96 protein-coding genes and 2 tRNA genes (1 of these 98 running past the window's edge) are annotated in these 115343 nt (G+C 51.3%); 77 read left to right on the top strand and 21 right to left on the bottom strand.

All coding sequences use genetic code 11. The annotated features are described in order from the left end of the window. The 12 genes from WFJ73_RS09955 to WFJ73_RS09900 all read left to right on the top strand — a co-directional run. On the top strand, window positions 1-1757 hold the 3' portion of the coding sequence (locus tag WFJ73_RS09955; RefSeq protein WP_336772869.1) for a glycoside hydrolase family 2 protein. It extends 547 nt beyond the left edge of the window; 1757 of the gene's 2304 nt are visible here — the last part of the coding sequence; its start codon lies off the left edge, out of view; the stop codon is at window positions 1755-1757. 32 nt (window positions 1758-1789) lie between these two features. Continuing rightward, window positions 1790-3199, top strand: a complete 1410-nt coding sequence (locus WFJ73_RS09950; protein WP_336772868.1) for an MFS transporter — start codon at window positions 1790-1792, stop codon at window positions 3197-3199. Between the two features lie 65 nt (window positions 3200-3264). Further along, entirely contained in the window at window positions 3265-5001 is a 1737-nt protein-coding gene (locus WFJ73_RS09945) for a sensor histidine kinase (RefSeq protein WP_336772867.1), read from the top strand. 9 nt (window positions 5002-5010) lie between these two features. Further along, window positions 5011-6576 (top strand): response regulator transcription factor, encoded by a 1566-nt coding sequence (locus tag WFJ73_RS09940; RefSeq protein WP_336772866.1) that lies wholly within the window; start codon window positions 5011-5013, stop codon window positions 6574-6576. Window positions 6577-6681: 105 nt separating this feature from the next. After that, window positions 6682-8220, top strand: a complete 1539-nt coding sequence (locus WFJ73_RS09935) for an ABC transporter substrate-binding protein (protein ID WP_336772865.1) — start codon at window positions 6682-6684, stop codon at window positions 8218-8220. A gap of 47 nt (window positions 8221-8267) precedes the next feature. Then, window positions 8268-9197, top strand: a complete 930-nt coding sequence (locus tag WFJ73_RS09930; RefSeq protein WP_336772864.1) for an ABC transporter permease — start codon at window positions 8268-8270, stop codon at window positions 9195-9197. A 16-nt stretch (window positions 9198-9213) separates the two neighbouring features. Next, on the top strand, window positions 9214-10092 hold the full coding sequence (locus WFJ73_RS09925; protein ID WP_336772863.1) for a carbohydrate ABC transporter permease: 879 nt from the start codon (window positions 9214-9216) through the stop codon (window positions 10090-10092). Window positions 10093-10138: 46 nt separating this feature from the next. Next, on the top strand, window positions 10139-11299 hold the full coding sequence (locus WFJ73_RS09920; protein ID WP_336772862.1) for a Gfo/Idh/MocA family protein: 1161 nt from the start codon (window positions 10139-10141) through the stop codon (window positions 11297-11299). A 29-nt stretch (window positions 11300-11328) separates the two neighbouring features. Then, complete coding sequence (locus tag WFJ73_RS09915; RefSeq protein WP_336772861.1) at window positions 11329-12189, top strand: sugar phosphate isomerase/epimerase family protein; 861 nt, start codon at window positions 11329-11331, stop codon at window positions 12187-12189. Window positions 12190-12809: 620 nt separating this feature from the next. Continuing rightward, window positions 12810-14420 (top strand): cellulase family glycosylhydrolase, encoded by a 1611-nt coding sequence (locus tag WFJ73_RS09910; RefSeq protein WP_336772860.1) that lies wholly within the window; start codon window positions 12810-12812, stop codon window positions 14418-14420. A 142-nt stretch (window positions 14421-14562) separates the two neighbouring features. Continuing rightward, complete coding sequence (locus WFJ73_RS09905; protein WP_336772859.1) at window positions 14563-15531, top strand: glycoside hydrolase family 25 protein; 969 nt, start codon at window positions 14563-14565, stop codon at window positions 15529-15531. Window positions 15532-15623: 92 nt separating this feature from the next. After that, entirely contained in the window at window positions 15624-16730 is a 1107-nt protein-coding gene (locus tag WFJ73_RS09900) for a GntR family transcriptional regulator (protein ID WP_336772858.1), read from the top strand. A 49-nt stretch (window positions 16731-16779) separates the two neighbouring features. On the opposite strand, the gene WFJ73_RS09895 is transcribed toward WFJ73_RS09900, so the two are convergent. Together WFJ73_RS09895 and WFJ73_RS09890 are read right to left on the bottom strand one after the other, a co-directional pair. Further along, window positions 16780-19272: a family 43 glycosylhydrolase gene (locus WFJ73_RS09895; protein ID WP_336772857.1), complete on the bottom strand. Its 2493-nt coding sequence runs from the start codon at window positions 19270-19272 to the stop codon at window positions 16780-16782. A 161-nt stretch (window positions 19273-19433) separates the two neighbouring features. Further along, window positions 19434-20342: an ArsR/SmtB family transcription factor gene (locus tag WFJ73_RS09890; protein WP_336773093.1), complete on the bottom strand. Its 909-nt coding sequence runs from the start codon at window positions 20340-20342 to the stop codon at window positions 19434-19436. Window positions 20343-20538: 196 nt separating this feature from the next. Here WFJ73_RS09890 and WFJ73_RS09885 point away from each other — a divergent pair, with 196 nt between their 5' ends. From WFJ73_RS09885 to WFJ73_RS09845, 9 genes are all read left to right on the top strand, one after another. Further along, the gene (locus WFJ73_RS09885; protein ID WP_336772856.1) at window positions 20539-22299 is read left to right on the top strand and encodes a glycoside hydrolase family 2 protein; all 1761 of its coding nucleotides are present in this window, start codon (window positions 20539-20541) and stop codon (window positions 22297-22299) included. A gap of 504 nt (window positions 22300-22803) precedes the next feature. Further along, window positions 22804-24123, top strand: a complete 1320-nt coding sequence (locus WFJ73_RS09880; protein ID WP_336772855.1) for an ABC transporter substrate-binding protein — start codon at window positions 22804-22806, stop codon at window positions 24121-24123. 79 nt (window positions 24124-24202) lie between these two features. After that, window positions 24203-25096 (top strand): carbohydrate ABC transporter permease, encoded by an 894-nt coding sequence (locus tag WFJ73_RS09875; RefSeq protein WP_336772854.1) that lies wholly within the window; start codon window positions 24203-24205, stop codon window positions 25094-25096. Between the two features lie 4 nt (window positions 25097-25100). After that, window positions 25101-25925 (top strand): carbohydrate ABC transporter permease, encoded by an 825-nt coding sequence (locus WFJ73_RS09870; protein WP_127497188.1) that lies wholly within the window; start codon window positions 25101-25103, stop codon window positions 25923-25925. A 107-nt stretch (window positions 25926-26032) separates the two neighbouring features. Beyond that, window positions 26033-27775: a family 43 glycosylhydrolase gene (locus tag WFJ73_RS09865; RefSeq protein ID WP_336772853.1), complete on the top strand. Its 1743-nt coding sequence runs from the start codon at window positions 26033-26035 to the stop codon at window positions 27773-27775. 210 nt (window positions 27776-27985) lie between these two features. Continuing rightward, window positions 27986-29293, top strand: coding sequence for an ABC transporter substrate-binding protein (locus WFJ73_RS09860; RefSeq protein ID WP_336772852.1), 1308 nt, complete (start codon window positions 27986-27988; stop codon window positions 29291-29293). A 12-nt stretch (window positions 29294-29305) separates the two neighbouring features. Further along, window positions 29306-31096, top strand: a complete 1791-nt coding sequence (locus WFJ73_RS09855; RefSeq protein ID WP_336772851.1) for a cache domain-containing sensor histidine kinase — start codon at window positions 29306-29308, stop codon at window positions 31094-31096. A gap of 16 nt (window positions 31097-31112) precedes the next feature. Next, window positions 31113-32741 (top strand): response regulator, encoded by a 1629-nt coding sequence (locus WFJ73_RS09850; RefSeq protein WP_336772850.1) that lies wholly within the window; start codon window positions 31113-31115, stop codon window positions 32739-32741. 222 nt (window positions 32742-32963) lie between these two features. After that, window positions 32964-33422: a hypothetical protein gene (locus WFJ73_RS09845; RefSeq protein ID WP_336772849.1), complete on the top strand. Its 459-nt coding sequence runs from the start codon at window positions 32964-32966 to the stop codon at window positions 33420-33422. 70 nt (window positions 33423-33492) lie between these two features. On the opposite strand, the gene WFJ73_RS09840 is transcribed toward WFJ73_RS09845, so the two are convergent. Genes WFJ73_RS09840 through WFJ73_RS09830 form a run of 3 tightly spaced genes read right to left on the bottom strand, consistent with a single transcriptional unit; the run spans window position 33493 to window position 36693 of the window. Then, complete coding sequence (locus WFJ73_RS09840; RefSeq protein WP_442955933.1) at window positions 33493-34539, bottom strand: ABC transporter permease; 1047 nt, start codon at window positions 34537-34539, stop codon at window positions 33493-33495. Further along, the gene (locus WFJ73_RS09835) at window positions 34514-35524 is read right to left on the bottom strand and encodes an ABC transporter ATP-binding protein (protein ID WP_336772848.1); all 1011 of its coding nucleotides are present in this window, start codon (window positions 35522-35524) and stop codon (window positions 34514-34516) included. Before WFJ73_RS09835 ends, WFJ73_RS09840 begins: the two co-directional genes overlap by 26 nt. 2 nt (window positions 35525-35526) lie before the next feature. After that, a complete protein-coding gene (locus WFJ73_RS09830; protein WP_336772847.1) occupies window positions 35527-36693 on the bottom strand; it encodes a COG1470 family protein in 1167 nt (388 codons plus the stop codon). Window positions 36694-36874: 181 nt separating this feature from the next. On the opposite strand from WFJ73_RS09830, the gene WFJ73_RS09825 reads away from it, so the two are divergent. Together WFJ73_RS09825 and WFJ73_RS09820 are read left to right on the top strand one after the other, a co-directional pair. Further along, window positions 36875-37462 carry an RNA polymerase sigma factor gene (locus tag WFJ73_RS09825; RefSeq protein ID WP_336772846.1) on the top strand — a complete coding sequence of 196 codons (588 nt, stop codon included), beginning with the start codon at window positions 36875-36877 and terminating at the stop codon, window positions 37460-37462. Further along, window positions 37459-38232: an anti-sigma factor gene (locus WFJ73_RS09820; RefSeq protein ID WP_336772845.1), complete on the top strand. Its 774-nt coding sequence runs from the start codon at window positions 37459-37461 to the stop codon at window positions 38230-38232. Before WFJ73_RS09825 ends, WFJ73_RS09820 begins: the two co-directional genes overlap by 4 nt. 2 nt (window positions 38233-38234) lie before the next feature. On the opposite strand, the gene WFJ73_RS09815 is transcribed toward WFJ73_RS09820, so the two are convergent. Next, window positions 38235-39062: a helix-turn-helix transcriptional regulator gene (locus tag WFJ73_RS09815; RefSeq protein WP_336772844.1), complete on the bottom strand. Its 828-nt coding sequence runs from the start codon at window positions 39060-39062 to the stop codon at window positions 38235-38237. 149 nt (window positions 39063-39211) lie between these two features. Between WFJ73_RS09815 and WFJ73_RS09810 the strand changes: the two genes are divergently transcribed. The 4 genes from WFJ73_RS09810 to WFJ73_RS09795 all read left to right on the top strand — a co-directional run bounded on the left by WFJ73_RS09810 (window position 39212) and on the right by WFJ73_RS09795 (window position 48604). Next, window positions 39212-40579: an MFS transporter gene (locus WFJ73_RS09810; protein ID WP_336772843.1), complete on the top strand. Its 1368-nt coding sequence runs from the start codon at window positions 39212-39214 to the stop codon at window positions 40577-40579. 132 nt (window positions 40580-40711) lie between these two features. Further along, on the top strand, window positions 40712-47335 hold the full coding sequence (locus WFJ73_RS09805) for an S-layer homology domain-containing protein (protein ID WP_336772842.1): 6624 nt from the start codon (window positions 40712-40714) through the stop codon (window positions 47333-47335). 111 nt (window positions 47336-47446) lie between these two features. After that, window positions 47447-48109 (top strand): MgtC/SapB family protein, encoded by a 663-nt coding sequence (locus tag WFJ73_RS09800; protein WP_336772841.1) that lies wholly within the window; start codon window positions 47447-47449, stop codon window positions 48107-48109. Between the two features lie 27 nt (window positions 48110-48136). Beyond that, window positions 48137-48604: a nucleoside deaminase gene (locus WFJ73_RS09795; RefSeq protein ID WP_336772840.1), complete on the top strand. Its 468-nt coding sequence runs from the start codon at window positions 48137-48139 to the stop codon at window positions 48602-48604. 87 nt (window positions 48605-48691) lie between these two features. Here the strand turns inward: WFJ73_RS09795 and WFJ73_RS09790 are convergent, their stop codons facing one another. Then, window positions 48692-50896, bottom strand: a complete 2205-nt coding sequence (locus WFJ73_RS09790; RefSeq protein WP_336772839.1) for an Ig-like domain-containing protein — start codon at window positions 50894-50896, stop codon at window positions 48692-48694. 288 nt (window positions 50897-51184) lie between these two features. Between WFJ73_RS09790 and WFJ73_RS09785 the strand changes: the two genes are divergently transcribed. From WFJ73_RS09785 to WFJ73_RS09725, 14 genes are all read left to right on the top strand, one after another. Then, window positions 51185-51601, top strand: a complete 417-nt coding sequence (locus WFJ73_RS09785) for a hypothetical protein (protein ID WP_336772838.1) — start codon at window positions 51185-51187, stop codon at window positions 51599-51601. A gap of 108 nt (window positions 51602-51709) precedes the next feature. Next, on the top strand, window positions 51710-51817 hold the full coding sequence (locus WFJ73_RS33365) for a hypothetical protein (protein ID WP_442955932.1): 108 nt from the start codon (window positions 51710-51712) through the stop codon (window positions 51815-51817). Window positions 51818-51970: 153 nt separating this feature from the next. Then, complete coding sequence (locus WFJ73_RS09780; RefSeq protein WP_336772837.1) at window positions 51971-52189, top strand: GNAT family N-acetyltransferase; 219 nt, start codon at window positions 51971-51973, stop codon at window positions 52187-52189. Between the two features lie 199 nt (window positions 52190-52388). Continuing rightward, window positions 52389-53258 (top strand): AraC family transcriptional regulator, encoded by an 870-nt coding sequence (locus WFJ73_RS09775; protein WP_336772836.1) that lies wholly within the window; start codon window positions 52389-52391, stop codon window positions 53256-53258. Between the two features lie 18 nt (window positions 53259-53276). Next, window positions 53277-53822: a cyclase family protein gene (locus WFJ73_RS09770; RefSeq protein WP_336772835.1), complete on the top strand. Its 546-nt coding sequence runs from the start codon at window positions 53277-53279 to the stop codon at window positions 53820-53822. A gap of 95 nt (window positions 53823-53917) precedes the next feature. Continuing rightward, window positions 53918-54169, top strand: coding sequence for a hypothetical protein (locus WFJ73_RS09765; protein ID WP_336772834.1), 252 nt, complete (start codon window positions 53918-53920; stop codon window positions 54167-54169). 455 nt (window positions 54170-54624) lie between these two features. Then, on the top strand, window positions 54625-55557 hold the full coding sequence (locus WFJ73_RS09760; protein ID WP_336772833.1) for a carbohydrate ABC transporter permease: 933 nt from the start codon (window positions 54625-54627) through the stop codon (window positions 55555-55557). Window positions 55558-55575: 18 nt separating this feature from the next. Next, window positions 55576-56418, top strand: coding sequence for a carbohydrate ABC transporter permease (locus WFJ73_RS09755; protein ID WP_015845612.1), 843 nt, complete (start codon window positions 55576-55578; stop codon window positions 56416-56418). Between the two features lie 140 nt (window positions 56419-56558). Beyond that, the gene (locus tag WFJ73_RS09750; RefSeq protein WP_336772832.1) at window positions 56559-57974 is read left to right on the top strand and encodes an ABC transporter substrate-binding protein; all 1416 of its coding nucleotides are present in this window, start codon (window positions 56559-56561) and stop codon (window positions 57972-57974) included. A gap of 72 nt (window positions 57975-58046) precedes the next feature. Further along, entirely contained in the window at window positions 58047-59864 is a 1818-nt protein-coding gene (locus tag WFJ73_RS09745) for a sensor histidine kinase (protein ID WP_336772831.1), read from the top strand. Next, the gene (locus tag WFJ73_RS09740; RefSeq protein ID WP_336772830.1) at window positions 59857-61458 is read left to right on the top strand and encodes a response regulator transcription factor; all 1602 of its coding nucleotides are present in this window, start codon (window positions 59857-59859) and stop codon (window positions 61456-61458) included. Before WFJ73_RS09745 ends, WFJ73_RS09740 begins: the two co-directional genes overlap by 8 nt. Before the next feature lie 12 nt (window positions 61459-61470). Further along, window positions 61471-63312 (top strand): hypothetical protein, encoded by a 1842-nt coding sequence (locus WFJ73_RS09735; protein ID WP_336772829.1) that lies wholly within the window; start codon window positions 61471-61473, stop codon window positions 63310-63312. Beyond that, the gene (locus WFJ73_RS09730) at window positions 63313-64473 is read left to right on the top strand and encodes a glycosyl hydrolase (protein WP_336772828.1); all 1161 of its coding nucleotides are present in this window, start codon (window positions 63313-63315) and stop codon (window positions 64471-64473) included. Continuing rightward, a complete protein-coding gene (locus WFJ73_RS09725; RefSeq protein ID WP_336772827.1) occupies window positions 64464-66308 on the top strand; it encodes a DUF2264 domain-containing protein in 1845 nt (614 codons plus the stop codon). Before WFJ73_RS09730 ends, WFJ73_RS09725 begins: the two co-directional genes overlap by 10 nt. Window positions 66309-66590: 282 nt before the next feature. Here the strand turns inward: WFJ73_RS09725 and WFJ73_RS09720 are convergent, their stop codons facing one another. Then, window positions 66591-66797, bottom strand: a complete 207-nt coding sequence (locus WFJ73_RS09720) for a DUF1657 domain-containing protein (RefSeq protein WP_336772826.1) — start codon at window positions 66795-66797, stop codon at window positions 66591-66593. Window positions 66798-66985: 188 nt separating this feature from the next. On the opposite strand from WFJ73_RS09720, the gene WFJ73_RS09715 reads away from it, so the two are divergent. The 7 genes from WFJ73_RS09715 (at window position 66986) to spoVAE (WFJ73_RS09685) (ending at window position 71736) form a co-directional block, all read left to right on the top strand. Continuing rightward, the gene (locus WFJ73_RS09715; RefSeq protein WP_336772825.1) at window positions 66986-67846 is read left to right on the top strand and encodes a DUF421 domain-containing protein; all 861 of its coding nucleotides are present in this window, start codon (window positions 66986-66988) and stop codon (window positions 67844-67846) included. A 25-nt stretch (window positions 67847-67871) separates the two neighbouring features. Continuing rightward, window positions 67872-68357: a stage V sporulation protein AC gene (gene spoVAC, locus WFJ73_RS09710; RefSeq protein WP_336772824.1), complete on the top strand. Its 486-nt coding sequence runs from the start codon at window positions 67872-67874 to the stop codon at window positions 68355-68357. Window positions 68358-68359: 2 nt separating this feature from the next. Continuing rightward, window positions 68360-69379, top strand: coding sequence for a stage V sporulation protein AD (gene spoVAD / locus WFJ73_RS09705; protein WP_336772823.1), 1020 nt, complete (start codon window positions 68360-68362; stop codon window positions 69377-69379). Next, window positions 69376-69726, top strand: a complete 351-nt coding sequence (spoVAE, locus tag WFJ73_RS09700; protein WP_336772822.1) for a stage V sporulation protein AE — start codon at window positions 69376-69378, stop codon at window positions 69724-69726. Before spoVAD (WFJ73_RS09705) ends, spoVAE (WFJ73_RS09700) begins: the two co-directional genes overlap by 4 nt. Window positions 69727-69869: 143 nt before the next feature. Then, window positions 69870-70364 carry a stage V sporulation protein AC gene (spoVAC, locus tag WFJ73_RS09695; protein ID WP_336772821.1) on the top strand — a complete coding sequence of 165 codons (495 nt, stop codon included), beginning with the start codon at window positions 69870-69872 and terminating at the stop codon, window positions 70362-70364. 1 nt (window position 70365) lies between these two features. After that, window positions 70366-71379: a stage V sporulation protein AD gene (gene spoVAD, locus WFJ73_RS09690; protein ID WP_336772820.1), complete on the top strand. Its 1014-nt coding sequence runs from the start codon at window positions 70366-70368 to the stop codon at window positions 71377-71379. Between the two features lie 6 nt (window positions 71380-71385). Continuing rightward, on the top strand, window positions 71386-71736 hold the full coding sequence (spoVAE, locus tag WFJ73_RS09685; protein ID WP_015845598.1) for a stage V sporulation protein AE: 351 nt from the start codon (window positions 71386-71388) through the stop codon (window positions 71734-71736). A 60-nt stretch (window positions 71737-71796) separates the two neighbouring features. Here the strand turns inward: spoVAE (WFJ73_RS09685) and mprF are convergent, their stop codons facing one another. Further along, complete coding sequence (mprF, locus tag WFJ73_RS09680; protein ID WP_336772819.1) at window positions 71797-74436, bottom strand: bifunctional lysylphosphatidylglycerol flippase/synthetase MprF; 2640 nt, start codon at window positions 74434-74436, stop codon at window positions 71797-71799. Between the two features lie 269 nt (window positions 74437-74705). Here mprF and WFJ73_RS09675 point away from each other — a divergent pair, with 269 nt between their 5' ends. The 12 genes from WFJ73_RS09675 (at window position 74706) to WFJ73_RS09620 (ending at window position 85466) form a co-directional block, all read left to right on the top strand. Next, window positions 74706-75662, top strand: coding sequence for an AAA family ATPase (locus tag WFJ73_RS09675; RefSeq protein WP_336772818.1), 957 nt, complete (start codon window positions 74706-74708; stop codon window positions 75660-75662). A 4-nt stretch (window positions 75663-75666) separates the two neighbouring features. Beyond that, window positions 75667-76911: a DUF58 domain-containing protein gene (locus WFJ73_RS09670; protein WP_336772817.1), complete on the top strand. Its 1245-nt coding sequence runs from the start codon at window positions 75667-75669 to the stop codon at window positions 76909-76911. Next, window positions 76908-79181, top strand: a complete 2274-nt coding sequence (locus WFJ73_RS09665; RefSeq protein WP_336772816.1) for a transglutaminase TgpA family protein — start codon at window positions 76908-76910, stop codon at window positions 79179-79181. Before WFJ73_RS09670 ends, WFJ73_RS09665 begins: the two co-directional genes overlap by 4 nt. Before the next feature lie 140 nt (window positions 79182-79321). Then, window positions 79322-79846: a YqeG family HAD IIIA-type phosphatase gene (locus WFJ73_RS09660; RefSeq protein WP_336772815.1), complete on the top strand. Its 525-nt coding sequence runs from the start codon at window positions 79322-79324 to the stop codon at window positions 79844-79846. After that, complete coding sequence (yqeH, locus tag WFJ73_RS09655) at window positions 79843-80967, top strand: ribosome biogenesis GTPase YqeH (protein WP_336772814.1); 1125 nt, start codon at window positions 79843-79845, stop codon at window positions 80965-80967. Before WFJ73_RS09660 ends, yqeH begins: the two co-directional genes overlap by 4 nt. 20 nt (window positions 80968-80987) lie before the next feature. Next, window positions 80988-81869, top strand: a complete 882-nt coding sequence (gene aroE / locus WFJ73_RS09650; protein WP_336772813.1) for a shikimate dehydrogenase — start codon at window positions 80988-80990, stop codon at window positions 81867-81869. Between the two features lie 49 nt (window positions 81870-81918). Next, entirely contained in the window at window positions 81919-82230 is a 312-nt protein-coding gene (gene yhbY, locus WFJ73_RS09645) for a ribosome assembly RNA-binding protein YhbY (RefSeq protein WP_132306655.1), read from the top strand. A gap of 31 nt (window positions 82231-82261) precedes the next feature. Then, window positions 82262-82852, top strand: a complete 591-nt coding sequence (gene nadD / locus WFJ73_RS09640; protein WP_336772812.1) for a nicotinate-nucleotide adenylyltransferase — start codon at window positions 82262-82264, stop codon at window positions 82850-82852. Further along, window positions 82842-83414, top strand: coding sequence for a bis(5'-nucleosyl)-tetraphosphatase (symmetrical) YqeK (gene yqeK, locus WFJ73_RS09635; RefSeq protein ID WP_336772811.1), 573 nt, complete (start codon window positions 82842-82844; stop codon window positions 83412-83414). The genes nadD and yqeK overlap by 11 nt, the downstream gene beginning before the upstream one ends. 3 nt (window positions 83415-83417) lie before the next feature. Next, on the top strand, window positions 83418-83765 hold the full coding sequence (rsfS, locus tag WFJ73_RS09630) for a ribosome silencing factor (protein ID WP_127497094.1): 348 nt from the start codon (window positions 83418-83420) through the stop codon (window positions 83763-83765). Continuing rightward, a complete protein-coding gene (locus WFJ73_RS09625) occupies window positions 83762-84700 on the top strand; it encodes a CvfB family protein (protein WP_336772810.1) in 939 nt (312 codons plus the stop codon). Before rsfS ends, WFJ73_RS09625 begins: the two co-directional genes overlap by 4 nt. A 4-nt stretch (window positions 84701-84704) precedes the next feature. Then, window positions 84705-85466: a class I SAM-dependent DNA methyltransferase gene (locus tag WFJ73_RS09620; RefSeq protein ID WP_336772809.1), complete on the top strand. Its 762-nt coding sequence runs from the start codon at window positions 84705-84707 to the stop codon at window positions 85464-85466. Window positions 85467-85588: 122 nt separating this feature from the next. On the opposite strand, the gene WFJ73_RS09615 is transcribed toward WFJ73_RS09620, so the two are convergent. Both WFJ73_RS09615 and WFJ73_RS09610 read right to left on the bottom strand, forming a co-directional pair. Next, complete coding sequence (locus WFJ73_RS09615; protein WP_336772808.1) at window positions 85589-86227, bottom strand: thymidine kinase; 639 nt, start codon at window positions 86225-86227, stop codon at window positions 85589-85591. A 150-nt stretch (window positions 86228-86377) separates the two neighbouring features. After that, entirely contained in the window at window positions 86378-86599 is a 222-nt protein-coding gene (locus WFJ73_RS09610; RefSeq protein ID WP_336772807.1) for a hypothetical protein, read from the bottom strand. A gap of 318 nt (window positions 86600-86917) precedes the next feature. Here WFJ73_RS09610 and nrdI point away from each other — a divergent pair, with 318 nt between their 5' ends. The 7 genes from nrdI to WFJ73_RS09575 all read left to right on the top strand — a co-directional run bounded on the left by nrdI (window position 86918) and on the right by WFJ73_RS09575 (window position 93311). Then, window positions 86918-87331, top strand: coding sequence for a class Ib ribonucleoside-diphosphate reductase assembly flavoprotein NrdI (nrdI, locus tag WFJ73_RS09605; RefSeq protein WP_336772806.1), 414 nt, complete (start codon window positions 86918-86920; stop codon window positions 87329-87331). Continuing rightward, on the top strand, window positions 87264-89348 hold the full coding sequence (gene nrdE, locus WFJ73_RS09600; protein WP_317982081.1) for a class 1b ribonucleoside-diphosphate reductase subunit alpha: 2085 nt from the start codon (window positions 87264-87266) through the stop codon (window positions 89346-89348). Before nrdI ends, nrdE begins: the two co-directional genes overlap by 68 nt. A gap of 70 nt (window positions 89349-89418) precedes the next feature. Next, a complete protein-coding gene (gene nrdF / locus WFJ73_RS09595; RefSeq protein WP_336772805.1) occupies window positions 89419-90375 on the top strand; it encodes a class 1b ribonucleoside-diphosphate reductase subunit beta in 957 nt (318 codons plus the stop codon). Window positions 90376-90533: 158 nt separating this feature from the next. Continuing rightward, window positions 90534-90989, top strand: a complete 456-nt coding sequence (locus WFJ73_RS09590; protein WP_336772804.1) for a GyrI-like domain-containing protein — start codon at window positions 90534-90536, stop codon at window positions 90987-90989. Between the two features lie 146 nt (window positions 90990-91135). Further along, a complete protein-coding gene (locus WFJ73_RS09585; protein WP_336772803.1) occupies window positions 91136-91933 on the top strand; it encodes a PhzF family phenazine biosynthesis protein in 798 nt (265 codons plus the stop codon). Between the two features lie 32 nt (window positions 91934-91965). Further along, window positions 91966-92649 carry a YjjG family noncanonical pyrimidine nucleotidase gene (locus WFJ73_RS09580; RefSeq protein WP_336772802.1) on the top strand — a complete coding sequence of 228 codons (684 nt, stop codon included), beginning with the start codon at window positions 91966-91968 and terminating at the stop codon, window positions 92647-92649. Next, window positions 92646-93311 (top strand): HAD family hydrolase, encoded by a 666-nt coding sequence (locus WFJ73_RS09575; protein WP_336772801.1) that lies wholly within the window; start codon window positions 92646-92648, stop codon window positions 93309-93311. The genes WFJ73_RS09580 and WFJ73_RS09575 overlap by 4 nt, the downstream gene beginning before the upstream one ends. 136 nt (window positions 93312-93447) lie before the next feature. On the opposite strand, the gene WFJ73_RS09570 is transcribed toward WFJ73_RS09575, so the two are convergent. Further along, window positions 93448-94629: a GGDEF domain-containing protein gene (locus WFJ73_RS09570; protein ID WP_336772800.1), complete on the bottom strand. Its 1182-nt coding sequence runs from the start codon at window positions 94627-94629 to the stop codon at window positions 93448-93450. A 376-nt stretch (window positions 94630-95005) separates the two neighbouring features. Here WFJ73_RS09570 and WFJ73_RS09565 point away from each other — a divergent pair, with 376 nt between their 5' ends. The 3 genes from WFJ73_RS09565 to WFJ73_RS09555 are packed head-to-tail and all read left to right on the top strand — an operon-like array spanning window position 95006 to window position 100625. Next, entirely contained in the window at window positions 95006-96136 is a 1131-nt protein-coding gene (locus tag WFJ73_RS09565) for a glycosyltransferase family 4 protein (protein ID WP_336772799.1), read from the top strand. 2 nt (window positions 96137-96138) lie between these two features. Then, the gene (locus WFJ73_RS09560) at window positions 96139-97407 is read left to right on the top strand and encodes a metallophosphoesterase family protein (protein ID WP_336772798.1); all 1269 of its coding nucleotides are present in this window, start codon (window positions 96139-96141) and stop codon (window positions 97405-97407) included. Further along, entirely contained in the window at window positions 97404-100625 is a 3222-nt protein-coding gene (locus tag WFJ73_RS09555) for an AAA family ATPase (RefSeq protein ID WP_336772797.1), read from the top strand. Before WFJ73_RS09560 ends, WFJ73_RS09555 begins: the two co-directional genes overlap by 4 nt. On the opposite strand, the gene WFJ73_RS09550 is transcribed toward WFJ73_RS09555, so the two are convergent. Together WFJ73_RS09550 and WFJ73_RS09545 are read right to left on the bottom strand one after the other, a co-directional pair. Next, complete coding sequence (locus tag WFJ73_RS09550) at window positions 100590-101627, bottom strand: YkvI family membrane protein (protein WP_336772796.1); 1038 nt, start codon at window positions 101625-101627, stop codon at window positions 100590-100592. The two genes, WFJ73_RS09555 and WFJ73_RS09550, sit on opposite strands and share 36 nt — an antisense overlap. 89 nt (window positions 101628-101716) lie before the next feature. Beyond that, complete coding sequence (locus WFJ73_RS09545) at window positions 101717-102421, bottom strand: hypothetical protein (protein WP_336772795.1); 705 nt, start codon at window positions 102419-102421, stop codon at window positions 101717-101719. A gap of 210 nt (window positions 102422-102631) precedes the next feature. Here WFJ73_RS09545 and WFJ73_RS09540 point away from each other — a divergent pair, with 210 nt between their 5' ends. From WFJ73_RS09540 to WFJ73_RS09530, 3 genes are read left to right on the top strand one after another with little or no spacing between them, the layout of a single operon-like run. After that, on the top strand, window positions 102632-103201 hold the full coding sequence (locus tag WFJ73_RS09540) for a xanthine phosphoribosyltransferase (protein WP_336772794.1): 570 nt from the start codon (window positions 102632-102634) through the stop codon (window positions 103199-103201). A 40-nt stretch (window positions 103202-103241) separates the two neighbouring features. Further along, window positions 103242-103556 (top strand): hypothetical protein, encoded by a 315-nt coding sequence (locus WFJ73_RS09535; RefSeq protein ID WP_336772793.1) that lies wholly within the window; start codon window positions 103242-103244, stop codon window positions 103554-103556. A 20-nt stretch (window positions 103557-103576) separates the two neighbouring features. Next, complete coding sequence (locus tag WFJ73_RS09530) at window positions 103577-103789, top strand: hypothetical protein (RefSeq protein ID WP_336772792.1); 213 nt, start codon at window positions 103577-103579, stop codon at window positions 103787-103789. Between the two features lie 129 nt (window positions 103790-103918). Here the strand turns inward: WFJ73_RS09530 and WFJ73_RS09525 are convergent. Together WFJ73_RS09525 and WFJ73_RS09520 are read right to left on the bottom strand one after the other, a co-directional pair. Then, window positions 103919-104005: transfer RNA gene (locus WFJ73_RS09525), tRNA-Leu, on the bottom strand. A gap of 122 nt (window positions 104006-104127) precedes the next feature. Next, a tRNA-Leu gene (locus tag WFJ73_RS09520) sits at window positions 104128-104214 on the bottom strand. 125 nt (window positions 104215-104339) lie between these two features. On the opposite strand from WFJ73_RS09520, the gene WFJ73_RS09515 reads away from it, so the two are divergent. After that, window positions 104340-105167: a divergent polysaccharide deacetylase family protein gene (locus WFJ73_RS09515; RefSeq protein ID WP_336772791.1), complete on the top strand. Its 828-nt coding sequence runs from the start codon at window positions 104340-104342 to the stop codon at window positions 105165-105167. Here the strand turns inward: WFJ73_RS09515 and WFJ73_RS09510 are convergent. Then, entirely contained in the window at window positions 105132-105836 is a 705-nt protein-coding gene (locus WFJ73_RS09510; RefSeq protein ID WP_442955939.1) for an N-acetylmuramoyl-L-alanine amidase family protein, read from the bottom strand. The genes WFJ73_RS09515 and WFJ73_RS09510 overlap by 36 nt on opposite strands. A gap of 156 nt (window positions 105837-105992) precedes the next feature. Between WFJ73_RS09510 and WFJ73_RS09505 the strand changes: the two genes are divergently transcribed. Then, on the top strand, window positions 105993-106181 hold the full coding sequence (locus WFJ73_RS09505) for a YqzE family protein (RefSeq protein WP_336772789.1): 189 nt from the start codon (window positions 105993-105995) through the stop codon (window positions 106179-106181). Here the strand turns inward: WFJ73_RS09505 and WFJ73_RS09500 are convergent. The 3 genes from WFJ73_RS09500 to WFJ73_RS09490 form a co-directional block, all read right to left on the bottom strand. Then, complete coding sequence (locus tag WFJ73_RS09500; RefSeq protein ID WP_336772788.1) at window positions 106178-107068, bottom strand: hypothetical protein; 891 nt, start codon at window positions 107066-107068, stop codon at window positions 106178-106180. The genes WFJ73_RS09505 and WFJ73_RS09500 overlap by 4 nt on opposite strands. Window positions 107069-107220: 152 nt before the next feature. Beyond that, complete coding sequence (locus WFJ73_RS09495) at window positions 107221-108153, bottom strand: YqhG family protein (RefSeq protein WP_336772787.1); 933 nt, start codon at window positions 108151-108153, stop codon at window positions 107221-107223. Further along, window positions 108150-109919 carry a DEAD/DEAH box helicase gene (locus WFJ73_RS09490; RefSeq protein WP_336773091.1) on the bottom strand — a complete coding sequence of 590 codons (1770 nt, stop codon included), beginning with the start codon at window positions 109917-109919 and terminating at the stop codon, window positions 108150-108152. The genes WFJ73_RS09495 and WFJ73_RS09490 overlap by 4 nt, the downstream gene beginning before the upstream one ends. 331 nt (window positions 109920-110250) lie before the next feature. On the opposite strand from WFJ73_RS09490, the gene WFJ73_RS09485 reads away from it, so the two are divergent. Further along, complete coding sequence (locus WFJ73_RS09485; protein ID WP_336772786.1) at window positions 110251-112845, top strand: adenosylcobalamin-dependent ribonucleoside-diphosphate reductase; 2595 nt, start codon at window positions 110251-110253, stop codon at window positions 112843-112845. Window positions 112846-113547: 702 nt separating this feature from the next. Here WFJ73_RS09485 and WFJ73_RS09480 read toward each other — a convergent pair. Next, entirely contained in the window at window positions 113548-113835 is a 288-nt protein-coding gene (locus WFJ73_RS09480; RefSeq protein ID WP_336772785.1) for an alkaline phosphatase family protein, read from the bottom strand. 182 nt (window positions 113836-114017) lie between these two features. Between WFJ73_RS09480 and WFJ73_RS09475 the strand changes: the two genes are divergently transcribed. Further along, window positions 114018-115220, top strand: coding sequence for a COG4705 family protein (locus WFJ73_RS09475; RefSeq protein WP_336772784.1), 1203 nt, complete (start codon window positions 114018-114020; stop codon window positions 115218-115220). Window positions 115221-115343: the final 123 nt, after the last annotated feature.

Raw genomic sequence — 115343 nt, 5'->3', positions numbered from 1 at the left:
AGATTCGGACAAGAATGGTTAATTTGCTTGATTCGCAAAAGAAGGTAAGACTTTGGGCAGACCTCGTTGATGCAGACGGACGTACCGAAGCCTATACGGCCAAGGAAGTCGTGCTGGAAGCGGGAGAAGAGCTTGAGGTGGATATGCCGCTGACCGTTTGTCAGCCGACATTATGGAATGGCCGCAGCAATCCGTATTTATACGAAGCGCGAGTCTCTATTCATTCCTATAACGATACATTGGATTCGCTTTCCATTCCCGTGGGACTTCGTTATTTCGAAGTAGACGCGGAACAAGGCTTTTTCCTGAACGGTGAGTCGCATCCTCTGCGCGGGGTATCCAGACATCAGGACCGTAAAGATATGGGATGGGCCATCTCCAAGCGAGAGCATGAAGAAGATATGATGCTTATTAAGGAGGTTGGAGCGAACACGATTCGCCTGGCCCATTATCAGCATGATCCATACTTCTATGATTTATGCGATCAAGAGGGGATGGTCCTCTGGGCCGAGATTCCTTTTATCTCCGTAATGTCCAAGAATGAGCTGGAAGGCATCAACGCGAAGCAGCAGATGATTGAGCTGATCCGGCAAAACTTCAACCATCCGTCGATTTGCTTTTGGGGCATACAGAATGAAATTCAGATCAGCGGCGAGCGTCCCGAGCTTAGAAGGCTGGTAGGCGAGCTGAACGAACTGACCAAGAAAGAAGATCCAACGAGATTAACCACGATGGCGAACGTCATGTTCGTTCCGGATAACGACGATTATAACCGCGTTACAGACGTTGTGGGGTACAACAAATATTACGGCTGGTATCAAGGCAAGGTGGAAGATTTCGCGGGCTGGATCGACGGGTTCCACCAAACGAATCCGACTGTCAGGCTCGGCATCTCGGAATACGGGGCGGAGGGTATCGTTGAATACCATAACGACGACCCGCAGGTGAAGGATTACTCGGAGGAATACCATGCTTTATTCCATGAGAAGGTATGGAGTATTTTCCAGGCACGTCCGTTCCTTTGGTCAACTTACGTTTGGAATATGTTCGACTTTGGAGCCAACATCCGTGACGAAGGCGGCGTGAAGGGGCGCAACAATAAAGGTCTTGTGACGTATGACCGTCAAATTAAAAAAGACGCCTTCTATATGTACAAAGCGAATTGGTCGGATGAGAAATTCGTTCATATTGGCGGCAAGCGTTATATTGACCGCCCTCACCAAGCGATTTCGATAAAAGTGTACTCCAATTGCGATGAAGTATCTCTATACGTAAACGGCGTTCAGCATCAGACGTTAACCTCTGACAATCGGATCTTTATTTTCGATCATGTGCCCCTTCAAGAAGGCTTGAATACGGTACGCGCTGTCTCGAACGCTTACGGCATACTTGTAGAGGACAAGGCATTGTTTAACCGGACTAATGAGCCAAATCCAAGCTATGAAGCGCCGGAAGACAAAGGCGGAATCGTAAGCAACTGGTTCCAGCTTCCCGAAGAGGAAGAGATCGAGATGGAAGAGCTAATCATTACAGACGATGCGTTCTCTACCCGCTGCACGATCAGGGAAATGATGAATCATCCGGAAGCGAAATTAGTCGTGGAGAAATATCTGGGCGCTAGTTTCGTGGACAACCCCATGTATGGGATGGCTGAGGGCATGTCGATGGAATTGATAGCAGGCATGGCTTCCGATGTTTTCACGGATAAAGTGATGTATCGCATCAACAAAGAATTGACGAAAATCAGCAGAACCTAAGATCTTAGCTTTCATAGAGGGGGCAAGCAGCAATGAGCCAGACTGCACCGCTTGAAAATACTCGGCAAATGGACAGCGAAATAGAGATAAGAAAGTTTGGATTGCGAGATAAAATAGGTTATTTGTTCGGCGATTTCGGGAACGACTTTTTCTTTATTTTGGTGAGCTCGTTCCTGATGGTCTATTACACGGATGTTTTTCATATCAGCGCAGGCATAGTAGGAGTTTTGTTTCTGATTGCGCGTCTGTGGGATGCGGTGGCGGATGTCGCATGGGGACGATTTATCGATTCGCGCAAACGGAGCCCGCAAGGCAAGTTTAAGCCATGGATATTCCGGATGTCCTTTCCGCTCATTATATCCGGCGTGCTTATGTTCGTCCAAATTCCTAACATGTCCGAAGGCTTTTACTTGGCTTATGCCTTTGTTACGTATTTGATTTGGGGGACGTTCTACAGTACGGTCAACATTCCTTACGGCTCCATGGCTTCGGTTATTACGAGCGATCCGGTTGAACGCACCCAGCTATCGACATACCGCACGATGGGCGGATTATTTGCAAGCGTTATCATTAATGTCATAGGGCCTCAAATATTGTTCGTTGACAATGAGGCGAATGCAGGCCGGTTCATGCTGGGAGCTGTTTTATTCGGATTGTTGTCGCTCAGCTGCTACATGGCTTGCTACCGGATGTCGACGGAGCGGATCGATCGTTCCGAGTCGCAAATGATCAAAATGAATGTATGGCGTTCGTTCAAGGGACTGACTAAAAACAAGCCGCTTATCTCGATTCTGGTCATTTCTCTCGTCTTTATGATGCTGACGATGTTGACGGGTGCGGTAAATGTGTATTTATACAAAAATTATTTCGGAAATGCATCCGTTCTAAGCATTGTTGGTCTTGTTCAAGTGGTTGCCATATTGGCTGCCATTCCTCTCTCCAAGCCGCTGATTGCCAAATTCGGCAAGAAAGAGGTTGCAGCTGCCGGCATGCTGTTCGCAGCTGCCGTGAACTTGATTCTTTATTTCATCCCTGGTCTGGATGTTGGCGTATTCATTGGTATTTCCGCGTTAGGCGCATTTGGGTCCGCCTTCTTTAATCTGGTCATCTGGGCCTTTGTTACGGACGTGATTGATTATCATGAATACGTCACCGGGATGCGGGAAGACGGCACCGTCTATTCCGTATACTCCTTCGCCCGCAAAGTTGGTCAAGCGCTTGCAGGCGGTTTAGGCGGTATCGCGATTACGGCTATCGGGTACAACTCCGCGTTAAAGTCGCAGACGCAAGACACTTTGAACGGCTTGTACCTGCTCAGTACGCTTGTTCCCGCTATTGTGTTCTTGGTTGTTGCTTTGCTGCTCGCTTTTGTCTATCCGCTTAATAAGAAACGGACAGGAGAGCTTGCAGCCGATCTGGCAAGCAGAAAGAGAATAAAGTAATCAATGCCGACTTGGCCCGAGACTGTTGAAGTCCGGGCTTTTTTCAACCTACCCTGGGGGGATTGATGATGAGGCTGTGGAGAAGGTCGGATTTTCATTCCATTCGTTTCAAGATCATCATTGGACTGCTGATTGTCGTGACCCCTATTTTATTTCTGCTGATGTATAACAACTTGTACTCTGTTCAGCTTGTTCGCAATCAGGTCGCGCAGTCCAACAAAAATATGCTCCATCTGTACATGGGGCTGATCGACAAGGAACTGGAAGGAATTGACGATTACCTGTTCCGCTTCGCGACGGAGGAGACAGGGTTCCTCTATTTGGAGCGGTCTGAAACGGAAGATCCCGATTTGTACAATCTGGCCAAATACCAGCTATATCAACAGCTCTACTCGGATACGGGCTCCGCGTCCCTCGATTATTACTTCTTGTATTCGCCTGCCAACCGCGATTTGGTGCTTGCCCCCAAGAATCAAGCTGCGGAAAGCAGGAATTTGGATATGATTCGGCAGAGGCTCAACGCGGCCGTAGAGAACCAGCAAGTGAATCCCACCTCCCGGTATTGGAAGTGGTCGAGTCTTGAGCTGGGAGGAAAAACCTATCTTATTCGCCTGTTCAAATCCGGAAATGTATATGTTGGCGCCTTAATCAACTATGACCGGGTTATGAGCGCGCTTGATGAACTGGACCTAGAAGCCTCGGGCTTAGCCGTTATGCTTGACCGCAATGAACAGCCGATGGAGGGGGCGGATTGGATCGCCGCCAGACATATCAATGTCCTTCCTTTACAGGAAGATTATCGCGTGACGGGAGACGTTGAACGGTTTATGGTCATTCAAGAACAATCGGGGAGAGGCGATTTTGCTCTAGCCGCCATTTTGAGTGACCGCAGTATTGTCGAAAAGCTGCCTTATAAGCGGCGTATGATTGTTCTCATTGTGTTAGGCACAGGATTTGTTCTGCTCGGAGCTTGGTTGTTCCTCCGAAGGATCGTTCTTATTCCCGTTTACAGGCTGATGGTCGCCATGCGCAGGTTGAGGGAAGGAAGGCTGGATACCCGAATGGATGTTGGCTCCACGTCGCTTGAGTTCGAGCTTATGAACGAAAGCTTTAACAGCATGGCCTCCCAAATCGAGAGACTCAAAATCGATATTTATGAAGAGCAGCTTCTGACCAAAAGGGCTGAGCTCAAGCATTTGCAGCTTCAGATCAATCCCCATTTCTATTTGAATTCTCTGAACACGTTCTACTATCTTGCTGAGGATAACAAAGGCGATGTAATCAAAGAGCTTTCGCTGTCGCTAATCCGCTATTTCCGTTTTATGTTCAGAGGACATTCGGATTTCGTCAGCGTTAGGGATGAGATTGAGCATGTACGAAACTATTTGCGCATTCAGGCTTTTCGTTTCCCTGAACAAATGAAGTATGAAATTACCGCAGCGGAAGAGCTGTTAGATGCGCGGATCCCTCCGCTGCTTGTACAGACATTCGTCGAGAACGCGATTAAGCATGCGGTGACGCTGGATCAGCCGGTAACGATCTTCGTCACGATCAGACGCTTAACGGATGCTGACGGTGAATCAATGCTTGTCCGCATTTACGATGACGGCAGCGGCTTCCCCGAGGAGGTCATCCGCAAATTTGAAGAAGGCAGCAATCTGCTGACTGAATCCGGTGAACGTATCGGCATTTGGAATGCAAAGCAGAGACTGTCGCTGCTCTATGCCGGACGGGCGTCAATGGCTATCAGCAATTCACCGGGGGCAGATATTCGTATTCAATTGCCGATTAGGGCTGAATAAGGAGGGCTTATGTTATCGCTGCTTATCGTGGACGACGAAGTGTATATTGCAAGAAAAATTCAAGCCAGCGTTAATTGGGAGGATCTAGGGATCTTTGAAGTGTGCTTGGCTCATAATATCCGGCAAGCGAAGGAGATCATTGAAAGCAGGCAGATCGATATCGTCATCTGCGATATTGAGATGCCGCAAGGCACAGGGATCGATTTGCTTGCTTGGGTCCGGGAGAGGGAGCTGCCCATCGCGTTTATTTACTTAACCTGCCACTCCGAATTCGAATACGCGAAAAAGGCGATTCAGCTTGGCAGTCTTGATTATCTGCTGAAGCCCGTTCAGCCGGATGAGCTAAGATCAGCTGTGGCGGGCGCTGCCAAGAAAATCGATAAGGAAAAGCCGCTTCATGTCGAGCAATTCTGGCAAGACCTGTTGCAACAGCGAATCTCTTCTTCGCCAAGCAGCCTCTACAATTCAATCGACAAGAGGCAGCTTCCTTACTCGGAAAATACGAGAATGCTGCCCGTGTTAATTGGCATTCATCAATGGGAGAAGAAGCTGTCGCCGCTCGACGAGAACAGGCTGGAATACGCGATTCGAAAAGCCGCCGAGGAAATCGTTCTTGCGGATAGAAGCGGAATAATCCTGCATGTGAAGAGAGGCACGCTGCTGCTCTTGCTATCCGAGTGTCCGATAAGGGGAACGGACCTAACGGAACTAAGCTCCAAGCTTCAGCTGTTCATTCATGAAAGCGCGAAATATTTCTATTGCAAGCTGTCCTGTTATCCCGGGCGGTTTGTTAGCGTCCCGGAAATACTCGGCCTCTATGAGAAGCTGGCCGACAGCCATTGGAACAACGTATCCCGCTGGATGCGGGTTTTGCCATTCCGGGAACGCGCGGAATGTCTATTAGAACTACCGGGTCCTCCTATGAACGTCTGGTCGGAGATGCTCAAGCAAGGAGACAAGTCCAGGCTGCAGGATGATATCGCCCGGTTATTGGAGAGCTGGCGTAGCGTTGAAGGGCTGGATGTGAAGAGACTTCAACAGTTCTATCAGTCCTTTATGCAGATGTGTCTGTTTACCATGCAGCGGCAAGGTCTTCAGGCCGACGGCCGTTTCTTGTCTCTTTTATCGCCAGAGAGGGCACGGACGGCCACGAGTTCTCTCGAAGATTTGGAGACTTGGGCGAAAGAGCTTGTAGAGGAAGCTCTCGGCACGGTTCACGAGGAAGATGAGCAGCAGCTCCTGATCGAGAAAATCAAACGCTACATCACCCTGCATATTGACCAAGGCCTGTCCCGCCAGTATATCGCCGACCATATCGGGCTTAGTCCCGGCTATGTCGCTAAGCTCTTCAAGAAAGCCGCAGGAGTATCCGTGTCCGATTATATAGTCGAAGAGAAGATGCGGATCGCCAAGGAGCTGCTTGCCAAATCCGATATGACGGTCAGCAGCGTAGCGCTTGCCGTAGGCTTCTCGAACTTTGCTTATTTCTCCGCCATATTCAAGAAGAAGGTCAGAAGCACTCCTGTTGATTATCGCAGAAATACGGGACTGTGTCGGAATTCAATAGAGCGATAACCGATTATTGGTAGCCCGGAAAAAGCGATTTCCTTAATAATAGGGACATAGCCGGCGATTGATCGTGAACGTGCGGTTAATGGAGATTATGAGGGGGCTCTAAGTATGAAAAGGGTATGGAAATGGACCAAATCGGTGTTGGCAATCGGCATAAGCGCAAGCGTGGTGCTGGCGGGATGCTCCTCTGAAAGCAATAAGGAGAATAGTCCGGCACAGGGGGCAAGCACGGCATCCGCGGCGGTGAGTGATACAGGATTGAAGCCATATGCATTGACCTTTGTATTCCCGACAACCGCAGATGCGAAGGATATGGGGCTTGTCGAGGAAGCAGTCAACAAAATTACAAAAGAAAAGATTAATGCCACGGTCAAGTTCGTTCCCATATCCTTTGGCGCTTGGGCGCAGCAAACGACACTCATGCTGTCCGGCAATGAAAAGGTCGATGTCATCTTTAGCGGCATCGGCACTTATAATCAGCAGGCTTCAAAAGGCCAGCTGCTGCCAATGGAAGACCTGATAGCACGATACGGCCAGGATGCAAAAGCTGCATTGGATGATCAAAGTCCGCAAATTCTGGAGGCTGCCCGCATAGACGGTCATATTTACGGCATACCGGATATTAAGGACTTGGCGGAAAATTACGGTTTTACCATCCGCAAGGACCTGGTAGACAAATACGGCATTGACTTATCCGCCGTTAAGACAATAGACGATCTTGATCCCGTATTTCAAAAGCTTAAGGACAATGAGCCAACCATGTTTCCAACCTATAAATACGCATTGTCCATCATTGATACGATTTCCAATGGCTATATGGATAACCTTGGCGACGGATTTGGCGTGCTGCCGAATTTCGACAACAACCTGAAGGTTGTTGACTGGTACGAAACGCCTGAATACGCCAAGCTGCTGGACACGGTGAGAAGATGGTATTTAGCAGGCTTTATTCCCAAGGATATCGCAACCAGCACGGAAACCGGCACGCAAGTGATGAAGGCTGGGAAGGCAGCTTCTTATTTATCCCATATGAAGCCGGGTTTCGCCGAGCAGGAATCCAGAAACTCCGGTCAGACGCTCGAATCGATCGAATTGCTCCCGGCGGCAGCGACAACGGGCAAGATTACCCGGTTCCTGCTCAGTATAGCGAACAGCTCCGGCAATCCCGAAAGAGCAATGATGTTCATTAATCTTTTGTATACGGACAAAGAACTTTCCAATCTATTGGCTTGGGGGATAGAAGGCAAGCATTACGTGAAGCAGGCAGATGGCACAATTAACTATCCGGCCGGCGTCGATGCGACAAACACGGGTTACGGCTTGTTTACGGGTTATTTGTTCGGCAACCAGTTCCTGCAATACGTTTGGTCCGGGAATGACCCGCAGCTCTGGACAACGATGTCCGATTTCAATAAAGCGGCTAGAAAATCAAAAGCGCTCGGATTCTCTTTTAACGCTGAACCGGTCAAGACCGAGCTGGCCGCCGTTACGAATGTGACCAACCAGTTCAAAGTCTCTCTGGAGACCGGCACCATTGATCCGAAGAAAAACCTGCCTGAGTTCATAAATCAGCTGAAGGCTGCGGGTATTGACAAAATTGTTGCGGAAAAGCAGAAGCAGCTTGATGCATGGTCTGCCCAGCAATAATCGAATACGGCCCCGTACGAGGGACGGGGCCATAAGGATGTGACCAGATGAACGCAAGATTCAGGGCAAAAATGAAAGTCGTTAAGAGATACCGGGCTCTGCTGCTTATGACGCTTCCAGGGGTGATTTACCTGCTGATCAACAATTATTTTCCGATGCTTGGCATGGTAATTGCCTTTAAGGATATCAATTTCGCCAAAGGCATTATCGCAAGCGATTGGGTCGGCTTCAAGAACTTCGAGTACTTGTTCAAAACCCGGGATGCATTTCTCATTACCCGCAATACGCTTCTGTACAATGTCGTATTCATCATTCTCGGCACGGTTCTTGCAATAGGACTCGCTATTGTACTCAACGAGATCAAAAATCGTTACGTCTCCCGGACTTATCAAAGCATCATCCTACTGCCGCATCTCATCTCCATGGTTATTGTCGGTTATCTCGTGTTTGCCTTTATGGACAACAGCAACGGGTTTATGAATAAGACCTTGCTGCCTTGGCTCGGTTTGGCCGAAATTTCCTGGTATAGCGAGGCAAAGTACTGGCCTTATATTCTGACCATCGTGCATGTGTGGAAGTCGATCGGGTACTCCTGCATCATCTATTTGGCGGCCATCATCGGCATCGATCAGGAGTATTACGAGGCGGCAAAAATGGACGGCGCGAGCCGCTTGCGTCAAATTTTCAGCATTACGGTTCCGCTCATTACGCCGGTGATTACGATATTAACCTTGCTTTCAATCGGACGAATCTTTTACTCCGATTTTGGATTGTTCTATCAGGTTCCGCTAAATACGGGCATTCTGATGCCGGTTACTCAAACGATTGATACGTACGTGTATCGCGCGCTGATCAATCTAGGCGATATTGGCATGTCGTCGGCTGCGGGGATGTACCAGTCGCTTGTAGGCTTTACTCTCGTCATTCTCTCCAATGCGGTCGTGAAGAAATTCAACAAGGACAATGCGCTGTTCTAGGAAGGTGGGCTCCGATATGAACGACGGAGGCAAATGGTATCAAGGCTTTCTGCACGGATTCATGATTGTTTTGTCGGTTCTAACGTTATTTCCGTTCGTGCTGCTCTTGTCCGGCTCCTTGACGGACGACAACGAAATTATCCGCAGCGGTTATGCCATCATTCCCAAGATGCTTAGCTTCTCCGCCTATGAATATTTGTGGAGCGACGCGGCGGACATTGTCCGCGCTTACGGAATAACGATCTTTGTAACGGTGGTCGGAACGGTGGCGGGGCTATCCATTATCGCCTTGCTGTCTTATCCGCTTTCCCGAAGAGAGCTGCCATTCCGGGGACCGCTCGCCTTTTACGTCTTTTTTACGATGCTGTTTAACGGAGGGCTTGTGCCTACTTATCTGGTCTATACCAATATGTTCGATGTAAAAAACAGCATGCTGGCTCTGCTTGTTCCCGGACTGCTAATGAATGCCTTTTACGTCATCTTGATGCGGACATTCTTCGCCACATCGATTCCGCCTGCCATTATCGAATCGGCTTATATGGACGGAGCCAAGGAATTTCGCATCTTTCGGAGCATTATCATTCCGTTATCCACGCCCGTGCTCGCGACAGTAGGTTTATTCCAGACCATTGCGTATTGGAATGACTGGTTTAACGGTCTGATCTATATTACCGATCCGAAGCTGTTTAGCCTGCAGAATCTGCTTAACCGGATTTTGCTGGATGTTCAGTTCCTCCAGACCAGCCAGGATTCGATCGCGATGGGCACGCATATCCCGCTTCTATCCATGAGATTGGCGATGGCGGTTATCGGTATTATTCCAATCCTAATCGCTTATCCGTTCTTCCAGAAATATTTCGTCAAGGGAATTACAATCGGAGCGGTTAAGGGCTAGCTCCGGGTTTGACTTATCTATTAAAAATAAAGGAGAGATTCGAGAAATGGAAAAGGTACGTCTTGGCATTATCGGTTTAGGCGCGGAGGGCGGCATGTACGCGGGCTTCCTCACGGACGGCAAAGTGAACAATATGGTGCTTGGCGCTATTTGCGATATCGATCCGCTAAAGCGAACCATGGCAGTGGAGAAGTATCCGGAGATCCCTTTCTATGAGGACTATATCCAGATGATGGATAGCGGAGAAGTGGATGCCATTGTGACCTGCGTCCCGCATTACCTTCATCCTCAGATGGGCATAGAAGCGCTGAAAAGAGGCGTACATGCTCTCGTTGAGAAGCCGGCAGGCGTCTATACGAAGCAGGTGCGCGAACTGAACGAATTCGCGTCGACGAAGCCGGAGCTAACCTTTGGCATCTTCTTTAATCAGCGTACCAACAGTCTTTATCAAACGCTGAAGAAGCTGATAGAGGATGGCGAGATTGGCGCCATTCGCCGGACGAACTGGATGATTACTACCTGGTGGAGACCGCAAGGCTATTATGATCAAAGCGAGTGGAGAGCGACTTGGGGCGGAGAAGGCGGCGGCGTGCTTGTGAACCAGGCGCCTCATCAGCTGGACCTTATGCAATGGATTTGCGGGATGCCGGCTAAGGTATACTCCAAAGTGAAATACGGCTATCAGCGCGATATTGCGGTTGAAGACGAAGTGACGGCCATGTTCGAGTATGAGAACGGCGCCACCGGCGTATTTGTTACTTGCACGCATGATGTGCTTGGCACGGACCGCTTTGAGATTCTGGGGGATAAAGGGAAAATCGTAGTGGATGGCAGCCGCAAGCTCACCATCAAGCGTCTTGCCCGGCCGGAATCCGAGATGAGCAGCTCGATGAGCATGCAGGATGTGATGAAGATTTTTATGGGTCACTCGGGCAATGACATCTATACGGAGGAAGTGCTCGAGTTCAACGATGCCTTCGGCATCCAGCATATTTCCGTTATGGAGAACTTCGCCGCGAATATTATCGACGGTACGCCACTCATCGCGCCTGGCAGCGACGGCATCCGCGGCGTTCGCCTTGCCAACGCGATTCATCTGTCGAGCTGGCTGGGCAAGGAAATAGAGGTTCCGTTCGATGAAGAGCTCTTCCTTGCCGAGCTGAATAAACGCATAGTAGCAGAAAATAAATATCCGGTTAACGCATAAGAAAACGCGTATTGGAGGAGGAGACTACAATGAATAAGGGTAAGATCGGCGTTCAAATGATGATGTTAAAAGGCAAAGCGGAAGAGCTTGGCGTATATGAAACGCTGCGCAAAGTAAGGGAGCTCGGCTATCGGAGCGTTGAGGTATCGCAAATTCCCATGACGGCGGAAAACGTAGAGGAGCTTCGCAGAGCAAGTGTCGACTTTGATATCGAAATTGCTTCTTTAAGCGCAGCGGTTGAGCCTATGGTGCCTGGCATGCCGGGTGAGTTTCTGTCGACTCATTTCGAGAAGATCGTTGCCGACTGCAAGTCGCTGGATTGCAGCTATCTGCGCATTCCGATGCTTCCCTTCACCTCCATGGGCGATAAAGAAGCCGTACTGGAGTTCGTCCGCCAAGCGGACAGCTATGCAGAGAGTCTTCTCCGGCATGGCATCTCCCTTTATTACCACAACCACCACGCCGAGTTCCAAAAGTTTGACGGCGAATATTTGCTGGACATCATTAAGGATCATACCAAGCATTTGGGCTTTGAAATGGATGTCCACTGGGTGCAGCGCGGCGGGGAAAATCCGGTCACCTTCATTCAAAAATACGAGGGCCGGATTGCATTGATTCATTTGAAGGATTACCGCATTGGCGCTTTGAATTATGATTTTTCAAAAGGAATGGATATGCAGGAAATCATGAATGCCTTTAATAATATCGTGCAGTTCGCCGAGGTTGGCGAGGGCAGCCTCGACATCAGCGGCATTATGAACGCGGGAGCTGCCAGCGGCGCGAAATATTTTCTGGTCGAGCAGGATAACGTATACGGTAAAGATCCTTTTGATTGCCTGGAGACTTCCGCAAACAACCTGCGGAAGCTGGGTTACGGAGATTGGTTCTAACCCGGGCAGTTCGGTACTCCAAGTCTTAAAAAGAATGAATAGCCGCCCTTAAGCAGGGCGGCTTCTTTGCTCCATAAGTTATTGTACTGACCAGGAGACATTCTTTTACCATCGCCGTACGTTGGATTCCTTCCAATAAATTCAGCAAAATTAGAGTTCATTTGGAGCTACGCTGGAATCACTCCATCATAAAAGCCAGCAATGAGCCGAATGATCCGGATGGAGCTAATACTATTGGAGACAATCCAGTATAGATCGTCTACTCCACTAGAAAAGCCTCCTGATCCTGTACCAAATCCAACGGGGAGCTCTGCTGCCTGTTGTTGGGGGAGTATCGCCATGCAACTTTGCGGCTCTCCCTATCCACGTCTCATTCGACTTCACTGAATAAGGAGACGGCTGTTTTTTGTGCCGGAATTAACCGCGTTAATTCTTCAATTCCTGAAAACCGTACAAATGAATCTGAAAAATAGCCAATGCTTTTTGCCGGACGGGTCGTTATATTATTGTTTGTAATCGATTTCATTTTAAATGGAAGTCGCTTGCACAGCAAGAATCGTTACAGTTACAAACGGCCGATTAGGCCACGGAGACGACAATTCTATTAAGGAGGCTTGTTAATGAATTTGAAAAAAGTACTGACCTTGGCTGTGACGGCATGTCTTGCGGTGGGGATGATGGGCTCCATCAAGGTACAGCACGCGGATGCGGCTATCGGAGCAAGCGATTTTCTGAAAACAAACGGAAAGCAGATTAAGAACAACAATGGCAACGGCAATGTCGTCAGTCTTCACGGAACGAACCTGGGTGGCTGGATGATGGAAGAAAACTGGATGTCCCCGCTTGGCGGGACCGACGAGTGGACGGTCCGGGGAACGCTGATTAACCGGTTTGGCTCCTCCGCAGTGGATTCGTTGAAGGACAGCTATCAGGATTTATGGATTCAGGCAAGCGACTTGGACACGATTAAAAATATGGGTCTCAACTTTATCCGGGTGCCGATTTATTGGGAGAACATGATGAACCGCGACGGTACGATGAAGTCGGATACCGTATCGTTCGGCAACCTGGATTGGCTTGTATCTAACGCGCAATCCCGCGGTCTGTATGTGCTGCTTGATCTGCACGGGGTACCGGGCAATATGAACGGCTGGCAAAGCGGCGGTCGCGAAGGCGCAAACGAGCTGTGGAGCAATACCACGTACCAGAACTGGGTTGTGCAGCTGTGGCAGCGGATTGCCACTCACTATAAAGGCAACCCGACGATTGCCGGCTACGATCTGCTGAATGAACCGGTAAGCAACAACGGCAGCCTGTCGATCAGCCAAATGTACGACCGTCTGTACAAAGCCGTCCGCGCGATCGACCCGGATCATATGATTTACGTGGAAGCTTTCGGCTACTGGAACAATATCGAGGCTCCGTCGACATACGGCTGGACGAACGTGGTGTACGAGGTGCACAGCTATGACTGGAACGATACGGACTGGAATAGCCAGAACAACAGCATCAACCAGTGGTTCTCGGATATTATCTGGCATCAGAACAACTGGAATGTGCCGGTCTACTCCGGCGAGTTCACGTTGTTTACGCATAACGACTTATGGGAGAAATGGCTTTCCGGCCTTGATGCGCTTGACGTATCCTGGACGAACTGGTCTTATAAAGTAACGAGCGGCGGCAATTGGGGCTTGTACCAGAACAATACGAACCCGTTCCCGAACGTAAGCAGCGACAGCATTGCAACGATGCAAACGAAGCTGGCCAAATTCACGACCAACAACTTTACGCCAAATACGACCCTTATTAATATGTTCAAAGCTTACGCGAAGCTGAATGCGCCTTCCAGCCTGCAGGCAAAAGCCAATAATCTGTACGTTACGGCCGAAAATACCGGCGCTTCGCCGCTTGTAGCCAACCGCACTTCCGTTGGCACATGGGAGAAATTTATCGTGGTGACGAACGCGGACGGCACGGTATCGTTCCTGTCGCTTGCCAACAATAAATATGTCAGCGCCGATCTTAACAACAACGGCAGGCTGATCGCGCAGGCGCAAGGTATTGCGGCTTGGGAGAAATTCACCAAATCAACCAATGCCGACGGTACGGTATCGTTCAAGTCGGTTGCCAACAATAAATATGTCAGCGCGGATTTGAATCTTGGCATGCTGATTGCCAACCGCGACAGCGTCAGCGGCTGGGAAGCTTTCAACTTGACGGCTGCGCCATAAAGCCGGAATAAAAAATGAATCTTTGGAAGGCCGCCCTCCCGCAGGGCGGCCTTCTTTGTGCCAAAATGCCGTGTCCCATCTACCAGCAGATGAATCTACTAATAGAAAGAAGATACATGAATGACCCGAAGGAGGGGATGTCGTGCAAGGAAGAACAAAAGGAAATGCCCAAGGCATTGACGTATCCCATTACCAGGGAACGATTGATTGGGCAAAAGTAGCGGGCGACGGCATAACGTTTGCTTTTGTCAAAGCAACCGAAGGGGAGAACTATAAGGATTCAACTTTTCTGCAAAATGCCAACGGAGCGGCAGCGGCCGGACTTCTGGTCGGGGCTTATCATTTTCTGAGGGCAGCCTCCTCGGCTGCGGCGAAACGGGAAGCGCAATATTTTTATCAAACGGCCTCGCAAGCCAGCAACCTGCTATTACCTCCCGTAATGGATTACGAGACGAACTCGGGTAACCTTAGCGATGCGAGCATGAGCGCGGTAGCGAAAGCTTTTTTGGAAGAGGCGGAGCGGTTATTTGGCGTAAAGCCGATTTTTTATACCGGCAACGCCTTTGCGAATCATTTCGATACCTCTCTTAGCGGTTATCCGTTATGGATTGCCAGATATAATGCTTCCACGCCGCCGGATGATGCCAAGGCTTGGACCAAATGGACATTCTGGCAATACAGCGACGGAAGCTCGGGCGGTACCTTGCCTAGCGGTACCCGGAAGGTATCGGGCATTAGCGGTAATGTCGATCTGAATGAATATGCGGGTACGGAAGAGGATTTGCTTAGAGCTTATGCGCCGGAGGAGGATAAACCAATGACAGAAGCGGAAAAACAACAAATGGAGGAGCTTCAGCAGCGGATTGCCGCGCTTGAGACTCATGTTAATATTTCGGGTAACCAAACGCCGCCGAGCTGGACGAAAACTTCGACTTCGGCAGCCATGAAAGCGGGAATTATTACTTCGGTCAACGATAAAGGAATGCCGGAGTTTATTACGATTCAAATGCTGTATAACGCAGGCTTATGCAATGCCGAGCTGATCAAATTTTTCAAGGAGTTCAGCGCCGAAACGCGCAAAGCAATCGAAGATCTGCTGAAGAAAAAATAAATAAGAGAAAAAATCCCTTTCCGGTAGTCCGGAAGGGGATTTTTGTTGTTTTGCGGGGGGCTGGCACAGTATAGTAAAAGTGGTGAACGCCCTTGAAGGATATTCCATTATATAAACAAATTCAGGAAGCTATCAAAACGCAAATCTCCCTTGGGAATTTGCGTCCGGGTGACCGGATACCGTCCGAGACGGATTTGGCCGCGCAGTTCCACGTCAGTCTGATGACCACGAAAAATGCTTTGGCCGGTCTCGCGGAGGAGGGAATTGTCGTCCGCTCCAAGGGGAAGGGCACGTTTGTTGCCGGGCAAGCGCCGTACAAATTGTTTTCTCCGTCAGGTGAAGGAAGCGGGATAAAGCTGGAGCCCAGGGAAAACCGCCATTCGTCCGGCAAGCTAATCGGAATGATTATTCCTTCCATGCGTACGAAGGTGGAACAGCGCCTTTTGGACGCTATCGAGAATGCGGCTAACAGCTATGGCTATACGCTGGTGATCCGCGTATCCAGGGGCAGCACCGCCAAAGAGCTGCAATCGCTGGAGGATCTTGGCGCGCTCGGCATCGGGGGTTTAATCCTTTTTTCCATTGGAGCTCAGCATGAACGACAGACTATTATAAGGGCGGAGGAGCTCGAATGTCCGGTAGTCTTGATCGACCGTTACTACAACGATATGCCTGTCGTCAGCGTCTGCTCGGACAATAAGACGGGCGCGCGAAAAGCCGTATCGTATCTCTTCAGGAAGGGACATGATCGTCTTGCCCTGCTGACGCCGCCCGTAGAGCATAGCGTGATGGCCGACAGGATTGCCGGCTTCGACAGCGCAGTGACCGAATTCGGGCTGGAGCCATCATCCATTTTACGCTATACCGTTCCTTATGAGAGGTTTAACATTTCAAGGAAGGATGGGGCGGAGCTAATCAATCAATGGATGATAATGCATCATGACAGCTTCTCCGGCCTTGTTGCTACGGATGTGGAGCTTGCCCGATTGGCTTATCATGCTTTGAAAAGGATAAACCGGGCGGCAGATAAACAATTGGTTGCGTTTGATGATACCGAGATTCCGGAGGTTGCTTATATCCGTCAAAATGAAGCCGCAATCGGCGCCAAAGCCGTCTCGCTGCTGATGGGCCATATCGCTCGCGGAGAGCAGCTTCAAGGCAGGTTTGTTGTTCCGACTCAGCTGATTTTGCCCTCATAAATACAGAAATAAAGAAGGAGGTAGACCTATGAGGTCTGCCTCCTTTGATTTACGGATTAACCTTGAAATTATCGAACCGCGTATGATTATTCATCGTGCGCAGGCCTACCTTCCCGTGAGTAAACGGATTGCCGCTGTTATCGGTATAGGTGATTTTTGGAGTTGCCATATCGTTTACGTAGACCTTAATCGTCGTTCCCGAAGCGACAACCTTCATATGATGCCAAGCTCCCGCTGCCAGTGATACAGGGGAGGAGGCAACGCCCGCATAGTTGTAATTCATCTTGCCCAAGTAGACGCCATCCGGTTTGATAAAAGCATAGTAGCCTTGAAGATAATCCGGGTTGTTAACCAGCACGGTGCCGTTTGACGGATTATTTACTCTTACCAGGACGCCGGCGTCCCCGGTCGTGTCGACGAGCTTGATATCCGATTCAACCGTATAATCCGCCCAACGCTCATTGCCGATCGTTGTTTTGCCGAATACTCCTCCGCCAGCAGAGTCCAGCTCACCCGAATTGACGGACCAGTTGCCTTCAAATCTTGTCCAGCCGTTATCGTTGCCGTCATTAAAGTCATCCGACAGGCTGGTGATCGCATCTCCGCGGGAGAATGTCATGCCCGAGAAGTCGAATTCGCCTTTGACGAACTCAAAGCGCAGCTCATGATAACCGGCGGTCAGATACAGCCCTTTTTTGCTTGAAGTTGTCCACGTTTCCCAGTCGCCGGTGCTAGGAACGCCAACGACGCCGGTCAAGTCGGTAGCCCCGTCCCATAAGCGGTAGCTTGCGTCGGTAAACGTTGTCGCATGACGCACATCCAGATCGTAATAGCCGGTCTCCGCTACATTCACGCGGTATTTCAGCCATTCCCCGGTCTGATTCCAGCCCACGACATTTTTGCCTTCGGCTGCCGAGCTGCGGATATCGACCGAACCGCTGCGGTAAGCACCGCCGATATTGTCGGGCGTCAAATCATGATAAGCCGTTCCTTCTGCTCCGTTCATATAATGAACGGCCTCGATTTTACCCGGAAGAGGCTTGTACGCATTCCACGCGCTGCTTCCGTTCACTTTATTGCTGAAGGCGGTATAGCCAAAGTCCGCATGGGCATCCGTTGTGGTGTAGCCGATCTTGCCTCCGCCGATGCCGCTGACGGTCCGGGTTTGTTTTTTCATGCCATCCACATACACGGTGAAGCTGGTACCGGCTTTCTCAACGCGGATCTGATGCCACTTGGTATAGTCATAGCCCGAAGGCAGCGCGGAATATTGCCAGCCTTGGCTGACGCCGCCAACCACAAAGTTCGTTTCCAGACGGTTCAGGCTGCGGTTCAAGACGGCTGTTCCGTAATTGCTCTCATCGGTGTAGGAGAAGACGGTACCGTATACCGGATTGCTGCTGGTACCCTGCTTCATCTGCTTGGTGTTGAATTCCGCCGTATAATCGCCGGCAGTACCCGCGCTGGTAACCTGGCGGTAAGTATTGGTGTTCCCAATCGTATCCTGCCACATCAGCTCTTGATTGTAGATCCCCCAAGTACCGCCCCCGATATTGGTCCAGCCGGTTCCTATAGAAGTGCGGTTAAAGCGGTCTTCGAAATCCGCCAGCTCTGGATTTTGCTGGGAAGCCGTTGTTGGACCAAGGACCAGCATCTTGTCTCCGTTCCAGGCGATGCGGTCCAGATTCATTTTGCGGCCAGGGTAGGTCAGATTGCCATCCGATGCATGACTGTGGTAAACCATAAAATCCGAATCCAAGTCAGGACCTTTGATCACGCTGTTATGGCCAAGCCCGACATTCGAGCCTTCCGTGTCGATCAGAACCGGATTCTGGCTATCCGCCGGCGCGAAGCCGGTCGTGGGGCTGGCGCTGGTTGCGTAATTGACCCGGTATCCGGTGCTCCAGACATGATTGCCCGTGTAGGTCATATAATATTTTCCGTTGCGCTTGAAGGTTGTGGAGCCTTCCGTCCAGCCTGACATGGATAAGCCGGTTCCGACAGCGGCGCCAAAGGCGGTAGGGCTTGTCATCGGCCGTGCGTTAATCGTATTGGAGCCGGTCGAGTAGAAATACCATTTGCCGTCATCGTCAATAAAGACATTGCCGTCGATTCCCATGCCCAGATTGCCTGTCGCAACCGTAAACGGACCTGTTGGACTCGTGCTCTGCAGCACGTAATGACCACCTCCGCCAGGAGAGGTGTACATATAGAACATGCCGTTCCAGTAGACGACTTCAGGCGCATACGCTGCCTTGGTAATCGCTTCCGTCGTACATAAACCGCGATAGCTCCAGTCAACGAGATTGGTAGAGGACCATACTTTAACGCCGCTCTGATCGTCGACGGTACTGACGTAAAGATAATAGGTGCCGTTAAATTTCAAAATATACGGGTCGCCTTCGCCATAGAAATCGTTGTTCGCCCAATGCCAGGAGTCTGAAATCATAATCGGATTGCTGTACGCGCTCACGTGAAGCGGCATCAGCATGACAGCGGCGGCCGCGCCGACGAGCAGGGTTTTCCATTTTTTCAACCTCATTCATCTCCTTATCCTACTATAATCAACGCTTTGGTAAGCGTTTTCAAAAGTAGTATAGCAAACGTATCTTGCAGTCTCTTATATCTAATTAGATATAAAAAAACGGAGAAAGCCGGCTCTTCTGTTTCATCGAGCCGGCTGTCGGGACCAATAGCTATTATTTATGAGTTTGATTCGGTTCTGCTCTTATCCTTGTAATAAACATTGACCATAATATCCTGCTTGTAGTTGCCGAAGTGTCTGCCGAACAGGCTGATACCGCCGCAATGGCGGGCCGTCTCGAGAGAAGCGAGCTTGAAGCGGAAGTCCTCGCCAAGCTTCAGGCCGACATCCTCAAGAGTAACCTCGGACAGCTTGACGCCATCGAGGAACGTACCGGTCGCCTGAACGGACAAGCTTTTGAGCAGACCGTTTTGCGTGCCAAGCTGCCACCAGGAAGGCGTCAGAGCTCCGCGTTTGCTGCCGAAGTCCCCCGGGCAAGTCCATACGCCAACCTCAATGTCATTGATGTAAAAGCTGATATCGGAAGGCCAATTCTCGTTATACGAAGGGGCTTCCGAACAGAGCTCGAGCGAAATGTCCAGCTGGGAAGCCGCTTGTCCGGCATGCAGGTAATTCGGAACCCGGTATTCGACATAACCGCTGCCGAACCACAGATGCGACGCATTCATTCGTTCCGGATCGGAGAAGTACCTCGGATCGTCCACAAGTCCAAGAATCTTGCTCTCCGATGCAAGGCCGCAGGTTGGCTTAACCGCATAATCCGAATATTGGCCAATTGGGATTTCCACCGTATATTTGGTTTCCTCATCCAAAGCTTTTTCCGAAGAAGAAGTGCGAAGCTGCAGGGTAAGCGAGTCGATGGCGAGCGAGCACATTTTCGGACTCCCGCGTGTTCCTGACAGGCTTTCGGTCTTGATCAGGCCGCCTTCCTCCATCTTCTGAATATGCTTCGTCACGATGGCCGACGATAAGCCTAGCGTCTCCGCAAGCTCTTTGATGCTCATCGGTCCGTTATTAAGCAGCTCGATCATCCTCACCCTCGTCTCCGATGAAAAACATTCGAGCATCGTCATATATTTGGTGCTGACTTGTATATGCACGCCGGTTTCCTCGCTTTCCGTTGTCTTGGCTATTATATAACCTAATTGTTAATAAAACAACTTTTTAGTTGACGGTTAATAGGGCAGGCGATAAAATAGGCAACAGATTCATGTGATTTTGTTAATATAACAACTAACTGGTTAACTAATGGAGGCGTAACAGATGACAAACTTGCCAAGAGCCGAATACCCTAGACCTCAATTCAACCGTAACGCATGGGAATGCCTGAATGGGGAATGGGAATTTGAATTTGACGATGCGCGTGTAGGCGGGGAAGAAGGCTGGCATTCGGGCAGCAAGAGCTTTTCGAAAAAAATCCAGGTGCCGTTCAGCTTTGAGAGCGAATTAAGCGGTATTGGCGATCCGAATTTTCACGATGTGGTATGGTACCGCAGAAAGCTGGAAATTCCTAAGTCCTTCCAAAGTAAACGGGTTGTGCTTCATTTCGGCGCCGTAGATTACGAAGCCTATGTATGGGTAAACGGCCAATTGGTAGCTTCCCATGAAGGCGGTCATACGCCGTTTCAGGCGGATATTACAAATGCGTTGAGCGCGGACGGAGACAACACGCTTGTTGTCAAAGCCGTAGATTATGGCACTGACGTATTCCTGCCGCGCGGCAAGCAGTTCTGGGAAGAGAAGTCCCGCGCGATCTGGTATACGCGGACAACGGGGATCTGGCAGTCCGTGTGGATGGAGGCGGTATCGCCGGTTCATCTCCGCAAAGTGAAGTATGTACCGGATATCGATACCAATGAGATTCAGATCCGTTCGATTGTAGCCGGATTGGAGCAAGGTGCGAGGAACGTCAGCCTGTCGGTGAAGATTTCGTTCGCGGGGGAGGTTATGTCTGAAGATACTTTTCAAGTTCGCGCGGGCGAAGAGAGCCGGAAGATAAAGCTCAGCGGATTAAACGACCACGGCATGGATCGCCTTTGGTGGCCCGAGCGTCCTAACCTGTACGATGTCGAATACGTGCTGTCTGTTGACGGAGCCGAGGTTGACCGCGTAACAAGCTACTTCGGCATGCGGAAAATCTCGCTCGAGAACGGCAAGTTTAATCTGAATAACCGTCCATACTTCAGCAAGCTTGTTCTTGATCAAGGCTATTTCCCGGACGGCAACCTGACTCCTCCTTCGGACGAGGCGATCAAGCAGGATGTCGTGCTGATGAAGGAAATGGGCTTCAACGGCGCGCGTAAGCATCAGAAGGTCGAAGACCCGCGCTTCCTGTACTGGTGCGACAAGCTGGGGCTGATCGTATGGGGCGAAATGGCGAATGCTTGCGACTATTCCGAAGAATATGTCCGCCGCATTACGAAGGAATGGCAGGAAGCGATTGACCGCGACTTCAACCATCCATGTATCGCGGTATGGGTACCGCTGAACGAAAGCTGGGGCGTACCTAACATTCAGGTCGACGTTCGTCAGCAGCAGCATGCTCTTGCGATGTACCATTTGACCAAGTCGATTGACCCGACTCGCCTCGTGATCTCCAATGACGGCTGGGAAATGGTTGCAACCGACCTGTACAACATTCATGACTACGAGTGGAGACGCGAAGTGCTCGAAGACCGTTACGGCAGCGTGGAAAAAGCCGTATCGGCTATGCCGGCTAACCGCCGCCTTAGCGTAGCGGGCTACGAATACGACGGACAACCGATCATCGTTACCGAGTTCGGCGGCATTGCTTACAAGAAGAGCGACTGGGAAGGCTGGGGCTACTCCGGCGCATCCAATGACGAGGACTTTGTTGAACGTCTTCGCAACGTAATTCAGCCTCTTATCTTCTCCGGCGTTGTCCAAGGCTACTGCTATACGCAGTTGACGGACGTCGAGCAGGAGATCAACGGTCTGCTGACGTACGACCGCAAGCCGAAGGTACCCCTTGAGCTGATCAAAGCGATCAACGAAGGCAAGTAATCGCGGCTTCGGCGGCAGCTGGTTGACGATGATCGGCAGGTTTCCGCAGGAATTGGCCGAGTTTCGTCCAAAAAGGCACAATTGAGCTGGCTTAACGATGCGGCGCATCGTTAAGGTTCCACAAAAGCGAGGCACAAGGATGCTTAACGATGCCGCACATCATTAAGGTCCGCGAATTGGCCGGATTTCCGGCCAAAAAGGCACTATTGAGCTGGCTTAACGATGCGGCGTATCGTTAAGGTCCCGCCAAAGCAAGGCGCTTGAGCGCTTAACGATCCCGCACATCGTAAAGACCGGCGAATCAGCCGCTTCTGACAAACCCCGGACAGCACGAGAAAATTCTCCCAGCTGTCCGGGGTTTTGCATTCAGGCGGGGGACAAATTTTTCGCAACGATCTAAAAATATGTCCATTCCTTCTAAAAAAGCGACATGGGCGCGTTATCCCGGGCCAGCTAGAATGAGTATCAGAAAGAACGACACACACATTCTAGGGGGAAGCGAACATGAAGAAATCGATGAAGCTTTTGGGCACCTCGTTAATCGCACTTAGCCTTGTAGCGGCAGCAGGCTGCGGAAGCAACGGCAACAACGGTGGCAAAGACGCGGGATCAAACAACCAGGCAAACAGCGGCACAAACGCGGCTGCGGGAAATAGCGGGGACGCGAAAGCGGAGAAAGCCGACATCCTGTTCTGGACACCGTTCTCCGGTGCCGACGGCGAGTTCATGAAGAAGATTGTAGAGAAATACAACTCTTCCCAGGACACGTACAAAGTGAAGCTCGTCATTCAGCCGAACGGCGAGTACTACAAGCTGCTTGACGTAGCGATGAGCGCGGGCAAAGACCGTCCGGACCTGGCGATCATGCACGTTGACCAAATTCCGACTTACGTGAACAAAGGCCAGCTTCAGCCGATGGACGATCTGGCGGCGGCCGCTTCGATTAATAAAGCCGACTATGTAGAAGCACCGGTGAATTACGAGACAATCGACGGCAAATGGTACGGCATTCCGCTCGACATCCATCCGCTTGTCATGTACTACAACAAAGATTTGTTCGATAAAGCTGGGATTACGGCTCCGCCAACCAACCGTGCCGAATTCGAAGCCGACGTTGAAAAACTGACGGACAAAGCGAAAGGCGTATACGGCTATGTGGTTCCAACGCTTTGGCCGCAGCAATTTATTTTCCCGACGCTGGTATGGCAAAATGGCGGCGATCTGTGGAACGGCACGGACGTAGCCTACAACTCGCCTGAAGCGGTTGAGATGGTGCAATGGATGCGCGGTCTCGTAGACAAAGGCGTATCGCCGGGCAACGTTCAACAGGACGGAGAGAATACGCTGTTCCTGCAAGGCAAAAACGCGATTCAATTTAACGGTCCTTGGATGAAAGGCCAATTCGACGAAGCGGGCATCAACTACGGCGTAGCTCCGGTACCGCAAATCGGCAAGGCTAAACAAGCGGTATACGCAGGCTCCCATAACTTCGTATTGCCTAAAGGCGTAACAGACGCAAATGTCGTGAAAGGCATCGGCGACTTCCTGAAATACGTATCGACCAACTCGATGGATTGGGCGGCTTCCGGCCAAGCGCTGGCTTCCAAGCCAATGCTGGAAAGCGCGGAATTCAAAGCTCTCGACATGCAAAGCAACGTAGCGAAATCGTTCGATTACGTTCAATTCGCGCCAAATGTACTGAACTGGGGAACGATCTCCGATCCGATCTGGGGCGAACTGAGCAACGCGCTGCTTGGCAAGAAGGACGCTCAAAAAGCGATGGACGATGCCGTAGCGAAGTCCAGACAAGCGATGAAAAAATAAGTAACGGCAGGACGAAGAGGCTGACAACCAGCTTCTTCGTCCCTCTGTTTATACCTTTAATCCGAATGGAGGAGCTGTAATGGTCAAGAGCTCTTTGCAATCCCGCTTAACGTCTTCCTTGTTCGTACTGCCGTACCTGCTCAGCTTTTGCGCTTTTCTGCTGATCCCGATTTTATACGGCATTTATATTTCGTTCCATAACTTCGAGCTGCTGTCGGATTCGCATAAATTCGTGGGTTTCGATAATTACGTTAAAATCTTTACGCCCGGCTCTTATTTGTTCGAGCAGTTTACGACCGGTCTTTGGAATACGGTGCAATTCGTTCTGTATTCGGTCCCGCTTTTGGTTGTTCTGGGCCTTGCGCTCGCTTTGCTGCTGAATCAGCTGCCGAAGCGGATCCGCGGGTTGTTCCGAACGTTTTACTTCATGCCTTACGCCATCTCAGGTTCGGTAATGGCCGTGATCTGGCTAATGATGTTTGATACGAACGCGGGCTTCCTGAACGGATTGCTGGCCAAGCTTCACATTGATCCGGTTGCGTGGCTAACGGATTTGCCGTGGGTGTGGGTGTCGCTCGTATTGACTACGCTGTGGTGGACGATCGGCTTTAATATGATTATTTTTACCAATGCGCTAAACGAAGTGCCGGAGGATTATTACGAGGCGGCTTCGATTGACGGCGCGAATGCTTGGAAAAGGTTCGTCAGCATCACCCTGCCGTCGATCCGACCGGTTATGCTGTTTATCATTATTACTTCGACGATTGCCTCGTTTAACGTGTACGCGCAGCCGTTCCTCCTGACTCGGGGCGGTCCCGGGGACAGCACGAAGGTACTGCTTATGAACGTGCTGGACGAAGCGTTTAAAGGCAAGCAGGTCGGCTCCGCTTCGGCTATGGCGATTCTGATGGCGCTTATCATTATTATCGTGTCGGCTGTCCAATACAAAATCGCTTACGGAAGGAAGGAGTAGAAGCATGAAAAAAACATTACTTGTTCTCGTAGCAGTCATCATAGCGGTTATTTTCCTGCTTCCGCTCATCTGGATGTTGTCCACTTCCTTCAAGAACGATTTCGAGGCACTTGCCGGACAGATGAGTCTGATTCCGAAAAAACCAACGTTCGAGAACTACCTGGACGGGTTAAAAGGCAACCTGATGAACGTTCCGATTACGCGCTGGATCTCGAACTCCTTGTTCGTAGGCGCCGCTGGCACGGCGATTGTGCTGCTCTTCTCGTCAATGGCGGCCTACGCGCTTGCCCGTCTGCAGGATTTGCCTTTTAAAAAGCTGATGTTCCCAATGTTTATCGGTTCCATGATGATTCCCGGCGTCCTGACGTTCCTGCCGATGTATATGGAATTTAACGCGCTTGGCTGGATTAATACGTACGCGGCGCTTATTCTTCCTTATTCGTCCGGCGCATTTGGCGTATTCCTGCTGTTCCAGTTCTTTACGGCGTTTCCGAAAGAAATCGAAGAGGCCGCACGGATCGATGGCGCTAACAAATGGCAGATCTACTCCCGTATTCTGCTTCCTGCTTCGGTATCGATTATGGTTACGCTCGCGATCTTTACCTTTATGGGCATTTACAATGATTTCGTATGGCCGCTTTATTCCACAACCTCGCCGGAGATGCGCACCATTACGGCCGGCATTGCGATGATGGCACAGGGCAGCTATACGCAGGCATACGGCAAACTAATGTCGATGACGGTTATTGCGACGCTGCCGGTATTCATCATCTTTATCGTAGGCCAGCGTTCCTTCGTTAAAGCCATTACGCAAGCCGGCGTGAAATAGTAAAAAAATTATTGCTTACGAAGTAAGAATTGCATTCGCAATTCTTTAGGCTGATGCTTACGAAGTAAGAATTGCATTCGCAATTCTTTTTAGGAGGTCTCCAATAATTGAACGCAAAACGATGGGCTGTCCTGACAGCAGCGTTGTTGCTGGTCGCGGCGGCTGGTATAGGAGTGTGGGCAATGAAAGACAACGCATACGAAGCAAGCCAGATAGCAGCCGATTACAAAGGCCATGGCGGTACGTTTAAAAATACGCTGGCGGAGATCGATACGCCTGACCCCGCCGTGGTGTACAAGGACGGCTACTATTATATGACGTTTACGCATAACGGCGCGGATGTCATGGTCATGAAATCCCGTACCATCGATTTCAAGCAGGCTGAGCGGAAGGTTGTCTGGTATCCGGCTATCGGAACCAACTATTCGGCTGAGCTGTGGGCGCCGGAAATCCAGTTCATTCAAGGGAAATGGTACATCTATTTCGCCGCGGACGACGGTCAGAACGAGAACCACCGGATGTTTGTCCTGGAAGCGGACACCGATGATCCGATGGGCAGCTATACGTTTAAAGGCCAGGTGAAGGATGATACCGATAAATGGGCAATTGACGGACTTGCGATGGAGCTGAACGACAAGCTTTATTTTGTATGGTCCGGCTGGGACGGCGATATTAACATACAGCAAAATACGTATATCGCGCCGATGAGCGATCCAATGACTATCAGCGGTCCTCGCGTCCTTTTATCCGAGCCTGACCTGGAATGGGAGAAAGCCGGAGGTCCCCCATATATTAATGAAGGACATTCGATTCTCCATCATAATGGCCAGGTTCATATCGTGTATTCGGGCGCAGGCAGCTGGACGCCGTTTTACGCGCTTGGCATGCTGTCGCTGAAGGAAGGCGCAGATCCGCTGGTGGCTTCGAACTGGACAAAAGCGCAGGAGCCGATTCTGAAGATGGATGAGGACGCCGGCGTTTACGGTCCGGGACATAATTCCTTTGTAACCTCGCCGGACGGTACGGAGCAGTGGATCGTTTATCACGCAACAACCGCGCCTACGGATGGCTGGGGCAACCGGAAAGCACGCGCGCAGAAGCTGGCATGGGATGAAGCGGGAAATTTGCAGATCGGAAAGCCGTTAAGTCTGGATACAGCAATTGAGGTTCCTGCGGGAATGGGGGTCTTCAAGGCGGCGGCAGCATCTGCTGATCTAAGCTTTGATCTAATCCCTTCTACCATTCATACTACGGCACCTCTTCTTATTCACTATCAGAATGATACGGGTGAAAAGCTTCAAGCAAGCGTTAGCGTCAATGGTGAACAAGCCGTTGACGTTGAGCTTCCCGAAACGGATGGGACGGGTTACGCTTATGCCGACGTTTCGCTTGCAGCAGGCATGAATGAGGTTCATATCGCAATTGCCGGCGGGCAAGGCAAGATTGATGCCATTGAGCTTCCAAGATATGAAGCGGAGTATGCCGCAGCGGGAGCGCATGGCGAGGCGGAGGAGAATCTGTTCTCGTCAGCGGGAGGCAAAGCCGTGATTACGCCGGGTGAAGGAGAAGCCTTGCGTTTTGCCAACATTCAAGTGCCGGTAAGCGGAGCTTATGAGATTAGGCTTGCGGGCGCTAACACCTCCGGCGATGATGCGGAGCTTCAAGTTCGCGTGGACGGCAGCGGCAGCAAAGCGAAAAGGATGGTTTTTCCAGATGGAAAACGCAACAATTACCAGACACAATCCGTCACCTTGCAATTGAAGGCGGGCAAGAACGCCATTATACTTGAGAATGCGACAGCAGAGGTGCATGTCGATTATATGGACATCTTGAGAAGTTCCGCACAATAGGATAACGCTTACGAAGCAAGAATTGTTCAGCAATTCTACTAAACTATTTGCTTCACAATTCTTTAAGTAACGCTTTCGAAGCAAGAATTGTTCAGCAATTTTACTATCCTAAATCCTTCACAATTCTTTAAGTAACGCTTTCGAAGCAAGAATTGTTCAGCAATTTTACTATCCTAAATCCTTCACAATTCTTTTTAGGAGGCGCTGGTCATGAAAGGCTTGTCCTTTCGTTCTTATCTTACATCAGGCTTAAGTATCATCATCGCGGCAAGCCTTACCTTGACTGGCTGCAGCCATAGCAATAACGACGTTTCGGCATCCGCCGAGCCGAAAGCATCCGCTATCCAACTTAATTATTGGACCCCCTTCAGCGGGGGAGATAATTTGTTTATGACCGAGATGGTCGATCAATTCAATAAAGAACACGAAGACATTCAAGTCGTCCAGATGAATTCAAGGCTGGACGACTATTACTCGCGGTTGCGAACGGCCATTCTTTCCGGCAACGCGCCGGATGTGGCCATTATTCACGCAAGCTCCTTGCCTCAATTCGTACAGAACGGTTACATTGAAGATTTATCCGGCCCGGCACAAGAAGCAGGTCTGGATTGGAACGTATATAACAAAGCTGGCATGAAGGCCGTCTCCTTCCAAGGAAAGCCGTACGCCGTTCCGCTGGATACCCACATGCTTGTCATGTATTACAACAAGACCTTTCTGGAGCAGGCCGGTGTTCTTGACGCGCAGGGCAAGCCGGTGCTTCAAGGCGGGGAAGACGGATTTACCCATTTCCTGCAACAAATCCGTCAGGCCATTCCTACAGATGTCGCTCCGCTTGCCCAGCCAAGCACCCGGATCGATGCCGTATGGCTGTGGTGGAGTCTGTATAACCAGATTCAAGGCGGCGGGAAGTTCTATAACGCGGAAGGCACAAAGGCGGTACTTAACAACCCGGCTTCACTGAAGGCATTGAATTATATAGAAGAGCTGTATAAGAGCAAGCTGATTCCGCCTAATATTCCGGATTCTTTCAAGCTATTTAATGAAGGAAAAGCGGCAGTGCTGATTACGGGCGTATGGGCAACGGGCGCGCTTGAGAAAAATGACGCCTTGAACTTTGGCGTTGTGCCGCTGCCAACGATCTATGATAAGCCCGCAGCTTGGGCCGATTCCCATACGCTGGCGATTCCGTCGCAGCATGATATGTCACAGGAGAAGCGGGATGCCGCGATGCTGTTCATGAAATGGCTGGCCGAGCATGGCGCCAAGTGGGCGGAAGCGGGACATGTTCCTAGCGCCAGCGCGGTGATGGATACGGAAGCGTTCAAGTCGCTGAATTATCGCAGCGATTACGCGGCTGCCGCCAATTCCGTCGTTTTCTGGCCGAAGCATACAAAGCAGCATAGCTTTATAGAAGTCATTATCCGGCAGTTCGAACGGATGATCTACGGTCAGCAGACACCGGAGCAGGCGCTCCAGGCAACCGAAAAGCAAATCAACCTAGAGCTGTCGAAATAAGCGGGGTGAGCGATGATGACGATCTTTAGACGCTTACAGCAATGGTTCAAAAATCTGGCGCTTGCCCGCAAGCTTATTCTCGTCAACGTGCTTCTGATTGTGGTACCGCTGGGAGTGATCGGTGCGTGGTCCTTCTCGATTTTTGCCTCCAAGATGGAGGAGCAGGTAGGCAAGTATCAGCTACAGATGCTGAAGCAGGTGACGCTGAATATCGATACGTACATGAATGAGCTGAACCGGCTGTCGTTGATGCCGTATCAATATCAGGAAATTCTGGATTTTCTCGCAACGTCCAGAAAACCCGGTGAAGCCTTGTCCCTGCAGGAAATCGATGATTTGAACAACTTTGTCTCCAAAGTGTTTCTGAACGGACGTGTCGATATAATGGGCATTTCCTTGTTCGGCGAGCATGGCGCCTCTTATGTCGTGCTGCCGGAAAGCCAATACATGACGACGTACCAGCTTGGGGGCAACACGGATTGGCTGGAGAAGGCTAAGGGCCGCTTCGGCCAGCCGACTTTTATAACAACACACGAAGTGAAGTCCACAAGCGGAACGGCCTATCAAGTATTCTCGATTGCCCGCGAGCTAAGGAGCTTCGACAGCGGGGATACGCTTGGTTATATCGTGATTGATATCGATCCCGCGGAAGTGCGCAAGCTGCTGTCTCAGGTCAGCCTGGGGAGCAAGGAGTCGCTGTACATGACGGACAGTGCCGGAGATCTGGTGCTGCGCAAGGAAAAGACGACGATCTATCCCGTTATCGAAGGTTTATCGGATGAAGGCGTCTCTCATCATAAAGTAGACGGAAAAAGCCTGCTTGTCGCTCATGTCAGCTCGGAGGTAACGGGCTGGACGACCGTTGGCGTCGTACCGGTATCGGTGCTGATGAAGGACAGTTTCGTGGTCCGCAACTCGATCATACTGGTTGGCGGCATTTGTATCGGACTTGCCGTGTTGCTGTCGGTTTTTATCGCGTTCCGAATTACAAGTCCGCTCCGGATGCTGCGGTCGCTTATGCGCAAGGTAGAGCGGGGCGATCTGAAGGTATCGTTCCCCGTCCGGCAGTGGGACGAGGTTGGCCAGCTGGGCAATGCCTTTAACATGATGGTGTCTCGTCTGAGCGAGCTGGGTTACCGGCTGTACGAGACGGAAATCAGGGAAAAGGATGCCGAGATCGCAGCGCTGCAGAGCAAGATTAATCCGCATTTTCTGTACAACACGCTTGGTTCGATCTCCATGTATGCCGAAGTGGAGGGCAATAGGGAAGTGGTTACGATGACGAATAATTTAAGTCGCCTGCTTCGGTATTCGTTAAGCGGGCGCAAGGAAACCGTGACGCTGCGCGATGAGCTGGACCATGTAAAAGGTTATATGACCATTCAGAAGATGCGTTACGAAGACCGGATTGATTTCCGCCTGGAGGTGGATGAATCGTTGTACGGCTGCCCGGTTATACCGCTTATGATACAGCCGATCGTAGAAAATGCCATTAATCACGGGCTTGATAAAGGGATTGGCGAAGGAAGGATTCAATTATCTTGCTATCAGGAGCAAGGAATGCTGACGATCGTCATTGAGGACGACGGCATAGGCATGACCAGCGAGCAGCTGAGCGCGATGCGCAAGCGAATGGATAAAATCCATGACCTCGGAGGCACCTCCGGCAATGGCCTCATGAACGTTCACCGCAGAATTCGTCTGCATTACGGCGAGCAATACGGTCTGCAGCTGGAGAGCATGCCGTTCCAGGGGTTAAAGGTCATCTTAACGATGCCAATCGCTTTTTCAATGACGGGATAGGGAGGAGCACTGGTACATGCCAAACATTCTGATTGTTGACGATGAGGCGATATTCCGCAGGGGACTTCGTAAAATGATCGAGTCCTCTTCCGGCAGCTGGGAGGTTGCAGGCGAAGCGAAGGATGGGTACGAAGCTCTGGAAATGATGGAGAGCCTCAAACCCGACGTGTTATTGACGGATATCCGGATGCCCCGGATGGACGGACTGCAGCTGATTCAAATCGCGAAGGAGCGGTTTCCGAAGCTGCTTGTTATCGTTCTTAGCGGCTTTGACGAATTTACGTATTTGCAGCAATCGCTCCGCCATGGAGTTCGGGACTATCTGATGAAACCCGTGGAGCGGGAGGAGTTATTCAAGACGCTGGGGAAGCTGGAGAGCGAGCTCGTCAAGTTACAGAAGCAGGTACTTGAACCGTATGCAGCGGAGCCGGCCGATGCGCGGATCATCCGCCAGCATGTAAGCGAGCATCTGGTGGCAGGGCTGCTGAAAGGCTACGTGAACGAGACGGATCTGGCCTTGCTGGCGAGAATCGGCGTTACTTTTCAAGAGCCGTGTTTTGCCTGCATGATTATCAAGCTGGATAAAGATCTGCTCGATAAGGAGCGGTATGAGAAAGCGGACCCAAGCTTGTTTCAGCTGTATATTCAACAGATCGTTCAAGAGCTGTTGGATCAGCGGGCAAAAGGGTTTTCGTTTATTTTATCCGATACAGAGGTTGTTGCGCTTGTTAATCTTCCCGGTCAGCCGGGGGCAGGTGACCCGCTGTTCGAACTGTCGGAGACGATCCGCAGGCGCATGATCTCCTTGTCGAGATTAACCGTAACGATTGGACTGGGCAGAACCGTTGGCGGAATCAAGGAAATTCCGCAATCGTTCCAGGAGGCGAAGATTGCCCAGCTGCACCGTTTAATCGTGGGCGGCGACCGCGTGATCAGCTATTCGCGGATGAAGGATGGCGAAGAGGAGATGGCTTGGAGCCCCCTTCTTGAGCTTCCGCATGAGCTTCTCGAATCCTCGATTCAGGAAGGCAAGCCGGTACAGACAAGACAATACGCGGCTGCGTTCATTACGACTCTCTGCTCGCAAGCCAGAAGTCCGGAAGTCATTCACCAGCAGATTTGCAAGCTCCTGATTCACGGGTATGAGGAAGCGGAGAAGCTGGATCTAACGCAAAGCTGGCTGGGCGAACGTACGATTCAGGCGGTGCTGCTGGAGATTTGTTCCCTCACTTCCCGCACGGAGCTGATCGATTGCTGCTGCGCTTATCTGGAGAAGCTGGCCGCATGTATCGCGAGCGGGCAGAAGAACGCCGACCATGATCCCATCGAGAAAGTCATCCGGTACGTGAACCAGCATTATCACGAGCCATTGTCGCTGACGCAAGTCGCGGAGAAGGTTTATCTCAACCCGGCGTACCTGTCGACGTTGTTCAAACAGCGGACGGGTAGCTCGTTAGTCGAGTACTGGACGGAGCTTAGAGTTTCCGAAGCGAAGAGGCGTCTTGTCTCCTCCAACGAAAAGGTGACGATTATCGCCGAGAGCACGGGATTCGGAAATATCCGCCATTTCAACCGGGTATTCAAAAGCGTCACGGGCCTCGCCCCGATTGATTACAGGGAGCAAGCCAGGTCGGTGAAGGTATAGAGATTAACAGCCTGCAGAACCGTTCATGCTCTGCAGGCTGTTTTGTTTTTCGCAGGAATGGCAGCTTTCCGCAACAAATCAATTTCCCTTGCGTCTTTACTGTGGAATTATTTGGAGGGAGGTTGCGTCTTGGGCATAAAATCAAAAATAGTGCTGTTCTGCTTTATCATTGCGTTATTATTTTGTACCTTAATAATCCTTCGACAAAGCGGTGAGCAAGGCATGGAAAGGGCCGCGCTTTCCCTGAACCAGCCGATGGCAAGGGTTGCTCATATCGAAAAGCTGGGGAAGAAGAACGCCATTGTGTTTTATGACTGGGGCACTAATCCGCAGTATTTCGGAATCGCGCGATTGAAGAAGAATATATTCGGCTGGCATTTGACTGGCGGCTCAACTTCAGCCGAGCCCAAGGAGCATAAGTTTGGCTGGTCTTTTAACGGTTTAAAAGGCGATGTTCCGCATTACGCAGGTATGTATTCCGGGAAAATCTATGATCCCCAGATTGCAAGCATGTGGATTAAGAGCAGGTCGAGCGGTAAGGAACTGCCCTGCCAAATTATTGAATACGGGGCCGGAGAGAAGTTCTGGTTCTATTTATCGGAGGAAGAGGAGGGGCCTGATTCCGTTATCCTTGCACGTTCGGAGACCGGCGAGATTTTGGAGCAGTATCCAAGCGTATAAGGGAAAAAGCTTTCCTAACGCTTCTATGAATAGAGCGAAGGAAAGCTTTTTATTATGTTGAGCGGTCTTGTTACGCCCGAGAACGGATTTCCTGGCGCATGAACAGCACATAAGAGATTGCAAAGCAGATTGCCGTCTCGGCAATGAGACAAATAAGCTGCGGCCAGGACAGCAGGATGCTTTGCATAAGAGGCAGAGGACTTGCTATCGCCCCAACAACCTGCTCGGTGGTCAGCGGGCCAAGCGATCTGACGCCGGGCATCAGCAGCGTGCTTGTGGCCTCCGAGAACAAATATGAAGGAGAAATCCGATTAAGCAGAAGCATCCAGTTGAAGTGGCTAATCTGAGCTCCGATTCCGGCGGAATCAGCGGGCGCAGTCGCTTTATCAATCAGCCCGATAATCATGCTGTAGAACACCGAGAAGAAAATCCAAAGCGCGATACCCGACAACGCGGATGTAGCCGTCTGTCTGAATCGGATGGAGAAGATAATCGAAAGGTTCAGCCAGAAGCCCACATAAACAATAGCTACGATGAGGAAGCATAGGACGCGAAGCACTTCCTCAGGTGTTGGCGGATAACCAATGACAAACAGCCCAAGTCCCATGACAAGCAGCCCTAGAGAAAACAGCGCAACGGAGATTAACAGCAGTGAAGCCGTAAATTTCGCCAGGATAAAGTCATCCCGGTACAAAGGCTGCGACAGCAGTCTGCTTAGCGTCCCTTTGCTGCGTTCCGTATTGACGGCATCAAAGCCGAGAGCGATGCCAATCAGCGGCCCCAGAAAAGAGACGAAGGTTACAAAAGTCGGCAGCGAGCCGTCCGATGCGGTGAACATTTGCAGAAATAAAAAGGAGATATCGGTCTGCTGCGATTTGACGCCGGCTTGAATAGCGGTGACTGCGGCATAGATGGAACCTATGCAGGCCAGCGTAATAATGCCGATTAGAATGGTGAAGCGCCAGCTCCGCAGATGGTCGCCAAATTCCTTCTGGACCAGCACCCAAAAGGGAGAGTGATTGCGGCGACTGTTTTCAAGCGGTTGGTCTGAGCGGCTGTTTAACCGTCCGGCAAGTTTTTTCCACAAGCCGTTATTGAATGCTGTTGCTGCGTTCAAGCTGTCCCCCTCCTTCGAAATAACGGTGATAAATATCGTCCAAACCGTATTGCTTGCGGCGAATGCCGAACAAGGAAGCTCCGCAGTCGAGCACCGCCCGCGCCGCCTCAGATGTAAGATCACGCGTGCCTGTCAGTACGGCGTCCAATGGCTGAGCGCTGCTATAAGCACGATCCCAAGCGGCAGGACCTTTATAGGTAAGAAGACTATCCAGGCTGGAAAGACGTTCATCCAACTCCTTGGACCACGGGGCGGCGGACAACACGACCGTTACGCTGCCGTCATCGTCCAGCTGCTTCGCCAGGGATTCGATGTTGCCGGAAGCAATCAGCTTGCCTTGAACAAACAAACCTACCCGGTCGCATATTTGCTGAACCTGATGAAGGTGATGAGAGGACAGCAGGACGGTAAGTCCTTCGTTCCGGCTTAATTGTTCAATCAGCTCCAGCAGCTCGCGCACCCCTTCCGGGTCAATGCCTAGCGTGGGCTCGTCGAGAATAATAATTTCAGGCTTCTTGATCAGCACATCGGCAATGCCAAGCCTTTGCCGCATCCCTCTCGAGAATGCGCCAACCCTCTTGGTCAGCGTATGCTGAAGGCCAACCCGCTCAAGCAGCTCCAGTGCCTGAAATCTGGCATCTTGGATAGGAATGCCGTTTAGTCTTGCCGTTAGAAGCAAATTGTCAAGCGCCGTACGGTCTTCATAAAATCCCACATCATCCGGCATATAGCCGACTCTTCGTTTTACCTCAAGCGGCTGCCTTGCCGGATCAAGCCCGCACACCCGGACTTTTCCGGAGCTGGGCTCCGTCAGCCCCAGCATCATCAGAATGGTTGTTGTTTTGCCCGCGCCGTTGGGGCCAAGAAGTCCGTATACTTCTCCTCTTTGTATCGTCAGATCCAGCTGGCTCACGGCGGTTTGCTCGCCGTATTTTTTCGTCAGCCGGGACATTTCAATAATCGGTACCTGGGCGAATGACTCCATTGTTACCGCCTCCCGAATTTACGGAATAAGCCGTAGATCGCCGCGATAACAGCCAAGATAATGACAATGCCGATCCAGCCCCAGAGGACCGAGGATTTCACGGCGACGCGGAACTGCGCGTCGGCGGATTTTTCCGGGGAAGCAGCATTGACGTTTACCACGTAGTCGCCTGCGAGCGCTTTTTTGTCCGCTTTAATGGTGGCTTGCACATGGGCGGTTTCTCCCGGCTTGATGGAAGCAATGGTCGAAGGCTCGAAGGTAACCTCCCAGTCGGTTGGGCTTTCCGCGGTCATGGCCACTTGCTTAAGCTCCGCTGATCCTTTGTTGGTGACGACCAGGTCAAGCTTGCGCGTGGAGCCGGCGGTCACATTTGTGCTTAATAGATCGTTAGGCGTGGTTAACGCCAGGTCGTAAGTGCCGGTTACCACGGCTTCTACCGTTGTGCTGCCGTTCGTGGAGTTATTGGAGGCGGATATAGGGATGTCATAAGTACCGGCCTTAACCGATTGAGGCGGTTTTGCGCTAATCGTAATCGTCTTCTCGCCGTTGGCGTCGACCTCAACCGAGGTCACGCTGTTGCTTCCGTCGCTGAACGTAACATCCCAGCCGGCTGCTGCATTAGCAGCAAGCGCGTAGGTTTGTTTTTCGGCTGTGCGGTTGCGAAGCGTCGCGCTGAAGGTAAAGGTAGAATCCGAATGCCCCTGCATATTGGGCTGATCCGTCGTTAACTCCGTACGGAAGGTACCCTGCTCGGAGACTTGAACGGCAAGCGGGAGAACGCTGCCGTCCGCATTCATTTGAAACTCGTATACGCCTTTGTTAATTTCGAGCGGAACATCCAGCTGCAGGTTTACCGTCTGGGATTCACCGGGTTTAACCGCGATTTTGCTTACGGTACGCCCTCCGGCCGTCAGCTCGTAATCCCACTTATTGCCCTTCTCGTCGAAACCAAGATCCACCGTCTGGGTAGACGAGCCGTGGTTGATAATATCCACCGAATAAGCGATCGAATCCCCCGGCGGCGCGGATAATTGAAGATACGGCGTATAAAGCTCTACCGCCGCTGCTGCCGAGACCGGCATTGCGCCTGCTCCCAATGAGACGGCACCTAATGTCATTCCTAGCGCAAGCAAGTATTTAGCGCTTTTTTTGCGGCATGCTTGAAGCATGCGATCCCCTCCTGTAGCTCGGAAATTTTGACTGCATCGCCTTGAAGCGTACGTAATCGGTACGAATGGCAACGGAGATTGGATTTGCGAACCTGAAAAAAAATTTATTTTTCCTCTGGCGGAAATTCTGGTAAAACGTTAGATAGATGAGGTTGATCCGGTTAGCGAGGGAGGAATGGCGATGAGCCGCTTGGAGGATATGAGCGAGGTTCTTCGCGACATGTGCGAGGGCGAGGTAGACGCCTTTGACCGTTTTTATGCCAGATATGCACCGCTTGTCATGCAGGTTGCGCTGCGTATGCTGGGAGAACGGATGGAGGCGGAGGATGTTTGCCACGATGTGTTTCTTGAAGTGCTGAGGCGGGGGAAGGATTACAATCCCGGGCGCGGATCGCTGGAGGCATGGCTGGCGGTTATGACCAGGAGCCGATGTCTTGACCGTTTGCGCAGATCTAAACGGATAGCCGAGAAGGATAAGGAGCTTGGGCAGGATGACGCCGCAAGCAGCAGAAGCTCGGAGGAAATTGCCCTGCAGCATTTGGAGCGGGAGGAATTAAACGAAGCGCTTATGAGGCTGCCCCGTAATCAGCGGGACGCGGTCGCATACAGCTATTACAGCCCGCATACGCAGAAGGAGCTGTCCGCCGCCTGGAACGTACCGCTTGGCACCGTAAAATCGTGGGTGCGATACGGATTAAACAATATGCGGAAGCATCTGGAGCGAAGGGGAAGCGACCGGAATACCGGAGTAGAGGAGGGGCGGAGATGACCGGCAAGCCGAAAGACCAATGTACGGTTGGATATTGCGAAGAACAATGGATTGATTGGCTGCTCGGGAAACAGACCGGCGTGAGATACGCCCAGATGGCCAATCATCTAAATACATGCTTTGCCTGCAGGGAAAAGGTATCGGAGTGGCAGTCTATTCTTGCGCCTGCTGCTGCAAATGAAGGAATCGGGCAGACCGCGGAAGACAGATTTCCGTCGGATCGGATCCGGAGGAGCTTGAGATCTCATGTTCAGCGACGCGGTATCGTTAAACGGCTGCGAAGCGGCTGGACTTCCCGCAGCAAATGGGCGGCCGCGCTTGTCTCCGCCGTCATTGTCGTCGTCTGTGCGGCCTGGTTGTATAACAGCGTCCGGCAGCCTGCTGATCAGCGCAATCATTATGTCGCCGCGCACGAGCCCGAAGCATTGGCCTTTATAAACGCACCGGAGACGGCCAGCTATAAAGTGCATCCGTATAACAATGAGCTGGGTGAAGGGTATATCTGGTTTAACAGCGACTCCGGCGAAATGCTGGTCCTGCTGGATGGCATGTTGTCGAGCCGCGATTACGACATACAGGCATGGGCGCTGGAAGGCGGCAGCCGGGTTAACCTGGGATTGCTCGAGCAGTCGGAGAAGAAGCACGCCCATCTCTATGTGAAAGCCGGGGCATTGGTCAACGCAAGCCAGCTTGCGCTTACCATTGAGCCGTCGGGAGGCAGCGTAGAGCCAACCTCGCCGGATGCGTTCCTGTTTAAGATGGAGCATTAGCGCTAGAGCAGCAGCTGCTCCATCTTGGAGACCGTTTGTTCATCAGCCGGAAGGTTAATGGTGACGGTAAAGTGGGGAGAGTCCGATACGATAAAAGAAAGCTGGTTAAACGCTAACGTACCGGCAGTCGGATGATAATTGATTTTCTTCCCTTCCGGTCCGTTCAGCACGTCATGCTGCGGCCACCATTCCCGGAATTCATCGCTTGTTTGCTGCAGCTCGCCAATGATCTCCAGCCACCAGGAATCACCCGGGAATTTGGCATAACCGGCACGGAATTGGGCAAGCCTGTGCCGTGCATGCTTCTCCCAGTTCTCCTTCAGGAGCTCCCGGACGCCGGGCAAATGGAAAGAACGCCATACGGTGTTGCGTTCTCGTTCCGACATCGATTCGAAAGGGCCGTATACAAGATTTGCGGCTTTATTCCATGCTCTGATAATCAGTCGTTGATCGGTTATAAAGGCCGGACTTGCACCTTGGCGGTCAAGGAAGCTTTGCAAGTTCTCGCTGATCCTATTCCCGTCCAAAGAAGGGTCAGCCGGAACCTGCTGGATAGCGAGCAGGAACAAATGCTTCCGCTCGTCGGCATCCAGCCGGAGCGCGCGGCTGATGCAATCCAATACTTGTGCGGATACCTGAATCGGACGGGCCTGCTCCAGCCATGTATACCAATCCACGCTTACGCCCGACAGCATAGCGACTTCCCCGCGTCTTAGGCCGGGTGTCCGCCTGCGCCCGCTTGCCGGCAATCCGGCTTGCTCCGGAGACAGCCGGGCTCTCCGCGTCTTCAGAAATTGCGCAAGCTCTCTTAATCTTGCCGAGTCATCCATGCTACAGAACCTTCTTCCCGTTATGAAATATTTATTCAAATCCTATCGTAGGAGAAAAACTCCTAGGATAAGCTCTCCTCTTCATCTCTTATCGGATTCATTATACACTCTGTGGGAATTCGACATGAAGAGTAAGGTAGGGGAAAACAATGGAAAAAGCTTTACAACAAGTATCCGGCAGAAGCCGGCTGCTTCTGCTCGGACTATCGCTTGGCTATTTTATGGTGCTGCTGGATATGACGGTCGTTAGCGTTGCTCTTCCGGCGATTCACGAAGATCTCGGGGGCGGGCTCATCGATCTCCAATGGGTCGTGAATGCCTATACGATCGTGTTTGCAGGGCTTTTGCTGTCAATGGGGGTATTCGCAGATCGATTGGGAGCAAAACGGGTCTATATTGCCGGTCTCATCCTGTTCCTTGCCGCATCGGCTGCATCTGCGGTCGTATCGACTACAGGCGCACTCATCGCTTTGCGGGCTATTCTTGGAATAGGGGGAGCGGCTTTGCTGCCTGCCTCGTTAACCTTATTGTCTCATACCTACCCCGTGCCGGGAGAACGGGCCAAGGCTCTAGGAATATGGACCGCGGTTACGGGAGCCGCGATGGCCGCAGGGCCTGTAATTGGAGGAATACTTGCGGACTCGTTTGGCTGGCGGAGTATTTTTCTGCTTAATGTACCGATTGCCGCAATAAGTCTGCTGCTGACTTGCGTACTGGCAGAAGAGACCCCGCGCTCCGCGCAAAAGAGCTTTGATGCAGGCGGTCAAGTAACCGCTCTGGCGGCAATCGCTGCTTTATCCTTCAGTTTGATGGAAGGGCAGTACTACGGCTGGGGCTCTCCCGTCATTTTGGGAACGGTTGGTTTGGCGGTTCTGAGCATGATCCTGTTTATCATGCTTGAAGCAAAAGGCCATGCTCCGCTGTTTCCTTTAAGCTTGTTCAAGAACAGTACCGTTTCCACGGGGCTGATAGCCGGCATGGCTATTAATGCAGGATTGTCCGGCGTGTTGTTTGTATTGCCTTTGTTCTTTCAGCAGAGTAGAGGATTATCGGCTCATGCTGCCGGTCTGTCCCTGCTCCCGATGATGCTGCCGCTGGCCTTTAATCCGATTCTGACCGGACGGATCGTCAGCCGGATGGGCGCGCGCAAGCCTATGGCGGCAGGATTTGGCTTTGGAGCAGCAGGAACGCTGATTCTGGCATGGATCCATTCCGGCACAAGCTATGCTTGGAGTTTTATTGGCTTGCTGTTAATTGGCTTCGGAGTTTCTCTTGTCATTCCTTCGCTGATGGCGGCGGTGATGTCCTCCGTAGCGAGGGAGCAGACTGGCGCGGTTTCCGGGGCAATTAACGCAAGCCGCCAGTTGGGGTCGGTTCTTGGCGTTGCCTTGCTTGGAGCGGTATTGAACGGCAGCCAGACGTTTTTGTCCGGCATGCAGGTTTCTTTTATCCTGATTGCGATATTGCTCGCCGGAGGTTCCGTTCTGACCCTTGCCGTATTTGGCAAGAAGAGATAAAGCTTCCTTTACGCTGGCAAGCATCATAATATAACACCTAATATTCCCAATAATACACCTCGTCCTGTAAACCCTTACATTCTAAGATGGGAGATGCAACTAATCCTTGACGAGACTTAAGGGGGAGTATGAATGGCACGAAGCAAGGCGATGCTGTCTGCTTTGATGGCACTGCTGCTGCTGTTGACGGCGTTTCCGGTATATGCGGCGGACAATGATAACAATCAAGCAGTCGCTGCGGTCAGCAGCGGGTCAGACAGCTATGTGCGGATCAAGAACAAGTGGAAAAGCAATTATTTGTATGAGGGCTCGGACGGCGTCGTCCGTTACGGCTTTACGGCAATGGACAACGAGAGCTCCCATTGGCTGATTGAAGAAAGCGGCGGGGTGAAGCGGATCAAGAACCGCGTGACCGGCCATTACATCACGATGGAGGATACGAATCAGCGGCGTGATCCGCTATACAGCCGGAGCATTGCAACGAGCACCACGGCTGATCAATGGATCATTGGGGATTCCAGCCGGGCCGGTTACGTCATTATCAAGAATGCCGGCGACCCATCCGCGAACCTGGTCATTCACCAGGAAGACCAGCTGGGATTCGCGGAAGTCAGCGGCGATATCAATATCACGTTCGAAAGCCCGCAATGGGCGCTGGAGCCGGTTGATCCGGCAGGCGTTCCGGTACGAATCGTTAACCAGTTCAAGGCCGGACAATATTTGTATGAGGATAAGGACGGCTTTGTCAAATTTGGCGCTGCCGGCGGTATTACCGATCCCCTCACCCATTGGTACATGGAAACGGTTGAAATAAAAGAAGACGGAAGCTCGGTAATCCGCTTAAGGAACCGCGCGACCGGGCACTACATTACGCAAGGCGATGAAGGCTGGATGCAGCTTAAAGCAATCGCGCAAGACGGCACGAAAAGCGAATGGACGATGGCGGCAGCATCAAGCGCGGGCTTCGTTACTTTTACCAACGTATTTGCGGCACAAGGAGAAACCCCGCTAAATTACGTGCTGAATACCCAGTTCCCTGATGATACCAATGTCCGTGCCAATGACTGGGCTCAGCCGGCATGGGGAAGCGCGCAGTGGAGGATCGATATGGCGGCTGATGTTCAGCCCGTCCGGATAGCAAGCTATTCCGACGATCCTGCGGGAGCTTCTTATCTGTACGAGAATAACGGCGTTGTGCAGTACGGAGCGTTGGACAGCTCGAATGCAGGCAGCTACCTCTATCAGTGGATCATGGAGGATTTTGACGGCAAGACGCTAATCCGCAACGTGGCAACCGGCCACTATATCCGAGGCGGGTCGGCTCAGCCGGCAGATCCTCTGACCGCGGATAAACCTTCGGCTATCGATCCTTCTTATGAGTGGGCGATAGCATCTTCAAAAATCTACGACGATTATAAGACGATCCAAAACGCAAGCGGGGACAATGTCTATCTGCATAACGCGGATGCAACGGGATTTGCTCAAGCGGGCACGGTCGATCCGGATGCGAATCCGGCGCAATGGCTTCTTGCCGATCCTTCGGCAGCAACGGACGGGTCCCCGCAGTTTGTGCGCATGATGAATGAATGGCAATCCATGTATCTGTACGAGGATTCGCAGGGCAATTTGAAATACGGCAATATTCGCGAGGACGATCAGCGCGATCAATGGGTCATTGAGCGGTTCCAGGGTCGTAAGCGGATCAAGAACCGCGCGACCAACCATTATATCAATCTGCAAAATGTAACGGACGGTCATATCAAAGTATCCGACGTGGAGGATGACTGGAGAAGCGCCGTTTGGGTCATCGAGGATAAAGGCGGCGGTTCCAGGCTGATTCATAGCGTTCTTGATGCGAACGATACAGAGGGCTCGCAGAAGTACATCAACCTGCAGAACCTGACCAAATATGCCGAGTATGGCATTATTAATCCGAACTGGGGCAGCCCGCGCTGGCGCTTTATCAATGTACCGGAAGCTGCGCCAAGCGATATTCGGATCAAGAGCAAGCTGACCGGCGGTTATCTGTACGAAGTGACGGAAGCCGGCGCGGATCTAGGCAAATTGAAATTTGACGACATCCCCGAATCCGATACCTCGTCGATCTGGTTTCCGGAAGACGCCGGCGACGGAGTTGGATCCATACGACTCAAAAACCTCGCAACCGGCCATTACGTCTCGATGGAAGGCGTCGGCGGTTCGGTCGAGCAGGACGCTCCGGACTTCAAGCTGGTTGCGGAAAGCATCTACCCGCAATGGGGCAGCGCCAAGTGGTACCTGCAGGATAGCGCAAATGAAGGCTATGTGAATATCAAAAGCGCATGGGCCGGCCACTTTGTCTATGAAGCGAGCGGGGACGATGCAGGGTACGCGAAAGTAAGCAAGCTTGTTGCGGGCAATGATGAAGGGCAGTTCGCGGCGGAACCGGTCGAAGTGCCGGAAGCACCTCTGCCAGCCGTTCCCGTCCGGATCAAAAATGCCGCAACCGGCCAATTCCTTTACGAGAACCATGGCGGTGTTGTGCTGTACGGCAATGTGGATGCGGATAACGGCTACTCGCATTGGCTGCTTGAAGAAGATAACGGATCGTACCGCATCCGCAACCGCGTAACCGGTCATTACGTCTCGGTAGACGATAATTACCGGTATATCACGAGCGGAGCATTGGAAGCAGCGGCGGCAAGAGCGGATTGGTCCATCGAGCCGCAAGGCACGACCTACTTGATCCGCAGCCTATACGGCAGCTTTGACGATGAATATATCAATGTGCAAAATAGTGCGGGTTACGCGGAACGCGGCTTGTTCCCTGCATCCTACGGGACGCTGCAATGGAGCTTTGACAATGCGCCGGCTGACTTCACAACGCCGGTGATTGGCGATGAGCGGAACGAAGTTACCGGCACTCCGATTTTTAACGATACCAATTACATCACCATAACGGCTGGCGGTAAAAATCTTGCGGAATCAAACGGAACGGCGGTTGTAACGGCAAGCTCCGGCATAGGTAATTCAAGCGCGGAATGGCTGCTTCAGGACTACAACGGCCGCAAGCTGATTAAGAACCGCGCAACAGGCAAGCTGCTGTCGTTGGACCTTTCTCTCAAGGGCAATGCGGCGGCCATAACGGATGCCGAGCAGTGGCTTATTGAAGAACGGTTGGGGCATTTTGTCCTGGTTAATGCGGCAGATAAGAATGGAGCCTTGCACGTAGAGGACGGTGCGCTGCAGTATGGCGAAGCGGCTTCTCCAGCCGTATGGAGCTTTACTCCGGTGCAAGACAAGATTGTTTACGAAGCGGAGAACGCCTTCCGCAGCCAAAGCATTACGGCAGCAACTTTATCGGAAGGTTATACGGGCACGGGTTATCTAGCGGGCTTGAAGAATAAAGACGACCTGATCCGGTTTGTAGTCAATGCGGAAGAAGCTGGTGTTTACGAGGCTTCCATCCGTTATCTGGGAAGTCAAACGGGTACTCTGAAAGTAACGGTCAATGGTATTCCTTCGGATGACGTAAACCTCCCTGCGGCTTCGAGCTGGAAGAACGCCGATTTCTCGCTGGATCTTCGCGCAGGCGTAAATACGGTTACGGTTCAAGGAGCATCAGGCAGCGGCGACTATTCCATTGATTCGCTCTCCATTAATCATGCGGTGAATCTGGCTTATCGCGGGGCGAGTGTTCCTTACGTAACCTATGAAGCTGAGCATGCGGCCACCAATGCCGCGTTGATCGGGCCATCCCGAGTATACCGCGAAATGGCTTCCGAAGCTTCGGGCAGACAGGCGGTTTCGCTTAAGGAGACCGGCGAATATGTAGAGTTTACTCTCGCACAGCCTGCTAACTCTATCGTTTTGCGTTATGCGATTCCGGACAGCGCGGACGGCAGCGGCCTGCAGGAAACGCTAGGTCTTTATGTCAATGGCGAATTTAAACAAAAGCTCAATCTGACTTCGAAATATGCTTGGGAATACGGCAGCTACCCGTGGTCCAATGATCCGAAGCAGGGCAGCGCGCATCGCTTCTTCGACGAGATCCATGCGCTGATCGGCGATGTGCCTGCCGGTGCAACGATCCGGTTGGAAAAAGACGCGGACAGCACGGCTGATTACTACGTGATCGATTTGGCCGACATGGAGCAGGTTGCAGATCCTTTGACCATGCCGGAAGGTTTCCTGTCCGTCGCTGATTACGGCGCAACCGCCGATGATGGCGCGGATGATACGGCAGCCTTCAATGACGCCATGGCAGCTGCCAAAGCCGCAGGCAAAGGCGTCTGGTTCCCGGCGGGTACCTTTGAGCTTCGCAGCAGCCTGCTGCATGTCAGCGACGTAACCATCCGCGGTGCTGGCATGTGGTATACCACGCTTCTTGGAGCAAGATTTATCGGCGATGGCGGACATACCGAAGTGTATGATCTGCTCGTTGACGGCGACTTGAATGTGCGTGATGACGAAGCAAGCACGCATGGCTTTGAAGGCGAGTTTGGCCCGGGCTCCGTTATCCAGAATGTATGGATTGAGCATTCCAAGACAGGTCTCTGGCTTACGCGACTGAAAGGAAGCACCGGCTATACGGACAGCTTGCATATGGTTGGTCTCCGAATGCGTAATCTGATGGCGGACGGCATTAACTTCTGCGTCGGAACAACGGGTAGCATGCTGGAGCAAAGCGACATCCGTTATCCGGGTGACGACGGCATTGCGATGTGGTCTGCGGAAGGCGTAGCCAGCGTAAATAATACAGCTCGCTTTAACACCGTGTCGCTTCCTTGGCTGGCGGATAATATGGTTATTTTCGGCGGCAAAGACAATAAGCTGACCGACAATATCGCCAAGGACACCATTACTAACGGTGCGGGCGTAGCCGTATCGACACGTTTCAATCCGGTTCCGTTCAGCGGTACAACAGTGGTTGAGCGCAATACGCTGATCCGCACGGGCAGCTTCGATACCGGTTACGGCGTGAATCTTGGCGCGATCTGGGTATTCGCAAGCGAGAAGGATCTGAACGGTACCGTATACATCCGGAATAACACGGCGCTCGACAGCACGTATGCCGGACTCCTTGTTCATGGCGACTTTAACGTGAGCGGCGTTTCCATCGAAAATACGGTTATTGACGGCGCGGGTACAAACGGAGTAGATGTTACTCCTAACGTAAAAGGCTCCGTTATTGCGGATAACCTTATCGTGCGGGGTGAACGGATCTCTGTTGTTAATGATTCGAATCCGGGCTTCGCGTTCGAGGAGCAGAACGAAGGCTTCGCAAGCTTATTGAAACCATTCCAGTTCGCGGTAGGAAATGACCGCATCGGACCATTCCAGATGGAGAAAAGGGCCTCGGAAGCGGTTCATGTCTATAACCGAAGCGGGGAAGACGTAACGGGAGAAGCGGTTATAACGACAGACAATAGCAATATTGCTTATCTGGATAAAGGACAATTGATTGCAGCACGCGCAGGGCACGCAAAAATCTCCGTCACTTATAAAGGCACTAAGCGGGTATTTACGCTTCAAGTGACAGGCGAAGAAGACAGCAGCACAGGTACGAATCCGGGTAACTCAGGCAATACAGGCAGTAACGGAACGGATGTCATTACGGCAGCTTCGAAGCCGGAAGACAATGACCTTGCCTTGAAAAACAAAGTAAACGAAGGACATACTGTCGTAACGGTTGATATCAGTGCTTCAGCGTTATCCGGCAAAGCGGCCTTTACGGTAAAAGCATTGCTGGAGCTAGCCGGTTCCAAACCGGATACGGTCTTGGTCGTGAAGAGCCAGCAGGGAAGCTACACGTTCCCGCTGAAGCAGCTCGCCCAGATTTTGAAAGCTAACGGTATTACAGATACGGCAAACGCGATATGGACTTTTTCGATCCAATCGCCTACGGCTGATCTGACAGCCAAGCTGAATAAGGATGCGGCGGATCAAGGCGTAACGACGGTTGGTTCTGCGCTGGATTTCAGCATCACGGTTCAATCCGGCGCGCAAACGGTTGTTATTACAAGCTTTGGCGGCGTTTATGTGGAAAGAACGATTACGGTAGACGGCGTGCAAGAAGCAGGCGAATTAACCGTGTTGGTCTACGATCCGGCAACGGGTACGTTTAGTTCGGTACCAGCTCTTATTACGGTGAAGGATGGCAAAACCGTTATGACCATTAAGAGCATGGGCAACAGTATTTATACGGTTGCGAGGGTTGACCGTACCTTTAAGGATACGGCCAGTCATTGGGCCAAAGCGGACATTGCTCTCCTTGCCGGCAAAGGTATTCTGAATGGCGTATCGGCAGGCAGGTTTGAACCGGAACGCGCGGTAACCCGCGCCGAGTTCGCAGCGATGCTGGTTCGCGCGTTAGGGATTCGCCAGATTAGCGAGGCACGCGCCTTTAAGGATGTACCAGCCGGCAGCTGGTATGAGGAAACGGTGAAGCTCGCATCGGGTGCGGGCATCATCAATGGTTATGAGGACGGAACCTTCCGTCCAAACAGCAAAGTAACCCGCGAAGAGATGGCGATGATGGCCGTTAAGGCCATGGAGCTGGCAACAAGCAGCAAGCTTGCCGCAGCTGGCTTGAACTATAAGGATGCCGGAAAAGTCTCCAATTGGGCATCCGATGCCGTAGGCAAAGCGACGGGTGCAGGCTTATTAAAAGGCATGCCAGACGGCTCCTTTGCACCTGCAGGCAGCGTAACCCGCGCCGAAGCGGCGACGCTTCTCAAACGTTTGCTGGTATCGGCAGGAATGTTAAACGGATAATTTAGTGAGCAAAAAAGCGACTGTGCTGACATGCACGGTCGCTTTTTGTTATAGTTGCAGGTACTAAAAGTATTGCCAATAGGTTTAAAAACGGATAAAGGAGGAAGCATCATGGAATACGGATTTTTATTGCGGATTATTTTGGCGGGCATGTGTGGGGCACTTATCGGATATGAACGAAAGAGCAGGATGAAGGAGGCTGGCATCCGAACGCATTTCGTAGTAGCAGCCGGCGCGGCTCTAATGATGTTAATTTCTAAATACGGTTTTCAAGACATGATTGGAAAAGGCGATATTGCGCTTGATCCGTCGCGTATTGCGGCTCAAGTGGTGAGCGGTGTCGGATTTCTTGGCGCGGGAATGATATTCATGCAGCGGCAAACGGTTAAAGGATTGACTACGGCTGCCGGAATATGGTTAACTGCGGGCATAGGCATGGCGATCGGCGCGGATCTTTACATTGTGGGAATCGGCACAACGATTCTTATTCTTGCCGCGCAAAAGCTGCTGCATAGCAAGATCAATTGGCTGGCAGCACCGAGGACGGAACAATTATCTATCCGTTTGCGTAACGAGCCGGATGTTTTAAACAATATTTTAGACTTCCTCAAAGATAGAAATATATCGATATTGCATTTTCATACGGAAAAACTTGAAGACTCTTCTGAACTTTCAGTGGACATCACCGTAAAGTTGCCCACAAACTTTGAGATTGAAAAAATGCTTCCACTGATCCAAGAGGTTTCTTATGTAACCGTTGTTGAGATTCAATAGTTTTTTTACATAGAGGAGAAATGAAAAATGACCCAAGACGAGATTTTTATGAGAGAAGCTATCAAGCTTTCTAAGTTAGCCGTAGAGAATGGCAATGAACCTTTTGGAGCGGTACTGGTCAAAAATGGCGAAATCGTATACTTGAGCGAGAACCAGATTTATTCGGCGACGGATCCAACGTTTCATGCGGAAGCAGGCTTGCTGCGGAGATTTTGCGCAGAAACGCATATAACCGATTTGCGGGAATACACCATGTATTCCAGCTGCGAGCCTTGCTTTATGTGCTGTGGGGCGATGGTGTGGACCAAGCTGGGACGTTTGGTTTTCGCGGCAAGCGATATGGATTTATGCGACCTCTTGAATGAGAAGGGGAGTCGGTGCTCAGAGATTGTCTTTGGACATTCCCACCATAAGCCTGAAATCCTTGGGGGCGTATTAAGAGAGGAAAGCTTGATCGTATTAGCCGAGTATTTCTCGCAGCACGCCAAGGGTTAATCAAATGTCAAATGTCACTAATATAAAAAAGCCTTGCTCAACAGCTAAAAATGCTGTGAGCAGGGCTTTTCAATTTTTCAAAAATAGTTACTTCACGGAGACGCGAATGGAGGCAGTTTTACCGCCGAAGGCGGCTTTAATCGTTGCGCTGCCTTTGCGTACCGCTGTAATTTTGCCATCCTTGACGGTAGCGATGGACGTGTTAGAGGAGGTCCATGCTGCGCTGCTCGTCGCGTTCACCGGGTTGCCCGTATAGTAGATGGCCTGCACGCTGATCGTCAAAGTGTCGCCCGCCGACATTTGCGCGGATTTACTGGAGAGCTGCAGCGATTTCAGCTTTGGCGTAACCGTAACGGGAACTTCAACCGTTTTGCCTTGGTATTTGCCCGTCACTTTGGTAGTTCCCACATCAATGGCCTTAACGGAAGATGAACCGCTGATCGTGGCAACATTTTCGTTTGCAGCCACCCAGTTCATTTTGGTACCGATGGAAACCTTCTTGCCGTCCTTGTAATATCCCGTGACTTTAACCGCCTTGGATCGTCCCGGATTCAGCTCAAGCTTCGTTGGTTCAACAACCATCTTAACGATTTCCTCTTCGATCTTAACGCGAACGGAGACGGTTTTGTTCAGATAGCTGCCGGTTAAGGTAACGTTAGAAGCTTCCAGACCCTTTAACGTCTTTTCCAGCAAAACGATGTTGTCGGATGTCGTATTCCATTCCATCGCCTCGGAAATATCGGCTTCCGTACCGTCCTCGTAGACGACCGTAACGTTTGGAAGATTCGTTTCTTTGCCCAAAATAATGCTCATGTCTTTAGCTTCGGATAAAAGCTTGATTGGCTTCAAATGCACAACAAGCTTTACCGTGGCCTTCAGATCCTGCACGGTACCCGTGAAGGTTGTCTCGCCAAGCTGCTTGGCGGTCCAGAGGCCATCCTTAAGCTCGGCAATCTCATCGTCCGCTACGGTCCATTTCACTAGCTTCGAGACATCAACGCTGGAGCCGTCGAACGTGGTTGCCGTAACTTTCGGAAGCTCGCCTTCAATCCCTTTGAACCCGTCGATTGACGTTTTTTCAGCTTTCAGCTTAGTAATGCTTGGGTATACCGTCACATCGATACTGCGGCTAACCCCACGGTAAGCCACGGTAATCTTGGTCGTGCCAACCGCTTTCGGAATGACTTTGCCTTGATCCACGGTGGCGATGGTAACATCGGAAGAAGTCCATGTGCCTACCGTTGTGATGTCCGAAGTGGCGTTCGAATTGCTGAGCACCTCCGCTTTGATCTGCAGAGGAGCGTCCTGCAATTGCATATGGAATTCCTTCTCCGGAGCAATCTTGATGGACTGGTAAGGCGTGCGGACGACAACCGTCAGCGTATCGGATACTCCCAGATAGGAGACCGTGACGGTCGTTTTGCCTGCGCTGACGGCAGTAAGGACGCCTTTGTTTACAGTAAGGACTTTGGTGTTAGCGCTTGTCCATTTGGCTTCGTTTGTGACATCTGAAGTTTCACCGGATTTCAATACGGCGTCTGCTTCCAGTTTGTAATCATCGCCGCCAATTTCAAGCTCCAACAGACCGTTAGCCGCTTCCGGAGTGATAGCAATGGATTTATAAGGCGAAGAGATCGTCAGTTTAATAGCATCCGACTTGCCTTTGTATTTCGCCGTGATCGTAACCGTGCCTGCACCAACAAGCGTGATGCGGCCATCATCGACGGTAGCGATGGACGAGCTGGAAGTTGTCCATGTCGCATCGTCGGTAACGTTCTCTCCGTCTCCGTCAAGCGTGAAGACAAGCGATTGTCCAAGAAGCACATCGGTTAACGCAGCGGGAGCTGCTTGTCCGTTTTGCATAATGGTAACCTGGTTGTATACGTAATCCGAAGTCGCTTTGATCGATAAGGAGAACCCTTTATAGGTAGCGGTGATGGTGGCAGTACCTTTGCCGACGCCGCTTAACACGCCTTTATCAATTTTGACTATAGAGCTGTTGGATGATTTCCAAGTTACGTCGGTCGTTACGTCTTTTTTGGAGGTTGCGCCCGATATGGACGCAAGCACGGTAAGGTTAACAGTGCCGTCCTCGACGTACATTTCCAGCGATGATGTGCTTGGATTGTAATCGGACTCCGCGTAGCTCCATTCGATGCCTGTCACGGTATCCGTCGTCGCCGCCTGTGCGACTCCATCAAGACTAGTCATGACAAGCGTCATGGCAAGTACGGCTGCGAGCCAGCCACGGATCAGCTTGAACGACAGAATTCCTCTGATGTTTTCCTTCACTAATTCCCTTCCCTTTCCATGGAAAATGTTTCTTGCTCTCTTTTGTTAACGGCATAGGAGAGGAGAAAATAAACCCTAACCGTTAAATTTACTATATATAAACATAAAGAAGAAACCGATGGCGGCTTCTGCCTTCATGGAGAACTGTATATGCACACAGAAATAATTGGAAGTTTTCTTCAAGTCTCTTAACGAAAAGTGAGTAACTTTAGTTGCAGGAAATATGGAAACATTTTGATTTTAAACTCGTCAATAGGAAAAGAAACAGGTGTATTGGAGGCGAAAAAAGTGCCAAGAGGATGGATTTTAATAGTTATATTTATGATGATTCTAGGTATTACAGGCTGTGGAAACGATGTATTAGACGGAAAAGAAATTGATAAAATTAGCATAGTATGCGCGGATGAATGCAAGACCGTGATGCCAGCTTCATTTAAAGAGACGGATGTTGTGATTTTTGAGGCAGCAGATGAACTTAATGTATTTGAAAAGGCGATTACCAGAGCGGAAGTAATAAAAGGTGAAGTGGATTATGGTGTTCTCTTTTACATGTATCTTGCGCTGGACGATGGTTCGCAGAAGAAGTACGTGTTGAACATTGCTAAAGAGGATGGACGCAGCGGTTTACTCGTAGATACGTATAGCGGAAAAGGTTACGCTATACCTGTAAATTTAACGGATAAGCTTAGGGCAATTATTTGGTGATATATGGAGTGCTGATTATAACTTGAGGTGGTGGAATATGCTTAATAGATTGCAGGCTGTTTTTATTGATAGAGACGGTACGACGTAATCGGCGATAGGTGGACAGACATGATTGCTGCCAATAGAGCAGGATGTGTGAATATCTTAGTAACAACAGGTTCGGGGGAAAAGGATTTCGAAATTCCAATCCGATCATTTTTTTGGCGAATGGCTTGAAGCTGCCCCAGACTACGTGGCTGAAAATCTATTAGATGCCGTCAGCTGGCTCTTAAAATAACGGAGCAATTAAAGTTCGATTGGAGGAAGTACAATTGAATTTGGAAGTTATGCCACTGGATAGATTTCACGCTCAACAGAGGGTTTCCCGTATTGCGTGTTGAAGCTTTATATTCATCATCCAAGCATCGAAAAAGGGGTGTAGGCAGGACGCTTTTACAGCATGCTATTGATTTAGCCGCATCCAGAAAAGCAGCGCGACTACAGCTCGAAACGGATGAAAATAATGCCCCGGCTCGTGCTTTATATAACCAACTTGGGTTTACGTTGATCCAAGGGAAGGAAGTTTATATGTCTTTTTTACCGCTATAGAATTTATAAGTTCCAAGACAGCGGTAACTAAAATTCTATATGGCGATAAAGGCTACCACTAAACGCGGTCTTGCATCTTCGCAAGGCTACGATAGAGGCTTTCTCATGAAGTCCACCCTGCAGAAGTTGAACTGGAACTGTCGGATGCTAGCAACATCTCCCTGCTATTCTAAAGAAGGAAGGAGGTCATAGCGAAAATATGCTGGAGCAATTAAATGGAGCGTTAGGCTATATCGAACAAAATCTTGAAAACGAGATTGATGAGCAAGAGATCGCAAAGCGTGCTTTCTGTTCAGTGTATCACTTTAAGAGAATGTTTGCTTATTTGGCAGGTATACCGCTTCAAGAATATATCCGCCGCAGACGTCTGACGCATGCCGCGTTTGATTTGCAGGACAAAACCGTCAAAGTAATCGACATTGCCATAAAATACGGATACCATTCTCCGGATTCATTTACGCGGGCTTTTCAAAATTTACATGGTATCACGCCAACGGAAGCGAGAATGACTAACCGCTCATTAACCTCATATCCTCCAATGACCTTCCGAATATCGATAGGAGGCAGTGAGCCAATGAGATACAGAATCGAGCAAAAGGAAGCATTGCAACTAATCGGAGTAAGTAACCGGGTTGTGGCAATTGATCATGGAGAACACCCGGGTGTAGAGCAGATATGGAAGTCTACAAGCGAGAGAACGTATACCCAGCTTAAGTCGCTAAACAATGCAGAGCCGCACGGAATTTTGCATGTAAGTTTCGCTGAAGGTGGTCGCATGCAACGCGAATATGATTATTACATGACTGTTGCTTCCACTGAATCTTGTCCAGATAACTTTTCTCAATTCATTGTACCGGCTATGACGTGGGTTATTTTTGAGGTAAAGGTTCCTTGGGAGAGGGAAAAGTGGCATCGTATTTACGGAGAATGGTTTCCTTCCTCCGGTTACGAGCAAGCTGAAGGGCCTATGATTCAGGTAGGGCCAGACATAGTGGCGGGTCTCGAGAAACAGGTATTCACGGAGGAAATAGATGTCGAGTTGTGGATACCGATCGTTAAAATAAGCTAAAAGGAGCAATCAGCAACGGTGAAAGTCATTGATTTATCTTTACCAATAGAAGATGGTATGCCGGTATATCCCGGCGATCCGGAGGTGCGTGTCAAGATCGCTCATACCTACGAGAGTCATACCTGGGAGCTGCGGCAACTGTTCATGGGCAGCCACTCCGGAACACACGTAGATGCTCCGTCGCATATGCATGCCGGTGCGGCCACCTTGGATGAGCTGCCGGTGGAACGATTTTTTGGTGCTTCGCGTTTAGTTCGGGTTGGAGACTCGGCGTGGCCGGAAGGGCGAGGGTTATTTTTCTGCGAGCTGGCAGGATTGGATTGTTTTGAACGCCTTGCCTCTCTGCGGGCCCCGTTTGTTGGCGGTGAATTGACGGAAGAATTGGAGCGGGCATTGCTCGGGATCAATATCATTACTTATACGGGATTGCAGGGACTGGATCGTCTTCCCATTGATAGTGACTTTATGTTTTACGGGTTTCCTCTGCGGATCGCCGGCGGTGACGGGTCGCCGGTTCGGGCCGTTGCTGTAATTGAATCGGAAGAGAAGGAGGGGCTGTCGTAAGGACAGCTCTTTTTATTTATAGACTGAAAATATAGGCTACACAGTCAAAACTGTGGTATTCTGAAGTTGAATTTCAATGAAGGAAGGGAAATATTATGAATCAAGATAACCCGATTGTCATCCTGATTCAAATCGTTGTCCCGCTGGCGTTGATCTTTCTGTTAACTTACAAGTACATCGATTTCCGTACCAAATCCACGCATTTTGTCTGCCCGGCATGCCGCAGTCCATTTAAGTTATCCAAGAAGGATTTTGCTTTTGCTCTAAAAATGGGAGTTAACAATGAACGTATCGTTACTTGCCCGGTTTGCGGCTATAAAGGCAGTATGCCAATTGAGAAGGACTAACGTTTGATCTTCTAGCGGGATATTAAGTATTCTTACTATAAAACAGCCCGAGGCTGCCCCATCATGGGGCAGCCTCTTTTTCTAGCGAAACTACGTATCGCTATTCGCCCCAAATCGGAGACTTTCTATTTCTAACGAAACTACGTATCGTTATTCCCGGCTTTACCCTATTTTTAGCCTCGAAACGATTAAATAGCGATATGCAGTTTCGTTAGATCAGCAAAACCGCTGTTTTCCGCCATATAACGTTACCACGTTTCGTTAGAATCCAAGAGAACCTCCCGATCTCCAACCAACCGCCCCCCAGAAACGCAACGTTCAACAACTCCCCAGCCAAGAAGTCAATTCTAACAAGAAAAAAGTAAAAATAACGGCATAGGTCGCGTTCCCTCATTCTCTATAATAAAAACAACTTCACTACTTCCTACTATTCTAAGAAATTCGAGGTGCTTAAGATGGAGACTTCACCGCAAGTGATGGGCAAGCTGGAGAAGCCGAAAAAAGTACGCTCGCTGCAAAGCGGAGAGACACTGGCCGGATGGCTGTTCGTGAGCCCGATGCTCATTGGCGTATGTATTCTCGTTCTTCTTCCGATTGTTGCGACAATCGTACTTAGCTTCGCCGACTGGAACTTTGTTCAGGGCTGGAAAGGGATTGATTGGGTTGGCTTCGGCAATTTCAAGAAGCTGTTCCACGACGATCAATTCATCCGCTCGGTTCGCAATAACTTTGTCTTCCTGCTAGCCGTACCAATCTATATGCTGATTTCCATGGTGCTCGCCGTTATCATTGACCGCCATGTTTACTTGAAAAGCTACTTCAAGGTCGCTTACTTCATGCCTTACATTTCCAGCATCGTCGCCGTAGCGATCGTGTGGCAGGTCTTGTTCCAGCCGTCTTACGGCCCGATCAATCAGATTCTGCATACGCTCGGAGTCAGCAACCCGCCGAAATGGATCGCGGATCCGCATTTCGCGCTTGCTTCCATTATGATGATCGTCGTATGGACATCGATTGGCTTCAACATGATTATTTACATCGCGGGCCTGCAGTCGATTCCGAAGGATTTGTACGAAGCGGCCGATATTGACGGGGCGAACGGCTGGACCAAGTTTGCGCGTATTACTTTCCCGCTGCTGTCGCCAACTTCGTTCTTCCTGCTTGTAACCGGCATCATCTCCACCTTTAAAGTATTCGACATTATCGCGGTTATGACGCAAGGCGGGCCAATCGGCTCCACGTCGCTGATGGTATGGTATCTGTACGATACGGCTTTTGTGAATTTGAAGGTCGGCTACGCATCGTCGATCGCGGCCATGCTGTTTATCTTCGTTCTTCTCATTACCTTCGGACAATGGTTTGCGCAGAAAAAATGGGTTAATTACTAACGGAAGGAGACCAACCTCATGGAGACATCTAACACAGCTTTCAACTGGCGTAAAGGCGTTCTAACCGTCCTCATGTTTGCCGTCAGTATCTTGTTCCTGCTTCCGTTCATCTGGATGCTGGTCACCTCGTTTAAGATCGAGAAGGACGTCTTTGTCTATCCGATCGAATGGATTCCCCGCCACTGGCACGCTATCGAGAACTATAAGGAAGTATGGGTAGGGGACTATCCCTTCTGGAAATATTATTTGAATTCCATCAAAATCGCAGTCATCACGACCTGTATTTCGGCGTTGTTCTCATCGCTTGCCGCTTACGGCTTCTCGAAGATCAAATTCAAGGGCAGCAATTTCGTGTTCCTGATCGTGCTTGCCACTTACATGGTGCCAAGCCAGGCGATTCTGATTCCGCAGTTTATTTTGTACCGTCAGATCGGTTTGTTCGACAGCCACTGGGGACTCATTCTTCTCAGCAGCTTCAGCGTACTGGGTACCTTTATGCTCCGGCAGTTCTTTATGGGTATTCACCAGGAGTTTATCGAATCTGCTAAAATAGACGGGGCCAACCATTTCCGGATCTACTGGAGCATCGCCTTCCCGCTGGTTAAACCGGCAGTTGCAACCTACGCGATTCTGCGTTTTATCTGGACCTGGAACGATTACCAGAACCCGCTGATCTTCCTTCGCACGGACCGGCTGTTCACGATTCCGCTGGCTATGCAGAAGTTCACGTCGCTTAGCGGCGAGTTCTACTCGCTAATTATGGCGGCTGCCGTATCGGCGATCCTGCCGCTCCTTATCATCTTCATCATAGGTCAAAAAAGCGTTATCGAGGGTATTGCATTAGGCGGCGTAAAAGGGTAACGGTCATGAAAGCGTTAGCAAGAAAGTCGAATTTGTTGCAATTTAGGTAAAGATAGTTTCATCCTTACCGGATTGCCGCTCACTATAATGAAAACTATCAACATCCTATAACCTTGCATTTCAGAGAGGGGCATTTAGAAATGAAAAAGAGATGGGCATCAGGATTGGCGATTAGTTTACTGCTTACCGGAGTATTGGCAGGCTGCGGAAACTCCAACAACAACAGTGATTCGGGCAACAAGAACGCAAGCGCGGCTCCTTCGACGGAAGCAAGCACGAGCGCAGGCGGCAGTGCTAGCGGAGATCCGGTAAAACTCCGCCTCTACACGTACGGCACGGAGCAAGCGTACAACTGGAAAGCAACGCTGGACGCTTACCACGAGAAGAACCCGAACGTCACCGTTGAGCTTGTGCAGCTGAGCGAAAAAGGCGATACGCAGGAATCGATGAAAAAGCTCGATCTTGCCGTAGCATCCGGCGAGCAAATCGACGTTATGATGTTTAGCGATGCGGCAGGTTACGCACAACGCGTAGCGCTTGGCATGGCAGCTCCGCTTGACGACTTCCTTGCGAAAGACGGCTACAAGGTAGAAGAGGACTACAAAGTCGATACGCACCTGAACGGCAAAGTGTACTCGCTGCCAGGCAAATTCAATCCTTGGTACGTGCTTCTGAACAAGGACAATCTGGACGAAGCGGGACTTGCGGTTCCGACGGACTGGACTTGGGATGAATACGCGGACTACGCGAAAAAGCTTACCAAAGGCGAAGGCGCGACAAAACGTTACGGCACTTACTTCCACGGTCCGCAAAACGGCGGCTGGATGGAATACCTGAAGCTGATGATGGAGAACCAGCCAACCGGATCCGAATTCCTGAAAGCCGACGGTACGTCCAACCTGGATGATCCTAACTTCAAGAAGACGCTTGAGCTTCGCGTGAAAATGGAGAAAGAGGATAAGTCCTCCGTTCCTTACTCGGATATGATCTCGCAAAAGCTGGCTTACCGGAACCAATTCTTTAACCAATCGGCAAGCATGCTGACAATCGGCTCCTGGATGAACACGGAAATCGGCGGCACGGATACTTTGCCTCTGACGTTCCATGTGGCGGTTGCGCCATTCCCGAAAAACAATGCAAGCGACCAATCCGGAATTACTCCGGTTACGACAGACTATGTAGCGGTATCGGAAAGCTCCAAGCACAAAGAAGAAGCTTATAAATTCGTTCGCTGGTACACAACGGAAGGCCAAGTCGTTCAAGGCAAAAACATTCCGGCTTGGAACGGCGTAAGCAACGATCAAGTAGCGGGTATTATCGATACGATTCTTGCCGGCACGAAGAACCCTGAGCTTGTTGACAAAGACAGTCTCGTAAACACGCTCGTGAACTCGAAAGCAACGGAAATTATCGCTCCTGCTTCTTATCAAGCCGAAGTATACAAAGCGATCAACGAAGAGTACGAGAAGCTGATCCTTGGCAACCAAGACGTCGATACTACCGTTGCCAACTCCAAGAAACGCGTGGACGAAATTATTGCGGCGAACAAAAAATAATAAGGTATAATAAATATCCAAAGGGGACGGGAATTACTGTCCCCCTTTTCTATCTAAGGGGGACTTCACGCGATGTACCGCATCAGGTCTTATTTTCATTCCATTCGAGGGAAGCTTTCTTTAGTAGCGGTTATATGCATTCTCATACCCGCCGTTCTAACGATGCTGATCTATAACTCGCTAACCCGTGAAGCCGTAGAACGTCAGGCGAAGGAAAATGCGACGGATTCCATGCAGCTCGTTAACGGTTCGATCAATAATCTGTTTCAAGGCATGCTCAACACAGCGAATTATTTGCAGGCAAACGCGGATATGAAAGCAAGCTTTATCAAGATGCTGAATACGGATTTGGATCCGTACGAGAAGTTTACGGCAACAAGCCGGATTATGCAGCAGCTTGAGACGCTGACTTATATAGGGGAGAAGAGCTACATCACCATTATTCTCACCAACGGGGAGACCTTTACGAACTACTCCAAGGATGAAATGGATCCGCTTACTTTCCAGAAGGAGTCTTGGTTCAACAATCTGAAGCAGCTTACCGGGCTGCAGTCTTATTGGGTGAGTACTTCTCCGACGATTTTTCCTTATGACCGCATAAGCAGTCCGTATCAGATCTCGGTTGCAAGAACGCTCCGGTTCGACAGTACCCGGATTTACGGATACGTTATTGTGACGATGATGGAGAATAAGTTCAGCAAGATCCTGGGCAGCTTGACGGGCAGCCAGGAGGTCGTCCTTGTAGACGGGGACGGCAAAATCCTGTCATCGCCTCAGCTGGAGCAAGTAAACGGGAAGTTCGAATACAGCAAGCAGATGGCGGAAAGGGATCCTCGCGTCGCTTCGTCCATTATTCAAGACGAAGACAAGAAGCTGCTGCTGACAACGGCGGATCTTTCCTTTAATGACTGGCATCTGGTAGCAACGGAGCCTTATCAGGATGCGATCGTGAACATCAGCTCGATTTTTAACCGGGTCTTTTTATTCCAGATCGTATCGTTTATCGCCTTTCTCGTGGTGCTGCTTCTCTTGATGAGACAGCTGACAAAGCCGCTGATCAAGCTGGGGAAGGTAGCTTCAAGCGTGCAGCGGGGCAATCTGGAGGTGCGCTCCAGTATCCGCGGCGCCGACGAGATCGGTAGATTGGGTTTTCTGTTCGACCAAATGCTCGATCGCATTAAAGAGATGATTACCGAGGTATCGCTCACGCAAGCGCGTAAACGCAAAGCGGAGCTGGCGATGCTGCAAGCCCAGATTAATCCGCATTTTCTGTTCAACGTGCTTAATTCGATCCGGATGAAAGTCATGCGGAGCGGGGATCAGGACAGCGCCAAGATGATTGCCTCTTTGTCCAAGCTGCTGCGAATGACGATCAGCCGGGATGAAGACGCCATTATGCTGCATGAAGAAATCGAACTGCTGACGCATTATGTCGAGCTAATGAATCTGCGGCAGAAGGAAGAAGCACGGCTGCTGGTGGACGTAGATGTAACCTCCTTTGATATTCGGGTGCCCCGGTTTATTTTGCAGCCGCTGGTGGAGAACGCTTTGATCCATGGCTTTAACCAAAGTGCCGGCACGATCCGGATAACGGCAGCTAGAAACGAGCACTTCCTCGAGCTGTCGGTGGCAGATGACGGAATCGGCATGGATGTTGAGCAATTGGAACGGTTGAGAGCGCGACTTACGGCTCCGGGATCAGAGGCGGAAGAGATTCAAGAAACCGGGCGTTCGAGAGGCCCCGGAATGTCCGGAATTGGCGTGGCGAATGTCGCGGAGCGCATGCGGATTATGTTTGGGGATGCTTTTCATATCACCGTCGATAGCGATGAAGGAACACGTATTATCATGCATATCCCTATTCGGGAGGAGGGGCGTCCTCATGTATAAAGTGATGCTAGTCGATGACGATTATCCGGTAATCGAGCTGTTATCGGAAGTAGTGGATTGGAAGAAGCTTGGTCTTGTTTTGTCCGGCAAGCATGAGAACGGACTTGCGGCATGGGAGCATGTGCAGGAGGACATTCCGGATATTCTCGTGACCGATATCGGTATGCCGAAGATGGACGGTCTGGAACTCGCGCAAAGGGTAAAAAAATTAAATCCATCGGTACGGATTGTGATTCTCTCTTGCCATAGCGAATTTCAGTATGCCCAACAGGCGATGCGGATGGATGTTCAGGATTATTTGCTTAAGGATCAACTGGATCCGGAGGAATTGATTGGGCTGCTGCAGAAGTTTAAGGAAGGCTTCGACGGCGAACGCCAGCTGTTATCCGAGCAAAACAAGATGAAGCGGATGGTTAGCGAAACCCAGGATTTGCGCAAGGAGAAGCTGTTCCGCGAATTTGTACAGCAGCCGCTTATTTCCGCGGAGCAATGGCAGCGCGATTTCGGCTCCTACGGGTTGTTCAACCCCGGTGAGCTATGTCTTCCCGTAGCCGGTTTTATTGAAAGCTATAACCTGATCAAGAACCGGTTCGATTCGGATCAGACGCTGCATTTCGCGATTAGCAACGTGATGGAGGAATTGCTGGCCGAATTGCCGTTGCGCGTTGTGCATATCGGTTATAGCAGCAGGCAATCCTTGCTGCTCTTCGCTTTTAAGCCGGGTCTCAAGCAAAATGTGTACGATCAAGTGCAGGCCAGCCTTCAAACCGTGCAGCGGACGCTTGGACAGGTGCTGAAGATTCAGATGGCCTTTCTCATTGGAACGGGCTGCGACAATCCGCAGCTGCTGAAGCAGGCATTGTGCAACCTGCTCAAAGCCGATGAACAGCGGTTTTATTTGTCCGAAGGGGAAACGGCCAAATGGCAGAAAGGAGCCCCGCATTCCTCCGGGCTTCTTGCGAGATATGACCAGGCCGCCGCGGAGATTCGCGAAGCGATTATGTCGAAGGACAGCGAAAAAATCAGAACGCTTGCCGGCCAATGGGAAACGCATATCCGCAAGGAACAATACGCTTCCGAGGAAGTAAGGGATTGGGTGCTGAAGCTGCTTATCGATATGAGGCTCAAGCTTCATGCCATGCTGTTCGCCTCCCAGACCTTAACCGCCGAGAAGCTGCATAAGGAAATCGTTTATTTCGATTCGTTGTGGGGATTGTTCGAGTGGTTCCATACGCAGCTTCAGTCTTACATCGCTGCCAGAGAAGAGGCCTTGCCCGTGAGCAAACGCCGCGAGGTTTCGGAAGCCTGCAAGTACGTATCGATGAATTTGGGCAAGCGGATTTCGCTGGAGGAAGTAGCCGCGCATCTGCATATGAATCCAAGCTATTTCAGCCGTTTCTTCAAGAAGGAGACCGGCCTGACCTTTATTGAGTATGTCACCGACCAGAAGATCGAGCGGGCAAAGGAATTGCTCGATCAGACGAATTATTACGTAAGCGAGATTTGCGAAATGCTCGGCTATGACAACCAGAGCTATTTCATCAAGACATTCAAAGCGCAGACGGGCTTAACGCCAACCGAATATCGCGGTTAGGAGGAAAGAAACTTGCGGACGAATTATGAATGGCCGAAAGAATTGCTGGAAGGGTGGCTGACGGATGAGCCACGGGCGGCCAGCGATGTATATACGTACTCCGGTAACAAAGTGGACTGGAGAGGGATAGCGGAATCCCCGGCTTACTCGGACATGATTGGAGAGATTCGGGTAGAGGGAGAACGTCTGCTTGATCGTCCGATTCCCGTTCTGACCCGGGAGATCTATGACCTGTTCGAGAAGAATGGAAACCGCCTGATTTACGAAGGATTGTATTTCGAACGCAGAAGCCGGCTTACTTCATTTGCACTGCTGAATTGTCTTTTCCCCGATTCAACGGAATATCGCCAGGCCCTGATCGATACGATTGAGGCGGTTCTGGAGGAGATGACCTGGTGCTTGCCGGCTCATATGAGAGGGAATGCGGTTGACCGCCATATTGATTTATTTGCCTCCGAAACCGGATTTGCGTTGGCCGAGATTCTGACGATTACGGAACAATCGCTTCCTACTGCACTGCGAGAGGATATTAAGGCAGAGATCGAACGAAGAATATTTGCCCCGTATCTGGATGATCGATTTCCTCCTTATCATTGGGAAGCCGCCGATCACAACTGGGCAGCCGTATGTGCCGGATCGATTGGAGCAACCGCCATTTTGCTAGGCATTGACAAGGAACGAAAAGCGGCTGTCATTCACCGTGCAATCGGGACGATGAATCATTATCTATCCGGCTTTGGGGAAGACGGAGCTTGCGCGGAAGGGCCGGGTTACTGGAATTACGGCTTTGGTTACTTTGTTTATTTCGCCGACTTACTGAAGCGCGCCACCAGCGGGTGTGTGGATTTGCTTGATTCCGCACACGTACGGACTATCGCCAGATTCCAGCAAAAGGCGTATCTCGTGAAGAACCGGCCAGCCAACTTCTCGGATGCGTCGGATCATGTAAGCGTAAACATCGGCTTATCCGATTATTTTGCCTTTCACGTTGAGGACGTAGGCTACGCACCATTAACTATACGGGCAGGCTTTACGGATGATCATTGCAGCCGCTTCGCCCATGCTTTGCGCAATTTGCTATGGTTCAGGCCGGAAGCTCCAAGACAATCGGATTGGCCAAGCGGCAGCTGGTATTTGGCTGATGCCCAGTGGCTGATTTCTCGGGTAAACAATGCTTTCGGCAGCTTTGGCTTTGCAGCCAAAGGCGGGCATAACGATGAACCTCATAATCATAATGACGTGGGCCATTTTATTCTGATTGCGGAAGATGACCCCGCGTTTGCCGTCGATCTCGGGAGCGGGGAATATACGGCGCAATATTTTGGCGAAGGCCGATATGAATACGACTGTACGGGAGCGCAAGGACATTCCTTGCCGATTGTGAACGGTCAGCTTCAGGCTGTTGGCGCGGAGAGCAAGGCTTCCGTGGAATGGGTAGAACAGGGAGAGCTAGCGGACCGGCTTAAGTTGGAGCTTGCAGCTTGTTACCCGGGCAGCGGACTTGCAACGCTTGAGCGCGAATTTGTCTGGCACAAAACCGGACTTCCCGAGCTTGAGGTAACGGATACCTTCCGATTTAGCATTGAAGGCGGGGCAATCACGGAAGCTATCGTCAGCAAATGCCCGCCGTATGTGAGATCAGAAGGTCAGATTGTCTTGAAGGGGACCCGGCGCTCGGTTCTATTGTCCTATGAACCGAGAAGCTTGGACATCTCCATTAACGAATGCTTTTATTCCAATCATTCGGGCCAGGAAGAAGGCTATTATCGCATTTATCTAATTTCGAAAGATGATGAGTCCCTTGAAAGGACGTTTAAACTAAACTTCAAATTTCAGGAACAGGTGGAATCCTAAATGACAAATACAGCTGCTGCCAGCCAGCTCGAAATCGCATCGTGGGTAAATGAGGCTTGGGAACAAACGGTGCAAAAGGTACTGCGGACAAGTGCCCGTATCGGTGCGGAGTTCCCGCATGCGAGCCAAGCCGGCAAATATGTGCTTGAAGCTCCGCACTGGTGGACGGCAGGCTTCTGGCCGGGACTGTTGTGGTTATTGCATGAAGGCGAAGCGAATGCCGACCTTCCTTTCCGCCAGATTGCGGAAGAATGCGAACGGAAGCTGGACCAGGTGCTGGACGGTTATGACCGGCTCGACCACGATATCGGCTTTATGTGGATTCTGACCAGCGTGATCAATTATAAGCTGAATGGCGGAGAAGAGTCCCGCCGAAGAGCGCTGAAAGCTGCGAATTACTTGATGGGTCGCTTTAACCTGAAAGGCAATTTCATTCGCGCTTGGAACCCTTGGAGCGAAGGGGAAGACAACAGCGGCTGGGCGATTATCGACTGTGCGATGAACGTTCCTCTCCTGCAATGGGCAACGCGGGAGACAGGCGATCCGAGATACAGCCATGTTGCGGAAGCCCATATGGGTACCGTGTTGAATCACTTTATCCGTACCGATGGCTCAGTCCGCCACATTGTCAGGTTTGATTCGTTGACCGGCGATGTTGCCGAGTTTATTGGCGGGCAAGGCTATGGACCGGAGTCCGCCTGGTCCCGCGGCACTGCTTGGGCGGTTTATGGTCTGACTTTGGCCGCCAAGCATACAGGCCGTCAGGACCTTTTGGATGCAGCCAAGCAAGTATCGCATTTCTTCTTGTCGCAGCTGCCTGACGATAGCGTGCCGGTATGGGATTTCCGTGCGCCGGAGGAGACGAAATGGCTGCGAGATTCTTCAGCCGGGGCATGTGCGGCATGCGGTCTGCTGCTGCTGGCTGAGCTTGTGCCTTCGCCGGAGGCATCCAGCTATCGCGGCGCCGGAGAGCGGATTTTGAAATCCCTGTACGAGAACTACGGTTCGTTTGGGGAGGATGAGGAAGAAGGACTTATCCTGCATGGAACCAGCCATTATCCGGAACGAAAGAACATGGATGTACCGCTTATTTACGGCGATTATTTCTTTGTGGAGGGTCTCGCGCGTCTTAAAGGAGGCGTCACGATTCCATGGGAGTAAATGCGGCAACCGCTTCGAATCCGCTGCGAAGCAAAGCAGACCTGGAGCTGGCTTTCAGCCAGCTTACTAAGCCGCTTCTGCCGTATTATTCAGCCGGTGGAGCACGATTGGACCTGAACGGATCCGGCGCCGGACAAGCTCCGGAAGTTGCGGGGATGGAAGGCTTCTCCCGTATAGTCTGGGGGCTGGCGCCGCTTGCGGCAGGCTCGGCCAAGGTGGATGAGGAGCTGCTGCAGCTGGTGTTGAAAGGAATAACAAACGGCACCAATCCCGAGCATGAGGAGTATTGGGGCGAGGTTGCCGATTACGATCAACGCCTGGTGGAGATGGCTTCGCTAGGCCTTGCTTTAGCTATTGCTCCGAATCGTTTGTGGGAGCCGCTCGGCGCTGAGGCAAAGCAGCATTTCTACAACTGGTTGAATCAGATTAACAGCCGCAAGGCTCATGATTGCAACTGGCTGTTCTTTCATGTACTGGTTAATGTAGGCTTTTATAAGCTTGGGCTTCCTTACGCGAAGGATCAGCTTGAGGCGAACCTGAATCGGCTGGAGCAGTTTTATCTGGAGGATGGCTGGTACGAGGACGGAGTAAACGGTCATAGCGACTATTACGTGCCTTTGGCTTTTCATTACTGCGGACTGCTGTATGCGGCACTGATGAAGGAAGAGGATCCCGAACGGGCAGCGCGCTTCGAAAAACGCAGTGTTTCATTCGCCGGGCAGTTCGTGAACTGGTTCGCCGAGGATGGCAGGGCAATTCCGTACGGACGCAGCTTGACTTACCGTTTCGCGCAGGGGGCTTTGTGGGGGGCGTATGCTTTCGCCGATGTGCTGCCGTTTGAGCTTGGTGTCGTCAAGGGATTGTATTTGCGCCATCTGCGGTGGTGGTTAAAACAGCCGATTTTCTCGTCGGATGGTATACTAACGGTCGGATACAGCTATCCCAATCTGATTATGGCCGAAAATTATAATGCGCCTGGTTCCGTCTATTGGGCATTTAAAGCCTTTCTGCCGCTCGCTTTGCCAGGCGATCATCCGTTCTGGCAGGCAGAGGAGCTCCCTCTGCCGGAGCTGCCGGCTATTTCGGTGCAGCTAGCCCCGCATCTTGTTGTCTGCAGGCATAGCGAGCGGGATCATATTGCAGCTTTTAACGCCGGCCATCGCGGTACTAACGAGCATACTCATACCTCGGCGAAATACGAGAAATTTGTTTATTCCGCTTCCTTTGGCTTTAGCGTACCCCGTGCGGAGTGGGGGTTGTCCCAAGGCGCTTACGACTCCATGCTTGCTTTAAGCGAGGGAGACAACCTGTATCGCGTCCGCCGGAAAAATGAAGAGACCCACAACGATGGCGATACCCTTACGTCTGTCTGGAAGCCATGGCGGGATGTAACGGTGACGACTTGTCTGATTGCCGGACTGCCTTGGCACTTAAGGATTCACCGGATCGAGACTGCAAGAGAGCTGGATGCGGCCGAAGGAGGCTTTGCTCTTCCGCTTGACGCAACGCTTGCCGTCAGCAAGCAAGCTTGCAGCTTAATCGGTCTTACCGGCTTTGGCGGCAGCGGAATCTCGGGCATTCGCGGCTATGAGCGAGCCGAGCTTATTCAAGCCCAGTCCAATACCAATCTAATGCATCAGCGGACGGCGATTCCTACGCTCCAGGCAAAGCTTCAGCCGGGTACGCATATTCTGATTGCTGCAGTCTACGGAGAGCCGGGCGCGCTGGAAGAGGTTCAACCTGAGCAATGGCAGCAGTCAATCCAGCTGTCCGTGCATGATGATCGAATCCGGGCGGTTAGTCCTTCCGGCAAAGAAATCGTCATTAGCCTATAAGGGAATGAACCGCTGGCGCCCAAGCTGCATACGATAATGGCAGAAGCCTACTGGGGGAATGCCAATGAAAAGCGTTGCAGCATCAAGCGGCCGCCGGCCGTCGATTACGACCTTTGTTCTTGTCCTTTACGTGCTTCTTGTGATCTTATTGTTCTTCTGCTTCTAATGAAATAAGAAAAATGGCCGTGCGTTCAAATCGCACGGCCATTTTCTATTGCTCAGGACGAAGCATTCAAATGATTCTGTAGAAGCGATCGGAAGAACATTTGAATGCGAAGTCCATTAGAAACCTACGTACTGCGGCTCTTCGTTTTCCAGCTCTTTTACGCGGCTGGCCACTTGATCGACGATGGTTTGCGTCTGTTGTGCCGCCTGCTCGAACAGTTGCTTAGCCGCTTTGTTTTCAGTGGACAAGGCAAATTGCTCCAGGCTTGCCTGCGCGCTCTTTAAAGAGGCAACGCATGTTTTTACATCGGATGCTACGGTCATATCCAACACCTCCTTAAGAACTTGACAACAAAACTAATATGTCAGCCTTTTACTTCTTACATTCATGGAAATTAGTGGAACTTAAATCTGAACCTTTTTTCCTGCTGTGGAAAATGGTTATTCGTGTTGGGAACTGCCTTTTGGCAAATAATCTAAACGTAGAAACAAGCGACAGGGGGAAAAGAATTGTGCAGGAATGGTTAGAGGTTACTCTACGCACCTTTCTGGCGATATTGGTCCTCTTCCTGCTGACGAAATTAGTGGGAAAACGGCAAATATCCCAGCTTTCTTTCTTTGAATACATTACCGGAATTTCGATCGGCAACCTCGCAGCATACGTATCGCTTGATCTTGAGGCGAACTGGTATTTGGGTCTGATCTCGCTAGGCTGTTGGGTTCTTGTTTCCGTCGGGATCGAGTTTTTGCAGCTGAAGAGCAAGAAAGGACGCGACCTTATCGACAGTAAGGCAACCGTTCTTATTAAAGGCGGCAAAGTGCTGGAGGACAATCTAAAGAAGGAGCGCTTGACTTCCGATGAGCTGCTGGAGCAGCTGCGCAAGAAGGATGTATTCCGCGTAGCGGATGTCGAATTCGCGATTATGGAGCCAAGCGGTGATATCAGCGTACTGCTTACGAGAGAAAATCAGCCGCTTACCCCTGCGCATCTCGGTATTAAGGTAGCTCCCGAGCATGAGCCCCAAACGGTTATCATGGACGGCAAAATCTTGGATGAGCCGCTCTCTACCGTTGGTCTTAACCGCAGATGGCTCGCAACCGAACTCGAGAAAATCGGCGTGTCGCTCGATAATGTTTTTATTGGCCAGGTGGATGCTTACCGTCAGCTCTATGTGGATCTTTACGATGATCATATTAAAGTTCCCCAGCCTCAGCTGAAGGCCGAGCTTTACGCCTTATTGAAAAAAATCGAAGCGGATTTGGAACTGTTTGGACTCTCGACGAAAAACACGGATGCCAAGCATATGTATGAAAGATGCGCGCAAGAAATGCGGCAGGTTATTACGAAAATGAAACCGCTGCTTCATCATTGACTTCAATAGTCAGGAGGTAAGGACGATGTCCAGCAATAAGAAGAAATTTACCCCGGTACAGCAGGAATATCAGGAGCTGGCCAAAAAACATGAGCCCAAACGTCCAATCTTCATTAACTGTCTTAAAGCTTTTCTGGTGGGCGGGTTGATTTGCATTATCGGTCAATGCGTCGAGGAGATGTTTGTTCATTGGGCCGGATTTGACGAGAAGAAGGCCAGCAATCCGACTGTAGCGGTCATGATTATTCTTTCCATTGTTCTAACGAGCCTCGGAGTCTACGATAAAATCGCCCAATGGGCAGGAGCAGGCTCTGCGGTTCCGGTTACCGGGTTTGCCAATACGATGTCTTCGGCGGCGATCGAGCACCGAAGTGAAGGACTTGTGCTTGGCGTAGGCGGGAAAATGTTCAAAATTTCCGGTCCGGTTATCGTATTTGGCGTCGTTGCGGCTTTTGTCGTAGGCATTGTTCATCTGATCTTTAATCCTCATGCCGTTGGAGGAGGACATTAATTATGCTAAAAGGCCATCAAAGCTGGCTCTTTGAGAATCATCCCGTTATTGCAGGGACGGCTGCTATTGTAGGTCCGTTTGAGGGACAAGGCCCTTTGGGGCTTGATTTTGATATTGTCCACGGAGATCTCCGGCTCGGTCAGGACAGCTGGGAAAAAGCCGAACGGACCTTATTGGAGGAAGCGGCCAATCTAGCTATCGAGAAGGCCCAGATAACGAAGGAGTCCATCAACTTTCTGGTGGGCGGCGACCTGATGAACCAGATCATCAGCTCCACCTTTGCAGCAAGAACGCTGCAAATTCCGTATATCGGCGTTTTCGGGGCCTGCTCGACCTCCATGGAAAGTCTTGCTATCGCGGCCAATTTGGTCAACTCGCGCTCAGCCCAATATGTGATGTCGAGTGCGTGCAGCCATAACGCTACTGCAGAGAAGCAGTTCCGTTATCCGACGGAATACGGTTCCCAAAAGCCGCCAACCGCCCAGTATTCCGTAACGGGGGCCGGAGTCAGCGTTTTGACGCAGCAGGGCGATGGCCCTTTTGTGACCTCGGCTACGCTGGGACGCGTCGTGGATATGGGCATTAGCGATCCGTTTAATATGGGGGCGGCCATGGCGCCGGCGGCGGTTGATACGATACAGGCTCATTTCCGTGATTTTCGTATTGAACCGGGTTATTATGATCTGATTGTAACGGGAGATTTATCAAAAGTTGGTTATGCGATTGCCAATGAATTATTCGAAAAACATAACTTTCCTATTCATCAGACCGTGTATAAGGACTGCGGCATGATGATGTATAACTATGAGACCCAGCAGGTGCAGGCGGGCGCCAGCGGTGCGGGCTGTTCGGCGACCGTTACTTACGGACATCTGCTAAGGCGGATGCGCGAGAAGGAGCTGAACCGCATTCTGGTTGTTGCGACGGGGGCGCTTTTATCACCGATCTCCTTCCAACAGGGCGAGACGATTCCGTGTATCGCGCATGCGGTTTCCATTGAGAATGAGGTGAGGAAGCTATGATTTTTTTATGGGCTTTTCTGGTAGGCGGAGCGATTTGCGTTCTGGGCCAAATTTGTTTTGACGTCTTTAAGCTGACGCCTGCCCATACGATGACGTTGCTTGTCGTGCTTGGCGCGATCGGAGACGGTGTCGGCATCTATGACCCGTTGATCAAATTTGCCGGCGCGGGCGCATCCATTCCGATAACCAGCTTCGGCAATGCTCTTGTTCACGGTGCGCTGGAAGAGATGAAGAAGACCGGGTGGATCGGCATTATTACGGGCATTTTCAAGGTAACCAGTGCCGGCATATCCTCCGCGATTATTTTCTCCTTCATTGCCGCCTTGTTCGTTAAGCCGAAAGGTTAAAACATACTTAGCTATACGGACCTTCGCAATCGCTGCGGAGGTTTTTTTATTGCCGCTGGGGCATTTCATCCTGCGATACATATCCTTTCTTCCGTTGACAAATAATGTACTTACCATGTGTACATAAAAAGGAGTGTAACGTTATGGCAGTAAAAAGCGCCGGAGGCGGAAAATACCGCAAAATGTCCATGTCGCCAAAGGAATATCAAGCCTTTGCGAAGACTCGCGAGCCTTCGCGTTCGATTTTCGGCAATTGTATTCGTGCGTTTATTATAGGCGGTGCCATCTGTGTACTGGGGCAGGCCATTCAACAGCTCTTTATCCATCTGGCCCATATGAAGCCCGAGGATGCCAGCAATCCAACCGTTGCCGTGCTGATTATCATTTCCGTCATTTTGACGAGCATCGGGGTTTATGACAAAATCGCCCAGTTTGCCGGAGCAGGCTCCGCCGTACCGGTAACCGGGTTTGCGAACTCCATGTGTTCCGCCGCTCTTGAGCATCGCAGTGAAGGGCTCGTGCTTGGCGTAGGAGGAAATATGTTCAAGCTGGCCGGCTCCGTTATCGTGTATGGTACCGTTGCGGCGTTTTTCGTCGGCATCGCCCATCTGATCTTTGGAACGGGTGGTGTTCATTAAGATGCTTCAGGGAAAACAAACATGGAAGTTTGAGAACCGCCCGGTCATTATCGGGGCGGCTACCGTTGTCGGTCCCGACGAAGGGGACGGACCGCTGGCTGGGGATTTCGATCTCGTGCATCCGGAGCTCGACATGCAGCAGAAAAGCTGGGAAAAGGCCGAGCGGCTGCTGCTGGAGCAGGCATCGGAATTTGCGCTCAACAATGCCAAGATCGCCAAGGATCAGCTGCAGTTCTATGTCGGCGGCGACCTGATGAACCAGATTATTAGCAACAGCTTTGCGGCAAGAACGCTAGGCGTACCTAATCTGGGCGTGTTTGGCGCTTGTTCGACCTCAATGGAGTCGCTTGCGATAGCTTCCTTAATGGTAGACTCGGGTGCCGGGCAATACGTGCTGGCCGGGACCTGCAGCCATAATTGCACGGCGGAGAAGCAGTTCCGCTATCCGACGGAATACGGTGCGCAGAAGCCGCCTACCGCGCAGTATACCGTAACAGGCGCCGGCGCCGTTGTTGTTGCCGCCTCAGGCGAGGGGCCGGTTGTTGAATATGCGACGATCGGCAAGGTTATCGATCTCGGAGTCAAGGATCCGTTTAATATGGGAGCGGCTATGGCGCCTGCGGCCGTGGATACGATTCAGGCTCATTTCAACGATACGGGCCGCACGCCCAAGGATTACGACCTGATTGTAACGGGAGATCTCGCCAGCGTCGGTCATCCGCTTGCCAAGGAGCTGCTCGTCCGCGACGGGGTTCCGATGGATGAAACGACATTCAAAGATTGCGGATTGATGGTTTTTGACGTGGAGAAGCAGAAGGTGCAGGCGGGAGGAAGCGGCTGCGGCTGCTCGGCCGTTGTAACCTATGGCCATATCCTCAAAAAAATCGCCAAGGGAGACTTGAAACGCGTACTTGTCGTTGCGACAGGCGCCTTGTTATCCCCGCTTTCCTTCCAACAAGGGGAGAGCATTCCTTGCATTGCACATGCCGTTGCGATCAGCGGCGGAAAGGAGTAGAGCAGCATGCAATTTCTATGGGCATTTGTTGTAGGGGGCGCGATATGCGTCGTTGGCCAGCTGCTGTTTGATGTCGTGAAGCTGACTCCGGCTCATACGATGGCTACGCTTGTTGTGGCAGGGGCTATCATTGACGGTCTCGGCTGGTATGAGCCGCTTGTCAGTTTTGCCGGCGCGGGCGCAACCGTGCCGATTACCAGCTTCGGCAATGCGCTTGTTCACGGCGCGTTGACCGAGCTTCAAAATTCCGGCTGGATTGGGGTCATCTCCGGAATATTCAAAGTCACAAGCGCCGGTATTTCCGCGGCGATTATATTCTCCTTCCTGGCGGCGCTTGTTGTCCGTCCTAAGGGATAAAGGTAAAAAAGCAGGTTTGCCGCATTGGAGCAAACCTGCTTTTTCTTTGCAAGACTATATTTATCTGCCGCTTCCTGTGCCGCGGGAGATCATTCTTGTTACTTGAATAATCAGCCTCAGGAAGAGGCTGTTCTGTGGAAACGCGAGATAACGCGGTTCCCACTCCGGGTCGAATTTGTCCTTGAAGCGCCGAATACCCTGGAATCCGTAGAAGTGGCCCCCTTTTAAGAATACCCATCTTGCCAGCTGTTCTCCCCGGTACGAATAGACCGATTCGCCGACACTCGACAGAGGAGCCATCCCTAGATTAAAGATTTCATAGCCTTCCGCTTTCGCCCATTGCAGCAGATGAACAAACAGAACATCCATTACGCCGCTGAGACCGTCACGGTGACGCATCAGGTCAATGGAAACGGATTTGTTACGATCGTACACCGGCATGATGCTGGCAAATGCAGCAACGCGATTCTCGTTATCCCGCAGAACGGCAATGGGAGCCAGTTCAAGATAAGATTCGGAGAAGGTGCCCAGCGAGAAGCCTTTTTCCTTGTCGTCATCCAGCCATTCATCGGATACCGCCTTCAGCTCGGATAACAGCATTGTACTGAAAGGCGGCTTCACGATATCAAACGTATAGCCGTTTCGTTCATACCGGTTGCAAGCCGCCCGCAAATCCGCTTTTCGCCGGCCCGACAGCTGGAATTGGTCTAATGGGACAATCGCTTCCTCTCCGAGCTTGAAGAACCGGTAGCCGTATTCATGATAAAGTGGCAGGTTTTCGGCTTTCACCTGGTAAAAGACGGCCGTCGCCGCGTAATGATCCGCGTAATCGCGGAATTGACGCACGAGCTTTCGGATGGAGGCAGGATCGCCAATCGGATCGCCGAGCGCCACAAGGGTTTTGCCGATGCGGCCATACGCGAGTACCGCTTGATTGTCTTGCGACCACATGAAGCTCTTGTCTCCCATATACAGCAGATGGGTCAGGAAATTGCCGGGATACTTGGCAAGCAGCCGCTCCAGCTTCTGCCAGTCCTGGGGTCCGGGTGTCGGAGCTGGAGGGAGGCTTGGTACGAATACTCTGCGGACCGTTAGCAAAATCCAGCTCACCGCGAGCGCAATGATCCCTTCGCGCAGCAGCTCTTCATTCTTCAGCGTGTAACGGGCATGCCATTTGGCATGATGAAGCACGCCGGGCGGAAGCTCGTTGGTCGATATTCCGACAGACAGGTATAGCAGCACAACAATAAGCGAGATGCCTGCCCAGGCAATCGTTTTGCGCAAGGTGAAGATCGCTTCTACCCGGTTGAACCTGTCTTTGGACAGCCATAAGAGCAAGCAGACAAACAGGAGGAAGATCGCCTCCTCGATTTCAAAGCCCTTCAGAATCAAGGCGAATGTACCGCCGATCAGCAGAATCATCGCCAGGAAGTACGCCCGTTTAACTCGGAAACGGATGCCCTCGGAGACCATCAGCATAAGCAGACCTATGAGAACGGCCAGCTGGTGGGAGCCCTTCATCGTAAAAGGCGTTACGAACTCTTCAAGCAGGTGCATCCGGTGCCAGCTGCCTGGAGTAGCGGAAGAGACCAGAAGCAGGATGCCGCTTATAAAGACAAGCGCTGCGAGCGCCCAAGTGCTGATATCACTAAGGACGGCCGTTTGGCTGGGCCAATTCCAGACCGAGTGCCAGCGTTTGATTGCGGGCTTCAGAACCTGTTCCTGCGTTTGAGTCCATTTTTCCTTGTTCGGAATCCATTCCGTTGTCGCAAGCGCAAGCCCGATCGCCCATGGAAGGAAGCAATAAAAGATCCGGTAGAGCACAAGCACGGCGAGCCCTTGGTCGGGCGATAAACCAAGTTGCTGGAAAGCCAGCAGAACGATGGCGTCAAAGGACCCGAGACCGCTCGGTACAAAGCTTGCAACGCCGGCGACGGCGGCCACGACATAGATGCTCATCGCTTCCCGGAATCCGACTGGCAGATGCATCAAGTGAACGATCAGCCAGAAACAGAAGCCGGCTAGCAGCCATTCCGCTAAAGATGCCAATATCATGCGGAAGGCCGGCGGTTTCCGCAAGGAAACCTCATCTTCCTGTACCTTGTCCGTCAGCCCAAGCAGGTTGCGGAGCTTGGGTAGTCTGCCGAGCAAAACGAATGGCACCACATACACGGCGATCAGAATGATAGCCAGGTACAGCCAGAGATGATGCGCGAGAAGGCTTCGGTCATTCCATACGCCAACAAGCAGCAAGATGGAGAGGATGGACAATCCGGTAAGGGCGGATAAGGACTGGTAGACCAGCGACCGCAGCCATGCCGGGCCTTGAATGCCCCATTTGCGGTACAGCGTGATGCGCAGTCCCGCTCCCGTTAAACCGGCGAAGCCCATGGCATTATTGAAGGAATTGGCGATCCAGCTTATTCTGAACACCGCAGTCCAGGGCATTCGCGCCTGGTTCCATCTGACTAATATAAAGTCATACGCCGACATGACCGCTACAGCCAGGAAACAGACGGTGGCAAGCTGGATATGGTCGCTCCAGTGCAGATGCTTTAGCAGACGGAGCGCCGCCGCCGGCTTGATCTCTTTGATGAAACCGCTGGTTTGCGTATACAGAAAGAGAAGAATGGCGACGGGGAACAGCAGTTTGAATACGTTTTTGAACCGGTTAGTAAAGTGGGATAGATGAGTCAGCAAACGATGGCACCTTCTTAAAGGAATGTTTTACGGCGAACAGAACCTTTTCGTTCTTTCGTTCGTCTAAAAGTGAAGATATTGCCAATATATCATATGAGATTACCGATTCCCACTTTTTGCTTGCAGAAGGGCGACCCTGGTGTCGGGCTATGTGGAATCCTCCAATTTTTTTCGGCAGTTCGTTCATTTGTGCTACGCGAAGGTACTGCTGTAAAATGGTACTAAATCCCCTTATTTTTTGCATCCAATATTCTGCAGGAGGTATGTACATGGAAACACGCCTTGCCGATATGCAATTATGTTCCTTAATCCTAAATAGCTTGAATGAATGCATTCTCGGAAAACAAAGTGAAATAGAACGTTTAATGATAGCCGTCCTCGCAGGCGGCCACGTATTGCTTGAGGATGTTCCAGGCACGGGCAAAACCCAGCTGGTGAAAGCGCTGGCGAGAACAATCGGCGGTCAATTCCGCCGTATTCAGTGCAATCCCGACCTTCTCCCGACCGATATTACGGGCGTGTCGATTTATCATCCGAAGCAGGAGCAATTTATATTCCGTCCTGGTCCGGTCATGACCAATGTCCTGCTCGCCGACGAGATCAACCGGGCGACAACAAAAACGCAATCCGCTCTTCTGGAAGCCATGGAAGAGGGGCATGTCACCGTTGACGGCGATACGTATATGCTCCCCGCGCCTTTTATCCTGCTCGCTACGCAAAACCCCATCGATTTCGAAGGCACGTATTCCCTGCCGGAGGCCCAGCTTGACCGCTTTATGATGAAGCTGACGTTAGGCTATCCGAACGAAGCGGATGAGCAGCGGATGATTCTGGCAAGAGAGTCCGGCCATCCTTCGGACCGCATGGAGCAGATTACTTCCATAGAAGATATCGACCGAATCCAAGAGCAGGTACAAGCCGTTCATATCGATGATGCGGTCGGCAATTATTTGATCCAGCTTGTACGCGCTACGCGATCGCATTCGCATGTCCTGCTTGGCGCAAGCCCGCGTGCAGCCATAGCGTTATCGCGCGCGGCGAAAGCCAGCGCGTTCCTTGCCCAGCGTACGTTTGTCACTCCGGACGATATCAAGCAATTGGCGCCGTATGTTCTTTCCCACCGTCTGCTGCTTCACACGGACGCAAGGATGAACGGTCTGCGAAGCGAAGATATTATCGCCGAGGTTCTGGAGAAGACAAAGGTTCCCGTAAGACTGGAGCGTTGATCCCATGAATGCGGTTAAAGAGACGAAGACCCGTAAACGCTGGAGGCTTATCGCAATCATTTATGGCGCCGCATTGCTTTATTTATTGTTCCAGGGCGGCAAAACGGCATTGATGCTGTTTATGATTTTGAACGTGCTGCTGATTTATTTGGCTTTAGGCCGCTGGAGCGGGATCAGCCGCGTGTCCGGCATCCGAAGCTACAGATTGACAGGGGCAACCGCGGGCAGCGACCATTCGCTCACGGCAGGCAGCACGCTGGATGTTCAGTTATCGGTAAAGGTTCCTGGCGTTTATCCGATCCCTTATGTATTGGTCAGAGACAGACTGCAGCGCCATAACGGCCAGCAGCTGCAGTTCGAAGCCTCTTTCGTCCCAAGCTTCAAGCGTTCCGGCGATGTGCTGTACCAGACGCCGCCGCTTCAGCGGGGAGAGTACCGCTTCATCACGACCGAATGTATTTCCCATGACATATTCGGCCTGTTTGAGCATTCCGGCCGATTCGGCTCGGAGTCGGCATTCAGCGTATTGCCGCAGATTGTTCCGCTGCGCCAATGGCATAGCATTCAGAGCGGCTTCCGTGGCCCCTTCTCCCATGCCGCGGCCCCGCGGGCTGCAAAAGAAACCACGCAAATCAACGGCGTGCGGGAATATTTGTACGGCGACCGTCTGTCGCGGATTCACTGGAACGCGACGGCGAAGACCGGCGACTGGAAGTCGAAGGCGTTCGAAAGAGAATCATTGCCGCGTACGCTTATTATTCTTGACCGATATGCAGCCGATTACCCCGTTCCGGGCGCGGAACGGTTCGAGCTGGCGGTGTCTACGGCAGCTTCGCTTATAGACAGCGGTTTGAAGGGCGATACGGCAATCGGTCTAATGTCTGCAGGCAATAAGCTGACGATTCTCCCGCCCAAGTCCGGTGTAGAACAGCGCAATGCGTTAATGAAGCATTTGACCTTTGTGGACGCCGATGCCGAGCAAGGACTGTACAAGTCTCTGGTGGCAGCCGATTCTCGGCTTGAGCCAGGCTCCTTTGCAATCGTTATCAGCGGAACATCCGGCAGGGAAGCTGTCCGTTCGATGGAATGGCTGTCCCGCAAAGGACTTACGCCATGCCTGATGCATATCGGCGGTGAACGGCGGCTGGAGGAACAATGGCGCCTGATGATTCGCGGCAAGGGCTGGGCATTATTCGAATTGAAGCAGCTGCAGGAGCTTCCTGCCGTGCTGGAAGGAGGCCGGGCATGAGCCTCTTGCCGCGTTTGTTTACTTTCTGCCGTACGGTGATGTTCAAGGTTACGCCGAACTGGTATACGAAGCTCTCGCAATTATTTATTGCTCTTATGCTCATTCATACGATCCGGATCTTTGAGGGCTTCTGGTGGAGCGAGACCTTCTACGCGGTCAGCTTCACGCTGCTCTTCGCCGTAGTTGTTGATTGGCTGCTGCCGCGAAGCATGCGTGTGCTGCGAATTGCTGCTCAATTGTTGCTTGCGGTAGGCGCGACGGCTTATTTTGCCGATCCGAAAAAAGTCGTTTTGACGACCGTTCCGGATCAAGAGAACCGGCTTGGCGATTTGTTCCGCACGTTGTGGAGTTATGCCGAGCAGCTGCATCCCTTCATATGGATCAGCGGTGCTCTGCTTGTTTTGTATATCCTGTTCGATACATGGATTACAACCAGGCTGCGGTTATTCGGATTTATCAGCGTCAATATTCTCGTTCTGACCATTGCGGATTCTTTTACTCCGATTTGGTTATGGGATGAGGTCGCCTGGATTGTCTTTTTGGGTCTGCTCTGGCTGGTAGCCAATCATCTTCATAAGCTGGCAAGCCATCATCCGAACAGCTGGAAAGAGCTAACGGAATATCCGCTGCAGCTGCTGATGCCAATCGTCATCGTTTTGTCCGTGCTGATGACAGCCGGTATTCTGATGCCGACCGTATCGCCGATTATTCAAGATCCTTATACGATGTGGAAGGAATCCAAGGGCGAGACGGTTAACGTATTCCTCGGAGACAAAGGAATCGCGGCTCCCGTTGACGTGAGCAGCAGCAATACCAAGTCCGGCTATGGACGCGATGATTCGGAGCTAGGAGGCGGATTCGATTTTGACTATTCGCCGGTTATGACGATTACAACCAACCATCGGAGCTACTGGCGAGGCGAGACGAAAACGGAGTACACCGGGGCCGGCTGGACGGTGAACGACGAGACGGAGCGGAGCCGGTTGGCCTCGGTAGGGAAAGACTGGGAGCTTCCGCTGATCGAAGGACGCGAGAAGGCGGAGACGATGAAGGTGGACCAGCAGGTCCGAATGTCCAATAATAATATTTATCCGGTCTTGTTCGGCGCTTCTCCCATTACTGCTGTTCATTGGGTGGATGATCCGGATGCATCCGTATTGCCGAAAAGCTTAAAGTGGGCGGTTAACGAGCAGGAGCTGATCTGGTCTGACAAGCCGCTGAGAAGATACCCGCAAAGCTATGCGGTTACCTCCGAAGTCACCGTATTAGATGAAGAAGGACTTCGCAAGACGGAAGCGGAATTGCCCGATCCGGCCGAGACGAAGCAATATTTGCAGCTGCCGTCTTCCTTGCCGGGCCGCGTAAGGTCACTCGCCGTATCGCTAACGGCTTCGGCAGTGAATGATTACGATAAGGCGAAGCTGATAGAGACTTATCTCCGCCAGAACTTTATGTATACGAATGAACCGGATAAATCAAGGCTGACCGGAGACAGCAAGGATTTCGTCGACCAGTTCCTCTTCGAACTGAAGGAAGGCTATTGCGATTATTTCTCGACGGCTATGGCGGTTATGTCCCGTTCTATCGGATTGCCTACCCGGTGGGTAAAAGGCTTTGCCCCAGGCGTGCTCCCTGTTTCGGAATATGTGCCGTCCGCCGGAGGTATCCCAAGCGAAGCGGAATTAAATCCGGACGGAGCAGGCACGTATACCGTACGCAACTCGGATGCGCATTCCTGGGTAGAGATTTACTTCGACGGCTACGGGTGGATTCCGTTCGAGCCTACGTCAGGCTTTACCTTCCCATACTCGGTGACGGAAGCGCAGCAGGAAGCATTGCCAACGCCTACCGCAGCGGTTGATACCGATCCGGTACAGGAGGAAGTAACCGACAGCACGGGAAGCAGCCATTCCGCTATCATCTGGGGTACCATATCGGCTGCAGTCCTTGTTGTGCTTATGCTTGTACTTGTCCTGCTGCGTACGCCATGGATCCGTTCCAGATACCGGGCTTATTCCGGCAATGACCGGATTGTATGGGAGACGGAGAAGCTGCTGCGTCTCTGCCGGCGCAAAGGTTACGAACGCGAGGAGCATGAGACGCTGCGCGAAGCGATTCAAAGATGGTCGCCAAGCCACAAGCGGCTGAATAATCTGTTCCGCGAGGTACTCGATGAGTTCGAACGCGCGAAATACAGCTCCGTCCAGGCGACAAGTTCGGAGACCGACCGGTTTATTTTGAAGATCAAAGCCATTAAAGAGGAATTGTAGAAATTTGCGTATATTATATAGAAGGAAAATTTGCCGCTCGCATTGCGCGGGCGGTATTTCTTTTGCAACAAAATCCGAATATATGGTATAGTTTCGTAAGATAGCAGGAGATGAGCGAAAGTTCGAGGGGGCAAGGCAGCATGTTCGAAAGATTATTGCCGCATTTACGAGTAAATTCGGTGTATGATATTCAGCTGGACGAGTTATACAAAAAAGGTGTCCGCGGAATTATCACCGATCTTGATAATACGCTCGTTGGAGCGCATGAGCCGCTTGCAACGCCACAGCTCACGACATGGCTGGAACAAGTTCGGGATTATGGCTTTAAAGTTGTCATTGTGTCGAATAATAACAGGACGAGAGTGTCCAAATTCGCCGATCCGCTGGGCATTCCGTTTATTCATGCCGCGCGCAAGCCGGCGAATAAAGCGTTCCATAAAGCATTGAGCGTGCTGGGGCTGCCCGTGGAGCAGACCGTTGTGCTCGGCGACCAGATGCTTACGGATGTACTCGGCGGGAAACGTATGGGCTTGTATACGATTCTGGTCACGCCGATTGCTCCTGCTGACGAAGGAATAATGACCCGTGTGAACAGGAGAATCGAACGGTTTGTTCTTTCCCGTTTGCGTAAAAAAGGGACATGGTATGAGGGGGAGACCAAGTGAGAGAAGAGCAGCATAGTCAGTCGCATGCATGCGCAGGCTGCGGAGTTAAGCTCCAGACGGAGCATCCGGAAGAGTCGGGCTACTTGCCCGAAGCGGCGTTAAACCGGGAGCCGGTTATTTGCCAAAGATGCTTCCGTATTCGTAATTATAATGAAGCTTCATCGATAACGGTTGATCAGGATGATTTCTTGCGCCTGCTCGGCAGCATCGGGTCGACGGACAGCCTGGTTGTCCATATTGTCGACTTATTTGATTTTGAGGGCAGTCTGATTTCCGGCCTGCAGCGTTTTGTAGGCAATAATCCGGTTGTCCTGGTGGTCAACAAGGTTGATCTGCTGCCTCGTTCGGTTAATCTGAACCGTCTACGGAACTGGGTTCAGAAACAGGCGAAGGCGGAAGGACTCCGCACGGTAGATATCGTGCTCTGCAGCGCCAAACGGAATATCGGCTTTGAGCATGTTATTGAAGCGATCGAGCGTCACCGGAAGGACCGCGATGTCTATGTCGTTGGCGCAACCAATGTCGGCAAATCGACATTGATTAACCGCCTTATCCATGACTACAGCGATATGGAACGTGAATTGACGACTTCCCGTTATCCGGGAACTACGCTGGACGCGGTCCACATTCCACTGGATGACGGCAAGTCGATTATCGATACGCCGGGGATCGTGTATCCTACCCGGATGACGGAAATCGTTCCGCGCGGCTTCCTGCAGGCTTTGCTGCCGGATAAGCCGATTAAGCCGCTGGTCTACCAGTTAAACGACCAGCAGTCGTTGTTTATCAACAGCTTGGTCCGGTTCGACTTCGTAGAGGGCGAGCGTCAATCGTTTACGTTCTATATCTCCAATGCGCTTAGCGTACACCGCACGAAGCTGGAGCGGGCCGAACAGCTGTACGCTGACCACCGCGGAGAGCTGCTTGGCGGTCCGTCGCGCGAAGAATTGGATGAAATGCCGGATTGGACCCGCCATTCGATTCGCATTCCGCGGGGGGCGAAGAAGGATATTTTCGTATCCGGCATGGGCTGGATTCAGGCGAATGGCACTTCCGGCGCGATCGTGGACGTATATGCGCCTAAGGGCATAAAGGTCCTGCTTCGGGATTCGCTTGTATAGAAGAGAGGGGAACGGGAACATTGACGGTATCCGCGCTTGACAATGGGATTACGGGAAACCGGATTGACAGCCAGACGGTGTTGTATGGCGTAATCGGAGATCCGGTTCGCCATTCGAAATCACCGATTATGATGAATCGCGCTTTCCGCGAGACGGGAATCAACGGAGCCTATATGGCTTTTCATATTACGCCGGGCAAGCTTGGACAATTTGTTGCGGGCATTCGGGCGATGGGCATTCGGGGAGTCAACGTGACGATTCCCCACAAGCTGGATATTATGAAGTATATGGATGAGATTGACGCGGGCGCGCAGGCGATCGGAGCAGTCAATACGATTGTGAACGATAACGGCCGGTTGACCGGTTATAATACGGACGGAATCGGTTATGTCCGGTCCTTGAAGGAAGAAGCGGAGCCGGAGCTTGCGGGCAAGCGGATTCTTGTCATTGGCGCAGGCGGCGCATCGCGCGGAATCGTGTACGCGCTCGCCGGGGAACAGCCCTCGGGCATTACGATCGCCAACCGTTCGGTGGAGCGGGCCGAGGAGCTTGCCCAATCGTTCCGGTCATTGGCGGATATCCGGGCCATTGCTAACGATGGATTGCAGGCTGCCTGCGGGGAAGCGGATATCGTCATTAACACAACCTCGGTTGGCATGCATCCTCATACCGATGCAGCCCCGATAGACGCATCATGGCTGAAGCCAGGCGCCGTTGCAAGCGATCTGATCTATAATCCGCTGCGCACGAAGTTCCTGCTGGACGCAGAGCAGCATGGCTGCCGCGTGCATGGCGGACTTGGCATGTTTATTTATCAGGGGGCATACGCCTTCGAATATTGGACAGGGCAGCCGGCTCCGGCAGCAGCGATGCGCGAGACGGTATTGCAATCCCTTGTCTAGCTTTATGCAACCATAACGACAACCTATAGAGATGAAAGAAGGAACTACCATGTTAACAGGCAAACAAAAACGTCACCTCAGATCGCTGGCCCATCATCTTCAGCCGATCTTTCAGGTAGGCAAAGGCGGCACCAACGATCAGCTTGTCCGTCACATTGAAGAAGCGATCGAAGTACGGGAACTGATCAAAATTTCGGTACTGAACAACTGTTTGGACGATCCTAGAGAGATCGGCGCGGAAGTGGCGGAAGCTGCCGGTGCCGAGCTGGTACAGGTCATCGGAAAAACGATTGTTCTTTATAAGCAAGCGACCGAAGAGAAGTACCGCAAGATCGAGCTGCCTAAGGCTGCGGCGAAATAACGCCGTTGCCGAAAAGGATGGGTAGCGCTTAATGAGCAGAATCGGGATTATGGGCGGAACATTTGATCCGGTTCATACCGGACATCTGATTGCGGCTGAAGCAGCCCGTGACGGCTGCGGGCTGGACGAGGTATGGTTTATTCCGACTTATCGGCCGCCGCTTAAGGATAACGAGCCGGGTGCAAGCAGCAAGCTGAGACTTCAGATGGTCAAGGAAGCGCTGGGAGGAACCCCGGCCTTCAAAGTACTTGATATCGAGCTGGAGCGCGGCGGAATGAGTTATTCCATCGACACGGTGCTGGAACTGAAGAAGCGGCACCCGGATAAAGCTTTTTCCTATATTATCGGTTCGGACCGGATTAACGATCTGCCCAAATGGCATCGTATAGAAGAACTGGCGGAGCTGATTACCTTCATCGGGCTGGAGCGGGAAGGAACGGCGGTGCAGCTGGGTGAACTGCCGGAATTCCTTCGTCGGCGCGTGACGATGGCGGACATGCCGCCAATTGGCATATCGTCCACGGAAATCCGAAGCAGAGTACATGCGGGGCGTTCGATTGCTTATCTGGTGCCGGACACCGTTCATCAGTTTATAAAGGGGAGAGGGCTTTATGAATCGTGAACAAATGATCGAATCGGTCAAATCGCAAATGCCGGAGAAGCGCTGGAAGCACGTAGAAGGGGTTATGGAAACCGCGATCATCCTTGCCGGGCGGTTTGGGGAAGATCCGGTAAAAGCGGAGCTTGCGGCTATCCTGCACGACGTGGCCAAATATTGGCCGATCGCGAAGATGGAGCAGATTATTCGGGAGCAGCAGCTTGACCAAGGCCTGCTGAACCATGATAAGGCATTATGGCATGCCGAAGTCGGCTGCTGGGTCGCCGAGCATGAATATGGCGTAAAGGATCGGGAAGTGCTGGATGCCATCCGGTATCACACATCCGGGCGGATAGGAATGACCAAGCTGGACAAAGTGGTTTGTCTGGCCGATTATATGGAACCCGGACGGGACTTTCCCGGGGTCGACCGCATTCGCGAGCTGAGCGAGACTAGTCTTGAACAGGCGCTTATCGCGGGTTTCGATTCTACGATTTCTTTCCTGCTCGAGAAAGGAAATCGGATTTATCCTCTTACGGTGGAATCCCGCAATGACTTAATTGAACAGCAAAAACAAGGAGGCTGAGCTATGACCGTACATTCGGATGAATTGCTGCAAATTACGGTGGCGGCTGCGGAAGACAAGAAAGCGCATCGCATCGTAGCATTAAACTTGAAAGAAATCTCGCTGGTGGCTGACTATTTCGTTATCTGCCACGGTAATTCGGATACGCAGGTACAGGCGATTACGACAGAAATCCGCAAGCAGGCGGAAATGCGCGGCGTACGCGTAAAAGGAATCGAAGGCATGGATTCCGCTCGCTGGGTACTGATTGACCTTGGCGATGTCATCGTCCATGTGTTCCACCGCGATGAACGCGATTACTATAATATCGAACGCCTGTGGTCCGATGCGAAGGTAGTGGAATTCGCATGAGTCTGACAGCCGGCACGATCGTAACTTTAAGGGTGGCACGCGAAGTGTCGCCCTACGGCTATTTCCTGACCGATGAAGAGTCGGAGGTGCTTCTGCACTATACCGAGCTGGTAGGCAAAAAGCCGAAAATGAACGATGAGGTAGAGGTTTTCATTTTCTATGATTCCGAGGACCGGATTGCCGCAACGATGAAGCGTCCAAAGCTTCTGCTTGGAGAGATGGCGCGGCTCAAGGTTGCCGACGTGCATCCGCGTCTCGGTTGTTTCCTGGAGTTTGGGCTTGGACGGCAGCTGCTGCTTCCGATTTCCGAGCTGCCGGAGAAGGTGGAGTTTCGTCCGCTGCCGGGCGATGAGGTCCATGTTGTTCTTGGTCATGACAAGGCCGGACGACTGCTTGCCAGAACGGCTGGCGAGGATGAGCTTGGACCGCTTGTATTCGAGGCTCCGCAATCTTGGCGCAACCAGTGGGTGGAAGGCTGGGTTACCAAATCGCTGCAGATGGGCTCGTTTGTGCTTGTTGACGGCGGCGTGGTTGGCTTTGGCGTATACGGACTGATTCCGGCACCGGAGCGCGTCCGTCCGCTTCGCCTCGGCGAGCGGGTATCCGCGCGCATAACGTTCATCCGCGAAGACGGACGCGTAAATTTGTCGATGGCGAAGCTGAAGCAGGAAGGGCGGCTGGAGGATGCCGACCGCATTCTGGCCTTTCTGAAGGAACGTCCGGGCGGCGGCATGCCTTATTCCGACGAATCCCCTGCGGAAACGGTCAAGCAGCGTTTCGGCATCAGCAAATCGGCCTTCAAGCGCGCTTTAGGGAAGTTGATGAGAGATGGCCTCATTACGCAAAAGGGAAGCTGGACTTACCTGGCGGATCCGGACAAAGCGGAAGAAGCCGGTTCGGATGCCGCTGCGTCTGCCAAGCCGTCGGAGGAATAACGGCATGGATGCATACGGTCAATTTGCATCGGTCTACGACAGGCTGATGCAGGACATGCCTTATGAAGACTGGCTGCAATTCGCCCATGACAGCTGGGAGCGTTACGGTATGCCGGGGACGGTCGCGGATCTGGGCTGCGGAACCGGCAGCATTGCGATTCCTCTGGCCTTATCCGGGCTGGAGGTATACGGTATTGATCTGTCTGCCGATATGCTGACCGTTGCCCGCAGTAAATGGGATGAAGCTTCCTCGCATATGGCCCGCGCACGTGGGAACGTAACCTGGCTGGAGCAGGATATGCGGGACTGGACGCTTGCAGAGCCTGTCGATACGGTGATATCGTTCTGCGACTGCGTGAACTATCTGACCGAGGAAGAGGATGTGGAGGCAGCCTTTAAGGCGGCTTACGATAATTTGCGCGAGGGCGGACTGTTCTTGTTCGACGTCCATGATCCGAAGGTGTTCCTTCGTTACGCGGAGGAGCAGCCTTTTGTGCTGGACGAGGACGAGGTTGCTTATATATGGACTTGCGAGCTCGACGAATCCCGTCTGCAGATCGAGCATCATCTGACCATATTCGCCGAGGAGAAGAGCGGGAAGTTCGAGCGTTTCGAAGAAATGCACGAACAGCGGGCGTATGGCCGCGGCTGGATGGAAGCAGCCTTGAAGCGCGCGGGCTTCCGTACGGTTGACTGCTATGCGGACTTTGAACTCGAGCCGGCGGGAGACCGCTCGGAGCGGTTGTTCTTTGCAGCCGTGAAATGATGAGGTTGAACTCTCCATGCAAACAGGGTTGTCTTCCGTCACTTCGAGTGACGGGAGACAACCCTGTTATTTTTCATCCGCGTTATGTCCCTGCAGCTTCTTTCTAAGGAGAGCGCAGCTGGTTATGCGTGAGACGCTGTAATCTTGTCTGTAAGCTCTTCCGTTGTGTCGCCCGTCACTTTGTGCGGTGGGACGAAGCAGGAGCGGCAGCGCGGCTCGTAGCTCTCCGTATCGCCAATCAGGAAGACCGGCCCAAGCTTGGCCGGTTTGCCGTTGACGATACGTTGGGTGAAGGTCGCATTGGCATCGCCGCATACGGCGCAAAATGACGTCAGCTTCACAATTTCGTCGGCAATCGCCAGCAAGCCGCCAATATAACCGAATTCTTTGCCCCGGTAGTCCATATTCAGACCGTCTACGATAATGTGTTTCCCTTGGTAAGCCAGCTCTTCTACCAGGGCGATGATAGGCTTCCCAAAAAAGGACGCTTCATCAAACGCCACAACATCGGCATCTTTCGACTCGAGCAAAATTTGTTCTACCGTTGATGCAGGGAGCGCGCGCGGCACGCTTGCCGCGGGAAGGCGGTAGCCGATCCGGCTGACGATCTCTTCCTTGCTGAACCGGTCATCCTCGGCCGGCTTGTAAGCCCGTACCTGCTTGCGGCCGTATTTCATAAGTTTCTGGCAGCGGCGGATGAGCTCCCCGGACTTCTCCGAAAACATCGGTCCGATAATGACCGTAATGAACCCTCTATCCATGACTTATCCCTTACCTTTACTTCAATGGTTGTATTATTTTATCAGAATAAGTCGCAGATGCAATAGGAGTATTCGACATAATTTTTAATCGGCGAACACTAGATATAGATTTTGCTATTCATCTTTGCCGTCCAAATTCCGATCTATTAATTACTCCCTTAACGCGTCTTTCAATCTGCTGTTCATAGAATCCGAGGAAGCCGATCCGCGGGCGGCCGCCAGTCTCAAACGTTTCAATTCCTGCTTCAGACGATCATTCTCCTGGCTCATACCATCTATGTAAGGCAGCAGTTCCGGCACGGAATACCCGGCATCCCGGAATAGCTGGAGCACGGCTTCGCGCAACTGCTCCTGCGTTATTTGCTTGTCCATTCGTACCTCCATATTAGCAATAAAATGTCACTATCCCATCATATCTTCATCTGTTAAAATAGTCGAGTGTCGAAAAAGGCCAAATAAATAATTTCTCCATAATTTGCATTGACGAGACCTATATCTTGATGTAGAATCAAATTCATCAACTACATATTGAGTTGTGTGGTCAGATTTCAACGATTTTGTCAACTAGCGCATTTGACATCTTTGCTGTCAGAAGCGCTTTTATATTGCTGAAATTTCAGTGATAGACGTTGCTGGATCGATGCTTACGAAGCAAGAATTGCCCTGCAATTCTTTTAAGGAGAGAGAAACATGCTGGTAGTCTACGATTCAAGAACAGGCAATGTGAAACGCTTTATCAATAAATTGAATATGAGAGCGGTGCCCATTGGCGAGCTTGATATAGTGGACGAGCCTTACGTGCTGGTTACCTACACGACAGGATTTGGTCAGGTACCGGAGCGCGTCATGAATTTCTTGAACCGCAACAGCAATTATTTGCAAGGGGTATCCGCAAGCGGCAATCGGAATTGGGGAGACGGCTTCGCGAAGAGCGCGGATACGATCTCTAGCCTGTTCGACGTGCCGGTCCTATCGAAGTTTGAATTATCCGGTACGAATCAAGATATGGAATACTTTGTCGAAAGGGTGCGAAATATTGAAACACATCGAGCTGAACAACGAATTGATGCAACGGGGAGCGGACGGCTTCTATCAATTGGATAAAGATAAAGAGGCGGTAGCCGCTTTTATGGAGGAAGTGGAAGCGAAAAGCGTGAAATTCGGTTCCCTCCGCGAGAAGCTGGACTACCTCATCGAGAATGACTTTTACGAGAATGTATATGACAAATATACATATGAGCAGATCGAAGCGGTGTTCACGCTGACCGAGAGCAGCGGCTTCCAGTTCGAATCGTATATGGCGATCTCGAAGTTCTACAAAGATTACGCAATGAAGACTAACGATAAATCGAAGTATCTGGAGCAATATCCCGACCGCGTAGCGATCGTTGCCCTGAACCTCGGCGAAGGCGACGGCGCCAAAGCGCTCCGCATCGCGGAAGCGATGATCGAGCAGCGCCTGCAGCCGGCTACTCCAACGTTCCTGAACGCTGGCAAAAGCCGCCGCGGCGAAATGGTTTCCTGCTTCCTGCTTGAGATGGACGATTCCTTGAACTCTATCAACTACGTTCTTGGTACGTGCATGCAGCTGTCGAAGATCGGCGGCGGCGTAGCGGTTAACCTGTCCAAGCTGCGCGGACGCGGCGAGGCAATCAAAGGCGTGGAAGGCGCCGCAAAAGGCGTAATGCCGGTATTGAAGCTGATGGAGGACGCATTCTCCTACGCGGACCAAATGGGTCAGCGCAAAGGCTCCGGCGCAGGCTACTACAACATTTTCGGCTGGGATATCATCGAATTCCTCGACTGTAAGAAAATTAACGCCGACGAGAAAACACGCATCAAAACGTTGTCGATCGGCTTGATCATACCTAATAAATTCTATGAACTGGCTGCAAAGAACGAAACGCTGTACGTCTTTGGTCCTCATTCCGTTCATAAAGCATACGACAAGCATCTCGACGACATGGATATGGACGTTATGTACGAAGAGCTGCTCGCTAACGATAAAGTTGTGAAAAAAGCGGTCATGAACGCCCGCGACATGATGACAAAGATCGCTTCGATCCAGCTGGAATCCGGCTATCCTTACATCATGAACAAATCGAACGCCAACCGAGTTCACGCCTTGAAGGATATCGGCCAAGTCAAGATGTCCAATCTCTGTACCGAAATTTTCCAAGTGCAAGAGACTTCGACGATCAACGACTACGGCATGGACGATGTCATCCGCCGCGACATCAGCTGCAACCTGGCATCGCTGAACATCGTTAACGTCATGGAACGCAAGAAAATCAAAGAATCCGTCCATGTCGGCATCGAAGCTTTGACTACGGTAAGCGACGTATCCGAGATCGACAACGCTCCGGGCGTACGCAAAGCAAACGAAGAGCTTCATTCCGTTGGCCTTGGCGCAATGAACCTGAACGGCTTCTTTGCGAAGAACAAGATTGCTTACGAAAGCGACGAAGCGAAAGAGTTCGCGAGCGCATTCTTTATGATGATGAACTACTACTCGATCGAGAAGAGCATGGAAATCGCCAAAGAACGCGGCGCAAGCTTCAAGGATTTCGATCGTTCCGAATACGCAAAAGGCACTTATTTCACCCGTTATATCGAAACGGACTTCCGTCCGGCATCGGATAAAGTAAAAGAACTGTTCGAAGGCATGGAAATTCCGTCTCCGCAGGACTGGGCTGAACTGAAAGAGAAAGTGCAAAAATACGGTCTGTACCATGCTTACCGCCTGGCTATCGCGCCAACGCAAAGCATTTCGTACATCCAAAACTCGACTTCGAGCGTTATGCCGATCGTAGAGCATATCGAGACTCGTACTTACGCGAACTCGACGACGTACTATCCGATGCCTTATCTGGCTCAAGATAACTACTTCTACTACAAATCGGCTTACAATATCGATCAATTCAAGCTGATTGACCTGATCTGGGAAATTCAGCAGCACGTGGACCAAGGCATCTCGACCGTCCTTCACGTGAACAGCAACGTAACAACCCGCGAACTGGCGCGCTTCTACATCTATGCCGCTCAGAAGGGGCTCAAATCGCTCTACTATACGAGAACGAAGCGTCTTTCCGTTGAGGAATGCACAAGCTGCGCCGTATAATTCGAACTAATGACAAGGCTGCCGGATGAGGAGAATCGGAAAGCAGTCTTTAACCAAAGGAGCAGGATTGATGAAAGCAGTAAACTGGAACCGTCCGGATGACGATTTTACGCTTACCTTCTGGCAGCAGAACGTGATGCAATTCTGGACAGACGAAGAAATTCCACTTTCCGACGATAAAATGGACTGGATGGAAATGAGCGACACCGAGCGCACCGTATACAAAAACGTGCTGGGCGGACTGACGCTTCTCGATACGATTCAAGGCGGCGTAGGCATGCCGAAAATTCTCGAGCATGTGGACGGCCTGCAGCGCAAAGCGGTACTCGCGTTTATGTCGATGATGGAGCAAATCCATGCGAAGTCGTATTCCAGTATCTTCACGACGCTGGCTTCGACGGAAGAAATCGATGCGATCTTTGGGTGGGTAGAGACAAACGAGCAGCTGCAGAAGAAAGCGACTCTGATCTCTTCCTGGTACCAAGGCATTGAGACTAAACAGCAGCTATACAAAGCGATGGCCGCTTCGGTATTCCTGGAGAGCTACCTGTTCTACAGCGGCTTCTTCTACCCGCTTTACCTTGCTGGTCAAGGCAAAATGACAAGCAGCGGCGAGATTATCGACCTGATCCTCCGCGACGAAAGCATCCACGGCTTGTATGTTGGCGTACTGGCACAAGAGCTGTTTAACGAATTCACGCCGGAAGAGCAAGCTCAGCTGAAAGAAGAAGTGTTCGCCCTTCTGAACACGCTGTATGAGAACGAAGTGGTTTACACGGATAACCTGTACACCCCGATTGGCCTGCAGGAGGACGTCAAAACGTACGTTCGTTACAATGCAAACAAAGCTTTGATGAACCTGGGCTTTGAACCATACTTCCCGGAAGAGCCGGTCAACCCGATCGTCTTCAACGGCATCAGCACGCATACGAAGCAGCATGACTTCTTCTCGAAAAAAGGCAACGGTTATGTGCGTACCGTTCATATCGAGCAATTGCGCGACGAGGACTTCGTCTTTAATATGTAAGATCATTCACAGCCGGCTTCCGAAGCCGGCTTTTTTGTTTGCGGACGTCCGGAAAAAACAATTAAAGCACTATCCTAAAAATGGTAATTCATGTTACACTATTGGCGAATTATCAGCTCATCCCAGCGTTGACTTACAATTTTATAGGAGGAATTCGCTTGGACAACTGCTCCATCATAATGAAGCCTGCTATTCATTTGGCCGGGATCAGCTATTGCGGTCCGTATTCCGCATTTCCGGATGAGGCGATCCGGCTGCAGAGCGAGTTTTTATCCCGCAAGCATGAATTAAATACCGTATCCAAATCACCTGTTCTGTACAGCCCGTATTTCGGCAATGAAGTATTTGCATCCTATTGGGCCTGTTATGAGGTGTATCATATGGAGGAGCTTCCAAAGGGCATGGTCCAGTTCACGATTCCGGAACACCGCTATGCCATGGTTGCAACCTCTAACAAACGGATTGGCGAAGCCTATGAGCAGCTGTTTGCCTGGATGAATGAGCGAAAGCTGAACAAACATGACAGCGCGCTTGCGATCGAAGTATTTTACATTAACGAACGCCAATGGGAAGAGGAAGAAGTAGAGCTTCTAATTCCGCTAAGAGATGAATAATTAGATTACAACCTGCCTCTATTCGCGGCTGCTCCTCTTCGAGACGCGGCGATAGAGGTTTTTTATATCTGCCGGCACTTCTTCCGAGGAAGGATGCAGTCGTTTACGGTTGTCGTTTATAATAAGGATAACAGGGAGGGCGGAAGATGAAACCGATTTATGTGGTGGATGCTTTTACAAGCGAGCCATTCCGAGGGAATCCGGCAGCGGTGTGCCTATGCGAGAAGCCGGAGGATGAACGGTGGATGCAGCAAGTGGCGGCGGAAATGAACTTGCCCGAGACGGCCTTTCTGGTTCCGATTGATGACGGCTATGACCTGCGTTGGTTTACTCCGGAGACGGAAGTTGACCTTGGCGGGCATGCCACGTTGGCAGCCGCTTTTATGTTGTGGCACACGGGGAGAATTCGCTTCGATCAGATGGCCCGGTTTGTAACGAAAAGCGGAGTGCTAACCGTAGCCTACGATGCCATTGAAGGCTGGATGACGATGGACTATCCGGAAGAGACGCCGAAGCCGGTGAATGCGCCGGAAGCCCTTATCCAAGGTCTGGGGCTAATTCCGCGTTATACGGCAAAGAACCGCCAGGATTATGTAGTTGAGGTGGATAGCGAACAAACCGTGCGCAGTCTAAGGCCCGATCAACAGCAGCTTGCAGCGGCAGGCGGAAGAGGGATCATTGTAACGGCAAAGGCAGCTGCCGGTGCGCCCTATGATTATATAGCGCGCGTCTTTTTCCCGAATGCGGGTATAGTGGAGGATTCGGTTACGGGCTTAGCCCACTGCGCGCTTGCGCCGCATTGGGCCAGGAGGTTCCGCAAACAGGAGCTGACGGGTTATCAGGCTTCGAAGCGGGGTGGCATCGTGAAGGTGGCCGTGAACGGCAGCCGCGTTCTGTTGGCCGGCCAAGCAAGGATGATTTTGCAAGGGACACTGGAAGCTTAAGACTATAGAACAGCAAGGAGAGTTTGACTGCAATGAACTACGACGTGATATTATTTGATGCTGACGATACGCTATTCGACTACAAGAAAGCAGAGGACTTCGCTCTGACAAGCGTGTTCGAAGAATTTGGGGTTCAATCGCCGGATACCGACTATGTAGCCCTCTACCGGACCATCAATCAGGAGCTGTGGAACGATTTCGAAAAAGGGGCGATCTCGCTTGCGGAGCTCCGCGTAGAACGCTTCAGCCGGCTATTCACCGGAACGGGCCTTACGATTGGAGCCGAGGAGTTCAGCAACCGCTATCTCGGTTACCTTGGAGCGGGCGCATACCTGATCGACGGAGCTGTGGAGCTTGTGGAAGAGCTCCGTTCCAAAGTAAGACTGGCGATTATTACGAACGGAATCCGGGAAGTGCAGCTGTCGCGTTTTTCCAAGGCTGGCGTGGATCACTATTTCGAGCATATTATCGTGTCGGAAGATACGGGCTATCAGAAGCCTCATATCGGCATCTTCGATTATACGTTTAATAAGCTTGGCATTACCGATCCGGCCAGAGTGCTTATCGTTGGTGATTCGCTGACCTCCGATATTCAAGGCGGGTTGAACAGCGGCATTGATACTTGCTGGTATAATCCGCATAACAAGCCGAATGAGACGCCTGTTAAGCCGAAATTCGAAATCAAACAATTATCCGAGGTGCTGACTCTTCTATGACTAAGACGTATTCATCGATTTTATTCGACCTGGACGGGACGTTAACGGATCCCAAGCTGGGCATTACTAGCGCTATTCAATATTCCCTGAGCAAATTCGGCATTCAAATCGATAATTTGGACGTGCTTGATCCCTTTATCGGACCGCCGCTTGCCGGCTCATTTAAGGAGTTTTACGGCTTTACGGACGAGATGTGCACGGAGGCGATCAAATACTACCGGGAGTACTTTGCGGAACGAGGCATGTACGAGAACAAGCGGTACGAAGGCATTAAAGAAGTGCTTGCTGCCTTGAAGGAGCAGGGAGCTTCTTTATATGTCGCAACTTCGAAGCCTACCTTCTTCGCGGAAAAAATCATTGCTTACTTTGAGCTAAGCGAATTTTTCGAGTTTATCGGCGGCAGCAACCTGGATAATACCCGCGTTGATAAAGGCGAAGTGATCGAGCATGTGCTTCTCTCCTGCGGTCTGTCCGCGGAAGATGCTGTAATGATTGGCGACCGCAAGCATGATATTATCGGGGCTAAGCGCCATAGCCTGGACTCGGTTGGCGTTGGCTATGGTTACGGCAGCGAAGAAGAGCTGAAGCTGGCTGAGCCGACGTATTTGGCAGGTACGGTGGATGAGTTAGGGCAGTTGCTTGTGGGATTGGTAAGAAAGTAATAGTCGCTAAACGAGATGATGTCTGCTCTCCGGTGAGGGAGCGGGCATTTTTTTGTTGGGAGGAATGTGAGGTGCCGGCGTATAAAATAAGGTCTAGACTAGGGTAATTCGAAGTTGCCCTGATCTAGACCCTCTTTTATGAAGTAGAAAGTGCTTTTTTCTTGCTGGAAGGCATGGCGTTAAATAAGGTCACCTTGTTCTTGCCGGTTGTTTTGGAATGGTACATGGCTTCATCCGCCAGCTTGATGAGCTGGACGACATCCTTACCGTCTTTGGAAGTGCTGACGCCAACACTAACCGTTACGATGGTCTCTTTCTCTACGCGGCTGCGGATTGACTCGGCAACACGGTCAGGCTTTACCCGGTCGGTCGAGATGCAGGCAAGCAGCTCCTCGCCGCCGTACCGGCCTGCAGCGCCAATGCCCGCCGATTCCTCCTTCATAATCTCCGCGACCTGCTTCAGCACGCCGTCGGCCTTATGATGACCTTGCGTATCATTCAGTTTCTTGAAATTGTCGATGTCGCAGAAGATGACGGCGAGACCTTTTTGCCTCCGCAAAATCTGTTCGGCCTTGGATGTGAAGTGCCTCCGGTTGTACAGGCCCGTCAAGCCATCCGTAATCGAAGATTGATAAGTCATCATCAGACGTTCAATGACCCACTCGAATAGCAGAAGGAACAGCTGCATGAAGTAGACAATCGGAAGGAAATAACTGAGCAGCACCAGCCAGTCCACAGAACCGTGAAAGACGTAGCCGTCAGCAATTCTAGACAGGTCGAGAATAAAATAAGTAATAAGGCTCGCCGAAAATTTGCCGTTCATCTCGGCGCCTTTGGTGCCAAGGAGGATCATAAAGGTTACTATTAAAGAATAGAAATCGAGTCCAAGGAGACGGTATTGCCCTCCCGGCAGCAAAGCGTCTTCCGAAGGATCCATAAACATGGACTGCACCGCGGCAATAACAAAGGTTAAGACGATCAGCAGAACAAAAGGCATAACTTTTATTTGCGCGCCGCGATGAGTATATAATTTCATGTATACAAAGTTTATAATGATGAAAGAGACGATCTGCAAAATCATTGAAACGATATGCAGCCATGGCGGAAGCTTCTGCCCCGGATACGCTAGCATGGCCAGTATGGTGTTTTGTACCATAAACAGCGGGATCGTTAGGGTAAGATACCGGTAGATGCGTTTGTTCCGATAGCTGGTATACAACCGGGTTGACATGAAAAGCATGAGTATAAGGATGATAATCACACAAGCGGAAGAAATAAGTTGGCCGTTGGGCCCGGTTAGCCAGGTTAAGATTGTCATAATTATGTATCACCATATCCTATGGAGTGTTGCTTTACAGAAACATATGTTCTAATATATCATGATTTACGTGATGGTAAAAGCATGACCCAAGAACGAATCTGTTAATAAAGCATTCTATCTAATAATTAAGATATCGGATTTTGACAGGGTAAAATTAAAGCTTGCATGCTAATTATGAAGCAATTGCTTACGATGTGACCATTTTTTAAGCAAATGCTTACGAAGCAAAGAATTGCTTCACAATTCTAAGATGATGCTTACGAGGTAAAAATTATCACAAGTGGTCGAAATAGCGACCCCTTGTGTGACAATTTTTAAGCAAATGCTTACGAAGCAAAGAATTGCTTCACAATTCTTTTTAGGAGGAAGGACATTGAATATACTACAGGCTTTGTTTTTTCCGCCGGAACAACCGGGCGGCGTGTCCTCCATGGTGCCCTATATTCAAGAGCGTTTTTTGAAACTAGGCTGGCAAATGGAATTATTCTCGCTTCCGAAGCGGGTAAGAGGAAAAGGACAAGAAGAAATCGTATTTGAGACCTTCGACGTGACGCCGTTTCTCGGTGATCCTATCGTAGATAAATATTTGCAGACCATGCGGGACTACATTTGGTGGACGCGCTTAAGGTTGAAGCGTTCCTATGACATTATACACGCGCATCACCCGATTGCGGCGCTTGTCATGAAGCAGCTGTTCCCGGATACGCCGGTCATGATGACGATTCACTCCTCCTTCGAACGGGAGCTTGTCCTGAACGGTAAAATCGAGGAAAACAGTATAGCTCACCGCTTCCTGACTTCCATCTATGGCGAGTTGGAAGCCAAGCTGGACCGTCTGCTGACGGTATCGGATTCTTTCCGGACTTATCTATCTCCTTATATGAAGGATACTTCCGCTATTAAGGTTATTCCTAACGGCTTCGATGAGAAGCGGTTCAAGCCGATTGCCCACGAGAACGCCGTTCCGCAGTTCATCACGGTATGCCGCCTGGTACCTGCGAAAGGTCTGGATATTCTGCTGCACGCCTGCGCGGAGTTGAAGCATCGCGGTCATCCTTTTGTCCTGCATATTATCGGGGACGGTCCGATTCGGGAAGAGCTGGAACAGCTGGCGGTCGAGCTGGATTTATACGACGATATTATCTTTTACGGCTATATGCTTCATCCGGAAGAGTTCATGCCGTTCTTTGACGTCTTTGTTCTGCCGTCGCGCGCGGAAGCTTTTGGCTCCGTGTTTGCCGAGGCGGCCTTATGCTGGCTTGCCTTGGTCGGAACCAATGTCGGCGGTATCGCCGAGCAGATCGAAGACGGCGTAAACGGCCTGCTGGTACCGCCGGAAGATGCGCCTGCCCTTGCGGATGCGCTTGAGAAGCTGGTAACGGATCCTACCTACAGGTACAATCTTGCGCGTACAGGCTGGGATAAAGCGAAAAAGGTCTATTCGCTTCAGCGGGTCATCTCTCAGATGAAGAAAGTTTACTTATCGTTGAAACCGGAGGAATAATCGTGACGGTTCCTTTTCGTTTTATACACGCGGCAGACCTGCATCTGGATAGTCCGTTCCGCGGCATGAGCAAGGTGCCGGATGCGCTGAAGGAGAAGCTTCCGGCTTCGACCTTCGGCGCCTTGCGGCGGTTAACGGATGCGGCCATTCAGGAACAGGTTGATTTTATCGTCATCTCCGGTGACTTGTATGATGAAGCGGACCGCTCGCTAAAAGCGCAGTTTCTTCTATTAAAAGAGTGGGAGCGGCTGCGGCATTACGGGATATCCGTTTTTGTCATACACGGCAATCATGATCCGCTGAATAGCTCTAGGGCGGAGTTGAAGCTGCCGTCCAACGTAACGCAATTTGGCGCAAATGGCATGGAATATCGGCCGGCTTACTGCAGAAACGGTGAGCTGGCTGCTTTTGTTTACGGAATGTCCTACGGGAAACGGCATGTGACGGAAAATTTGGCCGCCCGTTATTCGCCGGTTGAAGGGGCGCCTTTTCATATCGCTATGCTTCATGGCAACGTAAACGGAGATTCATCCCATGATCCATATGCGCCGTGCTCGCTTGATGAGCTAACCGGCAAAGGTTTTGATTATTGGGCACTTGGCCATATACATACAAGAAAAGTACTGCATGAATACCCGCATGTCGTGTATTCGGGCAATATACAAGGCCGCAATCCGCGGGAGACCGGACCGAAGGGCTGTTATCTGGTAGAAGTCTCGGCTTCACGGGTTGTCGAGCTGACCTTTATTCCGCTAGACGATATTCGCTGGCTGGATGCGAGGCCCTCGATTAACGATCTGCATACGGAGCAGGAGCTGCTTCAGCGCTTGGAAGAACAAGTGGAGCAGCTTGCCGACCAGGGCGACGGACGGCCCGTTATGGTTCGTCTAACGCTGGAAGGGCAAGGTCCGCTGCATCATAAGCTAACGGAAACGATTACCGTACGGACCTTGTTGGAGCAGCTGCAGCAAGGCTCGCAGCATGCATGGGTCTATGCGCTTGAGGTCAATACGCATGCGGGGCTGCGCTTGACAGAGCTTGAGGACGAGAACAGCTTTGCCGGCGAGCTATTCAGGCTGACGCAGCGGTTAGAGCAGGATTCGGAAGCTTGGAGACAAGAAGCGGCAGCCGCCGTTGCGCCGCTCTCCGGTCATGCCAAGCTGGGAAGGCTGCTGCGGGGGCGCTGGGACGAGTTGCCCGAGCATTGGCTGGAGCAGGCTAGGGAGCATGTGCTCGGATTGCTGACCGCGGAAGGGAGGAAGGACGAATGAAGCTGCTGGAAGTCCGGATTGACGGCTTTGGCCAGCTGCAAGGGTTACACTGCAAGCTGGACGGTCCTTCCGTAGTTTTATACGGCATGAACGAAGCCGGAAAGAGTACGTTGTTCGGATTTATCCGGACGATTCTATTCGGTTTTGCAAGACGGAATCAGCCGGCGGAACGGCAAGAACCCGTTAATGGGGGCAATCACGGAGGGCAGCTGGTATTTCAGGATGCGGAAGGCCATACCTTTATAGCGGAGCGCTATGCGCACGTAAACGGAGGACGTCTGAAGCTTAGGCGAATCGGCCTTACTGAGCATGACCTTCCATCCGAAGAGGAGAGCTGGCCTGCCCAGGAGGAATGGGAGCAGCGGTTTCTCGGAGGGACCAACGAACAGCTGTTTCGCGAGCTGTATGCCATCACCTTAACGGAGCTGCAGCAGGTTGGAGCGTTATCGCATGAGGAGCTAGGCCGGTATTTGTACCATGCCGGATGGGAGAATGGCAAGGCTATTGCGGCCGCTGAGAAAAAGCTGCAGCTCGAAATGGAGCAGCTGTTCAAGCCGCGTGGGGCTAATCAGCAGGTCAACAAGCAGCTGAAGACGCTGGAGAAAACCGAGCAGGAGCTTCGGGTGCAGGTTGATGCGATTCAGGCCTACAATGGGCTGCAGCAAGAGCTTGAACGGCTTAGCCGGGAGCTGGAACAGCTTGAGGAGGAGCAGCCGCATCGGCAGTCTGCTCTTCAATTGGCAGGGAAAGCCCATGCAATAAGACCGTTATGGCTCAGGCAGCTAGAGCTTGGCCGAGAGCGGGAAGGGATTGCGGGTGCCCAGCGGATTACGGCGGAAGCGGAGCATAGCTGGAATGAGCTGCGGAAAGAGCAGAGAAGCCGTGCGCAAGAGCAAGAACTGTTAGAGCAGGAGCAGCAGCTGGTCGCGCAAAAGCGCCAGGCCCTTCAGATAGACGAAGAGCTGCTAGCCCGAAAAGAGGAAGCTGAGGCTTTGCTGCTCGAGAGCGAACGGATGCAGCTTTTGAGAGAGGAAAGAATTACGCTCACGGCCGAGCTGCAATCGGACGCAGAAGCTTTAACCCGGCTGCTGGGCCGCATTGCCCCGAATTGGGGAGAGCAAGAGCTGCTGAACCTGCAGTTAACCGTAGCCGACCGGGAATATGTACGCGGGCAGAGACAGCTTGAAGCGGAAGCCGGACGAAGCTTGGAAAGGCTAAACGCTGATCTGCAGGCTGTTATCCAGCAGGAGAGGGAGGCCGCGCAGCAGCTTGCCGAGGCGGAAACCGAGCTTGCGCGCGCGGAAGCAGCGGCCGGCGGCCACAGCGTATTGGGCAGCGCCCCGTTCCTGCCTCGGACGAGCGACGCTATGCGCGCAGCATGGAACAGCTGCGACGCCGCGCTGCGCGAGTGGGAGCTGGAGCGGCTGCAGGCAACAGCCGCCCAGGAGGAGGCGGGCCAAGGCAGCTCTGGCGGCCCGCTATGGATTGGCGCGGCGCTGGCAGGCGGCGCCGCTGTTGCCCTTGGCGCCGCTTCGCTTAGCGGCGGCGCTTTCCCTGGCGCAGCCGGCGCTGCCGCTGCGCTAGGCGCGCTCGCGCTGGCGCTGGCGGCGCTAGCCGCGGCCCGCGGGCGCAGCTCGGCCGCTAGGCGCAGGCCTCGGCGCACTCGCGGCCCCGCGCCGGCGCCCGCGCGCGAGCAGCGCGTCCGCGCAGCGCTCGCGGCGCTCGTCAGCGCGCCCGCGGAAGCCGCCGCGGCGCTGCTGGCGGAGCCGCCGCACGCGGCCGGCGCGGCCCGCGAGCAGCTGCGCGCCGCTGCCGAGGCGCGCGCCACCGCGCTGCAGCGCAGCGAGCAGCTCGGCGCCGGCCGCCTCGAGCTGGCTCGCCGGCACGCGCGGCTTCGCGCTGCCGCCGGCGAGCGCCGCGAGGCTGCCGCCGCCGCGGCGGAAGAGCGTGCAGCCGCCGCCCGGCAATGGCGCGGCTGGCTGGAAGCGATAGCGCTGCCGGACATGTCGCCGGATGCAGCGCTTGAAATATTCGAGCTCGCCGAGCAAGCTTTGCACCGGCTCCAGCAGCGGGACCGCCGCGCAGCAAAGCTCGCCGCGGCCAGCACCCAGCTCGCCGCGTTTGAAATCCGCGCGGCAGAGCTTTGCGCCGCCTTCCCGGACGCGGCGCAGCGCCTTTCTGCGGAGCCCGCGCTGGCCTTGCGGCTCCTGCAGGCGGAGCTGCGCCGGCAGGCAGCGGCGCAGGAAGAAGCCGCCCGGCTGGATGAGCGGATTCAAGCTCTGCGATTAGCCTTAACGGCAGTCCATAACAAGCAGCTGCAGCTCAGCTCTTCGATCCGGCATCTTACGGAAACTGCCGGCTTCAATAACGAAGCCGAGTTTGCCGCCGTTCTCGTTCACCGGAACCGATTGGAAGCCATCGATAACGAGCGGAACAAGCTGCGGATCGAGATCGAAGCAGGCATGTCGGAGGAACGGTTAAACGAGCTGGAGCTGCTGCTCACCAGCCATGACGGAGATGAGCTGAAGCAGCGTTACGAGCGGCTTCAACTGGAAGCCGAGCAAATGGAAAGGAACAGGGGAGATCTGCTGGATAAGCGGGGAAGACTTCGCCAGCAGCTGGAGCATTTGCTGCAGGAGGAGAAGCGCCGGGAGCTGCTGGCCGTCAAGGAAATGACGCTTGCCCAGATTGCCGGGGATGCCGAGCGTTATGCCGTGTTAGCTGTCAGCGCCTCCCTCATTCGGACAACGAAACGAATATACGAGGAAGAGCGGCAGCCTGCCTTGCTGAAGCTGGCAAGCGAATTTGTACGCCGGCTTACGGAAGGGCGATATATCCGGGTGATGACGACCCCGGACCAGCCTTCGATCCGTCTCGAGACGTCGGATAACCGGTTGGTCGATTCCGTTCTGTTAAGCCGCGGCACGGCCGAGCTGGTCTATCTGGCTATGCGGCTTGCGCTTGCCGTAGAACGAACAGCAGCAGCGGGCATGCCGCTGCTGCTGGATGATTTGTTTGTTAACTTCGACCGCCAGCGCCTGCACGCCGTTGCCCAATTGCTTGGCGAATTGTCGTTTTCGCGCCAATTGATTCTGTTTACCTGCCATGAGCATATTCGGGCCGCCCTGCAGAATGGCATCCCTCATGCCGCGCAAATCGAGCTGCCCGGCAGAAGCCGCCCGTTAGTGAGCCATCTTTCGTCGGATGACCAGGTATAGCCAGCCTAAGCTGATAAGGCCGAAAATCGGATAAAGCGTCGACAGCAGCGGGCCAAAGCCGATTTGGCTCGCAAAATAGCAGAAGGCGAGAATGCCCAAAGTTATGAACGGACGGGACCATTTCAGCCGTTCCTGGAGCTGGAGAGTCAGACCGTAAATGTCGGCAATAAGCGTCGTAAAGATCTCGGCGAATATGAGGAAAATATAAATATACTGCACGATATGGCCAAGCTGCTTGGCGATGCCTCCCATCGGGATGGCAAACTGCTGGATGCCGGGCATATGAACGGATAACGCAATATGTCCGGCGAGCAGCATAATGCCGATTCCGATTCCGCCAATCCATGAGCCCAGTACAATGGTTTTACGGTCTTTAACCTCCGAGCCAAGCGGGACAAGCACGGCTTGCGCCATCGACAGGTTAAAGGCGGTATACAGGAATGGGGAAGCCCATGCCGCCCATACCGAATGGTCCGTCGCAATCGTCATGAACCTATCGGCTTCGGGCGTTTGGAACGTATCCAGCATAATTAACGCGGTGAAGAGCAGCATAACCGGCACTACGATCGCATTAACCGTCAGAATCGCTTTCATGCCTTTGCGAAGCAGGAAGTAACAAGCGGCTATGGTAATGAGTAATCCCGACTGATAAGAGACATTCCAATTCTCGTAAAAGATGGTGCCCGCACCGGCAAGCATCACAGCCGTTACGCCGAGCAGGACAACCAGCATGAAATGGCTGATCCATTTCCCGTACTTATCGCCAAACAACGCAATGTTCAGATCCTCGTAGGACTTCGCCCCGATTTCGCTGGCAATCAGCATCATCTTGCCGCCTAGCCATATAAAGAGCGCCGTCGCGACAGCGATCGTCAGTGTACCCCAATAGCCGAAGCGGGTGAAAAACTGCAAGATCTCTTGTCCAGTCGCAAAACCGGCGCCTACAATCGTGCCAATATAAGTGGATGCGATTTGAAGAGCCTTACCCGTACGCTTTACCATGGCATGTCCTCCCGAAAATAACCTTCTATATAAGAAGGTATGTCCAAAGAGGGACGGGCATGACAGCAACTTCCGGATAAGCGGTCCGGTTAAGCTCCGGCTAACAATTTGATCGAAACGATTTTGTTATGATCCGGATCCAGATCAAATTTGAGCAGCGAGTCTTTTCCTTGATAAGTAATGATGTAGCTGTTCTGGGAAGTTGGTTTTCCAAGCGCTTTAAGCACGGTTTCCGTTTTGTCCTCGACGTGAACGCCGCTAAGTCCGGTTGCAATCGACTTATCGTATACCTCTATGTACTGGATCGCTTTGTCTTCGTTGATCCCTATGGCAAACCCTTTGTATTCGTGTACCTCTATCGTCTCCGAGTCGTCCTTCAGGCTGTATACATCATTTGCTTTGCCATAGCGCTCGGATACTTTCGTGTTGGAATCGCCAATCTGAAGACCGAGCATGACCGGATGGGAGGCATCCCATTGCTGCTGTTTGCTTGCCGTGCCGGTGCCGGACGGCGATGTGCTTTTGCCGGAGGATTCCGCGCTCGTATCTCCGCCGGATGCATTTGCGCCGCTTGCTTCAGGCTCTTTGCCGTATCTCCCGCTGTCCTGCCCTTGAGAGTAGGTTTTCTGCGGACTGTCGCCCGTTGGATAAGTGTCCGACGAATGGTCGGCCGGCTGCAGACTTAATGGAGTGTCCGTGTTCATCGTGTTCGAACAGCCTGTTGTCGCTATAAGGGAAAGGGCCATTACGGCCGTCCATTTTACTGCATGGTATGTTCTCTTAGACTTGTTCATGCGAATGCGCTCCTTTTGGGTCGCTTTTTGTCCTGAAATCTTATCATTATTTACGTCCATATCTGGAAGAAGTTGCTTTGCATTATATATCTCTTCTATATAAAATGATTCCTCTCCTGCTTCGATAAAAAATTTGAAAGAGCCGGGTTGCGTTGTTTGCCTATCCTATGGTAAGTTATCGAAAAGAGATTTTGGTGGAGGGAAATGACGATGGATATTTTAAAAGAACGAATTTTAGAGCAAGCATCGGTACTTTCAAGCGATGTGTTGCGGCTGGATTCCATACTTAACCACCAGGTCGATCCTGCTCTTACGATGGAAATGGGACATGAATTCGCAAAACGGTTTGCTGACGAGAAAATTACGAAAGTTGTTACGATTGAATCCTCTGGTATTCCCGTTGCTTATGCTACGGCGTACGTACTAGGCGTACCGCTTGTATTTGCACGTCGCAAGAAAACTTTAATCGCGGATCCGGATGCTTATTCGGAGCGTGTCCCGTCCTTTACAAAAGGGATGGTGACCGATATTATGGTGTCGAAGCAGTTTTTGTCGGCTGAGGATAAAGTGCTCTTCATCGACGATATTATTGCAAACGGCGATGCGGCCCGCGGGCTGATCAAGATTATCGAGAGATCCGGCGCAAAGCTGGCAGGCATGGGGATTGTTCTCGAGAAATCCTTCCAGGCCGGTTCAAGAACGCTTCGCGAGCAAGGTGTGCGGGTAGAGTCGCTAGTAAATGTTACTTCTTTGAAAAACGGGCAAATTCAGTTCGACTAAGTTATAATGAGGGTGAAGGAACCGAGGGGAGGCAGCGGCAATGATAACTTCTGAATTTTTGACTGCGAAACTGGGTGACGCGAAAATTCACTTCGAACGCGCGCTAGATTGCAAACATACGGAATTTGATGATTTGTATCCTTATATGATTGAGCATCCGCAATTTTTCTGGTACAAGCGTTATGTTGCATGGTCGGAGCTTCTTACGATTGTGAAGCTTTGCGATGAGCTCGGCGAGGAATGGAAAGGTCAATTCACGGAACGTCAGGCAGAATATATCGCAAAACGTGTCATGTCTTCAAGAGTGCTCGATGAATGGTATGAAACCAATGATTCCAAGGAGCATGTCGGTTAGTCCGCACGGAGGGATTAGCGGTGATTAGTGAAGAGCAGTTGGATCAATTTCGCCAAAGCGGCGAGAAGATTCGCGTCGTTCGGGACGAGATGGAAGTAAACGACGTGATTGGAATCGTTGTAGCTTGGGATGACACATCGGTTGTCATCCGTCGTCATAACAGACGGGTCGTCAAGCTGAGCCGCAATTACCGCTTTGAGCTTGCCTCAAGCGAACGCGGTTCTGCTGAGTAGCATAAGTAGAGCATCCAGCAGGAAACTCTGTTACACAGGGTTTCCTGCTTTTTTTTGCGTGGTGAGGTACACAAAAAAGGCTTTGGTTGTCTATCGCTAGACTAACCAAAGCCTTTGACTGTTTATGTATGGTGCGGTCGAGAGGACTCGAACCTCCACGGCTGTTACACCACTAGAACCTGAATCTAGCGCGTCTGCCAATTCCGCCACGACCGCAAATGTTGTTGCCAACGAAAGATATCATAACATTATCTGATGAGAAGAGTCAAGCAATTTGTTGAGAACAAGTTAAGACAAAAGAAAAAGGCTCCAGCTCATGCGCTGGAACCCTTTATGTATGGTGCGGTCGAGAGGACTCGAACCTCCACGGCTGTTACACCACTAGAACCTGAATCTAGCGCGTCTGCCAATTCCGCCACGACCGCATGCCTTATTACGTCCCTTATGGTAGCATGTACGGGTTTCATTCGTCAACCCATTCAATAAAGTTGCAAAATTCAGCATATTTTTCCTCGGTTGGACAAACAATGAAGGGGATAAAAGGGAAAGGGTGTATGACGTGAACAAACGGAAAAGATCAGCTGTCACTTGGATCATTGCACTTGCGTTATTCATGCCGGCCGGTGCTGGACAAGCGATGGCCGCAGAGGAAGAACAAGCGAAGTCCGCAAGACAGTTCGCAATTGTAATCGATGATTTCGGCAACGGAATGAACGGCACGGAAGAGATGCTGAAGCTGCCCGTTAAATTTACGGTAGCGATTATGCCATTTATGCCAACCACCAAACAGGACGCCGAAGAAGCTCATCGCCTTGGACACGATGTCATTGTTCATATGCCGATGGAGCCTAATAAAGGGCAAAAAAATTGGCTGGGTCCAGGAGCGATTACCGCTGATCTCAGCGATGCCGAGATTAAGAAGCGGGTAGAGGATGCCATTGATAACGTTCCGTATGCGGTAGGCATGAACAATCATATGGGCTCCAAAATTACTGCTGATGAACGGATTATGCGCATCGTACTTTCGGTCTGCAAGGAACGGGGATTATTTTTCCTCGACAGCCGTACGACCTTCAAAACGGTTGTACCCAAAGTAACGGAGGAGCTTGGCGTGCCGGCACTAGCAAACAACGTATTCCTTGATGATGTCTATACGGAGCAGCATGTGTCGAAACAAATGACGATCGCTAAGAAGCATTTGGAATCCCATGATACTTGCATCGTTATCGGCCATGTTGGACCTCCGGGCAAAAAAACGGCAGCCGTCCTCAAAGCATCCATTCCGGCGATGCAATCAGACGGCCAGGTTCAATTCGTCAAGCTGTCGGATCTAATTCCTTCGTTATCGGGTGATCCATTTATACTGCCGAATCCCTGAGGCGATTGCCGAGGCAACGCGGAGCTGCTCGCGAGGGTCGGTGAGCATCATGCGGTCGCCTTCATGACTGATAAAGCCCATCTCGACAATGACGGCAGGCTGATCGACCTTGCGCAGTAAATAGAAAGGCTTGCCTTCTCTAGGGTAAAAAGCGGTTTGTTGTTGTCTGTTCAGCGTATCCTGTATGCAAAAAGCAAGAAGCGCGCTTTCCCCTGTAGACTGGTGCAGAACAAGCGGGCCATGCTTGGATCTGTCCTTGGTCCAGTTCACGTGAAGGCTAACCAGCATCGTTGTTTCGATCTCATCGGTTAACTGGCGCCGTTGCGACAAATCGCGCTTGTGACGGGATCTGCTCACATGCCACCGGTTCTCTTCGCTAAGCGCATAATCACCGGTACGATTCAGTACGGCCGGAATGCCTTGGCTATTAAGCAGCAGGTACAGCTTTTGGGCGATGGCCAGATTTATATCCTTTTCCAAGGTATTCCCGGCCGTTGCGCCTCCGTCAATCCCGCCGTGTCCGGCATCGATCAACACGATAGCCGAAGGCATTGTCCAGCCGTCTTCGGGAGCATGCGCAATTTGCTGTTTGTTTTCCGGAACGGCAGCTGACAACAACTGGGGCGCAAGACTAAGCAAGCCGATAAGCACAAAAACGGTAACCCGCATGACAAACAATTTGAATTCCTCCTTCAATATGCCAAGACTTGCGTGCAAAGCAGCTATCGATAGCGTGGCTTATTGAAGGAAAACTCATGCATGTTTACGATCTGGACAATCCGGGCAAACTTCTAGTAACAAATAAACCGAAGAGGTGATCGAACAGTGGCAAATGGACATGATCTGATTAAATATATGACCGTGGAATTTGTGAACTACATCGAGACGCCGAGGGATGAACGAAAAGCGGCCAAAGCGACAGCCAAGGCCGCAAGGGAGCATTGGCTGTCGCGCTGGTTCGGATATGGCGGGGCAAGCGTATTACAATGGTGGAAAGGCCGTACGGAACGTTAGCGATAGAAGTGACCGAGCTCGGCTAGAAGCTTGAGGGGAATGTACCTTGTGCTGCTGCCGAGCTCATCTGTTTCCAGAGCGGCATAGACATTGCCGTCACCCCAGCTGTGATACCCGGTTACCGACCACACATAGAGCATCTCTTTATTAAAACGTTCTACGGTAAAACGGAGAGGCGTTTTGGAGCTTAACGCTTTTAGCACGATGCTGGTATCCTCGGCGGATGCCGTTATAGGTTTTTCGGTCAGCCACGGCATTTCGCTATATGGATCGAAAGAACGGCTTTTCACGGCTCTTTTGATCAAGGTGTTGCCTTGCAGGGCGTAACGTGCGGCAAGCCCTTTCTCTTCCTTGGCTGTTTTCTCCAACGTTGATTTTTGCAGGGGCAGCCATTCACCGCTCATTCCGTCCAAATATGTATTTTCCGCTGAACCGTTCACGTCCCAGACGGCCAGTAACGGATGGATATATAAAGCTTGGTTCGTATTAGGCAAGGAGGAGAGAAGCTCCAGCTGCGCAAGGGATTGATGCAGCGTTGACTGGTCAAACAAGTATTCCCCCGTTCCGTATTCCCCAAGCGCAAACCCGCCATTTTCCTTGGCTTGTATAACCAGGTAGCCGGCCGGTTGACCTTTATCCTTCACAATCGCTATCCAGCTATGCGTGCCGGGTCCAAGAGGCGACACGGTAAATTCGGCATGACTCCACGCTTTGAACTCCGGTAATTTCCCAAGCTCGTCCATCCAGCCTCGTACGGTGGATTGAAGCTCCGTTTCCTGCTGAGCCGTTACGGACGAGTTTGATTCCGCCTGAAGGCTTTGAGCCGTGACAAGGAATGTTGACACCACCAATGCGGCTATAACCGTTTGTCGAATCCACTTTTTCACCCTGGCACATCCTTTCTTTCTTTTGCATCTGTTTCTGACATGGTCTCATTATATTGGACAAGCCCGCAGAAGGCTGTTGGAACCTGTCGCGGGCCTACGTCAATCGGATGTTCTATTTTTGGCGTATTGCTGCGAATGCCGTCTGATTGTCTCTATTCAATGCCTTCCAAGTGGAAAATACCGCAGTTAATGGCGGAAGCCGTCACCCGCGGCTCATACTGCCATTTGATCTCGGTCTGGCGTTGGTTGAATTGCTCCTCGATGGCTTCCTTGGCATCCTCCTCGGCGTGCTTGATCATCGGATCATAATAATGCCGGATCCTATCGAGTTCTTCCTCCAGCCTTGCAGCAGCATCGGAAGCCCAGGTGTAGTCGTAATTTCTGAGCTTGCGTTCAAGCGAAGTCTCGATGACGCCTAATGCCTTGGCGTGGGACAGGCCATTGCGGGTTAAATGGATATTCGATGGCAGCCGCGGCGTAAGCTTCATATTTTTAAGGCGGTCATAGAAGTTCTCAATCACGAGTCCCGTTGCGAGAGAGACGCCGTAGCTGTGAATTTCCTCGCGTTTCCTGTCGCAGGCGAATTCGACACGCATATTGACCCCGAGCCATGCGGTGTAGGGTGTCGATTGGAACGGAGTACTGGACCTCCGTTCCGGCTCCTGGAACAGGTTCACGTAGCTGCCGGAGTTTTTGGCTGCGCCGAACAGCTGCTCCAGCTTGCGGGAGCCGAAATAGAGATCTTCCCTTGGGGTACGGATACCGCTGGCCATATTGTTGTTCACGAATCCGAACGAGCGGTTTAACGCCGCATCCACGGCGGTTGTTGCGGGACCCGGTGTTGGAGGAGGAGCAGCAAGCTCCTCCTCGTATTTCTCCTTGTCCGTTACGAACAAGTAAGTCATCGTCTCCGGATCGGAGCCCGTGCGGTCAACAAAGCTCCAGTAGAAGGGACGGTTCGTAAGTTCACGGTCGGCAGCGGGGGAGAGCTTAACCGTGAAATGAGCAGGCGACTTCTCCAATATCGAGCATTGGGTGGCTTCAAGAAACCGTTGTACGTATTTGTGGACCTGCTTCGAATTCACGGTCTCACCTCGACTTTCTGCCCTAGTTCGGTCATTTGTGCCAGGATGGTTGGTCCTTGCGGCGTCTCCGGCGATTCATTTTCATCACGAAGCTTGGAAAGGGTGGAGCCCAGATGACTCAGCCTTTGCTCCAGATGAACGGCGTCTCCTTCGGACTCGAGCAGCATTCGCGCCAGCTGCTGTTCGATGGAGCCGGCATCCGATTCGAACCGTTCGAGAATATGATCGAGCTCCCCGATGACAAGCTCGAACAGATTGATTTTTTCATGCAGCAGGTTCACGATATGCTCTTCGATGGTGCCGAGCGTACACAGATTATAGATCTTGACGTCTTCCTTCTGTCCAAGCCGGTGAACGCGGCCGATCCGCTGCTCCACGCGCATGGGATTCCAAGGGAGATCGAAGTTAATCATATTGTGGCAGAACTGCAGATTGATTCCTTCGCCGCCGGCTTCGGTTGCGATAAGCACTTGGGCGCGGCCGCGGAACAGATCCATCATCCAGTCCTTTTTCCCGCGGTTCATGCCGCCCCGGTAAGGCACGGCCAAAATGTCATGCGAACGGAAGAACTGCAGCAGATACTCCTGCGACGCCCTGTACTCGGTGAAGATGATGACTTTATCGTTAATCTGCCGGATGAGCTCCATTACTTTTTCAGCCTTGGTATTGGCTTTGATCTGCTTGATAAATTCGACCAGCTCCCAGATTTTCGGACGGATAGGGGAATCCTCAGCCGTTTTTTTGAACAGATTAACAAGCGTAATAAATACGGCGTCCCGGCTGCTGCAAACCTCGCGCTGCAGCGTAACAAGCGGAAGCATACTCATCATATCGACGCCGTCTTCCTTGTAACGGTCCCGAACGAATGCCGTCACCGCGTCATAGAGAGCCTTCTCTTCGGGAGACAGCTCCAGCGGGATATTTTTCACGACTCGCTTGGTGAACGATATTCCGCCGTCTCCGCGCCGGTTGCGGATCATGACGGTGGAGAGAGCATCCTGCAGCTGATCTTCGTTTTTCGGCAGACGCTTGTCGACAACGAAGTTGGCTGCGAACTCGCTTTGACCGCCTAACTGGCCGGGCTTAAGCAGCGTAATAAGGTTATATAACTCATCTAGATCGTTCTGAATCGGGGTAGCCGTCAGAAGAAGGCAATATTTTTTGCTGAGCTGGAGCGCAAATTGGTAGTTTGTCGTCTTTTTGTTCTTGAGCTTATGCGCTTCATCAATAATGATCATATCGTAATCCTGACCCAGAATAATCTCGCGGTGCGGATCACGCTTGGCCGTATCTATAGAAGCAACCACAACGTCGTATTGCCAGGTATGCTCCTTCTTCTGCGCGACGGCCGAGATGCCAAACTTCGAATTCAGCTCTCTCACCCATTGCAAGACGAGGGAAGCGGGAACAAGAATAAGAGCCTTTCGGACGAGTCCGCGGACCATGTATTCTTTGATGACGAGTCCGGCTTCAATCGTTTTGCCAAGTCCGACTTCATCGGCGAGAATAGCGCGGCCGCCCATCTCGTGAACAACCTTGCGTGCCGTGTCCACCTGATGCGGCATCGGCTCGAAGGAGGGGAGCGTCCGCAAGCACTGCAGCTGTTCGAAGCTGTCGACCCGCTTGGCCTGCTCGGCTTCCATCGTCAGCTGATAGAGCGTCCAATCGTCCCATGGACCATTCTTGGCGACCCGGTTCTGAAGCTCATCGAACCAGGTGCGGTCACATTGCAGGTCTACAAGCGGATGAAGCTTGCGCCGGACCATATTAGCTTCCGTAGAGGCGGGATTCAATTTCGCCTGATCATTCATAGTAAAGGTCACGATAGGCAGCTCCTTTTGCGAATAGAGATAGTTGTCACTAGTATGGCCTTTTTCATCAAATCTTAGTAAATAAGCAGTAAAATTAGCGATAAGACAAGCATTAGAAAGAGAATAGCCAATGTAAGCGGAGAAAAGCGGCGAAATAGGTAAAAACAGCTGTGGATACCGATATGTAGTATAGTATAATAAGTGGTACACACAATATATGGTGCCCGACACATGCGATAAGAGGTGTGTATGCGATATAAGGGACATGGGAGGAAGGACCAATCGGATGGCAATGACGCAGAAATTGGAAGGACTTAGCGAAAAAATATTTTTAGACCGTTATGCTTGGAAAAACGCGGACACAAAAAATACGGCAGTAGGGGATGTCGTACTGGTCCTGACGAAGGATGATCCAAAATTCCCGGCCAAAGAGGTTGGGGAGGTCATCGAACGCAGAGGCGACGAAGTGACCGTCAAGCTTAGAAGCGGAGATACCGTAACATCCAGCGTGGAGAAACTCACGCTTACTATAGAAAAGACTCCGGAAGAGATGTGGGACCGTCTAGCCGGTGCGATGGCTGGCGTTGAGCAAGGCGAAGAGAATCGGAGTACCTGGACGGAAAGGTTCCGTTACATTCTGGATGACTGGAAGCTGGTTCCTGGCGGCCGTATTGCTGCCGGCGCCGGCGCGAGCGACGAATTGACGCTGTTCAACTGTTACGTAATTCCTTCGCCGAAGGACAGCCGCGGCGGTATTATGACAACTCTGTCGGAGATGACGGAAATCATGGCGCGCGGCGGCGGCGTGGGAATCAACCTGTCTTCGCTGCGTCCTAGACGGGCTGTTGTTGCTGGCGTTAACGGCTCCTCCAGCGGTGCCGTATCCTGGGGAGGCCTGTTCAGCTATACGACCGGCCTGATTGAACAGGGCGGAAGCCGCAGGGGCGCGCTCATGCTAATGATTAACGACTGGCATCCGGATGTGCTTGATTTCATTACCGTCAAGCAAACGATGGGGCAAGTGACGAATGCAAACCTATCGGTATGCGTAAGCAATGCTTTTATGAAAGCCGTGAAGGAAGACCTGGACTGGGAGCTTGTATTCCCGGATACCAAGGAAACCGATTACGACGAGCTGTGGAACGGCGATCTGGAAGCATGGAAGAAGCTTGGCAAGAAGGTTGTCCATTATAAAACGGTTCGCGCACGCGACGTATGGCATACGATTATTGAATCGGCTTGGAAATCCGCTGAGCCAGGCGTCGTCTTTATGGAGTACTACAACCAGATGTCGAACAGCTGGTATTTCAACCCGATTATTTGCACGAATCCGTGCGGCGAGCAAGGGCTGCCAGGCTGGGGCGTCTGCAACCTGTCCGCTATTAATCTGTCCAAATTTTACGATGAGAGCAAGCATGACGTGAATTGGGATGAGCTGGCGAAGGTAACCCAGTGGTCCGTTCGCTTCCTCGATAACGTTATTGATACAACCCCATATCATTTCGAAGAGAATGAGAAGAATCAGAAGAAGGAGCGCCGCGTTGGCCTTGGCACGATGGGTCTTGCCGAGCTTATGATCAAACTGGGCGTCCGTTACGGCAGCCCGGAATCGCTTCTGTTCCTCGATAAAATATATGGCTTTATGGCACGGGAGGCTTATCTCGCCTCGGCGCAGATCGCGTCGGAGAAAGGCTCGTTTGAAGCGTTTGACGCAGAGAAGTTCCTCCAAAGCGGGTTTATGAAAAACATGGTGTCGGAATTCCCTGAGGTAGGCGAAGCGGTTCTGGCCAAAGGCATGCGCAACGTGACCGTTATTACGCAGGCTCCAACGGGCAGCACCGGTACGATGGTAGGTACGTCGACTGGCATCGAGCCGTATTTTGCATTCGAGTACTTCCGTCAGAGCCGTCTCGGCTTCGACAAACAGCTGGTGCCAATCGCGCAGGCATGGAAGGACGCCCATCCGGGCGAAGAGCTGCCGGATTACTTCGTAACGGCGATGAATTTGTCGGCGAAGGATCATATCCGCGTGCAAGCGGCGATTCAGCGCTGGGTCGACAGTTCGATCTCGAAGACGGCGAATTGTCCAAGCGACTTTACGGTTGAAGAGACGAAAGAGCTGTACGAGATGGCGTTTGATCTGGGCTGTAAAGGCGTTACGATCTATCGCGACGGCAGTCGGGACGTTCAGGTATTGTCGACGAAAAAGGAAGATGCGAAGCCGGATGCGGCGGTCGAAGCAGCTGCGGCTGTGGAAGCGGTAAAAGAGGAAGATAAGCTTGAGACGCTCAATACGACGCTTAACGCAAAGGTATCACCGCAGGTCGAGCAGGAATTCGACAAGCAGTACAAACGCCGTCCGCAAATTCTTCGCGGGGCAACCTATAAAGTAAACACGCCATTTGGCATGGCCTATATTACGATCAACGATCTGAACGGTATTCCGGGCGAGATCTTCCTGAACGTAGGCAAAGCCGGCTCCGACGTATTCGCGATGGCGGAAGCGCTTGGCCGCGTCTGCTCCTTGTTCCTCCGTTACGGGGATCACGGCAACAAAGTGAAGCTGCTTATCAAGCATCTAAAAGGCATTGGCGGCACAGGTGCCATCGGCTTTGGAGCAAATCGCGTAGAATCCATCGCGGACGCGGTTGCGAAGGCGCTCGAGATTCATATCGAAAGCACGAACGAGCAGGCGGCTGCGTATGAACCGGCTAAAACGGCTCCGGCTGTAGCCTTCGCTGCAGCACCTGCCGCAGAGGATTCGCATAAGCACGGCGAGGTGACCTCGCGCGACTTATGCCCGTCCTGCGGATCAGCTTCGCTGATCAATATCGAAGGCTGCAAGCAATGCAGCAATTGCGGCTATAGCAAGTGTAATTAATTCAGAAAGAAGCTAAGACCGGAGGCGGACACACACTGTCCGCTGTAATATCTTTTGTCACATTCTGCAATATGAAATGTCACTAAAATTGATTATGACGTCAAAGCCCGAATCCCTTGTGGATTCGGGCTTTTTTGTATAATAGGCATTCGCAAAGCATGCTTGTTTAATGTCAACTTTCAGTGGAAATAACTGCAGTATAGAAAGAAAAATATCTTAGATTGTATAGATTTCTGAACATTAGGTACAGTCTCAACTTTATTATCGCTTATTTAAATCTTTCCTTCTTCTTTTAATAGACGCTCAAACAGCCGATGTAAGTTCATCGGCTGTTTGTAAGTTGACAAGCACTATAATTTTATTATTGAAACTCTTCTATGCACTACCATATGGCGGCGAATTCACAACGTCGTCGGTCACTCGGCCGTAACAAAAATCTATAAAAAGTGGTGGCTTTCCTGGCAAATCAATGAAAAACGTTTCCACTTCCAGATGGCTGAGAGGTACCAACTGGGTCGCTGCTTGAACCATGGTATCTTCACACGATTATGCGATGAAGTATTTATCTATTTTGAATAACAGTGGATCAAAAAAATGTTTATTTCCATACATTTATGGGCTTAACGTTTTTACTATTACCAAGAGCCGGTAATCCATAGAAGTCTTCGATAGTTCGCAGCATATTATAATGGTTTGTTTTGTTCATGTAGGCTTGATGTTTAATTTTTTGCCCAACCATAACGGCATATTTACTTTCGCGGGAACGTTTGTGAAATCAACCCAAGGGTTATGTTTACGAGCATACAAAGTTTTTAGGTCATACGGCCCGGTAAACCCTACACTAGGCAATCCTTCAGAATAACCTCCAAATGAATAGCCGTGCTTTACAAGTTCATTAGCTAAATTGTCCGTCTTAAAAGTATGGGATGGTTTATCATCGGTGACACCTTGATTTGAACCGGAGAAAAGGTCAATGTCATTATAGTTCACATCCCATTAAGCCGATGTGAAATAAATCTTAAATAAATATTAACTCGATCCTACGGTGCATCATATTTTTACCTGTTATTTTGATATTAATAACCAGTTAATAAAATTTTCATTTTTTTACGCTATCCTACAGAAGCAAAATAATTGATAAATTCTCGTTATCACTTGAGAGGGGTATGTGAATGGCTGTGTTACAAAAAGAACATAATCAGCTTTTAAGCAAGGTACCGCAAGTTACCATTTTTTTCTGGTTAATCAAGGTATTATGCACCACAGTAGGAGAAACATTTTCGGACTTTCTAAGCATTAATGTAGGCTTGGGTCTTCCGGTCACTACTTTAGTTATGGGTGTTGCATTTGTAATTGTGTTGTATATTCAGTTTAAATCATCGAAATACAACCCGTTTATTTATTGGCTTACCGTTGTTCTCATCAGTGTATTCGGTACTTTAATAACCGACAATATGACAGACGGATGGGGAGTGCCGCTTGAACAAAGTACAATCATCTTCACTCTTTTATTGGCAGTAACATTTCTATCCTGGTACGCTAGCGAAAAAACATTATCGATCCACTCGATTTATACGTTTAAAAGAGAAATTTTTTATTGGCTAACCATTCTTTTTACTTTTGCATTAGGCACGGCGGTAGGAGATCTTTATTCGGAGCAGCTCGGCCTCGGGTATCTAAAAACAGGCATTATCGTTATCGTCATCATTGCTTGTATTTTCGTAGCATGGAAATTAAAGCTGAATGAGATTTTGGCATTTTGGATTGCCTATATTTTGACTAGACCGCTTGGGGCTTCGTTAGGAGATTATTTGTCCCAGTCGAAGAAAAATGGCGGCTTGGAGTTAGGCGCTACAATAACAAGCGTCATTTTTCTTATAGCTATATTGGCGGTTATCCTTTTATTATCTGTAACCAAGCTTGATTTAATCCCGAGAACCGATGGAGTTAAAAGTAATGATCAACATGCGGGAGTAAAAAGGGTGTGGATGCAGTCCATCACGACAATCGTTGTATTATTAGCCGTAGGAATTGGCGGGTATAGTTGGTCAAATCATAATCTTGTACCGGAAGTGAATTCGTCTCAAACAACCTTGAGCGGACAATTAAATGATTTCATACAGACTGAAAATAACATTCAGAATAGTATCAGTAGCAAGGACTGGAAGTCTGCAAAGTCTGGAGCCGACGATCTGGAACATAACTGGGACAAGTCAGAGCCTATGCTAAGAAAAATGGATCGAAAAACATGGACCCAAATTGATGGGACCATCGATAGTGTTCTAGCTGCCGTTCGCAGTAAAAACCCTGATCCTGTAAAGTGTAATTCGGTACTAACTGATTCATTGAATGTATTAAATTCATCTAATCAATAAGGTATTGAACATACAGCCTGAGGGATCTAGTATTCCTTGGGCTTTTGTTGTTCTCTTTATCTGTGAGGACACTTCTAGGAAATATTAATTAAGAAACTGTTAATAAGGCCTTCACAGTCACTT

Source organism: Paenibacillus sp. MMO-58 (assembly GCF_037146255.1).
GTDB lineage: Bacteria > Bacillota > Bacilli > Paenibacillales > Paenibacillaceae > Pristimantibacillus.
Note: the sequence above shows the minus strand (reverse complement) of the source record. Positions and strands in the feature narration are given on the sequence as shown.

Bases quoted from the DNA above. Each gene is read 5' to 3' on its own strand.
- WFJ73_RS09870 (WP_127497188.1), top strand. From the start codon at position 25,101: ATGAAAAAAACATTACTTGTTCTCGTAGCAGTCATCATAGCGGTTATT.
- WFJ73_RS09805 (WP_336772842.1), top strand. From the start codon at position 40,712: ATGGCACGAAGCAAGGCGATGCTGTCTGCTTTGATGGCACTGCTGCTG.
- WFJ73_RS09910 (WP_336772860.1), top strand. From the start codon at position 12,810: ATGAATTTGAAAAAAGTACTGACCTTGGCTGTGACGGCATGTCTTGCG.
- WFJ73_RS09915 (WP_336772861.1), top strand. From the start codon at position 11,329: ATGAATAAGGGTAAGATCGGCGTTCAAATGATGATGTTAAAAGGCAAA.
- WFJ73_RS09875 (WP_336772854.1), top strand. From the start codon at position 24,203: ATGGTCAAGAGCTCTTTGCAATCCCGCTTAACGTCTTCCTTGTTCGTA.
- WFJ73_RS09820 (WP_336772845.1), top strand. From the start codon at position 37,459: ATGACCGGCAAGCCGAAAGACCAATGTACGGTTGGATATTGCGAAGAA.
- WFJ73_RS09855 (WP_336772851.1), top strand. From the start codon at position 29,306: ATGATGACGATCTTTAGACGCTTACAGCAATGGTTCAAAAATCTGGCG.
- WFJ73_RS09760 (WP_336772833.1), top strand. From the start codon at position 54,625: ATGGAGACTTCACCGCAAGTGATGGGCAAGCTGGAGAAGCCGAAAAAA.
- nrdI (WP_336772806.1), top strand. From the start codon at position 86,918: ATGCTGGTAGTCTACGATTCAAGAACAGGCAATGTGAAACGCTTTATC.
- WFJ73_RS09540 (WP_336772794.1), top strand. From the start codon at position 102,632: ATGGATATTTTAAAAGAACGAATTTTAGAGCAAGCATCGGTACTTTCA.
- WFJ73_RS09815 (WP_336772844.1), bottom strand. From the start codon at position 39,062: ATGGATGACTCGGCAAGATTAAGAGAGCTTGCGCAATTTCTGAAGACG.
- WFJ73_RS09740 (WP_336772830.1), top strand. From the start codon at position 59,857: ATGTATAAAGTGATGCTAGTCGATGACGATTATCCGGTAATCGAGCTG.
- WFJ73_RS09625 (WP_336772810.1), top strand. From the start codon at position 83,762: ATGAGTCTGACAGCCGGCACGATCGTAACTTTAAGGGTGGCACGCGAA.
- WFJ73_RS09775 (WP_336772836.1), top strand. From the start codon at position 52,389: ATGCTGGAGCAATTAAATGGAGCGTTAGGCTATATCGAACAAAATCTT.
- WFJ73_RS09745 (WP_336772831.1), top strand. From the start codon at position 58,047: ATGTACCGCATCAGGTCTTATTTTCATTCCATTCGAGGGAAGCTTTCT.
- WFJ73_RS09675 (WP_336772818.1), top strand. From the start codon at position 74,706: ATGGAAACACGCCTTGCCGATATGCAATTATGTTCCTTAATCCTAAAT.
- WFJ73_RS09800 (WP_336772841.1), top strand. From the start codon at position 47,447: ATGGAATACGGATTTTTATTGCGGATTATTTTGGCGGGCATGTGTGGG.
- WFJ73_RS09720 (WP_336772826.1), bottom strand. From the start codon at position 66,797: ATGACCGTAGCATCCGATGTAAAAACATGCGTTGCCTCTTTAAAGAGC.
- WFJ73_RS09890 (WP_336773093.1), bottom strand. From the start codon at position 20,342: ATGCTCGAATGTTTTTCATCGGAGACGAGGGTGAGGATGATCGAGCTG.
- WFJ73_RS09940 (WP_336772866.1), top strand. From the start codon at position 5,011: ATGTTATCGCTGCTTATCGTGGACGACGAAGTGTATATTGCAAGAAAA.
- WFJ73_RS09930 (WP_336772864.1), top strand. From the start codon at position 8,268: ATGAACGCAAGATTCAGGGCAAAAATGAAAGTCGTTAAGAGATACCGG.
- WFJ73_RS09555 (WP_336772797.1), top strand. From the start codon at position 97,404: ATGAAGCTGCTGGAAGTCCGGATTGACGGCTTTGGCCAGCTGCAAGGG.
- WFJ73_RS09880 (WP_336772855.1), top strand. From the start codon at position 22,804: ATGAAGAAATCGATGAAGCTTTTGGGCACCTCGTTAATCGCACTTAGC.
- WFJ73_RS09755 (WP_015845612.1), top strand. From the start codon at position 55,576: ATGGAGACATCTAACACAGCTTTCAACTGGCGTAAAGGCGTTCTAACC.
- WFJ73_RS09670 (WP_336772817.1), top strand. From the start codon at position 75,667: ATGAATGCGGTTAAAGAGACGAAGACCCGTAAACGCTGGAGGCTTATC.
- WFJ73_RS09845 (WP_336772849.1), top strand. From the start codon at position 32,964: ATGGAAAGGGCCGCGCTTTCCCTGAACCAGCCGATGGCAAGGGTTGCT.
- spoVAD (WP_336772823.1), top strand. From the start codon at position 68,360: ATGCTAAAAGGCCATCAAAGCTGGCTCTTTGAGAATCATCCCGTTATT.
- WFJ73_RS09765 (WP_336772834.1), top strand. From the start codon at position 53,918: ATGAATCAAGATAACCCGATTGTCATCCTGATTCAAATCGTTGTCCCG.
- WFJ73_RS09575 (WP_336772801.1), top strand. From the start codon at position 92,646: ATGACTAAGACGTATTCATCGATTTTATTCGACCTGGACGGGACGTTA.
- WFJ73_RS09730 (WP_336772828.1), top strand. From the start codon at position 63,313: ATGACAAATACAGCTGCTGCCAGCCAGCTCGAAATCGCATCGTGGGTA.
- WFJ73_RS09935 (WP_336772865.1), top strand. From the start codon at position 6,682: ATGAAAAGGGTATGGAAATGGACCAAATCGGTGTTGGCAATCGGCATA.
- yhbY (WP_132306655.1), top strand. From the start codon at position 81,919: ATGTTAACAGGCAAACAAAAACGTCACCTCAGATCGCTGGCCCATCAT.
- WFJ73_RS09535 (WP_336772793.1), top strand. From the start codon at position 103,242: ATGATAACTTCTGAATTTTTGACTGCGAAACTGGGTGACGCGAAAATT.
- WFJ73_RS09830 (WP_336772847.1), bottom strand. From the start codon at position 36,693: ATGCTTCAAGCATGCCGCAAAAAAAGCGCTAAATACTTGCTTGCGCTA.
- WFJ73_RS09660 (WP_336772815.1), top strand. From the start codon at position 79,322: ATGTTCGAAAGATTATTGCCGCATTTACGAGTAAATTCGGTGTATGAT.
- WFJ73_RS33365 (WP_442955932.1), top strand. From the start codon at position 51,710: ATGATTGCTGCCAATAGAGCAGGATGTGTGAATATCTTAGTAACAACA.
- WFJ73_RS09475 (WP_336772784.1), top strand. From the start codon at position 114,018: ATGGCTGTGTTACAAAAAGAACATAATCAGCTTTTAAGCAAGGTACCG.
- WFJ73_RS09485 (WP_336772786.1), top strand. From the start codon at position 110,251: ATGGCAATGACGCAGAAATTGGAAGGACTTAGCGAAAAAATATTTTTA.
- spoVAE (WP_336772822.1), top strand. From the start codon at position 69,376: ATGATTTTTTTATGGGCTTTTCTGGTAGGCGGAGCGATTTGCGTTCTG.
- spoVAE (WP_015845598.1), top strand. From the start codon at position 71,386: ATGCAATTTCTATGGGCATTTGTTGTAGGGGGCGCGATATGCGTCGTT.
- WFJ73_RS09490 (WP_336773091.1), bottom strand. From the start codon at position 109,919: ATGGTCCGGCGCAAGCTTCATCCGCTTGTAGACCTGCAATGTGACCGC.
- yqeK (WP_336772811.1), top strand. From the start codon at position 82,842: ATGAATCGTGAACAAATGATCGAATCGGTCAAATCGCAAATGCCGGAG.
- WFJ73_RS09665 (WP_336772816.1), top strand. From the start codon at position 76,908: ATGAGCCTCTTGCCGCGTTTGTTTACTTTCTGCCGTACGGTGATGTTC.
- WFJ73_RS09750 (WP_336772832.1), top strand. From the start codon at position 56,559: ATGAAAAAGAGATGGGCATCAGGATTGGCGATTAGTTTACTGCTTACC.
- WFJ73_RS09580 (WP_336772802.1), top strand. From the start codon at position 91,966: ATGAACTACGACGTGATATTATTTGATGCTGACGATACGCTATTCGAC.
- WFJ73_RS09510 (WP_442955939.1), bottom strand. From the start codon at position 105,836: ATGCGGGTTACCGTTTTTGTGCTTATCGGCTTGCTTAGTCTTGCGCCC.
- WFJ73_RS09795 (WP_336772840.1), top strand. From the start codon at position 48,137: ATGACCCAAGACGAGATTTTTATGAGAGAAGCTATCAAGCTTTCTAAG.
- WFJ73_RS09615 (WP_336772808.1), bottom strand. From the start codon at position 86,227: ATGGATAGAGGGTTCATTACGGTCATTATCGGACCGATGTTTTCGGAG.
- WFJ73_RS09545 (WP_336772795.1), bottom strand. From the start codon at position 102,421: ATGAACAAGTCTAAGAGAACATACCATGCAGTAAAATGGACGGCCGTA.
- WFJ73_RS09885 (WP_336772856.1), top strand. From the start codon at position 20,539: ATGACAAACTTGCCAAGAGCCGAATACCCTAGACCTCAATTCAACCGT.
- WFJ73_RS09945 (WP_336772867.1), top strand. From the start codon at position 3,265: ATGATGAGGCTGTGGAGAAGGTCGGATTTTCATTCCATTCGTTTCAAG.
- spoVAD (WP_336772820.1), top strand. From the start codon at position 70,366: ATGCTTCAGGGAAAACAAACATGGAAGTTTGAGAACCGCCCGGTCATT.
- spoVAC (WP_336772821.1), top strand. From the start codon at position 69,870: ATGGCAGTAAAAAGCGCCGGAGGCGGAAAATACCGCAAAATGTCCATG.
- WFJ73_RS09570 (WP_336772800.1), bottom strand. From the start codon at position 94,629: ATGACAATCTTAACCTGGCTAACCGGGCCCAACGGCCAACTTATTTCT.
- rsfS (WP_127497094.1), top strand. From the start codon at position 83,418: ATGACCGTACATTCGGATGAATTGCTGCAAATTACGGTGGCGGCTGCG.
- nadD (WP_336772812.1), top strand. From the start codon at position 82,262: ATGAGCAGAATCGGGATTATGGGCGGAACATTTGATCCGGTTCATACC.
- WFJ73_RS09610 (WP_336772807.1), bottom strand. From the start codon at position 86,599: ATGGACAAGCAAATAACGCAGGAGCAGTTGCGCGAAGCCGTGCTCCAG.
- WFJ73_RS09550 (WP_336772796.1), bottom strand. From the start codon at position 101,627: ATGGTAAAGCGTACGGGTAAGGCTCTTCAAATCGCATCCACTTATATT.
- WFJ73_RS09835 (WP_336772848.1), bottom strand. From the start codon at position 35,524: ATGGAGTCATTCGCCCAGGTACCGATTATTGAAATGTCCCGGCTGACG.
- WFJ73_RS09860 (WP_336772852.1), top strand. From the start codon at position 27,986: ATGAAAGGCTTGTCCTTTCGTTCTTATCTTACATCAGGCTTAAGTATC.
- WFJ73_RS09950 (WP_336772868.1), top strand. From the start codon at position 1,790: ATGAGCCAGACTGCACCGCTTGAAAATACTCGGCAAATGGACAGCGAA.
- nrdF (WP_336772805.1), top strand. From the start codon at position 89,419: ATGAAAGCAGTAAACTGGAACCGTCCGGATGACGATTTTACGCTTACC.
- WFJ73_RS09620 (WP_336772809.1), top strand. From the start codon at position 84,705: ATGGATGCATACGGTCAATTTGCATCGGTCTACGACAGGCTGATGCAG.
- WFJ73_RS09895 (WP_336772857.1), bottom strand. From the start codon at position 19,272: ATGAGGTTGAAAAAATGGAAAACCCTGCTCGTCGGCGCGGCCGCCGCT.
- WFJ73_RS09920 (WP_336772862.1), top strand. From the start codon at position 10,139: ATGGAAAAGGTACGTCTTGGCATTATCGGTTTAGGCGCGGAGGGCGGC.
- WFJ73_RS09925 (WP_336772863.1), top strand. From the start codon at position 9,214: ATGAACGACGGAGGCAAATGGTATCAAGGCTTTCTGCACGGATTCATG.
- WFJ73_RS09810 (WP_336772843.1), top strand. From the start codon at position 39,212: ATGGAAAAAGCTTTACAACAAGTATCCGGCAGAAGCCGGCTGCTTCTG.
- WFJ73_RS09850 (WP_336772850.1), top strand. From the start codon at position 31,113: ATGCCAAACATTCTGATTGTTGACGATGAGGCGATATTCCGCAGGGGA.
- WFJ73_RS09585 (WP_336772803.1), top strand. From the start codon at position 91,136: ATGAAACCGATTTATGTGGTGGATGCTTTTACAAGCGAGCCATTCCGA.
- WFJ73_RS09825 (WP_336772846.1), top strand. From the start codon at position 36,875: ATGAGCCGCTTGGAGGATATGAGCGAGGTTCTTCGCGACATGTGCGAG.
- WFJ73_RS09725 (WP_336772827.1), top strand. From the start codon at position 64,464: ATGGGAGTAAATGCGGCAACCGCTTCGAATCCGCTGCGAAGCAAAGCA.
- spoVAC (WP_336772824.1), top strand. From the start codon at position 67,872: ATGTCCAGCAATAAGAAGAAATTTACCCCGGTACAGCAGGAATATCAG.